This is a genomic window from uncultured Planktomarina sp. (genome assembly GCA_943788425.1).
GTDB lineage: Bacteria > Pseudomonadota > Alphaproteobacteria > Rhodobacterales > Rhodobacteraceae > Planktomarina.
Map to the genome: position 1 here is coordinate 337,093 of CALSQF010000004.1, position 105,421 is coordinate 442,513.

Annotated in this window: 82 protein-coding genes, 2 tRNA genes, 1 other RNA gene and 7 pseudogenes (1 of these 92 cut by a window edge); 59 read left to right on the forward strand and 33 right to left on the reverse strand. The window is 54.0% G+C overall.

Annotated features, from left to right (window positions below; all coding sequences use genetic code 11):
• The 8 genes from hisA to ABLW18_RS04960 form a co-directional block, all read right to left on the reverse strand.
• Nucleotides 1–690: the 5' portion of a 1-(5-phosphoribosyl)-5-[(5-phosphoribosylamino)methylideneamino]imidazole-4-carboxamide isomerase gene (gene hisA / locus ABLW18_RS04925; RefSeq protein ID WP_347823734.1), read on the reverse strand. Its footprint begins 27 nt before the window's first position; the window shows 690 of its 717 coding nt (coding positions 1–690); the start codon lies at nt 688–690; the stop codon falls past the left edge of the window.
• Between the two features lie 29 nt (nt 691–719).
• Complete coding sequence (gene hisH, locus ABLW18_RS04930) at nt 720–1,358, reverse strand: imidazole glycerol phosphate synthase subunit HisH (protein ID WP_347823735.1); 639 nt, start codon at nt 1,356–1,358, stop codon at nt 720–722.
• A gap of 4 nt (nt 1,359–1,362) precedes the next feature.
• Complete coding sequence (gene hisB, locus ABLW18_RS04935; protein ID WP_347823736.1) at nt 1,363–1,950, reverse strand: imidazoleglycerol-phosphate dehydratase HisB; 588 nt, start codon at nt 1,948–1,950, stop codon at nt 1,363–1,365.
• Between the two features lie 358 nt (nt 1,951–2,308).
• A tRNA-Gly gene (locus ABLW18_RS04940) sits at nt 2,309–2,383 on the reverse strand.
• 105 nt (nt 2,384–2,488) lie between these two features.
• Nucleotides 2,489–2,845, reverse strand: a complete 357-nt coding sequence (locus ABLW18_RS04945; protein WP_347823737.1) for a hypothetical protein — start codon at nt 2,843–2,845, stop codon at nt 2,489–2,491.
• The gene (locus tag ABLW18_RS04950) at nt 2,802–3,284 is read right to left on the reverse strand and encodes a metallophosphoesterase (RefSeq protein ID WP_347823738.1); all 483 of its coding nucleotides are present in this window, start codon (nt 3,282–3,284) and stop codon (nt 2,802–2,804) included. Before ABLW18_RS04950 ends, ABLW18_RS04945 begins: the two co-directional genes overlap by 44 nt.
• Before the next feature lie 26 nt (nt 3,285–3,310).
• A complete protein-coding gene (locus tag ABLW18_RS04955) occupies nt 3,311–6,751 on the reverse strand; it encodes a pyruvate carboxylase (RefSeq protein ID WP_347823739.1) in 3,441 nt (1,146 codons plus the stop codon).
• Between the two features lie 154 nt (nt 6,752–6,905).
• A complete protein-coding gene (locus tag ABLW18_RS04960) occupies nt 6,906–8,054 on the reverse strand; it encodes an alpha-hydroxy acid oxidase (protein ID WP_347823740.1) in 1,149 nt (382 codons plus the stop codon).
• A 132-nt stretch (nt 8,055–8,186) separates the two neighbouring features.
• On the opposite strand from ABLW18_RS04960, the gene ABLW18_RS04965 reads away from it, so the two are divergent.
• Both ABLW18_RS04965 and ABLW18_RS04970 read left to right on the forward strand, forming a co-directional pair.
• Nucleotides 8,187–10,580 carry a UvrD-helicase domain-containing protein gene (locus ABLW18_RS04965; RefSeq protein WP_347823741.1) on the forward strand — a complete coding sequence of 798 codons (2,394 nt, stop codon included), beginning with the start codon at nt 8,187–8,189 and terminating at the stop codon, nt 10,578–10,580.
• Nucleotides 10,581–10,664: 84 nt separating this feature from the next.
• Nucleotides 10,665–11,957 carry an FAD-binding oxidoreductase gene (locus ABLW18_RS04970; RefSeq protein ID WP_347823742.1) on the forward strand — a complete coding sequence of 431 codons (1,293 nt, stop codon included), beginning with the start codon at nt 10,665–10,667 and terminating at the stop codon, nt 11,955–11,957.
• A gap of 19 nt (nt 11,958–11,976) precedes the next feature.
• Here ABLW18_RS04970 and ABLW18_RS04975 read toward each other — a convergent pair whose 3' ends face one another.
• Both ABLW18_RS04975 and ABLW18_RS04980 read right to left on the reverse strand, forming a co-directional pair.
• Nucleotides 11,977–12,579 (reverse strand): LysE family translocator, encoded by a 603-nt coding sequence (locus tag ABLW18_RS04975; protein WP_347823743.1) that lies wholly within the window; start codon nt 12,577–12,579, stop codon nt 11,977–11,979.
• Nucleotides 12,580–12,756: 177 nt separating this feature from the next.
• Complete coding sequence (locus ABLW18_RS04980) at nt 12,757–13,245, reverse strand: DUF1127 domain-containing protein (RefSeq protein ID WP_347823744.1); 489 nt, start codon at nt 13,243–13,245, stop codon at nt 12,757–12,759.
• On the opposite strand from ABLW18_RS04980, the gene ABLW18_RS04985 reads away from it, so the two are divergent.
• The 10 genes from ABLW18_RS04985 to ABLW18_RS05030 all read left to right on the forward strand — a co-directional run bounded on the left by ABLW18_RS04985 (nt 13,160) and on the right by ABLW18_RS05030 (nt 24,658).
• Nucleotides 13,160–14,224: an Mrp/NBP35 family ATP-binding protein gene (locus tag ABLW18_RS04985; protein ID WP_347823745.1), complete on the forward strand. Its 1,065-nt coding sequence runs from the start codon at nt 13,160–13,162 to the stop codon at nt 14,222–14,224. The two genes, ABLW18_RS04980 and ABLW18_RS04985, sit on opposite strands and share 86 nt — an antisense overlap.
• Before the next feature lie 655 nt (nt 14,225–14,879).
• On the forward strand, nt 14,880–15,383 hold the full coding sequence (mraZ, locus tag ABLW18_RS04990) for a division/cell wall cluster transcriptional repressor MraZ (protein ID WP_347823746.1): 504 nt from the start codon (nt 14,880–14,882) through the stop codon (nt 15,381–15,383).
• 2 nt (nt 15,384–15,385) lie between these two features.
• Complete coding sequence (gene rsmH / locus ABLW18_RS04995) at nt 15,386–16,375, forward strand: 16S rRNA (cytosine(1402)-N(4))-methyltransferase RsmH (RefSeq protein ID WP_347823747.1); 990 nt, start codon at nt 15,386–15,388, stop codon at nt 16,373–16,375.
• Entirely contained in the window at nt 16,372–16,716 is a 345-nt protein-coding gene (locus ABLW18_RS05000; protein ID WP_347823748.1) for a cell division protein FtsL, read from the forward strand. The genes rsmH and ABLW18_RS05000 overlap by 4 nt, the downstream gene beginning before the upstream one ends.
• Complete coding sequence (locus ABLW18_RS05005; RefSeq protein ID WP_347823749.1) at nt 16,713–18,494, forward strand: penicillin-binding protein 2; 1,782 nt, start codon at nt 16,713–16,715, stop codon at nt 18,492–18,494. The genes ABLW18_RS05000 and ABLW18_RS05005 overlap by 4 nt, the downstream gene beginning before the upstream one ends.
• 22 nt (nt 18,495–18,516) lie before the next feature.
• Entirely contained in the window at nt 18,517–19,995 is a 1,479-nt protein-coding gene (locus tag ABLW18_RS05010; protein ID WP_347823750.1) for a UDP-N-acetylmuramoyl-L-alanyl-D-glutamate--2,6-diaminopimelate ligase, read from the forward strand.
• On the forward strand, nt 19,995–21,413 hold the full coding sequence (gene murF, locus ABLW18_RS05015; RefSeq protein ID WP_347823751.1) for a UDP-N-acetylmuramoyl-tripeptide--D-alanyl-D-alanine ligase: 1,419 nt from the start codon (nt 19,995–19,997) through the stop codon (nt 21,411–21,413). Before ABLW18_RS05010 ends, murF begins: the two co-directional genes overlap by 1 nt.
• 17 nt (nt 21,414–21,430) lie before the next feature.
• Complete coding sequence (gene mraY, locus ABLW18_RS05020; protein ID WP_347823752.1) at nt 21,431–22,513, forward strand: phospho-N-acetylmuramoyl-pentapeptide-transferase; 1,083 nt, start codon at nt 21,431–21,433, stop codon at nt 22,511–22,513.
• A gap of 38 nt (nt 22,514–22,551) precedes the next feature.
• Complete coding sequence (gene murD, locus ABLW18_RS05025; protein ID WP_347823753.1) at nt 22,552–23,949, forward strand: UDP-N-acetylmuramoyl-L-alanine--D-glutamate ligase; 1,398 nt, start codon at nt 22,552–22,554, stop codon at nt 23,947–23,949.
• A gap of 151 nt (nt 23,950–24,100) precedes the next feature.
• Nucleotides 24,101–24,658 carry a glycosyltransferase gene (locus ABLW18_RS05030; protein WP_347823825.1) on the forward strand — a complete coding sequence of 186 codons (558 nt, stop codon included), beginning with the start codon at nt 24,101–24,103 and terminating at the stop codon, nt 24,656–24,658.
• Nucleotides 24,659–24,674: 16 nt separating this feature from the next.
• Here ABLW18_RS05030 and ABLW18_RS05035 read toward each other — a convergent pair.
• Nucleotides 24,675–25,664: pseudogene (locus ABLW18_RS05035) on the reverse strand (alpha-1,2-fucosyltransferase).
• A 247-nt stretch (nt 25,665–25,911) separates the two neighbouring features.
• Here ABLW18_RS05035 and ABLW18_RS05040 point away from each other — a divergent pair.
• Nucleotides 25,912–26,448 (forward strand): hypothetical protein, encoded by a 537-nt coding sequence (locus ABLW18_RS05040; protein WP_347823754.1) that lies wholly within the window; start codon nt 25,912–25,914, stop codon nt 26,446–26,448.
• A gap of 40 nt (nt 26,449–26,488) precedes the next feature.
• On the opposite strand, the gene ABLW18_RS05045 is transcribed toward ABLW18_RS05040, so the two are convergent.
• Entirely contained in the window at nt 26,489–27,679 is a 1,191-nt protein-coding gene (locus ABLW18_RS05045) for an NAD(P)/FAD-dependent oxidoreductase (RefSeq protein WP_347823755.1), read from the reverse strand.
• A gap of 120 nt (nt 27,680–27,799) precedes the next feature.
• Between ABLW18_RS05045 and ABLW18_RS05050 the strand changes: the two genes are divergently transcribed.
• From ABLW18_RS05050 to recN, 11 genes are all read left to right on the forward strand, one after another.
• Entirely contained in the window at nt 27,800–28,960 is a 1,161-nt protein-coding gene (locus tag ABLW18_RS05050) for a putative peptidoglycan glycosyltransferase FtsW (protein ID WP_347823826.1), read from the forward strand.
• Nucleotide 28,961: 1 nt separating this feature from the next.
• Nucleotides 28,962–30,056, forward strand: a complete 1,095-nt coding sequence (gene murG, locus ABLW18_RS05055) for an undecaprenyldiphospho-muramoylpentapeptide beta-N-acetylglucosaminyltransferase (RefSeq protein WP_347823756.1) — start codon at nt 28,962–28,964, stop codon at nt 30,054–30,056.
• On the forward strand, nt 30,056–31,438 hold the full coding sequence (murC, locus tag ABLW18_RS05060; protein ID WP_347823757.1) for a UDP-N-acetylmuramate--L-alanine ligase: 1,383 nt from the start codon (nt 30,056–30,058) through the stop codon (nt 31,436–31,438). Before murG ends, murC begins: the two co-directional genes overlap by 1 nt.
• A 126-nt stretch (nt 31,439–31,564) precedes the next feature.
• Nucleotides 31,565–32,491 carry a UDP-N-acetylmuramate dehydrogenase gene (murB, locus tag ABLW18_RS05065; protein ID WP_347823758.1) on the forward strand — a complete coding sequence of 309 codons (927 nt, stop codon included), beginning with the start codon at nt 31,565–31,567 and terminating at the stop codon, nt 32,489–32,491.
• 66 nt (nt 32,492–32,557) lie between these two features.
• Nucleotides 32,558–33,472, forward strand: a complete 915-nt coding sequence (locus ABLW18_RS05070; protein WP_347823759.1) for a D-alanine--D-alanine ligase — start codon at nt 32,558–32,560, stop codon at nt 33,470–33,472.
• The gene (locus tag ABLW18_RS05075; protein WP_347823760.1) at nt 33,460–34,380 is read left to right on the forward strand and encodes a cell division protein FtsQ/DivIB; all 921 of its coding nucleotides are present in this window, start codon (nt 33,460–33,462) and stop codon (nt 34,378–34,380) included. Before ABLW18_RS05070 ends, ABLW18_RS05075 begins: the two co-directional genes overlap by 13 nt.
• Nucleotides 34,377–35,711 carry a cell division protein FtsA gene (gene ftsA / locus ABLW18_RS05080; RefSeq protein ID WP_347823761.1) on the forward strand — a complete coding sequence of 445 codons (1,335 nt, stop codon included), beginning with the start codon at nt 34,377–34,379 and terminating at the stop codon, nt 35,709–35,711. Before ABLW18_RS05075 ends, ftsA begins: the two co-directional genes overlap by 4 nt.
• A 163-nt stretch (nt 35,712–35,874) precedes the next feature.
• Entirely contained in the window at nt 35,875–37,401 is a 1,527-nt protein-coding gene (gene ftsZ / locus ABLW18_RS05085; protein ID WP_347823762.1) for a cell division protein FtsZ, read from the forward strand.
• Nucleotides 37,402–37,612: 211 nt separating this feature from the next.
• Entirely contained in the window at nt 37,613–38,533 is a 921-nt protein-coding gene (gene lpxC, locus ABLW18_RS05090; RefSeq protein WP_347823763.1) for a UDP-3-O-acyl-N-acetylglucosamine deacetylase, read from the forward strand.
• A gap of 92 nt (nt 38,534–38,625) precedes the next feature.
• Complete coding sequence (locus ABLW18_RS05095; RefSeq protein WP_347823764.1) at nt 38,626–39,456, forward strand: outer membrane protein assembly factor BamD; 831 nt, start codon at nt 38,626–38,628, stop codon at nt 39,454–39,456.
• Between the two features lie 16 nt (nt 39,457–39,472).
• Entirely contained in the window at nt 39,473–41,125 is a 1,653-nt protein-coding gene (recN, locus tag ABLW18_RS05100; protein ID WP_347823765.1) for a DNA repair protein RecN, read from the forward strand.
• On the opposite strand, the gene ABLW18_RS05105 is transcribed toward recN, so the two are convergent.
• The 5 genes from ABLW18_RS05105 to ABLW18_RS05125 all read right to left on the reverse strand — a co-directional run bounded on the left by ABLW18_RS05105 (nt 41,122) and on the right by ABLW18_RS05125 (nt 47,102).
• Nucleotides 41,122–41,466: a DUF427 domain-containing protein gene (locus ABLW18_RS05105; RefSeq protein WP_347823766.1), complete on the reverse strand. Its 345-nt coding sequence runs from the start codon at nt 41,464–41,466 to the stop codon at nt 41,122–41,124. The genes recN and ABLW18_RS05105 overlap by 4 nt on opposite strands.
• A 33-nt stretch (nt 41,467–41,499) precedes the next feature.
• A complete protein-coding gene (locus ABLW18_RS05110) occupies nt 41,500–43,290 on the reverse strand; it encodes an aminopeptidase P family protein (RefSeq protein WP_347823767.1) in 1,791 nt (596 codons plus the stop codon).
• Nucleotides 43,291–43,376: 86 nt separating this feature from the next.
• Complete coding sequence (cobT, locus tag ABLW18_RS05115; RefSeq protein WP_347823768.1) at nt 43,377–45,254, reverse strand: cobaltochelatase subunit CobT; 1,878 nt, start codon at nt 45,252–45,254, stop codon at nt 43,377–43,379.
• Between the two features lie 32 nt (nt 45,255–45,286).
• Nucleotides 45,287–46,273 carry a cobaltochelatase subunit CobS gene (gene cobS, locus ABLW18_RS05120; protein WP_347823769.1) on the reverse strand — a complete coding sequence of 329 codons (987 nt, stop codon included), beginning with the start codon at nt 46,271–46,273 and terminating at the stop codon, nt 45,287–45,289.
• Between the two features lie 199 nt (nt 46,274–46,472).
• Nucleotides 46,473–47,102: a J domain-containing protein gene (locus ABLW18_RS05125; protein WP_347823770.1), complete on the reverse strand. Its 630-nt coding sequence runs from the start codon at nt 47,100–47,102 to the stop codon at nt 46,473–46,475.
• 66 nt (nt 47,103–47,168) lie between these two features.
• On the opposite strand from ABLW18_RS05125, the gene ABLW18_RS05130 reads away from it, so the two are divergent.
• Nucleotides 47,169–47,441, forward strand: coding sequence for a BolA family protein (locus ABLW18_RS05130; protein ID WP_347823771.1), 273 nt, complete (start codon nt 47,169–47,171; stop codon nt 47,439–47,441).
• A gap of 28 nt (nt 47,442–47,469) precedes the next feature.
• On the opposite strand, the gene gatB is transcribed toward ABLW18_RS05130, so the two are convergent.
• Together gatB and pepN are read right to left on the reverse strand one after the other, a co-directional pair.
• Nucleotides 47,470–48,981, reverse strand: a complete 1,512-nt coding sequence (gene gatB, locus ABLW18_RS05135) for an Asp-tRNA(Asn)/Glu-tRNA(Gln) amidotransferase subunit GatB (RefSeq protein WP_347823772.1) — start codon at nt 48,979–48,981, stop codon at nt 47,470–47,472.
• Between the two features lie 88 nt (nt 48,982–49,069).
• Nucleotides 49,070–51,620, reverse strand: a pseudogene (gene pepN, locus ABLW18_RS05140) (aminopeptidase N).
• A 218-nt stretch (nt 51,621–51,838) separates the two neighbouring features.
• Here pepN and ABLW18_RS05145 point away from each other — a divergent pair.
• From ABLW18_RS05145 to ABLW18_RS05155, 3 genes are all read left to right on the forward strand, one after another.
• Nucleotides 51,839–53,977, forward strand: coding sequence for a malate synthase G (locus ABLW18_RS05145; RefSeq protein ID WP_347823773.1), 2,139 nt, complete (start codon nt 51,839–51,841; stop codon nt 53,975–53,977).
• A 61-nt stretch (nt 53,978–54,038) separates the two neighbouring features.
• Complete coding sequence (locus ABLW18_RS05150; protein WP_347823774.1) at nt 54,039–54,467, forward strand: heme-binding protein; 429 nt, start codon at nt 54,039–54,041, stop codon at nt 54,465–54,467.
• Between the two features lie 431 nt (nt 54,468–54,898).
• Nucleotides 54,899–55,663: a gamma-glutamyl-gamma-aminobutyrate hydrolase family protein gene (locus tag ABLW18_RS05155; protein WP_347823775.1), complete on the forward strand. Its 765-nt coding sequence runs from the start codon at nt 54,899–54,901 to the stop codon at nt 55,661–55,663.
• On the opposite strand, the gene ABLW18_RS05160 is transcribed toward ABLW18_RS05155, so the two are convergent.
• On the reverse strand, nt 55,660–56,415 hold the full coding sequence (locus ABLW18_RS05160; RefSeq protein ID WP_347823776.1) for an SDR family oxidoreductase: 756 nt from the start codon (nt 56,413–56,415) through the stop codon (nt 55,660–55,662). The genes ABLW18_RS05155 and ABLW18_RS05160 overlap by 4 nt on opposite strands.
• A gap of 158 nt (nt 56,416–56,573) precedes the next feature.
• Between ABLW18_RS05160 and ABLW18_RS05165 the strand changes: the two genes are divergently transcribed.
• The 4 genes and pseudogenes from ABLW18_RS05165 (at nt 56,574) to argE (ending at nt 62,153) form a co-directional block, all read left to right on the forward strand.
• Nucleotides 56,574–58,145 (forward strand): Re/Si-specific NAD(P)(+) transhydrogenase subunit alpha, encoded by a 1,572-nt coding sequence (locus tag ABLW18_RS05165; protein ID WP_347823777.1) that lies wholly within the window; start codon nt 56,574–56,576, stop codon nt 58,143–58,145.
• Between the two features lie 13 nt (nt 58,146–58,158).
• The gene (locus ABLW18_RS05170; protein ID WP_347823778.1) at nt 58,159–59,592 is read left to right on the forward strand and encodes an NAD(P)(+) transhydrogenase (Re/Si-specific) subunit beta; all 1,434 of its coding nucleotides are present in this window, start codon (nt 58,159–58,161) and stop codon (nt 59,590–59,592) included.
• Nucleotides 59,593–59,659: 67 nt separating this feature from the next.
• Entirely contained in the window at nt 59,660–60,943 is a 1,284-nt protein-coding gene (locus tag ABLW18_RS05175) for a DUF3422 domain-containing protein (protein ID WP_347823779.1), read from the forward strand.
• A 47-nt stretch (nt 60,944–60,990) separates the two neighbouring features.
• Nucleotides 60,991–62,153: pseudogene (gene argE / locus ABLW18_RS05180) on the forward strand (acetylornithine deacetylase).
• Here argE and moaA read toward each other — a convergent pair.
• A complete protein-coding gene (moaA, locus tag ABLW18_RS05185) occupies nt 62,150–63,154 on the reverse strand; it encodes a GTP 3',8-cyclase MoaA (protein WP_347823780.1) in 1,005 nt (334 codons plus the stop codon). The pseudogene argE and the gene moaA overlap by 4 nt on opposite strands.
• 199 nt (nt 63,155–63,353) lie before the next feature.
• Here moaA and ABLW18_RS05190 point away from each other — a divergent pair, with 199 nt between their 5' ends.
• Nucleotides 63,354–64,181 (forward strand): AMP-binding protein, encoded by an 828-nt coding sequence (locus ABLW18_RS05190; protein ID WP_347823781.1) that lies wholly within the window; start codon nt 63,354–63,356, stop codon nt 64,179–64,181.
• A gap of 1 nt (nt 64,182) precedes the next feature.
• Nucleotides 64,183–65,001 carry an AMP-binding protein gene (locus ABLW18_RS05195; protein ID WP_347823782.1) on the forward strand — a complete coding sequence of 273 codons (819 nt, stop codon included), beginning with the start codon at nt 64,183–64,185 and terminating at the stop codon, nt 64,999–65,001.
• On the opposite strand, the pseudogene ABLW18_RS05200 reads toward ABLW18_RS05195, so the two are convergent.
• The 5 genes and pseudogenes from ABLW18_RS05200 to chrA form a co-directional block, all read right to left on the reverse strand.
• A pseudogene (locus tag ABLW18_RS05200) lies at nt 64,952–65,181 on the reverse strand (ribbon-helix-helix domain-containing protein). The gene ABLW18_RS05195 and the pseudogene ABLW18_RS05200 overlap by 50 nt on opposite strands.
• Nucleotides 65,178–65,354, reverse strand: coding sequence for a DUF4169 family protein (locus tag ABLW18_RS05205; RefSeq protein ID WP_347823783.1), 177 nt, complete (start codon nt 65,352–65,354; stop codon nt 65,178–65,180). Before ABLW18_RS05205 ends, ABLW18_RS05200 begins: the two are co-directional and overlap by 4 nt.
• On the reverse strand, nt 65,351–66,742 hold the full coding sequence (fumC, locus tag ABLW18_RS05210) for a class II fumarate hydratase (RefSeq protein WP_347823784.1): 1,392 nt from the start codon (nt 66,740–66,742) through the stop codon (nt 65,351–65,353). Before fumC ends, ABLW18_RS05205 begins: the two co-directional genes overlap by 4 nt.
• Nucleotides 66,743–66,818: 76 nt before the next feature.
• Entirely contained in the window at nt 66,819–67,277 is a 459-nt protein-coding gene (locus ABLW18_RS05215) for a ClpXP protease specificity-enhancing factor SspB (RefSeq protein WP_347823785.1), read from the reverse strand.
• Nucleotides 67,278–67,354: 77 nt separating this feature from the next.
• Nucleotides 67,355–68,623, reverse strand: coding sequence for a chromate efflux transporter (gene chrA, locus ABLW18_RS05220; RefSeq protein ID WP_347823786.1), 1,269 nt, complete (start codon nt 68,621–68,623; stop codon nt 67,355–67,357).
• 163 nt (nt 68,624–68,786) lie between these two features.
• Here chrA and ABLW18_RS05225 point away from each other — a divergent pair, with 163 nt between their 5' ends.
• Together ABLW18_RS05225 and ABLW18_RS05230 are read left to right on the forward strand one after the other, a co-directional pair.
• Complete coding sequence (locus ABLW18_RS05225; RefSeq protein WP_347823787.1) at nt 68,787–70,799, forward strand: hydantoinase/oxoprolinase family protein; 2,013 nt, start codon at nt 68,787–68,789, stop codon at nt 70,797–70,799.
• 116 nt (nt 70,800–70,915) lie between these two features.
• Nucleotides 70,916–71,284 (forward strand): hypothetical protein, encoded by a 369-nt coding sequence (locus ABLW18_RS05230; RefSeq protein ID WP_347823788.1) that lies wholly within the window; start codon nt 70,916–70,918, stop codon nt 71,282–71,284.
• A gap of 28 nt (nt 71,285–71,312) precedes the next feature.
• On the opposite strand, the gene ssrA is transcribed toward ABLW18_RS05230, so the two are convergent.
• Nucleotides 71,313–71,663, reverse strand: a transfer-messenger RNA (tmRNA) gene (gene ssrA, locus ABLW18_RS05235).
• 108 nt (nt 71,664–71,771) lie between these two features.
• On the opposite strand from ssrA, the gene acuI reads away from it, so the two are divergent.
• From acuI to ABLW18_RS05275, 8 genes are all read left to right on the forward strand, one after another.
• A complete protein-coding gene (acuI, locus tag ABLW18_RS05240; RefSeq protein ID WP_347823789.1) occupies nt 71,772–72,758 on the forward strand; it encodes an acryloyl-CoA reductase in 987 nt (328 codons plus the stop codon).
• Between the two features lie 101 nt (nt 72,759–72,859).
• Nucleotides 72,860–74,083 (forward strand): aminotransferase class V-fold PLP-dependent enzyme, encoded by a 1,224-nt coding sequence (locus tag ABLW18_RS05245; RefSeq protein ID WP_347823790.1) that lies wholly within the window; start codon nt 72,860–72,862, stop codon nt 74,081–74,083.
• Between the two features lie 20 nt (nt 74,084–74,103).
• Complete coding sequence (locus ABLW18_RS05250; RefSeq protein ID WP_347823791.1) at nt 74,104–75,516, forward strand: deoxyribodipyrimidine photo-lyase; 1,413 nt, start codon at nt 74,104–74,106, stop codon at nt 75,514–75,516.
• Between the two features lie 74 nt (nt 75,517–75,590).
• Nucleotides 75,591–76,799, forward strand: a complete 1,209-nt coding sequence (locus tag ABLW18_RS05255; protein ID WP_347823792.1) for a cyclopropane-fatty-acyl-phospholipid synthase family protein — start codon at nt 75,591–75,593, stop codon at nt 76,797–76,799.
• A 7-nt stretch (nt 76,800–76,806) separates the two neighbouring features.
• Nucleotides 76,807–77,925, forward strand: coding sequence for an NUDIX domain-containing protein (locus tag ABLW18_RS05260; RefSeq protein WP_347823793.1), 1,119 nt, complete (start codon nt 76,807–76,809; stop codon nt 77,923–77,925).
• Between the two features lie 48 nt (nt 77,926–77,973).
• On the forward strand, nt 77,974–79,008 hold the full coding sequence (locus tag ABLW18_RS05265; protein WP_347823794.1) for a cysteine synthase A: 1,035 nt from the start codon (nt 77,974–77,976) through the stop codon (nt 79,006–79,008).
• Nucleotides 78,977–81,319, forward strand: coding sequence for a DUF3772 domain-containing protein (locus tag ABLW18_RS05270; protein ID WP_347823795.1), 2,343 nt, complete (start codon nt 78,977–78,979; stop codon nt 81,317–81,319). Before ABLW18_RS05265 ends, ABLW18_RS05270 begins: the two co-directional genes overlap by 32 nt.
• 89 nt (nt 81,320–81,408) lie before the next feature.
• Nucleotides 81,409–81,498, forward strand: a tRNA-Ser gene (locus ABLW18_RS05275).
• Nucleotides 81,499–81,899: 401 nt separating this feature from the next.
• Here ABLW18_RS05275 and ABLW18_RS05280 read toward each other — a convergent pair.
• Complete coding sequence (locus ABLW18_RS05280) at nt 81,900–83,093, reverse strand: MFS transporter (protein ID WP_347823796.1); 1,194 nt, start codon at nt 83,091–83,093, stop codon at nt 81,900–81,902.
• Between the two features lie 363 nt (nt 83,094–83,456).
• Here ABLW18_RS05280 and ABLW18_RS05285 point away from each other — a divergent pair.
• Nucleotides 83,457–83,630 (forward strand): annotated as a pseudogene (locus ABLW18_RS05285) (IS6 family transposase); the annotation flags it as partial.
• A 196-nt stretch (nt 83,631–83,826) separates the two neighbouring features.
• On the opposite strand, the gene ABLW18_RS05290 reads toward ABLW18_RS05285, so the two are convergent.
• Nucleotides 83,827–84,705 (reverse strand): MurR/RpiR family transcriptional regulator, encoded by an 879-nt coding sequence (locus ABLW18_RS05290; protein ID WP_347823797.1) that lies wholly within the window; start codon nt 84,703–84,705, stop codon nt 83,827–83,829.
• A 16-nt stretch (nt 84,706–84,721) separates the two neighbouring features.
• Nucleotides 84,722–85,120, reverse strand: coding sequence for a Rid family hydrolase (locus tag ABLW18_RS05295; RefSeq protein ID WP_347823798.1), 399 nt, complete (start codon nt 85,118–85,120; stop codon nt 84,722–84,724).
• Between the two features lie 145 nt (nt 85,121–85,265).
• Here ABLW18_RS05295 and ABLW18_RS05300 point away from each other — a divergent pair, with 145 nt between their 5' ends.
• The 9 genes from ABLW18_RS05300 (at nt 85,266) to ABLW18_RS05340 (ending at nt 94,605) form a co-directional block, all read left to right on the forward strand.
• Nucleotides 85,266–86,807: an ABC transporter substrate-binding protein gene (locus tag ABLW18_RS05300; protein WP_347823799.1), complete on the forward strand. Its 1,542-nt coding sequence runs from the start codon at nt 85,266–85,268 to the stop codon at nt 86,805–86,807.
• A 71-nt stretch (nt 86,808–86,878) separates the two neighbouring features.
• Nucleotides 86,879–87,826 (forward strand): ABC transporter permease, encoded by a 948-nt coding sequence (locus tag ABLW18_RS05305; protein ID WP_347823800.1) that lies wholly within the window; start codon nt 86,879–86,881, stop codon nt 87,824–87,826.
• On the forward strand, nt 87,823–88,674 hold the full coding sequence (locus ABLW18_RS05310) for an ABC transporter permease (protein WP_347823801.1): 852 nt from the start codon (nt 87,823–87,825) through the stop codon (nt 88,672–88,674). Before ABLW18_RS05305 ends, ABLW18_RS05310 begins: the two co-directional genes overlap by 4 nt.
• 4 nt (nt 88,675–88,678) lie before the next feature.
• Nucleotides 88,679–89,653, forward strand: a complete 975-nt coding sequence (locus ABLW18_RS05315; RefSeq protein ID WP_347823802.1) for an ABC transporter ATP-binding protein — start codon at nt 88,679–88,681, stop codon at nt 89,651–89,653.
• The gene (locus tag ABLW18_RS05320; RefSeq protein WP_347823803.1) at nt 89,650–90,462 is read left to right on the forward strand and encodes an ATP-binding cassette domain-containing protein; all 813 of its coding nucleotides are present in this window, start codon (nt 89,650–89,652) and stop codon (nt 90,460–90,462) included. Before ABLW18_RS05315 ends, ABLW18_RS05320 begins: the two co-directional genes overlap by 4 nt.
• Nucleotides 90,462–91,928 (forward strand): M81 family metallopeptidase, encoded by a 1,467-nt coding sequence (locus tag ABLW18_RS05325; protein WP_347823804.1) that lies wholly within the window; start codon nt 90,462–90,464, stop codon nt 91,926–91,928. The genes ABLW18_RS05320 and ABLW18_RS05325 overlap by 1 nt, the downstream gene beginning before the upstream one ends.
• Complete coding sequence (locus ABLW18_RS05330; protein ID WP_347823805.1) at nt 91,921–92,985, forward strand: alanine racemase; 1,065 nt, start codon at nt 91,921–91,923, stop codon at nt 92,983–92,985. Before ABLW18_RS05325 ends, ABLW18_RS05330 begins: the two co-directional genes overlap by 8 nt.
• 15 nt (nt 92,986–93,000) lie before the next feature.
• Nucleotides 93,001–93,882, forward strand: a complete 882-nt coding sequence (locus tag ABLW18_RS05335; protein WP_347823806.1) for a sugar kinase — start codon at nt 93,001–93,003, stop codon at nt 93,880–93,882.
• A gap of 387 nt (nt 93,883–94,269) precedes the next feature.
• Nucleotides 94,270–94,605 (forward strand): HGGxSTG domain-containing protein, encoded by a 336-nt coding sequence (locus ABLW18_RS05340; RefSeq protein WP_347823827.1) that lies wholly within the window; start codon nt 94,270–94,272, stop codon nt 94,603–94,605.
• A gap of 248 nt (nt 94,606–94,853) precedes the next feature.
• On the opposite strand, the gene ABLW18_RS05345 is transcribed toward ABLW18_RS05340, so the two are convergent.
• Complete coding sequence (locus ABLW18_RS05345; RefSeq protein WP_347823807.1) at nt 94,854–96,173, reverse strand: phage/plasmid primase, P4 family; 1,320 nt, start codon at nt 96,171–96,173, stop codon at nt 94,854–94,856.
• 530 nt (nt 96,174–96,703) lie between these two features.
• Here ABLW18_RS05345 and ABLW18_RS05350 point away from each other — a divergent pair.
• Nucleotides 96,704–97,798 (forward strand): alcohol dehydrogenase family protein, encoded by a 1,095-nt coding sequence (locus ABLW18_RS05350; protein ID WP_271509792.1) that lies wholly within the window; start codon nt 96,704–96,706, stop codon nt 97,796–97,798.
• Nucleotides 97,795–98,898, forward strand: a complete 1,104-nt coding sequence (locus ABLW18_RS05355) for a mandelate racemase/muconate lactonizing enzyme family protein (RefSeq protein ID WP_271509789.1) — start codon at nt 97,795–97,797, stop codon at nt 98,896–98,898. Before ABLW18_RS05350 ends, ABLW18_RS05355 begins: the two co-directional genes overlap by 4 nt.
• A 650-nt stretch (nt 98,899–99,548) precedes the next feature.
• On the opposite strand, the gene ABLW18_RS05360 is transcribed toward ABLW18_RS05355, so the two are convergent.
• Nucleotides 99,549–100,427 (reverse strand): DMT family transporter, encoded by an 879-nt coding sequence (locus ABLW18_RS05360; RefSeq protein ID WP_347823808.1) that lies wholly within the window; start codon nt 100,425–100,427, stop codon nt 99,549–99,551.
• Nucleotides 100,428–100,779: 352 nt separating this feature from the next.
• On the opposite strand from ABLW18_RS05360, the gene ABLW18_RS05365 reads away from it, so the two are divergent.
• Nucleotides 100,780–101,316: a YaeQ family protein gene (locus ABLW18_RS05365; protein WP_347823809.1), complete on the forward strand. Its 537-nt coding sequence runs from the start codon at nt 100,780–100,782 to the stop codon at nt 101,314–101,316.
• Between the two features lie 709 nt (nt 101,317–102,025).
• Nucleotides 102,026–102,758 (forward strand): annotated as a pseudogene (locus ABLW18_RS05370) (IS6 family transposase).
• 555 nt (nt 102,759–103,313) lie between these two features.
• Here ABLW18_RS05370 and ABLW18_RS05375 read toward each other — a convergent pair.
• Complete coding sequence (locus tag ABLW18_RS05375) at nt 103,314–104,249, reverse strand: ornithine cyclodeaminase (RefSeq protein WP_347823810.1); 936 nt, start codon at nt 104,247–104,249, stop codon at nt 103,314–103,316.
• 142 nt (nt 104,250–104,391) lie between these two features.
• Here ABLW18_RS05375 and ABLW18_RS05380 point away from each other — a divergent pair.
• Nucleotides 104,392–105,421: pseudogene (locus ABLW18_RS05380) on the forward strand (N-methylproline demethylase); the annotation flags it as partial.

Below are 105,421 nucleotides of genomic sequence, written 5' to 3' on the forward strand. Positions count from 1 at the left end.
CAAATCAATCGCGCCATCATAGAGAGCCCGCCCTGAAATGGCTCCTGAGATCACCCCCGTGGCCTGTAATTCAAGTAAATCTTGCAGGCTTGAAACTCCGCCGGAGGCAATCACTGGGATGGATACGGCGCGCGCTAGGGCTTCGGTGGCGGCGATATTTGGCCCGCCCATGGCACCATCGCGGTTGATATCTGTATAGATTATCGCTGCAATTCCGTCTTGTTCAAACTGTTTGGCCAAATCTGTCACTAAAATATCGGTTTCTATGGCCCAGCCGCGGGTCGCTACGCGGCCTTCGCGGGCATCAAGCCCCACGGCAATTTTCCCGGGAAAAGCCCTTGTGGCTTCACGCACTAAGGCCGAGTTTTCGACGGCCACTGTGCCGAGTATGACGCGTGATAACCCAAGATCAATCCAGGCTGCAATCGTTTCCATATCACGTATTCCGCCGCCAAGTTGGCAGGGTACGGAAACCGTTGAGAGTATATCGCGCACGCTGGCATCGTTCACAGGCGTGCCGGCAAAGGCTCCATTGAGATCTACCAGATGAATCCAGGTACAGCCGGCCTGTTCAAAAGCTAGAGCTTGATCGGTAGGGCTTTCGTTAAACACAGTCGCTTGATCCATTTCGCCCTTGTACAGGCGCACGGCTTGGCCGTCTTTGAGGTCAATTGCGGGATAAAGAATCATAGGGTCTCGCCTTGCGTAAAGTAGGGCCGCTAGGGGCGCCAATTGAGAAAATTTGAGATTAGGCGAAGCCCGGTACTTTGGCTTTTTTCTGGATGAAACTGCATGCCGATGCGCGTGCCGGAGCTGATAATCGCCGAGATTTCAACGCCATAATCCACATGTGCCAATCTGTGCGCCTGGTCTTTGAGAATAAAGTGATAGGAATGCACAAAATAGGCGTGATCGCCATTGTTTAGCCCCGCCAGTACCGGGTGCGTTCCTGTAATCACCAGATCGTTCCAGCCCATATGTGGCACTTTCAGGCTTGGATCGGTCGGTTCAATTGGCTCGATATCTCCGGCGATCCAATCTAAGCCCTTGGTGGTTTGATATTCATGGCCAAAGCTCGCCATCATCTGCATGCCGACGCAAATACCCAAAAAGGGTTTGGCGTCTATTTTGACCGCCTCTAGAAGGGCATCATATAGGCCAGTTTTCTCGACTAAGGCCGCTTTGCAGGCTGGAAAGGCGCCGTCACCCGGCAGCACCAGACGATCCGCACGGCGCAGCATGTCAGGATCCGAGGTGACAATAACCTCTTCATTGGACACTTCTGTCGCCATGCGCTCAAAGGCCTTTTGCGCTGAATGCAAATTTCCACTCTCGTAATCTATTAAGGCTGTCAGCATGAGATTAGAGGCTGCCTTTGGTCGAGGGAATCGCATCAGATTTGCGTGGATCGGTTTCTAGCGCATCGCGAAGTGCCCGGGCGACTGATTTAAACGCCGCCTCCGCTATATGGTGGCTATTTATGCCATGCAATTTGTCGACGTGCAGGGTAATGCCGCCGTGGGTTGAGAGGGCTTGAAAAAATTCGCGCAGGAGTTCGGTATCGAAAGTGCCAATTTTTTGGGTTGGCAGATCGAGGTTCCACACCAAATAGGGGCGACCCGAGAGATCGAGTGCGCAGCGCACCAAAGCGTCATCCATAGCCAGCAGGCAATCGCCGTAGCGCCGAATGCCGCGTTTGTCGCCGAGAGCTTGGGTCAAGGCCTGCCCCAAGGCGATGCCCACATCTTCAACCGTATGATGGTCATCAATGTGCAAATCTCCCGTGCAGCGGATGGTCATGTCAATCAGAGCATGGCGGGCCAGCTGATCTAGCATGTGATCGAAAAAGCCAACGCCGGTCTGATTGTCGTATAGGCCGCTGCCATCGAGATTGAGCTCAACTGAGATTTTGGTCTCTGCGGTATCGCGGGAAATATGGACTGTACGCATTGTCTACCCTTTATGTTCCAGGGCCTTATAATCGGCTTGTGAGCCGTTGAGAAGGGGCAAGCGTGACAAGTGCTGCACCGGTTGGCGGTGGCTCGGAATTTTTTGCAAAAAAGGCGGCACCAAAGGGTACTGCCAGTCTATGTTTCAATTTTGGGAGGAAATTCTAGCTGCCCGGTTCGTAGCGAAAAATGCTGCGGCGCAACAATGCTTAAGGCGGCATTGCCGCTATGTGTGGCGCGCATGCTAGAATGTAGATTTTATCTGTTTTGGGGCAATTGTGCCGCAAATCATACCGGGAGGGAGACGCCTGCGATAAGTCATAAAAAACCCGCGTTTAGCCCGGGTGTCTTTGACCAATTGGAGCGGGCGAAGAGATTCGAACTCTCGACCCTAACCTTGGCAAGGTTATGCTCTACCCCTGAGCTACGCCCGCACCCTTTTGGTTTGGCTGAGATAGCCCCAGTGGATGTTTCCTGCAAGGGGTAAAATGCCATAATTGTCAGATTATTTTGCTCAGGCCGCTTTGCGGGATCTGTATCTAGGACTCGCCATTGAATGCGACTGGACATTCGGGCAGGTCAACATCGACATGATGCAGCAGTGGCGAGAGCGGATCCAAAAGTAAAAACCCATAGCCGCCCGGTTCTGCGACTGAGAGGCTTGAGGCACCGGCACCCAGAACCATAGGCATTTGATGGCAGGGACTTTTGATCATCGCATGGGTGACGCCGCGGTAGGATGAGACGATGATCCTATGGATGTGACCGTTGATGACCATCTTGCAGCGCCCGGAGGCGGCGATCATATCGGCCACTTCGGTGCCGTTTCTAAGATGGATGGCATCCATCCCATCAATGCCGGAGCGCAGCATGTGGTGATGGGATACGATGACCAAAGGTCTCACTTGCCTTAAGCTGAGTTTGCAGCCAGTCCAGACGCGCGCGGCAAAGGCACCCGCTGTGCCGGTCACAGGCTTGCTCATCAAGCGTGTCGAGAAACAGCACGTCGGTTTCGCCAAAGCTGTGACGCCCGTGGCTAAACCCTGCCGCAAACTCTGGGAAGATTTCGGCAAATGCCCCGCGCTGGTCATGATTGCCCAGCATGAGCGTTCCAGGGAAGGGTTGATCGGCAAGGAATTGTTTGAAAATTTCATATTGGGTGACACGCCCGTAGTGCGTTAAATCGCCCATGATGAATAGATGTGCATTATCGGCATGATGCTCGGCGGCATGGTCCAGGCAGAGCCGAAACCGGGCTGCTGGATCTAGACCAAAGATCTGATTGCGCGGCTCCGTGATGTGAATATCTGACATCAATAGGATTTTTGCAGCCATGAGGCTCTCCTTACGGGGCGATTTAACTATTCGAATTCTATCAGCAAATCCTTGGCATCAATCTGAGCGCCGGGGGTGACATGAACGGCTTTGATCACCGCGTCGCGCTCTGCATGTAGGCCGGTCTCCATTTTCATGGCCTCAATGGTCAGCAGCAAATCCCCGGCGCGTACCTGCGCTCCGGTAAAGGCGGCCACAGACGCAACAACACCGGGCATGGGCGCCCCGATGTGATTGGCATTGCCATTTTCGGCTTTCGGCCGGGCGGCGCTTGTGGATTTAACCTTGCGATTGGGCACTCGTATCACCCGGGGCTGCCCGTTTAGCTCAAAGAACACGCGCGCATCGCCCGCGTCATTGGTCTCACCAACGGCTTGCAACAAGATCTCGAGGGTTTTACCCGGGTCAATTTCAGCGGTGATCTCCTCACCTGGCTGCATACCATAAAAGAAGGTTTGGGTGGGCAGCGCTCGCACAGGGCCATAGGTGCGGTGGCGGCCCATATAATCGAGAAACACTTTTGGATACATTAAATAGCCGTTCAAATCCTCATCATCGACCTTTTTGCCCTCCAAAAGCACGCTAACCTCCGAACGCTGGACCTCCAGATCTGCCGCCGGCATGGATTTGCCTGGCCGCTCTGTCATGGGGTGCTGCCCCTTGAGGATTTTGGCAGAGATGCTTGCAGGAAATCCGCCGGGGGGCTGTCCAAGATTGCCGCGCATCATATCGACCACGCTGTCAGGAAAGGCCACATCGTGTTCCGGGTCTTCGACCTCAGCGCGGGTTAATCCTTGTGACACCATCATCAGCGCCATGTCGCCGACCACTTTTGAACTGGGTGTCACTTTTACAATATCGCCGAACATTTGGTTCACATCCGCATAGGTCTGCGCCACATCCTCCCAGCGATCTTCCAGGCCCAAAGAGCGGGCTTGGGCTTTGAGATTGGTAAATTGGCCGCCGGGCATTTCATGCAGGTAGACCTCAGAGGCCGGCGCTTGCAACCCGCTTTCAAAAGCGCTGTATTGTGCGCGGACTTGCTCCCAATAGCCGCTGATCTTGCGGATCTCAGCAATATTTAAGCCCGTGTCCCGTCCAGTATGGGCCAGAGCCTCTACGATGGAGCCCAAAGCTGGCTGCGATGTGCCGCCGGCAAAGGCATCCATCGCCGCATCCACTGCATCCACACCGGCTTCGGCCGCCGCCAGAACGGTGGCCCCAGAAATGCCCGAGGTGTCATGGGTATGGAAATGAATGGGAAGGCCAACTTCTTGCTTCAGAGCGCCAATCAAAGCCTTGGCCGCCGTGGGCTTCAGCAGTCCCGCCATATCTTTGAGTCCCAGCACATGCGCACCGGCAGCTTCCAACTCCTTGGCCATCGAAACATAGTATTTCAGATCATATTTTGCGCGATCGGGATTCAGAATATCACCGGTGTAACAGATCGTGCCTTCGCAGACCCGATCCGCTTCGATCACAGCGTCCATAGCGATGCGCATATTTTCCACCCAATTGAGGCTGTCAAACACGCGGAAGACGTCCACACCCGTCTGTGCTGCTTGTCGTACAAAGAATTGCACCACATTGTCAGGATAGTTGGTATAGCCCACCCCGTTGCTGGCGCGCAAAAGCATTTGGGTCATGATATTGGGCATGCCCGCGCGCAAATCGCGCAATCGCTGCCAAGGGCATTCTTGCAAAAAGCGATAGGCCACATCAAAGGTCGCTCCGCCCCAGCATTCAACCGAAAATAGCCCAGGTAGCCCCGCCGCGTAGGCGGGAGCAATTTTTACCATGTCATGGCTGCGCATGCGCGTTGCTAAAAGCGATTGATGCCCGTCGCGCATGGTGGTGTCGGTCAACAAGAGGCTGTCTTGCGCCTTCATCCAATCGGCCAGACCCTTCGGACCCCGCGCAGTCAGAATATCCTTAGTCCCCTCAGCGCGGTCACCGAGGGCAATTGGCGTTTTAGGCGGCTTAATATCGCTGGCAGGGCGGGCCTGATCTTGGGTTTCAGGATGTCCGTTGACCGTAATATCTGCAATATAGGTCAAGATCTTCGTGGCTCGATCGCGCCGCTTGCTGAATTTGAACAGGTCAGCTGTCGTGTCGATAAAGCTGGTGGTATATTCGTAATTCAAGAAGGTGGGATGCTTAAGCAGATTTTCCACGAAGGCGATATTGGTGCTTACACCGCGAATCCGAAATTCGCGCAACGCTCGGTCCATCCGTGCAATTGCAGCCTCAGGTGTTGGTGCCCAAGCGGTGACCTTTTCTAGCAGGCTGTCATAATAGCGGGTGATGACAGCGCCAGAATAGGCCGTGCCGCCATCCAGCCGAATACCCATGCCCGTCGCGCCACGATAGGCGGTGATGCGACCGTAATCTGGGATGAAATTATTTGACGGATCTTCTGTGGTCACGCGGCATTGAATCGCGTGGCCGTCCAGCCGCACATCGTCTTGGCAGGCCGTGCCTGTGGCTTCGGCCAGAGGTTTTCCCTCAGCAATAAGGATCTGCGCCCGCACGATATCGATGCCGGTGACCTCTTCTGTCACCGTATGTTCCACCTGCACCCGCGGGTTCACCTCAATGAAATAGAACTCTTGACTGTCCATATCCATTAAGAACTCAACTGTGCCGGCACATTCATAATTTACATGGGCGCAGATCTTCTTTCCAAGAGCGCAAATTTCAGCCCGTTGGGCCTCAGTCAAATAGGGGGCCGGCGCGCGCTCGACAACTTTTTGGTTGCGGCGCTGAACGGAGCAATCGCGCTCATAGAGGTGATAAATATCGCCAAATTTATCGCCCAAGATTTGCACTTCGACATGGCGTGCGCGCTCGATCATCCGCTCCAGGTAGCCTTCACCATTGCCAAAGGCCGCCTCTGCTTCACGTCGGCCTTCCAAAACTTTCTCTTCCAATTCCTCGGCATTATGTATCGGACGCATGCCGCGCCCACCGCCGCCCCAGCTGGCTTTCAGCATCAAAGGATAACCAATGTTCGCTGCCTTTGCTCGGATTGTATCCATTTCATTGCCAAGAACATCGGTGGCTGGAACAACCGGTACCTGTGCTTCAATCGCCACGCGGCGCGCGCTCGCCTTGTCGCCCAACTTGCGCATGGTCTCGGCCTTCGGACCGATAAAGGCGATGTTCGCTGCCGTGCAGGCATCTACAAAATCGGGGTTCTCTGACAAAAGACCATAGCCGGGATGGATAGCATCCGCGCCGCAGGCCTTGGCCACGCGCAAAATTTCTTCAATGCTCAAATAGGCTGCAACCGGCCCCAGGCCTTCGCCGATCTTATAGGCTTCATCCGCTTTGAAACGATGTAGGCCGAGCTTGTCCTCTTCGGCATAGACAGCCACCGTGCGCTTGCCCAATTCATTTGCCGCACGCATGATGCGAATTGCAATTTCACCACGATTGGCAATCAGGATTTTTTTGAAGTCGGCCATGAGTGTTCCTCGTTGCAATGCACCTGCAGCATTTAAAGCTAGAATTTCCAGAGTTACAAATTGTTTTTGAGCCCGTATCGCCACTACTCGCGCGTAAATCAGATTTTAATATCAGGAAAACTCGAATTCCTATCCAATCAAATATGCTAATAAATCAATATTTATGCATCAAATCGGGCAAGTCACTCAGATGGGTCGCGGCAATTTGGATCATATTTGACTTCAAATCATCCACCAACATATCATATAAATGTGCCGGACCTTTTGTGCCAACAGCCCCAAGTGCATAGTGCCAAGCCCGCCCCATCATGACAAAATCCGCGCCCAATGCGAGCGCCCGCAGCATGTCCAAGCCCCCCTCAATACCGCTGTCGAAAATAAGTGGTAGCTTTGTTGCTGCTTTGACGGCCGGCAGCATATCAATAGCCGCAGGGCTGCCGGCAAATTGCCGACCTGCGTGGTTGGAGACCCAAACCGCATCCACGCCGAGCCCCTCCAAGGGCGTGGCATCATCAGGGCACATCACGCCCTTAACAATTAAAGGTCCATCCCATGCGTCTCGCAACAGTTTCACGTAGCTGTGATCTGGTGCGGTGCGCAGCAGATAACCGACGTGGTTGTTGGAGGGCAGGGAGGCCACGCTCTCCATGACCGCCTTGCCGTAGGTTTCAATCATTTTCATGCGTGGCTTGCCGTTGAGCGCGGTGCGCAGGGCCCATTCTGGACAGCCGGCCACCTGCGCCAGAATTCGGGGTGTGAGGCGCGGTGGCTGTACCAGCCCGCCGCGAATCTGCCGTTCGCGCCGCGATTGCGCTGGCACGTCGATGGTCACCACCAAAGTGGTAAAGCCCGCGTTTTTCACCCGCTGGATCATATCATTGCGGATAGCTTCATCGCGGGGCGGGTACATCTGAAACCATCCCATTTCACCCAGATAAGGGGCCACATCTTCGGGTGTGGTGGTCGCAACCGTTGACATGCCGTAGGGAATTTTTGCGCCCGCCGCAAACCCGGCCAGCGTTTTTTCCGCGCCCGGCCACATCAAGCCTGACATGCCAACCGGCGCAATGCCGAACGGAGCGGAATATGATCTGCCAAGAAATTCCGTCGCCAATTGTGGTTTGATTTCGCCGCGAAGCCCGCGCGGGACAAAATGGATCGCGTCTAATGATGAGCGGTTGCGATGCAATGTGCTTTCATCACCCGTGGCGCTGTCGAGATATTCCCAAGCAAAATGCGGAATTCTCTTGCGCGCTTTTGAGCGTAAGTCTGAAATGGCGGGGTAATTTGAGTTGAGATCCATATGCAAGCGCTTACATCATTTAAATTGCGAGTTTAAGCCTTATTTTCGCTTCGATTTGCATTTTTATGAAAACATAAGAACACAACGCGAACAATTGTTTCACTTTGGGGCAAATAACGCTAGATTGACCATATGAGCAGTTTTGATGAATCAGAGGCCTTTGAGGCCGCCGCATCCCCCAGCTTGAGTCAAATGGCCATGGCTGCCCGCCCGACGCCCTATATGGACGGGCTGAACCCGGCGCAACGCGCGGCGGTGGAACAGTTGAGTGGACCTGTTTTGATGCTGGCGGGGGCAGGGACCGGTAAGACCAAAGCGCTCACCGCCCGCATCGCGCATTTGCTGAATACGGGCACGGCGCGTCCTAATGAAATTCTCTCGGTCACTTTTACCAATAAGGCCGCGCGCGAGATGAAAGATCGGGTGGGCCATTTGATTGGTCAGGTTGAGGGCATGCCTTGGATGGGCACGTTTCACTCGATCTGTGTTAAAATCCTGCGCCGACATGCAGAATTGGTGGGTCTGAAAAGCAATTTTACCATTCTGGACAGCGACGATCAGCTGCGGTTGATGAAGCAATTGATTTCAGCGGCCAAGATTGACGACAAACGCTGGCCTGCACGGCAATTGGCAAGCATCATTGATGGCTGGAAAAACAGAGCCTGGACACCAGGGCAAGTTCCGGCGTCGGAGGCTGGCGTTTATGACAACAAGGGCGTTGAGCTTTTCGCGCAATATCAAATTCGCTTGCGCGATTTGAATGCCGCAGATTTTGGTGACTTGCTTTTGCATGTGGTGACAATTTTTCAAGACCACAGCGAAGTTTTGGCCCAATACCAGAGGTTTTTTCGCTATATTTTGGTGGATGAATATCAAGATACCAATGTGGCGCAATATTTGTGGCTACGGCTTTTGGCGCAGGAGCATCAGAATATTTGCTGTGTTGGCGATGATGATCAGTCGATTTACGGCTGGCGCGGTGCAGAGGTGGGAAATATTTTGCGGTTTGAGACAGACTTTCCCGGCTCACATGTGGTGCGCTTGGAGCAAAACTACCGCTCTACCCCGCATATTCTTGCTGCGGCCAGCGCGGTGATCGACGGCAATAAAGGCCGTTTGGGCAAGACGCTTTGGACCGCAAAGGACGACGGCGAAAAGCTGCGCCTGATTGGCCATTGGGATGGCGAAGAAGAGGCCCGTTGGATCGGTGAGGAGATCGAAGCGGCGCAGCGCGGCACGCGCGGGCAAGCGGCTTTTGATCTCGACAGCATGGCAATTTTGGTGCGTGCCTCCCATCAAATGCGCGCGTTTGAAGATCGCTTTTTGACCATCGGTCTGCCCTATCGTGTAATTGGTGGCCCCCGGTTTTATGAACGGATGGAAATTCGAGATGCCATGGCCTATTTTCGTCTGGCGGTCAGCACCGATGACGATCTGGCCTTTGAGCGAATTGTCAACACGCCGAAGCGCGGGCTTGGGAACAAAGCGCAGCAGAAAATCCAAACTGCTGCCCGTAGCAATGGCGTGTCCTTAGTGGACGGCGCGCGAATTTTGCTGGCGGCGAAAGATCTGGGTGGCAAGGGCGCCGTGGAACTGGCGCGCCTGATAGATGGCATTGACCGTTGGCACGCACAGATCCGCCAGCAGACTGACACCCATGTGGAGTTGGCCGAAATAATCCTCGATGAAAGTGGCTACACCACCCATTGGCAAAATGATAAAACGCCAGAGGCTCCGGGGCGCTTGGAAAACCTCAAAGAGCTGGTCAAGGCGTTGGAAGGGTTTGAGAACCTGCAAGGGTTTTTGGAACATGTCAGCCTGATCATGGACAATGAACAGCAAGCAGATGGGGCAAAGGTCTCGATCATGACGCTACATGCGGCCAAGGGGCTGGAATTCCCGATGGTGTTTTTGCCTGGTTGGGAAGACGGTCTCTTTCCCTCGCAGCGTTCCATGGACGAAAGTGGCCTTAAGGGATTGGAGGAAGAGCGGCGCCTGGCCTATGTGGGTATTACACGCGCCGAAGAAATTTGTACGATTTCTTTTGCTGCAAATCGCCGGGTCTATGGGCAATGGCAATCGGCGTTGCCAAGCCGGTTTATCGACGAGCTGCCGAGCGTGCATGTGGATGTACTCACCCCGCCCGGGCTTTACGGTGGCAGCTTTGGGGCCGCCGGTATGGCGTCTAGCGCCAACCCTGCGGTGCAGGAGGCGGCGGGCAGCGGTATTTTTGAACGGGCCAGCAAAGCCGATGTGTATAATTCACCGGGCTGGCGGCGCTTACAAGAGCGCAGCAGCCAACGCGGTATGCGCCAACCACAGCAAGCAACCCATATGACCATCGACATGACCGCGGTCTCGGCCTTTTGCGTTGGAGATCGCGTGTTTCACCAAAAATTTGGCTATGGCGAAGTTTTAACCATTGAGGGCGACAAGTTGGACATCGAATTTGACAAAGCGGGCTCAAAGAAGGTCGTCGCGCAATATATCCAAAGTGCCGATGCGGTTGGCGACCTGCCGTTTTAGGACTCCGGTTGGTGGATTTATCTTGAGTACATTGCGGACATGCGCCACAAAATCTGCATGCTCTTGTCCTGAAGGCGCGCGGCAATGATTCTACATGAAGAGCCTGTAATTGCCAACTCACTTTGGTCGGCCACTGCGACGCCCTCTGAGCCCTGTCCAGAGCTGCAGGCGGATGTATCAGCGGATGTGGCGATTGTGGGCGCGGGGTTTACTGGCCTTTCGGCGGCGCTGCACCTGGCACAAATGGGCCGCTCTGTTGTGGTTTTGGAGGCGCAAACTCCGGGATGGGGCGCTTCAGGGCGCAATGGAGGGCAGGTCAATCCGGGATTGATCGCGGCGCCCAATGACGCAATTGCGCGCTTCGGACCGGAGATGGGCCGGCGGATGATCCGGCTTTCAGGTAAGGCCGCGCAGCTGGTATTTGATTTGATCGCCCAGCACAAAATTCAATGCGATGCGCGCCCGGTGGGTTGGTTGCGCGCGGCTCATAATCGTGGCGGCATGACGTCTTTGGTGCAAAAAGCCGAACAATGGGCGCAACATGGGGCGGAATTGACGCTTTTATCGCAAACAGAAGTGGCGCAGGTCATTGGTACGAACGCCTATATAGGTGGCCTGATCGACCCACGTGGTGGCAATCTGCATCCACTCAACTATGCTTTGGGCCTATGTGAGGCCGCCCGAGCTGCTGGGGTGCGGATCTTTGGGGACTCTCGGGTTGAAAAATTGCAGCGCCGCGGTCAAGAGCATCTGCTGGTTACGAAACGCGGGCAGCTGCGCGCTGGGCGGGTGCTGCTGTGCACCAACGGCTACAGTGGTCCTTTACATCGGGGCTTGCAACAATCCGTGGTGCCGATCCGCTCGGTACAAGTGGCGACAGAGCCGCTCTCAAAAGAGCTGCGCGCCCATATCCTGCCGGGACGTCATGCACCTTCTGATACCCGCCGGCTCCTGTCCTATTTTCGGATGGATGCGGCAGGGCGTTTTGTGATGGGCGCGCGCGGTGGCTATTCTGTTCAGGCCACACGGGCCCGTCTCGCCCAAGCTCGCGCATGGTCGATCAAGCTCTTTCCTCAATTGACGGGAGCGCGTTGGGAGTTTGAGTGGGGCGGTTACATCGCCGCCACCGCTGATCAATACCCGCATTTGCATGATTTCGGAAATGGCATGGCTGCGGGGCTTGGGTATAACGGGCGTGGGGTGGCCATGGCCACCGCCATGGGGAAGGTTTTGGCCGCTTGGGCTGTGGGCAGGCCTCATGCGGATCTGGATTTTCCGGTGACGCGCCTGCGGAAAATTCCTTTTCATCCATTCTATCCCCTGGGTGTAGAGGCCAGGGTTGCCTATTATCGTCTTTGCGATGGATTGGGGCTTTAGCGGCCTGACCACTTGCCGCTCAGTTTAACGTTGCAATCGGCGCGAGAGACAGAAGCAAAAGTCCCGCCATCGTCCAGTTAAAGCCGCGCAGCCGCGCTGGCGTTGTCAAAAACCGTCGCATTTTCAGCCCGAGTACTAGCCAGACGCTGATGCAGGGCAGGTTAATGGTGCCGAAAATAAGGGCAACAGTGATGACGTCTGTACTGGTCACGGGCTGGGGCGCATAAACCGTCACCGCAGCCAGGGCCATGGTCCAGGCCTTTGGGTTTACCCATTGAAAGGCCGCGGCTTGCCAGAACGTAATGGGCTTGCCTGTAGGTTCTGGGCTGTCTAGGTTTGTGCTGGCTGTTGCTGTTTTATAGGTTAAATAAATCAGATAGATGACCGAAATACCGCCAAGCAGCTGATGCGCCACAGGATAGGCTTCAAAGAGCTGCGCCACACCCAATCCGATGGCGATAATCATGAAGGTAAATCCCAAAACAATCCCAGATGCATGGGGCAGCGCGCGCCGCGCACCGAAATTGGCTCCAGTGGCCATAAGCATCAAGTTGTTGGGCCCGGGCGTGATCGAGGAAACAAAGCAAAAGAGCACGAGACCGGTCAGCAAAGAATAAGTCATAGGCTGGAGGTATTACCGCAGCCGGCAAAACTCAACAACCCGTAGGATCGAATATCGGACAAAAAACGGCGCCATCCGGGAGAAAGATGGCGCCGTTTTATGCAGGCTTCAGGGAGGAGAAAGCCTCGTTCACAGATCCAAGGCTTAGGCGCTGGATCTGCAAAACTTATGTCTGACTTATTTGCCGAATGCGGCTTCCAGAGCGATGCCTTTGATCGCGGAGCGATGAATGCCAAGATCCGACAGCTCGCGGCCGGTCAAGGATTGCAATTCGGAAATTGTTTTGCGGTACAGGGCACGTTTGGCCATTTGCTCACGCAAAGCGGTCCAGCGCGCTACGATCGCAGCGCTGAAAGAAGGGGCGGTTACATTGAAATCTGTTACCATTGTCATCGTTCTATCCTCTATATCAACCGGAGTGTTGATGCGCTCTATGTGGAGCGCGTGGCCATGTTTCGCAACGCATGTTTGGGAATTGCCGCTATGCAGCATTTGCATGGCTCTCTCGGCGTAGCGCGCCTGGGCTTGCATCAGGTGATTTGCACGGGCATAGCTGCGCAGAGAATTGAGGAGAGCTAGGATGCCAATCGACCGTTCTGATATTTTGGCCGCTTTGGCCCGTCTGCAATTGCCCGATGGGGGGGATCTGGTGAGCCGCGATTTCATTCGCGCGGTTGTCGTGGAGGGGGAGGCGGTGCGTTTCGTCATTGAAGCGCCAACGCCAGAGATCGCCGGCAAGCTGGCTGACATTCGCGCCGCTGCAGAGCAAATTGTGATGCAGCTCGACGGAGTGTCCAGTGTCACCGCAGTGGTCACAGCACATGAGCAAAAGCCTGCGCCACCGAATTTGAAATTGGGTGGCCATCCCAAACCGCAAGACGGGCCGCTCAAAGTGCCGGGTGTGGATCGAGTCGTGGCGATTGCCTCAGGCAAGGGTGGGGTTGGTAAATCTACGGTATCCTCCAATTTGGCAGTGGCCTTGGCCAAACAAGGCCGAAGGGTAGGGCTGCTTGACGCGGATATATATGGCCCGAGCCAGCCGCGTATGATGGGAGTGAGCAAACGCCCGGCCAGTCCCGATGGTAAGGTTATTATTCCGCTCCAGGCCCATGGCGTCACGATGATGTCGATTGGTCTGATGGTCGATCCGAATAAGGCGGTTGTCTGGCGCGGTCCGATGCTGATGGGCGCATTGCAGCAGATGCTCAATCAGGTGCAATGGGGGAAGTTGGATGTCTTGATTATCGACTTGCCGCCCGGCACAGGTGATGTTCAGCTGACACTATGCCAGAAGACTGAGCTAACTGGCGCCATTGTGGTCTCTACCCCGCAGGATGTCGCGCTGTTGGATGCACGCAAGGCTTTGGATATGTTCGCCACGTTGCATACGCCCATTTTGGGCATGATTGAGAATATGAGCCAATATATCTGCCCCAAATGTGGCCATGAAGCACATATATTCGGGCATGGGGGCGTGGCCTTGGAGGCGCAGAAGTTGGGAGTGCCGCTCTTGGGCTCTTTGCCATTGGATTTGGACGTGCGTCTTGCAGGTGACAGTGGCAAACCAGCCGCGGTGGGCGATGGGCCGATGGCCCAGGCATATGCGGAGCTGGCGCGCGGGCTGATTGCTTCGGATATTGCATAAACCGCCGGCGGGGCTGGATGAGCACAGCGGCCTCGGGATCTGTAGGCCTTCCGCTCATCTCTAGGAAAGCATGCGATGGAAAGCAAGCGATCTGGGAAACCATGGGAGTTGTTATGCGAAGCCATAGTTCGTAGGTTGCCGACCAGCGATTCCGCGAGTGTACGCCGTAATTTTGCATATTTTGGCACCAAATATGTTATATTTCTTCCAAATACTCTCATTTGTGCAAAAAATTGGGAAATCATGGCTCATGAATTATCTCACTACATTTGGTGGTCTGTTGATTGCTTTACAGCTTTATGTGGTAGTTCACCTTCCAAAACTTATGATTTTTCGATAAAATTAAAGCAGTCTTGGGGGTGATTGCAAAAATTTCCTATTGATTACCATGAATTCCCATGCAAATATCTATGTATGGAAGCAGTCAAAGATCAACGCCCCACTAAAAGAAGGGCAAAGGCGAGCGTAGGATGCATACAGGCACCCATTTCCAAACGAAGAGATCCGGCGCGTTAGCGAGCAGACATCCCCCCAGGTGGCACGCGCAGCTGGACATCCCGTAAGGGAAACGTCGGCGGATTGAACAACAGCAGCAGTTCAATCCGCCGTTTTTAGTTTCGGGGCAGTGCCCCAATTAATAGCGAGGCAGGCCCAAGTGGCACGCAGGTTTAGAGGTGAAAGCCACCATAAGGTGGACAACAAGGGCCGGGTGTCTATTCCCGCTCTTTTTCGCCGCGTGCTGGAGCAGGGTGATCCCAATTATACCGAAGGTTTAAATCCGGAATTGGTGATCGTCTACGGAGATCACCGCCGCAATTATCTGGAATGTTACACAATTTCTGCCATCGAAGAGGTGGATGCCAAGATTGATGTCTTGCCGCGTGGATCTATGGAGCGTCGGATGTTGCAACGGCTGTTTCATGGGCAATCTTTCCCCACCATCGTAGATGATACGGGCAGGTTGGTGCTCCCGGCCAAACTGCGTCGGAAGATTGACCTGGATGCTGAGGCCTTCTTTATCGCGGCCGGTGACACGTTCCAAATCTGGAAGCCTGAGACTTATGAAACAGAAGAATTAGCCAAAACTGAGGCTTGGTTGGATGAGTTGCCTGAGGATTTTGACCCAATGGCTTATTTGGACAAAGTGGGGCCGGACTAGATATGCGGCCCGCCTCCTCACCATCTGCGCCGCATGTCCCTGTTCTCATTGTACCATTGATTGAAGCGGCTGCACCTATTGAGGGCACCTGGATCGATGGCACCTTTGGGGCCGGTGGCTATAGCAAATATTTGCTCGATGCCGGCGCGGGTCGGGTGATCGGGATAGACCGCGATCCCAGTGTTTTTGATATGGCCGCTGATTGGGCGCCGCAATTTGGTGATCGCTTGCAGCTGGTACACGAAACGTTTTCTAATTTGGATCAAACCGCCGATGTGGTGGATGGCGTGGTGCTGGATATCGGTGTGTCTTCTATGCAGATTGACCAAGCTGAGCGCGGGTTTTCGTTTCAAAAAGACGGGCCACTTGACATGCGCATGGGTGATAGCGGCCCGACGGCGGCGGATATTGTCAACAGCGCCAGTGCTGAGCAGATTGCCGATATTTTGTACAATTATGGCGAAGAGCGTGCCAGCCGCCGCATAGCTAAAGTGATCGTTGCGCGCCGCGACGAAACTCCCTTCGAACGGACCTTGGAGTTGGCCGGAGTTGTTGAGCGGTGTTTGCCTCGGGCCAAGCCCGGCCAATCGCACCCTGCGACCCGCAGTTTCCAAGCTCTGCGTATCGCGGTAAATGGTGAATATGATCAATTGGTCCAAGGGCTTGCCGCTGCCGAGCGCATCTTGCGTCCCGGCGGCGTTTTGGCTGTCGTGACCTTTCATTCGGTCGAAGATCGCATTGTGAAGCGGTTTTTCCAAGCCCGCGCGGGTACACAGGCCGGAAGCCGATATGCGCCATCGGTTGAGGAGGTTCCGGCGCAATTTACCATGCAAAGCCGCAAGGCAATCAAACCGTCAAAAGATGAACTTGCGGCCAATCCTCGGGCGCGATCGGCCAAATTGCGCATGGGGCGCCGAACCGAGGCGCCGGCGCTGCTGGTTGATCCGCGCAGCCTTGGCGTGCCGCAACTCCCGCAGCGGAGGGCCTCATGAAAAATCTGTTTTTGAGCTGTTTGGTTGTCGGCGTCATGGGCCTCGCCTTTTGGGCCTATACTGAAAACTATGAAACGAAGGGCAAATTGGATGAGGTGGCCCAGTTGAACCGCGACATTGCGGAGGCCCGATCGCGGCTCCGCGCTTTGAAAGCGGAATGGGCCTATCTCAATCGCCCTGAGCGGCTGTTGCAGCTGGTGAATGCCAATTTTGATGAGTTGAAATTGTTGCAGCTGACGGCGGATCATTTTGCCCGGTTGGAGCAAATTCCCTACCCCGGACCAGATTTGGGCCCGATCACCGAGCCAATTGAGGTGATGAACCGAGAGGCCTCGCCATGAACCGCAAACCTCTTCGGCCATTGGCGCGCATATTTTCGGCCAGAAACGCCGGTGAAAATCCTGATTGGATTGAAAATGCCAATCGGCGCGAGCGTATCGAGATACAGCATGAACGGATTTTGCGCAAAACTCAGATGCGCTTGTTAATGATGGGTGGAATATTTGTCATCAGTTTTGCCGTTATTGGAATGCGTATGACAAGCTTGGCGGTCTCTGAGCCCATTGAGCCCAGGGCCCGCGCCACAGCGGCACAAATTCTCGCCAGTCGCGCGGATATCCTAGACCGTAACAATCGGGTTCTGGCCACGAATATAGAGACCCATTCGCTCTATGCGCATCCGCGTCAAATCATTGATCCAGAGGGCACAGCCCGGCAATTGGCAGAAATATTTCCCGACATCAATGTCGAAAAAATGGCGGCGCGCCTGGCGGGGCCGCAAGATTTTTTGTGGCTCAAACCCGCCATTAGCCCAGAGGAAAAACAGGCCGTTCATGACATTGGTGAACCCGGTCTGTTGTTCGGCCCGCGCGAAATGCGCCTTTATCCCAACGGGCAACTGGCCGGTCACATTTTGGGAGGTACGACTTTTGGCGCGCAGGGCGTGCATTCTGCTGAGGTCATCGGAATTGCTGGCGTTGAGAAAGCCTTTGACACGTTTTTGCGCGATCCAAGATTTGACGGTCAACCCTTACTGCTGTCGATTGATGTCACGGTGCAATCGGCCCTAGAGGAGGCGCTTTACGGAGGCATGCGCTTGATGAATGCCAAAGGCGCATCTGCGGTGTTGATGGATGCCCATAATGGTGAGATTGTGTCGCTGGTCAGCCTGCCAGATTTTGATCCAAACAACCGTCCACGCCCTTTGACAAAGGGCGATGCCAGCGACAGCGCGCTTTTCAACCGCGCGGTCCAAGGGGTTTATGAGCTGGGTTCGGCGTTCAAGGCGTTCACTGTGGCCCAAGCCATGGATCTGGGTTTGGTGGAGCCGGGCAGTATGGTGGACACCAAAGGTCCGCTGAGATGGGGCAAACATAAGATCAACGATTATCGTGATTATGGCGCGCAGTTACCTGTTGAAAAAGTTTTGATTAAGTCTTCCAATATTGGTACGGCCCGTCTGTCTTTAATGATTGGTTCTGAATTGCAAAAAGACTTTTTGGACCGTCTCGGCCTGTTACAAGCCACACCCGTTGAAGTGATTGAGGGCCCAACGGGAAGGCCACAATATCCGAGTAATTGGTCCGATATCTCAACAATGACCATCTCCTATGGGCATGGCATTTCAACCTCGCCGGTGCATCTGGCGGCGGGATATGCTGCCATTGTCAATGGTGGGACTCTGGTGAAGCCGACGGTGCTGAAACAACCGACCGCGCCGCTCGGCGCGCGTATTATTTCGCAGAAGACGTCGCGACATTTACGCAGTATGATGCGGCGTGTGGTGACCGAGGGCACCGCTCGGATGGGCGATGTTCCGGGATATTCTGTGGCTGGAAAAACTGGAACTGCGGATAAGCCTAGCCCAGAAGGCGGCTATTATAAGGACAAGGTTCTGGCGACCTTTGCCAGCTTCTTTCCAAGCACCGATCCGCGCTATGTCTTGATCGTGACACTGGATGAGCCAGAAGACCGCACCGGCCCTGAGCCACGCCGGACGGCGGGAGCGACTGCCGTGCCTGTGGCGGCTGAAGTTATTCGCCGCGTTGCGCCTTTGCTGAGCCTCGCTCCAGAGATTGAACCACCGCTGCAAAATGGTTTAACATTGGCCAACAACTGATTTTTAGAAAGCGAGCCGATGGATGGCGACCAAGAGCAAAACCCTTGCAAATTTAGGTCTGACCACGGCGCGGGCGTCTCAACTGGAAATTCAAGGCCTCGCGGTTGACAGCCGGGACGTGCGGCAAGGGTTTCTTTTTGCAGCACTGCCCGGGAGCCGCAGCCATGGGGCTGAATTTGCCCCATATGCCCTGCGCCAGGGCGCGCGCGCTATTTTAACCGATCCGGACGGGGCAGCGCGGATCTCGAAAACCTGTCCAGATCCCGCGGCGGAGATCTGCGTTGTCGATGATCCGCGCCAAGCGCTTGCGGCGGCGTCAGCTTTGTTTTTTGCGGCACAGCCGGAGGTGATGGTGGCCGTGACAGGCACCAATGGTAAAACTTCGGTCGCCAGTTTTTGCCGACAGATTTGGAGTGAATTGGGGCTGTCAGCAATAAACTTGGGCACAACTGGTGTGCAGGGGGCGTGGAGCGCGCCTTTGACTCATACCACCCCGGAGCCTATCACCCTGCACTGGGTCTTAGCGCAGGCCGCCACCGCTGGCGTGACGCATGGCGCTATGGAGGCCTCGAGCCATGGATTGGCGCAAAAGCGCTTGGATGGGGTAGATTTGGCGGTGGCAGGTTTCACCAATTTTACGCAGGATCATCTGGATTATCACGCCACATTTGAGGCTTATTTTGCTGCAAAATCAGGTCTGTTTGACCGTGTGTTAGGTCCGCAAGGCTGGGCTGTCATCAACATTGATGATGCCAAGGGGATGGTCCTTTATGACGCCTGCCGCGCGCGTGGACAAAACTGTCTGACCGTCGGTCGTGGCGCAGCGGATTTGCAGATTTTGGCCCAAACCTTTGAAGCCAACGGTCAAGAAATTTTATGCGCCTGGCAGGGGGTACGTTATCAGGTCAAAGTGCCTTTGGTGGGCGGGTTCCAAGGGGAAAACCTGCTTTTGGCTGTGGGCATGGTACTGGCGGCAGGCGCAGAGGCTGAAGCGGTCTTTTCTGTGATAAAGTCCGTGAGACCGGTGCGTGGGCGCATGGAATTGGCCGCCACCCGCGCCAATGGGGCATCTGTTTATGTGGATTATGCCCATACGCCCGATGCCGTCTCTGCGGCGCTGCAGGCCCTGCGGCCACATGTGAGGGGACGGCTTGTTGTGGTTCTCGGCGCAGGGGGAGATCGTGATCCGGGCAAGCGGGTCTTGATGGGGCAAGCGGCTGTGGCGCATGCCGATAGGGTGATCGTCACAGATGACAATCCACGCTGTGAAGACCCCGCCGCCATTCGGGCGATGGTGTTGGCTGGCGCGGGCGAGGCCGAAGAGGTTGGCGATCGCGCCGAAGCGATTTTGTGCGGGGTTGATGGGTTGCAACCGGGCGATTGTTTGCTGATTGCGGGTAAGGGTCATGAAACGGGTCAAATAATTGGAGATGATATATTACCTTTTGATGATGTAGAACAGGCGAGTATTTCTGTGTCCGCTTTGGAGGATTTTGCATAATGGCCCTATGGACTGCTTTTGAGGCCCAAGCTGCGACAGGCGGCTATTGTGCGGCGCCTTGGGCTGCCCATGGCGTGTCGATTGACACGCGGACATTGCAACCGGGGGATCTTTTTGTGGCATTGAGGGCGGCGCGTGATGGTCATGATTTCGTGGCGCAGGCCCTTGAGAAAGGGGCGGCCGCCGCTTTGGTGCAGCATCGCCCGGATGGGGTGCCTGAGACGGCACCGTTGTTGATTGTACCCGATGTCCTACAGGCGCTAACCGACCTGGGCCGGGCCGCGCGGGCGCGGTGCGCGGCGAAAGTGTTGGCGGTGACCGGCTCGGTGGGCAAGACCTCGACGAAAGAGATGCTGCGCAGGGTACTTGAGTTTCAGGGGCGAACCCATGCCTCGGTGGCCAGTTACAACAATCACTGGGGCGTGCCGCTGACCCTGGCGCGCATGCCGGCTGATACGCAATTTGCCATTTTTGAGGTTGGTATGAACCATCCCGGAGAGATTGCGCCTTTAAGCGAGATGGTGCAGCCGCATGTGGCACTGATCACAACCGTGGCTCCGGCGCATATGGAAGCCTTTGAGAGCCTGGAGGGGATTGCTCGGGAGAAGGCTGATATTCTGGCCGGGTTAACGCCCGGTGGGGCTGCTATTTTGCCCGCTGATGTCTCGACGATTGATATACTGGTGCAAGCCGCCTTGGCCAAAGGGGCGACAATTGTGGGATTTGGCGAGACGGCGGAAGCCTTTCGGCTGACGGCTCTTGAGATGCATCGCGATGTCACGGTGATCCAAGCCAGTCTGCGCGGCGTCCCCGCCGTGTTTCGGCTGAACACATTGGGGCGGCATTTTGCCGTCAATGCGATGGGTGTTTTGGCGGCGGTCGAGGCTTTGTCGGGCGATCCGGCCCGCGCGGCGGTCGATCTGTTCCGCTGGCAGCCGCCGGCGGGGCGCGGGCGGCGCGAAACGATCAGCTTAGATCTGGCGGATACCAGCGCCTATTTCGAGCTGATTGATGACGCCTATAATGCCAATCCTGCGTCTATGGCGGCAGCTTTGGAAGTTCTGGCGGCTTGTGATCCGCAAGAGCAGAAGGGCCAGAGACCACGGCGCATTGCGATTTTGGGCGATATGTTGGAGCTGGGACAGGAGGAGGCGCAGTGTCACGCGCAGCTGGCCAGCAATAACCATTTGTTAACCGTGGATGTGGTGCATTGTGTTGGGCCGCGCATGAGGGCTTGTTATGACGCATTACCGGCCGCGATCCGCGGTCGCTGGGTGCCTGAGGCGCAAGAGCTGGCCTCGGGCTTAGGGGAGTTGATTGCCCCAGGGGACCGGATTTTGGTCAAAGGCTCCCTGGGCAGCAAAGTTTCAATGATTGTTGACCTGATCCGCAAATTAGGGCATCGCTCACAACCGTAGGTGTAAGGGGAATTTAGATGGTTTATTGGCTGACATTACTGTCGGATGGTGGCGATTTTTTCAATCTTTTTCGCTATATCACCTTCCGGGCTGGCGGTGCATTTTTGACATCGCTGCTGTTTGGATTTGTATTTGGCAAGCCCCTAATAAACCTTTTGCGCCGGCGTCAGGGGCGCGGGCAGCCAATCCGGTCCGATGGACCTGAGGGGCATCAATCCAAAGCGGGCACGCCGACGATGGGGGGCGCGCTGATTTTGGGGGCCTTGGTGGTCTCAACATTGCTGTGGGCGCGGCTTGATAATATGCATATTTGGGTGGTGCTGTTTGTAACCATTGGCTTTGGCGCGATTGGCTTTGCCGATGACTATGCCAAAGTCTCAAAGCAAACCTCTGCCGGGGTTCCGGGCCGGGTGCGGCTGGGATTGGGGTTTGCGATTGCTTTGATCGCCGCGCTGGTGGCGGCGCAATTGCATCCCGAAGGCCTGCGTTTACAGGTGGCCGTGCCGGTGCTGAAAGACGCATTGGTGCCTTTTGGCATAGTGTTCTTTCCCTTTGCCATGATCGTAATCGTCGGCACGGCCAATGCGGTCAATCTTACCGATGGTTTGGATGGTTTGGCCGTTATGCCGGTGATGATTGCCGCCGCGGCGCTCGGGGTTTTGGCCTATGCGGTGGGCCGGGTTGATTTTACCCAATATCTGGACGTGCATTATGTGCCGGGAACCGGCGAGTTGTTGATTTTCTGCATGGCTTTGATTGGCGGAGGCTTGGGCTTTTTGTGGTACAATGCGCCACCTGCCGCCATATTCATGGGCGATACAGGCAGCCTTTCACTGGGCGGGGCGCTGGGCGCCATTGCCGTTTTGACCAAACATGAGATTGTTTGGGCGATCATCGGTGGGGTATTTGTCGCCGAGGCCTTGAGTGTGATTATCCAGGTGTTTTGGTTCAAACGCACCGGTCGGCGGGTGTTTCTCATGGCACCAATCCATCATCATTTTGAGAAAAAAGGCTATGCGGAAAGCCAGATCGTGATCCGTTTCTGGATCATTGCCATTGTCTTGGCGATGATTGGCCTGGCGACTTTGAAAGTCCGGTAGATGGACATCGGGGCCGCGGGCCCATTGGAGAGCAGAGCATGATAGCAGTTCAGGGAATGCATGGGCGCCGGGTCTTTGTACTTGGAATGGGCCGCTCTGGCTTGGTCGCCGCGCAGGCCTTGGTGGCTGGTGGTGCAGATGTGCTGTGCTGGGACGACGGCGAGGCGGGGCGCAAGCGGGCGCAGGAGGCGGGCTTGCAGTGCAGTGATCCGTTGCGTGACGGGCTTGAGGGGGTGGATATGCTGATCACCTCACCGGGGATTGCGCACCTCTATCCCAAGCCGCATCCGGCCATTGCCCGAGCGATGCAGCTTGGCATTCCTCTCGATAATGACATTGGCCTCTTCTTTCGCTCCTTTGCGACGCAATCTTGGACCGGGTTTGACCTAGCGCCCAAGGTGATTGCTGTGACCGGCTCAAATGGCAAATCCACCACCAGCGCCCTGATACATCATTTGCTTGAGGTGGCCGGGCGGCGCAGCCAGCTGGCGGGGAATATTGGCCGCGGGGTGCTGGATCTTGACCCGGCTGAGGATGGCGATGTCATCGTTCTGGAACTGTCCTCCTATCAGCTTGAACTGGCCCGTAGCCTAACACCTGATATCGCAGTCTTTACCAACCTCTCTCCAGATCACTTGGACCGCCATGCCGGCTACGGCGGCTATTTTGCCGCCAAACGCCGCCTGTTCTCGGAGGGCTGTCCAGATGTTGCGGTCATCGGCGTTGATGAGCCAGAGGGGCAGTATTTGGCCACGCAATTTTCCGATCACACCCATGATGATCGGGTGATCCGCATCCTGTCTGGACAAAAACCCAAAGGCAACACCTGGCAAGTGACAGCCCGCAAGGGATTTTTGGCGGAAAGCCGAAAGGGCCGGCAAATCGCCTCAATCGATCTGCGCGATATCCCTGGACTTCCCGGGGCACATAATCACCAAAATGCTTGCGCTGCCTATGCGGTTTTGCGCGCTTTGAATGTCGCGCCGCGGGTGATTGAAGAGGGGCTGCGCAGCTTTGCGGGCCTGCCACATCGCAGCCAGGTGATTGGTGAGCTGTCTGGCGTGCGGTTTGTCAATGACAGCAAGGCCACCAACGTCGACGCCGCGCTCAAAGCGCTGAGCGCATTTGACACGATCCGCTGGATCTGTGGCGGGTTGCAAAAAGAGGGAGGGCTCTCGGCTCTGCAACCGGCCATGGGGCATGTGCAGAAAGCCTATGTAATTGGCCGCGAGGCGGAGGCTTTTGCGATGCAGCTTGATGTGGAGTGCGAGGTTTGCACGACGATGCAGGCGGCCGTCTCTGCCGCCTATGCACAAAGCCAACCCGGCGAGGTGGTCCTCTTGGCCCCGGCTGCGGCAAGCTTTGACCAATACGACAGTTTTGAAACCCGCGGCGAAGATTTCATTGCACAGGTGGCAGCTCTCAAAGGGACTTAGGCCTGCACGCTGTGCCTTTTGGCGACGTTTGGCGCGTTAGGGCTGAACAATTATTTCGCGTATAAAATTTTATTTATAAGGACATATTATAATACCAAAAAAGTTGCATTTTGTATGGTTTGGCGATGAAAGCTAAGGGCCGGACAATTGCATCCAGTCTTGGGCCAAGTTGAACCCAGATTATGAAATTGTCATCTGGGGCAACACGGCTTTGTCTGAGTATTCTTGGGTGAACAAAAAACACATAGACGCGATGTATTCGCGTGAACTTAATGGAGTGGCCGATATCATGCGCTACGAAATTTTGTTCAATGAAGGGGACATTGATTTGGATGCGGATTCACTGTGTCTGCGACCGCTGGAAGATTGGTTGCTTGAGCTGGCCGCTTTCGCCGCTTGGGAGCATGAACATATTCGTCCGGGTCTGATCGTGGCTGGGGCTATGGGCGCGGAGCCGGACAATGAACTTTTTGGTGCCTTTGTGAAACGCCTGTCTAAAAAATGGCGCGTGACCAACAAACGCGCTTGGAAAACCGTTGGGCCGCAATTGATTAACGATGTGCACAAAGACACGCGCTATGATCTGACCATATATCCGGCACATTTTTTCTATAAAAGTCATCATTCCGGTTGGAAATATACCGGCACGGGCCCCTGTTTTTCTGACCAATTCTGGGCGTCAACCTATGGGTATGAAGGAATAACCTGAGTGTGGTGCGCTGTGACTACGCGCTGGTGTCATTCAAAGGTGATCCAAGAGTGTGGGAGCATATCCGGATTTCGGGCGGCGGGATCAGCGTACCAGTTTTTGGCGCAACCAAGATCTTTTCTGCATGGCTATTCAACCAGGCACCCCACCAAGAAAAAGAGGAGTTGGCAATGATATGATGTCGGCAGCTGGACATGAGACGCGGATCTTAATAATTTGTGGCCTCATCGTTGATGTCGACAAAAATGGTTTCATATTGCGGCTTTAGATTTTGTTTCGCCCAAGCGATATCATCTGAAAAAATATATAAGATCGGCGCTTCTTGCGTTCTCCCCGCAATATATTCAATGGCCGTCTTGTAATACCCCAAGTCGCAGATCCCGTGATGCGCATTTGCCAATGGGTTGGTGACGTAATCTCTGCGCCGCACATGCAGCGAGACCGCATTATGCGATGCGATCGGGTCCAGAAGTGATTGATTTTGCGCCCATGGCAGCGTGAGGATATTTAGGTCTTCTCGGCTCATATCTTCGAATGCTTTAAAAAAATTTTCGCTTTGCCAATAGCCTTTGAGCCGCGCATGTGGGCCGAGGGATGCAAAACGCGGATCACAGCCGAGCGCAAATTCCCTAAATACCCGCGCCGGTCCATATTGCAGAAAACTCTGGACTGAGCGCAGCCCCAATAGGCGCAAAGGCTTGGGTGACATTATAATCTCCGACCGAATGTTGAAATGCCCAAGGTCAAATGCGCGGGTGGTGGTATTTTCCTTTTCTCGGTCACTCCATAGGAGCTGCAATTTCACATTGTGGCGCAAGGAGAGCGCCCCGCCGCAGCAGTATTGAAACAGTTGATTCCCAAGGTCTCCAAAGATATGGGTCGTAATCATTTGGTCATTCTCCAAGTCGTATATTTTCTGGGCCAGTGCGAAATTGCACGATGCAGCCTGTGCTCTCGCGGCCTCCTTTTTAGGGGCTATGCGTCTTTTGAGATAGTCGGGCTGCAAAAATTATTTATTGGCTGTGGCTGTGGTGGCTGCAAAAGGAATATTATTGAGATTTCTCCATTCTTGGGAAAAAAGTATAGAAATTTGCGCGATGGCTTTCGTCGCAGGGCACAGAACAAACTTCTTGCGCAACATTGGGCAGACAAATCGCAGCTGCCACCGGTCGCGAACACCAGGCCCATCCGGGCTTGAGCGCTGTAACATCCACTACATCAACTTGAACCATCGCGAGGACCGTCGCGCGGAAATGCAATCTGAATTTAAGGCGCTCGGCGTTACCCGGTTTGCCCGCTTCGAGGCGATTGCAGATGCCAATGGCGCGCTGGGCTGCGCCAAATCTCATGAAGCTGTGCTTTTATCGGCGTCAATTTCAGAAGATCAGCTTGTAATGATCTGCGAGGATGATTGCCAGTTTATCGCCCATCGCGCAGCAATAGACGCGGCTATTGAGGAATTTTATTATAACTCGCATTTGAGTGTGCTGTGTTTGGCTTATAATGCTGAAAATGAATTTTCGATTTCTCAAAATCTGATGATCACCTCTGACACGCAGACGATGAGTTGCTATATTTTAAAAGCCTCTGCAATTGCTGAGGTATTGGAATCTGTGCGCTTCAGCGTGGACAACCTATCGCGCGGAGGGGCGGGGTTTGACTATGCGATTGACCGGGTTTGGAAGCGATTGCAGCAGCAAATGTTTTTTGCCCTAACCAAAGAGCGTCTCGCCCGGCAGCGGCCATCTTTTTCAGACATCGAAAACAGCCACCAAGATTATGGCTTATGATACTGGCGTATAAGACTGGGCGATAAGTGCCGGGCCACGGCTACAGCCCTGCCTTAATCGACTGGCCTGCCACCCACCCAGAGGACCAGGCCCATTGGAAGTTATACCCGCCAAGCCAGCCCGTCACATCCACACATTCGCCAATGAAAAAGAGACCAGGTTGAGTTTTTGCCATCATCGTTTTGGAGGAGAGCGCATCGGTATCCACCCCGCCAACCATCACTTCTGCCGTACGATACCCCTCGGTGCCTGCGGGGGTGAGCTGCCAGTGGGTGAGGCGTTCGGTGAGTTGGTCCAGCTGCGCGGCGGTGAGATCGGCAATACGTTCGGGCAATGTGAGATCGTGAAGCACTAAGGGCACGAGCCGAGCCGGCAGAAGGCGTGCGAGGATGCTCGAGGGTGATTTTCGCCCTTCGGTTTCCTTGGCGTCCCGCACAGCTTGGCGCAGGCATTCTTCTGACAAAAGTCGCAGAGTGATCAGGTCGCCCGGCGCCCAATAGCTCGACACTTGCAGCGCCGCAGGCCCGGACAGGCCGCGGTGCGTGAACAATACAGCTTCCTCAAAAGCGGTGCCATTGGTCTGCAAGAGCGCGGGAGCGGAGACGCCACTTATGGACTTAAACGCCTCCTGCTGCGCGCCGGAAAAGGTGAAGGGCACCAATCCCGCGTAGGTTTGCGTCACGGGAATGCCAAGTTGCTGGGCCAGGCGGAGGGCAAAGTCGGTGGCCCCCATCTTCGGGATTGGCTTGCCGCCGCAAGCCACCACAAGATTACGCGCTGTGACCGATCGTGCCCCCTGCGCTCCGCTGAGCTGGATCGCATAGCCAGTTTCAATCGCACTGACCGATTGCACAGAGGTGTTGAGCTCGACCTGTCCACCTGCCTCAGCCACGCCTTTGAGAAGCATGGCGACAATCTCTTTGGCAGAGGTGTCGCAAAACAATTGTCCAAGTGTTTTTTCGTGATAGGCAATGCCGCTGCGGGCCACCCAATCAATGAAATCCCATTGCGTGTATCGGGCCAGTGCGGATTTGGCGAAATGCGGATTGCCGCTGATATAGTTTTCGGCAGAGGCATATATGTTGGTGAAGTTACACCGACCACCGCCGCTGATGCGAATTTTCTCGCCCGCGGCCTTTGCGTGATCAATCACCAAGCATTTGCCAGGCGCTTGGGCGGCGCAGATTAACCCAGCCGCTCCAGCGCCGATAATGAGTGTGTCATAGTCCATAGGCGATGACTTGCCTGTTGCGGGGCGAATGGCAAGGCAATTGGTACTGGAAAAATGCGCAAACTCCGGCTATTGTTGAAGGAGACCTCAAAAATGGGGCGCAGTACAGGCGGTTTTACGATGACAGAGATGGTACATGGGCCTTTGCCCGTTGAAGTGCGCGATCCAATTTTGCCGCGGTGGTGGCGAACCGTGGACCGTTGGACGATGGCGAGCGTTCTGTTTTTGTTTATTTTTGGTTTGATATTAGCACTCGCAGCCTCGCCCCCATTGGCAGAGCGCAACAATCTTGAAGCGTTTCATTATGTGCACCGGCAAGCGGTCTTTGGGGGTTTGGCCCTTGTTGCCATGACCATCACATCCATGATGTCGCCCGATACGGTGCGGCGCTGGGGCACGGTGGGCTTTGGCTTTGCGCTTTTGGCGCTGATCTTATTGCCGATATTTGGAACAGATTTTGGGAAGGGCGCGACGCGTTGGTATTCTTTTGGGTTCGCCTCCGTGCAGCCTTCTGAATTTATCAAGCCGGTCTTTGTGGTGTTTTCAGCTTGGCTGATCTCAGCCTCCTTCGAGCCTGGCGGACCTCCTGGGCGGATGATGTCTTTCGCCGCGGCGGTGGTGATTGCCGGGTTTTTGGCGCTGCAACCTGATTTTGGTCAGGCCAGTTTGATCCTCTTTGCTTGGGGCGTTATGTATTTCTGCGCCGGAGCGCCACTTTTGTTCATTCTGTCCATGGCCGCAGCAACTGTTTTGGCCGGTTTTGTGGCTTATAATTTCAGCGAGCATTTCGCACGACGCATTGACGGCTATATGGCCGCTGATGTGGATCCAAATACCCAGCTTGGCTATGCGGCCAATGCCATCCAAGAAGGCGGATTATTTGGTGTCGGCACCGGTGAAGGTTCGGTGAAATGGTCCTTACCCGATGCCCATACGGATTTCATCATTGCTGTGGCAGCTGAGGAATATGGCGTGCTGATGGTCTTGGTCATTTTGGGGCTATTTGCCGTGATCGTTCTGCGCACGCTGGCCCGTTTGGTGCAAGAGCGGAACCTTTTTGTGCGTCTCGCTGGGACCGGTTTGGTGTCGATGTTTGGGGTGCAAGCGATGATTAACATGGGGGTCGCGGTGCGTTTACTGCCGGCTAAGGGCATGACTTTGCCTTTCGTCAGCTACGGTGGATCTTCCTTGATCGCTGGCGGCGTTGCCCTGGGCATGATCCTGGCCTTTACGCGCAGTCGTCCCCAAGGGGCTTTGAGCGCTGTTTTGCGTGGATATTGATATGACACAATCTCCCCTTTTGGTTCTCGCGGCCGGTGGTACTGGCGGGCATATGTTCCCGGCGCAGGCCGTGGCAGAGGTCATGTTGGCGCGCGGGTGGCGGGTGGTTCTATCGACTGATGCGCGCGGTGCACGCTATACGGGCGGGTTTTCCCCCGAGGTTGCAATAGAACAGGTTTCCAGCGCCACTTTCGCCAAGGGTGGGTTGGTTGCCAAAATACTCGTGCCGATCCGCATAGCCCTTGGCATCACAGCTGCGCGGCGAAAAATGCGCCGGGATCGGCCAAAGGTTGTGGTGGGCTTCGGCGGTTATCCGGCCATACCGGCCATGGGAGCTGCAACTTCGCTGGGTGTGCCCTGTGTGTTGCATGAGCAAAATGGGGTCTTGGGGCGCGTCAATCAATTGTTTGCGCCAAGGGTCAATCAAATCGCCTGCGGTACATGGCCAACTGAATTGCCTGCGGGGCTTACCGGCCATCATGTGGGCAATCCGGTGCGCGCGGAGGTCTTGGCGCGCCATGCTGCGGGCTATAGCGCACCTGGCGATCATTCCATGAGCCTTCTGATTATCGGGGGCTCGCAAGGCGCGCGTATCTTGTCCGATGTGGTCCCTGCGGCTATTGCCTTATTGCCCAAGAGCTTGCTCAAAAATCTGAGCATTGCGCAGCAGGCCCGCGAAGAGGATCGCGCGCGGGTGCAAGCGGCCTATGAAGATATGGGTCTGCGCGCCGATGTCCGGCCGTTTTTCGATGATATTCCCGTGCGCATGAGTGAGGCGCAGCTGGTGATTAGCCGCTCCGGCGCCTCCTCTTTGGCGGATATCTCGGTCATTGGCCGCCCATCGGTTTTGGTGCCCTTGGCGGCGGCCATCCGTGATGAGCAAACCGCAAATGCCCGCGCATTGGTCGAGGCGGGTGCCGCGCGGCTGTTGACCGAAGAGGCCTTTACGCCCGAGGCTTTGGCCCGTGAAATTCAAGATATATTAACCAATGGCCCTCAAGCCCAATCTATGGCCGAGGCGGCGCTGAGCTGCGCCAAGCCTGAAGCAACAAAAACCCTTGCCGATATGATCGAGGCCTTGGCGGTAGCGACGTGATGAACAAAGTAACCAAACTGCCTGGAGACATCGGCGCGATCCATTTTGTCGGGATCGGCGGCATTGGCATGTCTGGCATAGCGGAGGTTCTCTTGGATCAGGGCTATCGGGTGCAGGGATCTGACTTGAAAGCCTCTGACATCACCCGGCGGCTTGAGCGTTTGGGCGCCACGGTATTTTTGGGGCAACGGTCGGAGAATTTGGTGGGTGCTGAGGTGATTGTTGTTTCTACAGCCATTAAACCGGGCAATCCTGAACTGGATGAGGCGCGTAAGGCCGGTCTGCCAGTGGTGCGGCGGGCCGAAATGCTGGCCGAATTGATGCGGCTCAAGTCGAATGTGGCTGTCGCTGGCACCCATGGCAAGACCACCACCACGACGATGGTCTCAACTCTGCTGCATGCGGGCGGATTTGATCCGACGGTTGTGAACGGTGGTGTCATCCATGCTTTTGAATCCAATGCCCGCACGGGCCAGGGAGAATGGATGGTTGTCGAGGCCGATGAGAGTGATGGCACATTCAATCGCCTGCCAGCAACCATTGCCGTGGTCACCAATGTGGATCCCGAGCATATGGAACATTGGGGCAGTTTCGAAAATCTGCGCCAGGGATTTTTCGAATTTGTGCATAATATCCCATTTTACGGTTTGGCGGTCTGCAACACAGATCACCCCGAAGTGCAGGCTTTGGTCGGACGAATTACGGATCGCCGGGTTTTGACCTATGGGTTCAACACCCAAGCCGATGTGCGGGCTGTCAATCTGTCCTATGCCCAGGGTGCGGCCTATTTTGACGTGGCGCTGCGCGATGGTCGAGTAATCACCGATTGCACCCTGCCCATGCCGGGTGATCACAATGTCTCAAATGCTCTGGCAGCAGTGGCCGTGGCGCTGCATTTAGGTATGAGCGCGGAGGCGATCCGCGAGGGTTTGAAGAATTTTAAGGGCGTCAATCGCCGCTTCACGCGGGTGGCTGAAATTGACGGGGTTACAATGATTGATGACTATGCTCATCATCCGGTGGAAATTGCCGCTGCTCTCAAAGCGGCACGTCAATCACATTCGGGCCGGATCATGGCCGTGCATCAACCGCATCGCTATTCGCGGCTGAACGACTTATTTGAAGAGTTTTGCACCTGTTTTAATGATGCAGATGTGGTTGGAATTATGGATATTTTTGCGGCAGGCGAGGCGCCCATTGAAGGGGCTGATCGTGACAGCCTTGTGGCCGGGCTGACCAATCATGGGCATCGCAACGCGCTGGCGGTGGCTGATGAGGCCGCACTTGCCGCCTTTCTCACTGAGCAGTGCAGACCGGGCGATATGTTGATTTGCCTTGGTGCCGGTTCGATTTCTGCTTGGGCGCATGGGTTGGCAAAGTGAGCTTGAGTACGCGCTAGGTTGTTGGCATCAAGAACCCCACCAAACCAAGGCGAAGAGATCTGCTTAGGGCTTTGACTTGGCGGCCATGATCCGGTCTAAAGAAACAGAATTCTTGAGGCGCAGCTGATGTCTATTCCAACTCCCCGCGGGCGCCTGACGCTGAACCGCTCTTTGGCAGATCTCACATGGTTACGCGTGGGGGGCGCAGCAGATGCAGTGTTCCAACCGGCTGATCGGCGGGACTTAGCCGAGTTTTTGGCTCAACTGCCACAAGAAATCGCGATTTTTCCGATGGGCGTTGGGTCAAACCTGATCGTGCGGGACGGTGGGTTGCGGGCGGTGGTGATCCGTCTGGGCCGCGGCTTTAACACCATTGAAACGGACGATGACATGATCCATTGCGGGGCCGCTGCCTTGGACAGCCATGTTGCGCGCAAAGCGGCAGAGGCCGGTCTTGATCTGAGCTTTCTGCGCACCATCCCGGGAACAATGGGCGGCGCGCTCAAGATGAACGCAGGCTGCTATGGCGCATATGTCGCCGATGCTTTCGTCTGCGCAAGCGGTTATGACCGGGCGGGTCATGCGGTATCCTTTGATGCGAAAACCCTCGGATTTTCCTACCGCAGCAGTGATTTGCCGCAAGATGTTGTTGTCACTGATATCACCCTGCGGGCTTTGGGGCGGGATGCGCCGGAGAGGCTGCATCAAAAGATGGCGGACCAACTGGCCAAGCGCGATGAGACACAGCCGACCAAGGAGCGGACCGCGGGTAGCACCTTTCGCAATCCAGCCGGCTTCAGTTCGACAGGCCAGGCCGATGACACCCATGATCTGAAGGCCTGGAGCTTGATTGACGAGGCCGGATGCCGGGGGCTTGAGCTTGGTGGGGCGCAAATGTCACTTAAACACCCGAACTTCCTAATTAACACAGGTGCGGCCACCGCCATGGATCTCGAGGCTTTGGGGGAATTGGTGCGAAAAAAGGTTTACGATCAGAGTGGTTTGACGTTAGAGTGGGAAGTAATGAGGGTCGGAAACCCCAAGGATGACTAGACGCGATTTAAATCGCGGCAACAAAAGCCCCTGAAGAGGGCGAAATATTGAGTGAGAACAGTGGGTATGTCGAGCAGGGCTCCCGAAACTGTGGCCGTTTTGATGGGTGGGCTAGGCGCAGAGCGCGCTGTCTCCATGTCGACAGGTCAAGAATGTGCCTCCGCCTTGCGGCAGGCGGGCTATCGGGTTGCTCAGATTGATGCAGGCGCGGATCTCGCTGCAGAGTTGCAGCGGGTGCAACCGGATGTGGTATTCAATGCTTTGCATGGTCGCTGGGGCGAAGATGGCTGTGTCCAGGGTTTGCTGGAGTGGATGCGAATTCCCTATACGCATTCAGGCGTGCTGAGTTCAGCGCTTGCAATGGATAAAGAAAAAACTAAAGAGGTATTTCGCGCCAAGGGGCTGCCTGTCGTCGAGAGCTTATTGATTGCGCGGACAAATTTGGATGAGACACACCCCATAGCGCCGCCCTATGTCATCAAACCGAATAATGAAGGATCCTCTGTCGGAGTTTATTTGGTAGAGGTGGGCGCGTCCTCGCCGCCGCCCATGTCGGACGATATGCCCGATATCGTCATGGTAGAGACCTTTGCGCCGGGCCGCGAGCTGACCACAACCGTAGTCGGCGGTCGCGCCTTGACGGTCACGGATATTTTGACCGATCGCTGGTATGATTATGAGGCGAAATATGTTGAAGGCGGGTCACAGCATGTCGTGCCGGCCAATTTGCCTCAAGATATTTTTTTCGCCTGTCTCGACTATGCGCTCAAAGCGCATGAGGTATTGGGCTGCCGCGGGATTTCGCGTACCGATTTTCGTTGGGACGAGGGTCGAGGGTTGGATGGTTTGATCCTGCTGGAAACCAATACCCAACCGGGGATGACACCCACCTCGCTCTCACCGGAACAGGCCGAGGCGGTGGGTATTTCTTTTCCCGACCTGTGCAAATTTTTAGTGGAGGATGCCTCATGCAACCGTTGAGTGCGCCAGCTCCACTGATTGCGCCAAAACGTGGCGAGGATCGCATTGTTGCGAGTGACCCTGCGCCGTCTGTTCTGTGCTATCGGTTGCAGCGCCTTTGGCTCACGCCAATTTTTCGCGCATTTGTCCGGGTGGGCCTGCCGGCCTGTTCAATTTTGGGTTTGGTTTGGATGTTTTTATCCCAAGATGAAAACCGGGCTTATATGCGCGGTTTGGTACAAGAGGCACAGGTCAATGTGCAAAACCAGCCGGTTCATCAATTGCAAACCTTGACCATTGAGGGGGCATCGCCGCTGTTGGCGCAGGAAATCCGGGCGGAATTTGGCGATCTCTTCCCTATCAGTGCGTTTGAATTGGATCACGAGGCCATGCGCCGCTGGGTCATGGACATCCCTTCCGTGGCGCATGCAGCGGTGATTGCATCACCCGGTGGTTTACTTTCAGTGCAGGTCAGCGAAATCGCACCAGAGTTCATTTGGCGCACAGTCGAAGGGCTGCAACTGGTCTCTAGTGGCGGTGAGCTATTGCGCCGGGTTAAGCGGCGTATTGATTTTCCTCATCTGCCCTTGATTGCGGGAGAGGGGGCTTTGGAGGCTTTGCCAGAGGCGCGCGCTTTGCTACAGACCGCCGCGCCGGTCGTCGACAGGTTGCGCGGTTTGGTACGGATTGGCGAGCGGCGCTGGGATGTAGCGCTGCTCGATGGGCAAACGATTGCCCTGCCAGAGGTCAATCCGGATCCTGTTTTGGCGCAAGTTCTCGTTCTGAGCGCGGCGCAAGATTTGTTTGAGCGTGATATCTTAATGATGGATTTTCGCAATCCACGCCGTCCCACTCTGCGTCTGCGCCCGCAAGCTTTGGCCGGGTTGAAACAGGTGAAGGGCGTGACATTTTCGGAGTTTGCCAAATGAATGATTTTTATCAAGCCCAACGGGCGATGCGCGCCTTGCGAGCCACCGCTATTCAACGCGGGGTGATCGCAGTGATGGATGTCGGAAGCTCAAAAGTGGCCTGCCTGATTTTGCGGTTTGATGGGCCAAGCGAGATTTCATCTGGTGAGGTCATTGGCTCTATGGCCGGACAAACGAGCTTTCGGGTGATTGGCGCGGCCACCACAAAATCGCGGGGCATGCGCTTTGGTGAAATTGAGTCGATGGCAGAGACCGAACGCGCCATACGGACTGCGCTGCAGGCCGCCCAGAAAATGGCCTTGGTGCGGGTGGACCACGTGATCGGCTGTTTTTCCGGCGGTGCGCCCCGCAGCTATGGGGTATTTGGCGAGGTTTCCATTGTCGATGACGCAGTGCGTTCACAGGATATTGGCCGCGTGTTGGCGGCCTGCGATCTGCCTGATTTTGGCGAAAGCCGAGCTGTGATGCATGCGCAGCCGATTAATTTCACACTGGATGATCGTGCTTGGATGACCGATCCACGTGGTCATGTCGGGCAAAATCTTTCTGCTGATCTGCATATTTTGACTGTAGAGGAGCGTGCCATACAAAACCTAAACCATTGCGTGAAACGCTGTGATGTTGAGCTGGCGGGCGTGGCCTCCTCGGCCTATGTCTCGGCCCATGCGGCTTTGGTTGAGGATGAGCAAGAGCTTGGTGCGGCCTGTATTGATATGGGTGGCGGGGCGACGGGCATTTCTGTTTTCTTCAAAAAACACCTGATTTATGCGGACAGCGTGCGGATGGGTGGGGATCATGTCACCAGCGACATCTCCATGGGTCTTCAAATTCCAACGGCGTCGGCCGAGCGGCTCAAAACCCTTCACGGCGGGGCAATGGCCATGGAGTTGGATGACCGCGAGATGATTGAAACCGGCGGCAATAGCGGCGATTGGGAACATGATCGCCGCCAGGTGAGCCGGTCGGAACTGATCGGAATTATCCGCCCGAGAATTGAGGAAATTCTTGAAGATGTACGCGACCGGCTTGATGCGGCAGGCTTTGACAATCTGCCCGGGAAACAAATCGTTTTGACCGGCGGGGCCAGTCAGCTCCCTGGGCTCGATGGTCTGGCGGCGCGCATTTTGGGCCAAAACGTTCGCCTCGGTCGCCCCATTCGGGTGCAGGGTCTGCCGCAAGCGGCCACTGGACCGGCCTTCTCTGGTGTGGTGGGCTTGGCGGTCAATGCGGCACATCCGCAAGATGAATGGTGGGACTTTGAAGTGCCACAACCCCAATTTGTCGGTCGTCCGCTGCGTCGCGCCCTGCGTTGGTTTCGCGACAATTGGTAAAAGGCCCTATGGTCAATAGCAAAATTTAGCGTAAATCGGCGTTTTCTATGCTATATTTTGTAAAAATAGAGACTTTTTTCGTGACGCGAGTCAAAACTGGTGTTACGTTGGTTGCAAATTGGTATGCCGCAGAGCAGTGCGGACAAAGCAGGTGGATAAAATAATGGCTCTAAACTTAACCATGCCCGAGCAAGATGACCTGAAACCCCGTATCACGGTCTTCGGTGTTGGTGGTGCCGGCGGTAATGCTGTTGATAATATGATTGAAAAAGAGCTTGAGGGCGTGGAATTTGTGGTTGCAAATACTGACGCGCAAGCTTTGCAGCAGTCAAAAGCTCCAGTGAAAATCCAAATGGGCCTGAAAGTTACGGAAGGTCTTGGTGCCGGGGCGAAAGCCACCATTGGGGCTGCGGCTGCTGAAGAAAGCATTGAACAAATTGTTGACCAACTTGCCGGCGCGCATATGTGCTTTATCACCGCTGGCATGGGCGGTGGCACAGGCACGGGGGCGGCGCCGATCATTGCGCAAGCGGCACGCGAGCTTGGCGTGTTGACGGTAGGTGTTGTGACCAAACCCTTCCAGTTCGAGGGTAGCAAGCGCATGCGTCAGGCCGAAGAGGGTGTTGAATCCTTGCAAAAGGTTGTTGACACGCTGATTATTATTCCAAACCAAAATCTGTTCCGCCTGGCCAATGAAAGTACCACATTTACGGATGCCTTCAGTATGGCAGATGATGTTCTTTATCAGGGCGTTAAAGGTGTGACAGACCTGATGGTCCGTCCGGGCCTGATTAACCTTGATTTTGCCGATGTGCGCGCCGTTATGGACGAAATGGGCAAGGCGATGATGGGAACAGGCGAGGCCGATGGAGAAAACCGCGCTGTTGAAGCGGCGGATAAAGCGGTCTCTAATCCTTTACTGGATGAGATTAGCCTGCGTGGCGCCAAAGGAGTCTTGATTAATATCACTGGTGGTGCTGATTTGACCCTGTTTGAGTTGGACGAAGCCGCCAATCGCATTCGCGAAGAGGTCGATCCCGACGCGAATATTATTGTCGGTTCCACTTTGGACACGACTTTGGAAGGGGTCATGCGCGTGTCTGTGGTTGCTACGGGCATTGATGCGGAGCAATCCAACCATGCCTCTGCAATGCCGACGCGCCGTGCAGCGGCACAGACGGAAGCCGCGGCACCAGAAGTTGATCAAATGGCAGAGCAGCAGCCTGTTGCGCTTGAGTTCCCATTTGATACGGAGGCCGAAGAGCCGAGCGTTGCTGCGACAGCTGTAGCCGAAGATGATATTCCCGCACCTGCCTATCAGCCGCAAATGGAAGAGCCCGAGCAAATTGTTATGCCTGAGCCAGCGGCCCCGGTGGCTTCTACTCCGGTTGCGCCTGGAACGCCAACACCGGAAGCAATGGCTCGGTTGCGCGCGGCTGTCGAGCGCGTGCCAGAGACGACTGTACCGCGGATGTCCCGTCCCTTTGGGGAGCCCGACGCGCCTGCTAAGGGTAAATTTGGTATTAACTCATTGATAAATAAGATGACAGGGCAGGGCGATTCAGCTGCTTCAGAGCCCCGCGCCTCTGCGCCCTCGCTGAACCAACAGAGCTTTGAAGCTGATGAGACCGGGAACGAAGCGGATGACAGAATTGAGATACCGGCGTTTTTACGCCGACAGGCCAATTGATCCAAAGATCCTCATGAACTGTAGAGAAGGCGCGAGATAGCGCCTTTTTAATACTTTAAATTAATACGTTATTTGTTTCGGCTTTAAAGAACGCGTTTGCTTGCTGATCGCTTTTTGAGAATGTTTCAAATGGTTGCAAACTGTGAGTTGCGTCGAACGGGCACACAAACTAGCGATGCAGCAGCAAACTTCTGGAAACTTTGAGGTCTTTTTGCAAAATACACTGAAATCAGACGTGGTGTTCACGGGCGTTGGTCTGCATTGCGGGCGTGATGTGACGCTGCGTGTTCGGCCAGCGGCCGCGCAAACGGGCATTTGGTTTCGGCGCACAGATATCTCTGACACAGACCGATTCATTTCCGCCAATTGGCAATGCGCGGTGCATACAGCGCTTTGCACACGCCTGGTCAATTCTGATGGTGTGGGCGTATCGACGGTTGAGCATGTCATGGCTGCCATTGCGGGCTGCGGGATTAATAATGCTGTTCTTGAACTCGATGGGCCTGAGGTGCCGATTATGGACGGCTCCGCATTGGAGTTTGTTCGGGGGTTTTTGAAAGCCGGCGTGATTGAGCAAGCCGCACCCGTCCAGGTGCTGGAAATTTTACAAGCGGTTGAAGTTCAGGAAAACGGCGCCTTTGCGGCTTTAATGCCCTTTGGCGGCATTGAGATGGATTTCTCAATCGACTTTCCAGACGCGGCGATTGGTCAGCAATCTAAAACGCTCAATCTCGCCAATGGAAGTTTTGTGCATGAGCTCTGCGACAGCCGAACTTTTTGCAGAAATTCTGATGTGCAGGTGATGCGCTCCAATGGTTTGGCCCTTGGTGGCACATTGATGAATGCGGTTGTCATTGAGGGTGCCGATGTTCTAAGCCCAGGCGGCATGCGTCACCCGGATGAACCGGTGCGTCATAAAATGTTGGATGCTATGGGTGATCTTGCGCTTGCAGGCGGCCCGATTATTGGCCGCTATGTCGGGCGGCGCGCCGGTCATACGCTGACCAACAAACTGCTGCGCAAGCTCTTTGCTCAAACGGGTGCGTTTCGCTGGATGGATTGTGATGCTCATATGTCCGAGCGCCTGCCAGGTGCGGGATTGGTCCAAGAAGACGCGCAAAATTGCGCATAGTGGCGCGCTTACGGTAAAAAAATTTCACTCTTTCATTTTGCCACAAATATTTCTGTGCTAACTCTGTCTGTGAATTAAGGATGAGGGTTACCATGCGGTCTCACTATGTGATTCTTCTCTGTTTTTTGACAGTTGCGGTTGCAGGGTGCAGCTCGCTGAAAAATGAACCGAACGTCGATATTGATACCTATTCCGCCCAGGAGATTTACGGTCTGGCTGAGGATATGCTCGAGAAGAAGCGTCCACAGAATGCTGCGAAATATTTTAGCGAGATTGAACGGCTCTACCCTTATTCTGAATGGGCCAAGCGTGGTCTCATAATGCAGGCCTATAGTTTTCATCAAGATAAAGACTATGAAAACAGCCGCAGCGCAGCGCAACGCTACATTGATTTCTTTCCTGCCGCTGAAGATGCGGCCTATGCGCAGTATATACTGGCATTGAGCTATTACGATCAAATCTCCGAAGTTGGGCGAGACCAGGATATGACCATCAAAGCTTTGCAAGAATTGCGTCTTTTGATCGAACGTTACCCTGACAGCAAATACGCGAAAAACTCGACCGAAAAATTTGATATGGCGTTTAGCTTTTTGGCGGCAAAAGAGATGGAAATTGGCCGCTATTACTTGCAGCGCGGATATTACACCTCTGCGGCCAATCGGTTTCGCAAAGTGGTGCAAGAGTTTCGCACGACTGAACAAACTCCAGAGGCACTATATCGCCTGATAGAATGTTACCTGTCATTGGGTCTAAGGGGTGAGGCGCAATCTGCCGCTGCGATTTTGCAAGTAAACTACAGCAGCACGCAATGGCACGACGATAGTTTAATTTTGCTCAGTGGCGAGGGTCTGCTTCCTGATGCGGATGGGCAAAACTGGCTCTCCACCATCTACCGACAGACGATCAAGGGCCAATGGTTGTAACCAAAGCGAGGCGGCGATGCTGCGTGGGTTAAGCGTTCGTGACATATTGATCATAGATCACTTGGAGCTGGATTTTCAGCCGGGGCTCAATGTGTTGACCGGGGAAACTGGAGCGGGCAAATCTATTTTGCTCGATTGCCTTGGCTTTGTTTTGGGATGGCGCGGTCGAGCGGAGCTCGTGCGCCAAGGGGCCGAGCAAGGCGAGGTGGTTGCTTGGTTTGACCTTCCGAGGGACCATCCGGTTAATGATATCCTAAGAGACAGCGGGATTGAGCCCGAAGATGAGTTGTTCCTACGCAGGATAAACAGCCGCGATGGGCGCAAGACCGCTTTTGTGAATGATCGAAGGTGCTCGGGGCAGGTTCTGCGCCAAATTAGTGACACATTATTGGAGCTTCATGGGCAGCATGATGACCGTGGCCTATTGAATGTTAAGGGCCATATGGCGTTGCTCGATGATTTCGCGCAAGCAGCCCCCTTGCGTGACGAGACGCGCCAGGCTTGGCGTGCGCTTAGCCTGGCTAAGGCGGAACGCACCGCATTGGCTGCAAAGATTGAGGCTTTGGCGGCGGAGGAAAATTATCTGCGTTACACGGTCGATGAGCTGGAGGCTTTGGCCGTCCAGCATGGTGATGAAGGCCAATTGGATGCCAAACGTCGTTTGATGCAGGCGGCTTTTAAGATCCGCACCGATGTGACCAAGGCCCGTCAAGCGCTCTCACCCCAGGGTGCCGAGGGGCAAATCAGTGATGCCAGCCGTTGGCTAGTGGAAGCGGCCGAGCATATGGAGGGGCAATTGGATGCGGCGATCGAGGCTCTGGATGGCGCCTTGAATATGCTTGGGCAGAGCCAGCAAGAAATTGAGATTGTGTTGCAGGGTTTGAGTTTTAATGCCTTCGAGCTGGAACAAACTGAGGAAAGATTGTTCGCCATTCGGGCTGCGGCCCGCAAACACGCGGTATTGTCCGATGAGCTGCCGAGTGTTGCTGCTGATTTGGGCGCGAAGCTACAGACTTTGACTAGTGGCACGGCTGGAGTTGATGCTTTGCAACGCGAGGTGGATGCTGCTGAGGTGATTTATCTGCAAGCGGCAGAGCGGTTGCATGAGGCGCGCATGTCCGCAGCCGATGCGCTCGATCGGGCTATGGCCGCGGAGTTGGCACCGCTTAAGCTGGAGCGTGCGGTGTTTAAGACTGAGATTTCTCCAAACGAAGCGGGGCCAAATGGCACCGATACGGTCGCTTTTACCGTGGCCACCAATCCTGGCGCGCCAACTGGTGCTTTGGAGAAAATTGCCTCGGGAGGTGAATTGAGCCGCTTTCTTTTGGCACTCAAAGTCTGCTTGTCGGAGCGCACGCTTCAGCGCACTATGATCTTTGATGAGATTGATCGTGGTGTCGGGGGTGCAACAGCCGATGCGGTTGGGCGGCGTTTGGCGCAATTGGGGGCCGACGGGCAAGTCTTGGTCGTGACCCATTCTCCGCAGGTCGCGGCGCTGGGTTCGGCGCATTGGCGCGTTGAAAAACTGGTAGAAGATGACAAAACGCTGTCAACGGTTGTAGCTCTAATGCCAGAGGAGCGGGTGGATGAAATTGCCCGCATGTTGGCGGGGGATGTGATCACCGATGAGGCCCGCGGCGCGGCCCGCTCGTTACTGGGTGCGCTTTAGACCTGTTCTATGGTGATTTTATCATTGAGATAAAATGCCAAATGATCCTTGATTCTGACCAAGTCTTTTTTTGGCGCCTCATAGCTCCAAGCCACGTTTTCAATTGGTCCATTTTTGGTAATGATCGAGAAATAACGAGCATCGCCTTTATGAGGACAATGGAAGATTTTGTCAGTTTGGTCCAGAAATGCCATGGCGATGTCATCGCGGGGAAAATAGATCACCGGGTCATAGCCCCGCTCTGTAAGCTCCAAAGCTCTGCAGGTTTCGGCGATAACTGCGCCTGCGGCGCGGATGGACCATTTGCCTGACAAGGCTCCAATTTTTATATATTCTGTCATGATGGGTCTTTGTCCCAATCTCTGCGGTCGGTGTCAAATGCTACGCGTGGCCTGTGCCAACCATTGAACTGTTGGTGGCGCCAGCAGAGGCGCGAGTTTTGCATAGACCTCGTGATGGTAGGCGTTCAGCCAATTTTTCTCGCTCTTTGTCAGTTCGGACGCCTCAATCAAGCGCAGGTCAATGGGTGCGTAGGTGAGTGTTTCAAAGGCCAGCATGGCGCGATCATCGCCACCTGGCAATGGCTCTGCTTCAATGACCGTGATGAGGTTTTCGATACGAATGCCAAAGGCATCGGGACGATAGTAACCTGGCTCATTCGACAGGATCATGCCCCGCTGCAACGGCACATCACCGGCACGCGACAGCCGTTGCGGCCCCTCGTGAACCGACAGGAAACTGCCAACCCCATGTCCAGTGCCGTGGTCATAATCCTGCCCTGCGGCCCAGAGGGGTGCGCGGGCAATAGCATCAATATCGCGGCCCGCCAATCCTTTGGGAAAGCGCAGCTGCGATATGGCAATCATGCCCCTCAGTACCCTTGTGAAGGCTTGCCGCATCTCTCGGCTGGGATTGCCAATTGGCAATGTGCGGGTGATGTCGGTGGTACCATCTTGATATTGCGCACCGCTATCGACCAACAAAAGGCTGTCAAGATCCAACGGGCGGTTGCTCGCCTCGGTGACCCGATAATGCACCACGGCCCCATGTGGGCCAGATCCGCTGATTGTGTCAAAGCTGATGTCATGCAACAGATTGGTGGCGGCGCGGTAGCTCTCAAGCTGCTTTACAATGTCAATTTCACTGAGCTTGGAAGGATCGGCACTGTCAAACCAGGCCAGAAACCGCACCACCGCCGCGCCATCGCGCAGATGCGCAGCCCGGCAGCCCTCCAGTTCCCTGCGCGTCTTGCAGGCTTTCGGCAGGCTACAGGGATCCACACCGCATAAAATCTTTGCTGGGCCGGCTGACAGCGCGTCGAAGGCGGCTTGTGGCAAGGAAGCTGGCTCAATCAGAACGGTGCCTGTGAGGTCTTTGAGCTGTCCGGGAAAGGCGTCCCAAGGGGCAAGCGTGACAGTTTCAGGCAGAATCAAATTTGCAAATTTCATTTCATCGCCAAAGAGTGTTAGCTTGCCATTGGCGCCTAACAGCCCGAAACACTGGGCAATCGGTGTGCGCGGCACATCACGGCCACGCAGATTGAGCAGCCAACACAAGCTGTCTGGTAGGGTGATCACAGCTGTTTGCGCAGCTTGCGCTGCAATGGAAGCGCCCAGACGGCGGATTTTAGCTTCAGCGGTCTCGCCGCAAAGATTCGGTGGATGCGCCCAGGCAGGGGCGTTGGGCGGGGTTGGACGATCCGTCCAAATGGCGTCCACCCCATTCGAGCAGGCCACCAGTGACATGCCGCTGCCTTCCAATCCGGCGCGCAGAGTTTCGATCTGCTCGACTGTATGCAGCCAAGGATCAAAGCCGATGACCGCGCCCGGAGCAGCGGTGTTCCTAAGCCATTCATGTAAGGGTGTTTCTGGCCAATGTACGGGCGTGAAATCTTCCGCCACCTGTTCGCATACCTGTAGTCGGTAGCGCCCATCGATAAAGATGCCAGCTGTGGTTTCCAAAATACAGGCAAACCCAGCGGATCCAGTAAATCCGGTGAGCCAAGACAGGCGCTCATCGCAGGCGGCCACATATTCGCCTTGGTGGCGGTCGGCCCGTGGAACGATAAAGCCATTCAGCCTATTTTGTTCCATCCAACCGCACAATTGGGCCAAGCGCGGCGGGCCCTGCTCGGGGGAGGATGGGGAGTTAAATGTTTGCAACATGGAATGGCGCCTTGTTCAGCAAGAGATAGTGCACGCAGATTGAGCCAAGGCCGGCGCGGCGGCAAGGGAGAATTTGCGTTCTGGACTTATCCGGTCCGTTTGAGGCCCATGACGCGCGCGCGCGCGCGCGCATCGCTCTCAAACAGGGCGGCGAGCTGTTCGGTCATGGCCCCGGCCAATTGTTCCACATCGGTAATGGTGACTGCACGATCGTAGTAGCGTGTCACGTCATGGCCAATACCAATCGCCAAGAGCTCAACCTGCTGGCGCTTTTCGACCATAGCAATCACATCTCGAAGGTGTTTTTCTAAGTAATTGGCAGGATTGACCGAAAGCGTGCTGTCATCGACCGGCGCCCCGTCGGAAATCACCATCAAAATTTTTCGAGACTCATGGCGCACGGCCATGCGGCGATGCGCCCATTCCAGAGCTTCGCCGTCGATGTTCTCTTTGAGCAACCCCTCTTTCATCATCAGGCCAAGATTTGGCCGGGCGCGGCGCCAGGGGGCATCCGCGCTTTTGTAAATGATATGGCGCAGATCATTGAGACGGCCTGGACCCTGCGGCCGGCCTTCCGCGAGCCATTCCTCACGGCTTTGCCCGCCTTTCCAGGCGCGGGTGGTGAAGCCCAAAATTTCTACCTTCACGCTACAGCGCTCTAAGGTGCGGGCCAGCACATCAGCGCAGATGGCTGCAATGGAGATGGGGCGACCGCGCATAGAGCCGGAATTGTCGAGCAACAGCGTCACGCAGGTGTCGCGGAATTCGGTGTCTTTTTCGACCTTAAAAGACAGGGGCGTTGTGGGGTTGGCAATCACCCGCGCTAAACGCCCCGCGTCTAAAGTGCCCTCTTCAAGATCGAATTCCCAACTGCGGTTTTGCTGTGCCTGCAAGCGGCGCTGTAGCTTGTTGGCCAGGCGGCTAACGGCCCCTTTCAAAGGTTCAAGCTGTTGATCAAGATAGGCACGTAGGCGTTCCAGCTCTTGCGGCTCCGCCAAATCTTCCGCCCTAATTTCTTCATCAAATTCCGTACGATAGACCATATATTGCGGATCTGCATCAGAGACGGGTTGCGGTACAGGTGGCTCCAGAGGGGCTTCGCCCTCTGGCAGTTCCATTTCTTCACCCATGTCGCTATCGGCCATGTCATCCATGGAGACTTGCGCCGTTGAGGCATCTTGCTGCTTGTCTTGGCTCTGTTCTGGATTGGCGTCATCTTGTTCTTCAGCATCGTCGTCTTCGCCGGTGCTGTCGGGTTGATCGTCTTGATCTTCATCGGCTTCGGCCTGGTCTTCGGCGTCCTCATCTTCGAAATCGGGATCGTCACCGAGCTGGTCACCATATCCCAAATCTTGGATGATCTTGCGCGTAAATTTTGCAAATTCCGCTTGATCGGCCAAAATGTCGTCGATCGAGCCGAGACTGCCGCCGGTTTGTCCTTCAATAAAATCACGCCAAAGATTCATCACATTGGCAGCATCAGGGGGCAGGTCCCGTCCGGTGGCGAGGTGACGCACCAGATAGCCGGCGGCCGTTGCCAGTGGTGCTTGGCTGGCTTCGCGAATATCGCCAAAGCCCTGACGCAAAGCTTCATTCTCAATCTTTGCATCAATATTGGTATGGGTGCCGGGCATGGCGCGGGCGCCAACGGCTTCGCAGCGCGCTGTTTCCATCGCATCATAGATGTCACAGGCCATTTGCCCCTGTGGGACATAGCGGTCGAATGTGCTCGCGTCGTGGAATTTATGGCGCAGAGCCAGAGCGTCAGCTGTGCCGCGAGCCAAACGCACCTCTTGCGCAGTCAACCGTCGGCTGACCTGTGGCAGTCTGATGGAATCGTTGGTGGAGCCCGGAGGATCCACCGAATAGGTGACCGACAGCTCAGCATCATCGGCCATCACCTTGGTCGCTTCGGCCAGTGCCTTTTTGAACGGATCGGCAGGATTGTCGTTATTTTGCATCAATATGATCCACTTGGGGCCCGCTCAATCGGGGCTTACGACAGGCTCGCCGATACGGCCGATTCTGGCAATTCTTCATCAAAGCAGCGCTGGTAAAATTCAGCCACTGTTTGGCGCTCCAGCTCATCGCATTTGTTCAAAAAGCTCAAGCGGAAGGCGTATCCAACATTGCGGAAAATCTCAGCGTTTTGTGCCCAGGCTATAACCGTGCGCGGAGACATCACAGTCGAGAGATCGCCGTTTTTAAAAGCTGTGCGCGAGAGATCAGCGACGGTGACCATCTGTTTTATGGTGCGTCGTCCGTCTTGTGTATTATAATGTGGGTTCTTGGCCAGAACGATGGCCGATTCTGCCTCGATTGAGAGATAATTTAACGTAGACACCAAACTCCAACGGTCCATTTGCCCTTGGTTGATTTGCTGCGTGCCGTGATAAAGCCCAGTGGTATCGCCAAGCCCAACGGTGTTGGCTGTGGCAAAGATACGGAAATAGGGATGTGGGTTGATCACTTGGTTCTGATCGAGCAGGGTCAACTTGCCGTCCACTTCCAAAACCCTTTGGATCACGAACATCACATCCGCGCGCCCGGCATCATATTCATCAAAGACAATCGCAGTGGGATTGCGCAGGGCCCAGGGTAAAATCCCTTCTTGGAAATCTGTAACTTGCTTGCCGTCTTTGAGCTTGATAGCGTCTTTACCGATGAGGTCGATACGGCTGATATGGCTGTCGAGATTCACGCGAACAGCAGGCCAGTTCAACCGGCTGGCGACCTGTTCGATATGGGTTGATTTTCCGGTGCCGTGATAGCCTTGGATCATGACGCGGCGGTTGTAGGCGAAGCCTGCGAGGATGGCTAAAGTGGTGTCTGGATCAAATTTATAGGTGCTGTCGATATCTGGCACGCGAGACGTGCGATCGGCGAAGCCTTTTACAACCATGTCTGTGTCAATTCCAAATACTTCGCGGACCGAAATATCTTGTTTTGGATGCGTGTCGATATCTAAACTTGTGTCAGCCATAGTCTCATTCCTTTGTACCCCGGCAGTGCGCCGCGCTTTTCGTGCAACATAATGCGGCAAAGGGCAAGGGAAAGACAAAATCCAAATTGCGCTGCGCCTTGCGCCCCCTGGCCCTATGCTTGTATTAAACCTGGCCCTATGTTTGGTGGAATTGCGCTCCCAATAGCTGCGTGCTGGCCGCGATAGAGAGGCGTTATGGTTATTTGAAGCTGCGGCTGTCTTTGATCTGATCCCAGGCCCAGACCACTTCACCCAATTGCTCTTCCTGGCTGCGGTCGCCGCCGTTCATATCTGGATGTAGCACCTTGATCAGTGATTTATAGGCCTTGCGAATTTCAGCCTTGGTCCAGTGATCTTTGGCCTCCAAAATATCCAGCGCACGACGCTCCGACGACGGCAATTTGCGGGTGGCCCCAGTGATCGATTTTCCCGGATTTTGTGTCGCATTGGCGCCCAGAACCTGATGCGGGTCATCTACGCCGAGGCGGGCCCAAGCCCGTTGTTCTTCGCTGGACCGCAATGGTTTGGTTTCGCGCTCCCACACGCGGTCACTGTCCATTTGTTTTTGCAGCTCCTCTTCAGAGTTGCCGTCAAAGAAGTTCCACTTCAGATTGTACTCGCGCACATGTTCTTTGCAAAACCAAAAGTAATCGTCCAAAATATCTGGCGACTTTGGGGCGCGGTATTTTCCAGATTCCACACAGCTGGCATGTTCACATTTGCGCGTTGAGGTCTCGAAAGCGCCTGACATGCCCCTGCGACCGCGTGGGTTATTTTTTTTCGCCGTGGATACGGACATATCAAAACCGAAGGGATCATCCTTCTTCATCGCATTCACCTTTCCGACTCGGAGATCAGAGTTTAGACCTGAATGAGAAAGATGAAAGGGGTGGAGATGAGAAAACTCGAAAGAACAGTAGATCTTATCGAAAAAACTCTGCGGGAGGCGTTTAATCCGCAGGAATTAGAGGTGTCTGACGTGTCAGAGGCCCATCGCGGGCATTCTGGGTTTCCAGAGGGTGGGGAAAGTCATTTTGAAGTTCGCATCACCGCAACTCATTTTTCCGGCATGAGTCGTATTGCCCAGCACCGAGCAATTCACGCGGCGCTGGGGCGTGACTGTATCGATCGGATCCACGCATTGGCCTTAACCGTGCGCAGCGCTTAGGCACTGGCACGGAACATCAGGACTTAAATCAAAGTGCCAATTTGGCTGCAACAATCTGATTGACCATCTGTGGATTGGCCTTGCCGCCCGTGGCTTTGATTACTTGCCCGACAAACCAACCCGCCAATTTTGGATTTTGTTTGGCTTTTTCAACTTGGGCGGGATTGTCTGCGATGATTTGATCGACAGCGACTTCAATCGCGCCGGTGTCCGTGACTTGTTTCATGCCGCGGCTTTCGACGATTTCGGCCGGGTTGCCGCCGTCTGTATAGACAATTTCAAACAAGTCCTTAGCGATTTTGCCAGAGATCTCGCCACTTGCAATCAGGTCAATAACACTGCCGAGTTGATAGGGGCTAACCGGGCAATTGGCGATTGTGACGTCATCTTTTTTCATCCGGCCGAACAGTTCGTTGATGACCCAATTGGCCGCAACCTTTCCGTCACGGCCCTGAGCCACTTTCTCAAAATAGCTGGCATTCTGCGTTTCAGCTGTCAAGACGTTGGCGTCATAGTTTGACAATCCAAATTCATTGATAAAGCGATGTTTTTTAGCATCTGGCAGCTCTGGAAGCTGGGCTGCAAGATCATCGATCCACTCTTGTTCAATCTCTAAAGGCAGCAGGTCGGGGCAGGGGAAATAGCGATAATCATGCGCTTCCTCTTTGGAGCGCATGGAGCGCGTTTCGTTCTTATCTGCATCATAAAGCCGGGTTTCTTGGATCACCTCTCCGCCATCCTCCAATATCGCAATTTGCCGGCGGGCCTCATAGTCAATCGCCGCCTGCATGAAGCGCATGGAGTTCATGTTCTTAATCTCGCAGCGCGTGCCGAGGTGGGAGAAATCTTGGGTCGCTTGGTATTTTTCATAATCCCCAGGCCGGCAGACGGAGACATTGACATCGGCCCGCAGGCTGCCGTTTTGCATATTGCCATCGCAGGTGCCGAGATATTGCATGATTTGGCGCAGCTTGGTGACATAGGCCGCGGCCTCTTCGGGGCCGCGAATGTCGGGGCGGCTGACGATTTCCATCAGCGCAACGCCGGTGCGGTTGAGATCCACAAAGGAGTTGTTGGGATCCATATCATGCACCGATTTGCCGGCATCTTGCTCGAGGTGAATGCGTTCAATGCGCACTAAACGCGCTGTTCCATCGCCCAATTCGACGAAGACTTCGCCCTCTCCGACAATCGGGTGATACAGCTGGCTGATTTGATAGCCCTGTGGTAAGTCGGGGTAGAAGTAGTTTTTCCGATCAAAGGCTGAGAATGTGTTGATCTGTGCTTTGAGCCCAAGCCCGGTGCGCACCGCTTGGGCCACGCATTCCTCATTAATAACGGGCAACATGCCGGGCATTCCGGCGTCCACAAAGGCGACATTTGAGTTTGGTTCGGCGCCAAATTGGGTGGAGGCCCCGGAAAAGAGCTTGGCTTTTGAGGTCACCTGCGCATGTACCTCAAGGCCGATCACCAGTTCCCAATCATGTTTTGCCCCGGCAATCACCTTGGGTTTGGGTGTCTCGAAAGTTTGGTCCAGCATAGCAGTGCCCCGATAAATCTAAGTGTTTGCCCGTGTTCTACGGCGAACCGCCCGGCTCGACAAGATGCGCCTGGCCTATCGTGGTGATTTAGGCGTCCAAAAGCCGGGTGACCATCTCCTTTGTGTCCCGCGACAGATTGGGCTTGGCGGCAAGACGGCTGAGTGCGGCGCGCATGAGAGCTTGACGCGCGCCATCATAGCGTCGCCATGTTTCGAAGACGGTGGTCATGCGTGCGCAGAGTTGCGGATTGATATCATCAAGCGCAATCAGCTGATCGGCCACCAGATTATAGGCAGATCCATCCGCTTGGTGAAAAGCCGCAGGCGTCATGGCCAAGGCCCCAATCAGCGCGCGGAATCGGTTTGGATTTTTCAAATTGAAATCGGGGTGTTTGAGCAAATCGCGCGCCACAGCCACGGCTTTGTTTGCGGGGCAAGTGGTGACTTGCAAGCTGAACCATTTGTCGATCACCAAACGCTCATGGCGCCATTGCTGGTAAAACTGTGCCACCGCCTCTGTGCCTTGGCCATGGCGGTTCAGATTGCCAAGCGCTGGAAGTTGCAAGGTCATCGTGTCGGCCCGGGCAAATTGCTTTGCAGCCAATGCGCCGCCATCGACATGGCTGATGAGGCGCAAGGCCAGGGCGCTCAGCGCGCGCGCGCCGCAGCTGGCCGCATCTGGCGAAAAGGGCCCGTCGAGCTGGTGGGCGTGATAAAGCGCTTGAAGCGCCTCAACCTTGACGCGCCAAATGCTCAGACAGCTGATGCACGGCTGCATCAATAGCAACAGGATCAGGGGTCTGGCCTTGCTCTGCGAGGGCTCTGGCGATTTCATCTTGACCGGGCAGGGCGCAGCACATGGCGCGGAAGGCCGGATCTAGATCTTCATTGACCATCACCTGCAACAGGGCGCCGCAATAGGCATCATCGGGCGCCGCTTCTGTCTGAAGCATGGCCAAAAGCGCCGATTTGCCCAGCTCGCGGCTGGCCTCAAAGCGGTTGAACAGATCTGGATCATGGGTCAGCTGCACCAAATGTTCGGCTTGGCGGGTCTCGCGCTGCATGATCACAGGGGCGGAAAATCCGCGCAATAGGGATGGGATCGGCGCGGCGTGCAGGCCTGAGAACCGGAAGCTCTGCTCGGCTTCGGTGAGCACCAGCAGCTGCGTGTCCAGCGCTTCCGTCCCGTCTGGATACAAAAGCCCCAGTGCAACGGGGATCACCAGCGGTTGTTTGTTTGGCTGGCCGGGCGTGGGCGGCGTGACTTGGGTCAGTGTCAACTCATAGGTGCCATCGGCGAAATGGTCGCGCACGGTCACGATGGGCGTGCCGGCCTGGCTGTACCAAAGCTTGAATTGGCTGAGATCTTGCCCCGTGACATCGGTGAACACGGCCAACCAATCTTCAATCGTGCAGGCCTGCCCATCATGGCGGGCGAAATAGAGGTCCAATGCCTTTTTATAGGCCGCATCGCCGACCAATAGCTTGAGCATACGGATCAATTCTGCGCCTTTTTCATAGACGGTGGCTGTATAAAAATTATTGATTTCCACAAAGCTCTCGGGCCGGACGGGATGGGCCAGGGGGCCGCTGTCTTCGCGAAATTGTCGTCCACGCAGGGCGGCGACATCTTCGATGCGTCGCACCTCTGCGCCCCGCATATCGGCGCTGAATTGTTGGTCGCGAAACACAGTCAGCCCCTCTTTGAGACACAATTGGAACCAGTCGCGGCAGGTGATACGGTTGCCGGTCCAATTGTGGAAATATTCATGGGCGATGATGGCTTCGATCCGTTCGAAATTGCCGTCCACTGTGGTTTCAGGACTGGCCAGAACGGCGGAGGAATTAAATATATTCAGGCCTTTGTTTTCCATCGCGCCCATGTTGAAATCATCTACGGCGACGATATTGAAGACAGAAAGGTCATATTCGCGGCCATAAACACGTTCGTCCCAGGCCATACTGGCCTTGAGCGCCTCGAGGGCGAAGGCGCATTTGTCCTGATCGCCATCGCGCACATAGATATTCAGATCCACAGGCTTGCCTGACGCGGTGGTGAAATGATCGGATACAACTTGGAATTCACCTGCGACCAAGGCGAAGAGATAGGCCGGTTTCGGCCAGGGATCTTGCCAGCGGCGGGTTTGGCCCTCATCGCGCATCGGCTCACCATTGGACAGGGCATAGGGCAGGTCGCTATGGATCGTCACATCGAAGGGCGCCATGACATCGGGGCGATCGGGGTAGTAGGTGATGCGGCGAAAGCCCTCGGCCTCGCATTGGGTGCAAAACATGCCGTTGGACATATAAAGGCCCGACAATTCAGTATTGGCGCTGGGGTTTATCTCCACTTCGCTTTGCCAGATGAAAGGCCCATCCGGCACAGTGCAGCTCAACCCCGCCTCTGTGATCACCGGGGTGACGGCCGCGCCGTTGATATAGGCCGACAGGAAGGTCAAATTTTCCCCATGCAGAAAGAATTCGGAGCTGCTGCTGTTCGGGTTTGGCCGGAATTTCACCGTGGAGCGCACCCGCGTGGCGGTGGGGTGCAGGTCAAATTCAAGCGCGAGGTGATCCACCAAATAGGCGGGCGCTTGGTAATCTTTAAGGTAGATCGTTTGCGAGTTTTCGGCAGTCATGGCGCGGCTCCTAATATGGGTGTGTGATACCTAGCGACCTTCGGGGTCAGTTGGAATAAGCGCGGCAAGAAAACTTCACGCAGGGAGTGGAATTTGTCCCCGAAAGGAAAATTGGTACAAAATAGTAACCAATTTGCCTTGAAATTCACAGGTGAGCTGGGTAACCAGACCCAAAGTGATCCGCATTTTAGGATCACACAATTCTGGAGATTGCGACTATGCCCAAATATATCCAAGTTTCAGGCCTCTCGGTGGCCGAAGAGTTACATAAGTTCATCGAGTCTGAAGCTTTGGTCGGTTTGCCGGTCAGCGCCGCTCAGTTTTGGGATGGCCTGTCAGAATTGGCACATGAGCTGGGTCCAAAAAACCGGGCTCTTCTGGCGCAACGTTCAGATATCCAGGGCAAAATTGACGCCTGGCACATCGCGCGCCGTGGTCAGGCGCATGACGCTGCCGCCTATCAAGAGTTTTTGAAAGAGATCGGCTACTTGGTGCCGGAACCGGCGGATTTTTCGGTGACGACTCAAAATGTAGACCCCGAAATTGCGTCAACGCCCGGCCCGCAACTTGTGGTCCCGATCATGAATGCGCGCTATGCGTTGAACGCAGCCAATGCCCGTTGGGGCAGCCTCTATGATGCGCTTTACGGCACGGATGCTATGGGTGACTTGCCAAGCGGTCGTGGCTATGATGCGGCGCGCGGTGCGCGCGTGATCGACTGGGCCAAAGCCTATTTGGATCAAGTCGCGCCCTTGGCCTCTGGTTCGCATGTGGATGTGACAGCCTATGAGGTTGTGGGGGATGCTCTGGTTCCCGCTCTTGCGGATCCATCGCAATATATTGGGATGAACCGGGACGATAGCGGTGCGTTGGTGGAAGTGGTTTTGCAGAAAAACGGTCTGCATATTGCCATTCAAATTGACCCAAAGGGCAATATAGGCAGCGGGGATAAAGCGCATGTGGACGATATCCTGCTGGAAAGCGCGATTTCGGCCATTATGGATTGTGAAGATTCCGTCGCCGCGGTGGATGGCGCGGATAAGGTTCTGGCCTATCGCAATTGGCTTGGACTGATGCGCGGTGATCTGCGTGAGACGGTGAGTAAGGGCGGCAAATCCTTTGACCGGGTCTTGAACGCAGATCGCAGCTATCTAAATGCGGGTGAGACCCATACACTCAAAGGCCGCGCGCTCATGTTGGTGCGCAATGTTGGGCATTTGATGACCAACCCGGCGGTCATTGATCGTGATGGGCTGGAAATCGGCGAAGGCCTGTTGGACGCTCTGTGCACGACGCTGATCGCGATGCATGATTTACAGCGCTCAGGTGGCAACTCGCTGCATGGCTCGGTTTATGTGGTCAAACCCAAGATGCATGGCCCCGATGAGGTGGCATTTGCAGATGAAATCTTCACCAGGGTTGAGCGCATTTTGGGCTTGCCGCAAAATACCGTAAAGCTTGGCATCATGGATGAGGAACGCCGCACAAGCGCCAACCTCAAAGCCTGCATCAAAGCGGCCGAGGCGCGGGTGGCCTTTATCAACACTGGCTTCCTGGATCGCACGGGCGATGAAATTCACACCTCTATGGAAGCGGGGCCCATGATTCCAAAAGGGCAGATGAAAGTCACCCCTTGGATCAACGCCTATGAAGATCGCAACGTAGACATCGGTCTGGCCTGTGGGTTGGAGGGCAAGGCGCAGATTGGCAAAGGCATGTGGGCCATGCCAGATTTAATGGGCGATATGTTGGCACAAAAAATTGGCCACCCGAAAGCTGGGGCGACCTGCGCTTGGGTTCCAAGTCCAACGGCCGCGACCCTGCATGCAACCCATTATCATCAGGTTGATGTGATGGCGGTGCAAGCCGAGCTGAAAGCAAAAGGTCCGCGCCGCGGCATCGATGATCTTTTGGCCATTCCGGTGGCTGCCGGTAGCAATTGGTCGCCCGATGAGTTGGCGCAAGAGATTGAGAACAATGCGCAGGGGATCTTGGGCTATGTGGTGCGCTGGGTGGACAGTGGGGTTGGCTGTTCGAAAGTGCCAGACATTCACAATGTGGGGTTGATGGAAGATCGGGCGACTTGCCGCATTTCTTCGCAGGCCTTGGCAAATTGGTTGCACCATGATGTTATCGACGGTGACATGGTGATGGCTGCCATGAAGAAAATGGCCGCTGTGGTTGATGGGCAAAATGCGGGTGACGCAGAGTATACGCCCATGGCGCCCGATTTTGACGGGATCGCTTTCAAAGCGGCCTGCGATCTTGTGTTTGAGGGTCGGGTGCAGCCTTCAGGTTATACGGAACCTGTCTTGCACCGCCGGAGATTGGAATTGAAAGCCGCGCAGGCGCAGTAACGTCTGCATGTCACTTTTACTTACGCCCGCGATCACACGGGTTTCAATCGAAAGAATACTAATGCCTGATATTAATCTTAGAAAAGCAAAGTCTATAATCCGTGGCACCTTGGCAAAGGGCAAAGAGCTTGAGCTAAAACCGCTCTCCGTGGTGGTGCTGGATGCCGGCGGGCATGTGATTGCCTTTGAGCGCGAAGATGGGGCGGCGCCTGGCCGATTTTCTATCGCACAAGCTAAGGCCTTTGGGTCAATCATGCTGGGCATGGGCGGCACAGCTCAAATGGCGCGCGCAGAGCAGCAGGCCTATTTTATGACTGCGGTGAACGTCCTTTATGGTGGCAAAGTGATCCCAGTCCCCGGGGGTGTTTTGCTGCGCGACAAAAAAGGCAGCGTGGTCGGTGCTGTTGGTGTGACGGGCGACAGCTCTGACAACGACTTGATTGCGGCCGTGGCGGGTATTGAGGCCACTGGCTTGATCGGCGAAGGGTAAACCTGGCCGGGGCCAGGCGCCCCCCTGAGCACCACCGGTACAAGTGACACTGACCTATAAAAGAGCGCGTGAGTGGTGCTTTTTTGCGCTGGTGCGATTGTTTCTTATGCGGGTCGCCCTTAAGCGATTGCAGAGCGATGGCGTAAAACACCGTGCACGGCCGCGGCCTTGCTGTGTGCTCGCCGTCTGCGCCCGGTGGTGGCATTAAAAGATTATATAACTGATATCATGCAATATACTGTGATGATCGTCTCTAAATTATCGCCCACCCCAACCGCGTGTTATGGCCGGTGACTGCCTTGCTAAGTGCCATTTGGGGTGTGTTGGCTACAATTGCCGCCGCGCTTTTTCGCAAACAGCTTTTTGCTTGAGGGCTTTCCCGCTGGCGCTGGACATTCTATGCTTGATCAAATTTCGCATAAGGTGTGACTATGGCGCGTCCCGTTATTGGCATTATTGGAAATCCCCATCTGATCAATTCAGAATATTTGGTGCATGGGGCGGGTGAGATGAATTCTCGGGCAGTGCGCGAGATTTGCAACGCTTTGCCTGTCATCGTGCCGCCTGACGCGCTGCTTGCCCCGATTGAGGAGCTGATGGAGGCCTGCGATGGCTTTGTTTTCACTGGCGGGCGACCTAACGTGCATCCCAAAGAATATGGTGAAGACCTGACGGAAGGTCATGGGGACATTGATGAGAAACGAGATGGTCTGGCATTGCCGTTGATCCGCGCCCTCGCGACGCGTGGTCAACCCTATTTGGCGATTTGTCGTGGGTTTCAAGAGATGAATGTCGCAATGGGGGGCAGTCTTCACCCGGAGATCCGTGATTTGCCTGGGCGTGATAATCATCGCATGCCGCCTGATGGCACTTTGGAAGAAAAATTTGCGCTGCGCCATGATGTACGCTTCACGCCATGCGGGGTCTTTGCGCAGATGTTGGGGGCCGAGGTTGTGCGCACCAATACGCTGCACGGTCAGGGGATCAAAGAGCCCGGCCCGCGTGTGGTGGTTGATGGCTATGCGCCCGATGGCACGCCCGAGGCGATTTATATCAAAGATGCCAAAGGTTTCGGCTTGGGCGTTCAATGGCATCCGGAATATAACGCGGCGCAAGATCCTGTCTCTCAACCGCTCTTTTCGGCTTTTGGGGCGGCGGTCCATAAATGGCGCGCCGCGCGCAGGGCGCCAGCTTAGGGTTGGCCGCCCGAAATTTCCATCGCCTGCCCGTCAAAACTGTCTGAGCCGGGACCACAAATCCAGAGCGCGGCGGAGGCGACCTCATCGGCGGTGATCAATCTCCCATGCGGATTGAGATCGACCATCAAGGCGCGGGCTTCCTCTTGGCTAATATGCGCCCGCTCAGAGATACTTTGTGTATTGCGGTCAATGATATCAGTGTCGACATAGCCAGGACAGATCGCATTAAATGTAACAGGCAATTTTGCATGATCGGCACAAAGCGAGCGGATCATCCCGATGACGCCATGTTTTGATGCGCTATAAGCATGCGCCCCTTTCAATCCGCGCACTCCGGCGATTGAGGAAACTGCCAAGACCCGGCCCCACTCTTGCACCGGCATATGGCGCAGAGATTCGCGGATGGTCAAATAGGCGCCATCCAGATTTATCGCCATGATCTTGCGCCAAAAATCAAAGCTGGAATTGCGGATATTTTGCCCCTCTGCGATGCCGGCATTGGCGACGCAAATATCAATGCTTCCAAAGTAATCCGCGATGGATTGCATGCCGGTGACCACTGACGCCTCATCTGAAACATCCATTTTTACCGCGTGGCCTCCAAAAGATTTGGCGGCCTCTTCCAACACATTCAATCGCCGCCCCGTGACGGCGACATTGCAGCCTTGCTCAGCCAATGTGCGTGCGATTGACAGTCCGATGCCTGTGCCCCCGCCGGTGATGACTGCATTTCTTCCTGTCAGTAGCAAAATTATTCCCCTCAATCTCTGTATGCAGAAATATACTCACATTTTGCGGCGAAAAGCCACGCTAGATCAGTTGCGCAATATTGTTGCGCGCGTTACCCATTCGCCATTCGAAAGGTTTCGAGGCCGGTGAAAGACCGCGTCATGAAAGGACGAAAATTATGAAAATTGGAGCTCTCAAAGAGATTTCTACCGGTGAACAGCGCGTCGCCTTAACACCAGAAAGCGCACTTCAGTTACAAAAGCTTGGTCATGACTGTGTCGTCCAAAAAGGGGCTGGGGTTGCAGCCGGCTTTAGCGATGCGCAGTACAAAGCCGTTGGCGTCGAAGTTGCGGCGACCGCTGCCGCATTGACCAAAGCCTGCGACGTTATTGTCAAGGTTCGCCCGCCAAGTGAGGTGGAACTTAAACGCCTCTCTCCAGAAAAAACACTGATTTCATTTTTTTATCCTGGAGCCAATGCGGATCTCATGGAGCTGGCCAAATCCAAAGGTGCCAGCGTGATCGCAATGGATATGGTGCCGCGTATCAGCCGCGCCCAGAAAATGGACGCGCTGTCATCTATGGCCAATATCGCGGGCTATCGGGCCGTGATCGAGGCTGGTAATAATTTTGGTCGGTTTTTTACAGGCCAAGTCACCGCCGCTGGCAAAGTGCCCCCTGCGAAGGTCTTGGTGGTTGGCGCTGGCGTGGCAGGACTTGCAGCGATCGGAACCTCGACCTCACTCGGGGCCATCACCTACGCATTTGACGTGCGCCCGGAGGTGGCCGAGCAAGTCGAATCGATGGGTGCGGAATTTGTTTTCTTGGACTTTTCCGAGGAGCAGGCCGATGGTGCGGCCACGGGTGGCTATGCTGCGGTGTCATCACCGGAGTTTGCAGCCGCGCAATTAGCCAAATTCCGCGAGATTGCACCAGATATGGACATCGTGATCACCACAGCCTTGATCCCCAACAGAGAGGCGCCTGAGCTCTGGACCGCTGATATGGTTGCCAGCATGAAGCCTGGCTCTGTGATCATTGATTTGGCTGCAGAGAAAGGCGGCAATTGTAAATTGACGGTCATGGACGAGCGGATCGTGACGGATAATGGTGTTATCATCATCGGTTATACAGATTTCCCAAGCCGGATGGCGGCGCAGGCCAGCACGCTCTATGCCAATAATATCCGCCATATGCTATTTGACCTTACTCCTGAGAAAGATGGGGTGGTCGTGCATGATATGGAAGATGACGTGATCCGCGGGGCCACGATCGCCCATGCTGGAGAGATCACATTTCCGCCACCACCACCCAAAATTCAGGCCATTGCGGCCAAGCCAAAAGAAAAAGTGCCAGAGAAAACAGCGGAGGAAAAACGCGCCGAAGAGGTGCAGGCTTTTAAAAAGCAAACCCAGAACCAGTTCGCGCTTTTGGCCATTGGTGGGGCTCTGCTGTTTTTGGTCGGTAGCTACGCACCGGCGAGCTTTATGCAGCACTTTATTGTGTTTGTGCTCTCTGTATTTGTCGGGTTCCAAGTCATTTGGAATGTCAGCCATGCTTTGCATACGCCGCTGATGGCGGTCACCAATGCGATTTCCTCGATCATTATTTTGGGCGCGGTGCTGCAAGTTGGATCGACCAGCCTGCTTGTTATTATACTCGCGGGAATTGCGGTGTTCTTCGCTGGCATCAACATTTTTGGTGGCTTTCTCGTAACTCGGCGCATGCTTGCCATGTTCCAGAAATCTTAAGGAGGTCGAGACTATGGAAATGGGCTTTACCACGGCCGTCTACGTTGTTGCGGCTATTCTTTTCATTTTGTCCCTAGGGGGCTTGTCGGGCCAAGAGAGCGCCAAGCGAGCAGTATGGTATGGCATTGTGGGCATGGCGCTGGCGGTGACAGCCACATTGTTTGGACCAGGGTTTGGTCTTTGGGGGCTATCTTTGGTTTTGATCGCCGCCGGTGGGGTGATCGGTTATCAATTGGCGTCAAAAGTTGAAATGACCCAAATGCCAGAGCTGGTGGCCGGCATGCATGCCCTTGTGGGGTTGGCCGCCGTTTTTGTTGGGTTCAATACGCATTTCGAGCTGGTCAATGTTGCGGCCATGGATGAGAGCGCGCGCAAATCCCTTGAAGGATTTGCGGCCCTTTTGGCGAAAAAGACATCTGTCGAGATCAATATATTGCGGGTCGAAACGTCGCTCGGGATTTGGATCGGGGCGGTCACCTTCACTGGATCCGTGATCGCTTACGGAAAATTGGCCGGCAAAGTGAACTCTGCAGCCACAAAGCTGCCCGGTGGGCATGTGCTCAACGCTGTGGCGGCATTGGTCTCGCTGGGCGCGTTGATCTGGTATTTGAACACCGGTGCATTGACGCCGATGATGATCTTGACCCTTATGGCCTTGTTCATCGGCTATCATTTGATCATGGGAATCGGTGGGGCGGATATGCCAGTGGTGGTCTCCATGCTCAACTCCTACTCGGGCTGGGCAGCTGCAGCGATTGGCTTTAGCCTCGGCAATGATCTGTTGATTGTGGTCGGCGCTTTGGTTGGATCGTCAGGTGCGATTTTGTCTTACATCATGTGTAAAGCGATGAACCGCTCTTTTGTCAGCGTGATCCTTGGCGGCTTTGGCGGGACAGCTGGACCGCAAATGGCGGTGGAAGGCGAGCAAATCGCGATTGAGGCAGATGGGGTTGCGACAGCTTTGAATGAAGCGGACAGCGTAATCATCATTCCGGGCTACGGCATGGCCGTCGCCCAGGCGCAGCAGTCGGTTTCAGAGCTCGTGCGCAAACTGCGGGCTAAGGGCAAGAATGTGCGTTTCGCCATCCACCCCGTTGCGGGCCGGTTGCCAGGTCACATGAATGTGCTTCTGGCAGAAGCGAAAGTGCCTTATGATATTGTCATGGAGATGGATGAAATCAACGATGATTTCCCTGACACAGATGTGGCGATTGTCATTGGATCTAATGACATCGTGAACCCAGCCGCCCAAGATGATCCCAATAGTCCGATCGCCGGGATGCCAGTCTTGGAATGTTGGAAGGCGAAACAGGTGTTTGTGTCCAAACGGGGGCAGGGCACCGGCTATTCGGGAATAGAAAACCCGCTGTTTTTCAAGGAAAACACGCGGATGTTCTATGGTGATGCAAAAGCCTCTTTGGACAAGTTGCTTCCAATGATAGAGTAATGAAACATAGCGTCGCTAGATTGCGCTCTGGCGACGCTGCTTTTTGAGTCCAAGGTAAGGCCGTTTTATGGCACAGTTGATCGATCACCCTTTGCGTCAAGCCACGGCATCTGAGCTACATGCGCGGCCATTTCCTCATATTTCGGCCCCCGCGCGTGCTGCGTTTTTTGCATATACCTCGGCGCAGAATGATTCTGGGCGCCGCGAGGCGGCAGATCGGGAACATTTCTTGCGCCTTCTTGATCATTATGGTGTGGGCCATCCCGCTGACACGGAGTCGCATTTCTTTGGCCAGTTGGGTGAGGTTTGGATCAAATGGGAATGCCACACGGAATTTGTAACCTACACGGCCTTTGTCGATGATCTGAGCGACCGTGCCTTTGATGGTAGTGAATTTTCCATCTTTCCCGCCGCTTGGCAGGCCGCTCTGCCCGGTACAACGCTCAGTTCCACTTCGATACGGGTCGAGGAAGATCAAGATACCCAAAGCATTAAGAACAAGCTTGAGGACTGGTTTGTCTCTGAAAGCTTGGCGGCCAGCCGGGTTTTGGACAGTGCGGCCGTTATCGCCGGCGATTACCGCATGGATGATAATGGCAATATGCGCTTTGCGGTCTTTGTGCCGGCTTCCACGGGCCGGCGTCGCGTGGGGCGGATCGTTCAGCGTCTCAATGAGATAGAAGTGTATAAGACCATGTCGATGCTGGGCCTCATGCGCGCGCGCGCCCTGTCGGTAGAATTGAATTCAGTGGACACGAACCTGTCGGCGTTGGTGGCTGATTTGGCGGATGATAAAGTCCCGGCGGAAGATAATCTAAACGGATTGCTCAAACTTTCAGCCGATCTTGAGGGGCATTCGGCCGCGGTGGCGTATCGGTTTTCTGCCAGCAAAGCCTATGCGGCGATTGTCGCACAACGGATCGAAGTTCTACGAGAGACGCAATTCGAAGGGCGTCAGACCTTTCGCGAGTTTATGATGCGCCGGTTTGATCCTGCGATGAGGACGGTACAAGCGCTGGACAGCCGGCTTCAAGATCTCATTTCTCGGGCCATTCGCACGGGTGATTTGCTGCGGACGCGGGTAGATGTGGAGCGGCAAACGCAAAACCAAGAGCTTTTGAGCAGTATGAACCGCCGCGCAGATGCGCAGCTGCGGTTGCAAAGAACCGTGGAGGGCCTGTCGGTCGTGGCCATCAGCTATTACGCCACTGGCCTGTCGCTTTATGTTTTGGCGCCTTTTTCGGGTCTTATCGGCTTATCAGAAGGTGTTCTGACCGCCGCTGTGGTGCCTTTCGTCGTGGGTTCGGTCTATCTCGCTCTGCGCCTGATACGCAAGCGTATCGCGCATTGAGGCAAATGCCTCTTGACCTGTGCAAAAATGCAGGTCCAATGGCCTGCATGACAGATATATTGAGTGCCCGCCAATTGTTAGACCATTTGGTCTCGTTCCCAACGGTCAGTTCGGATACGAATTTGCCGCTTATTCACTTTGTGCGGGACTATTTCGCACAGCATGGCATTGAGAGCGTGGTCTATCCCAATGAGGACGGCAACAAAGCCGGATTGGTGGCGCAGGTTGGGCCGAATGTGGCCGGCGGCGTGGCGCTCTCTGGCCATTCTGATGTTGTGCCCGTGGAAGGGCAGGACTGGAGCACAGATCCTTGGCAGGTGGTTGAAAACGATGGCCGCCTCTATGGCCGCGGCACCTGCGATATGAAGGGATTTGTGGCCTTGGCTATCGAGGCCATGGTGAAAGCAAAATCTCTGGACCTTAAACGCCCGCTGCAATTTGCCTGTCGCGCGATGAGGAGGTTGGGCTACTTGGCGCGCCAGATGTGGCGCGGGGCTTGCTGGAAAACTATGCCAAGGCTGAGGCCGTGATTGTTGGCGAGCCGACTGAAATGCAGGTGGTGACTGGCCATAAGAGCTGTGATGATTTGCAATTTCATGTACGCGGCAAAGAGGTGCACTCCTCACGCCTGCATGAAGGGGTTTCGGCCGTGATGTGCGCTGCGCGTTTCGTCGAATGGGTTCGACAGCAAAATATTGAAAGCCAAGCCAAAACTCCGACGGCTACGGCGGCGCTTTATGATCCTCCTTTCACGACCTTGCATGTCGGTGTGATGAATGGCGGCACGGCACATAATATCACCGCGAAGGATTGTTATTTCTCAATTGACTTGCGCTGTGTGGGCGATGATCGTACCGAGGATCTGCTGGAAAAAATTCAAACCCAAATTGACATGATTGAGGCGGAGATGAAGGCTGTAGATCCCAGCAGTTTCTTCGATTTGCACGTGATGCGCGGCCCAGCTGTTGTTCCCGAGGTTGAAGGCAAAGCAGAGGCTCTGGCGCGGCGTTTAACCGGGGACAATGGAACCCATACGGTCGCCTATGGCACCGATGGTGGACATTTCCAGGCCAAAGGTTTTTCGGTCGTGGTATGTGGACCAGGTTCCATCGCACAGGCCCATCAACCGGACGAGTATATTGAAGTGGTTGAATTCCAAGCGGGAGAGACGATGCTGACGCGTTTATTGGACAGCTTGCAGACTGCTTAACCGCCTGTGTGGCTCATATGGCGGGACATCTTGCCGCCTTCATCGCCGCGGGAGTAATCGAAATCATGGCCCTTAGGTTTTGAACCAATGGCCGCTCTTATGGCCTGTTCCAAAACAAGATTGCCTTCAGAGGCGCGCAGTGGTCCTCTGAGATCTGCACTGCCCTCCTGACCAAGGCAGGTATAGATTTCACCTGTGCAGGTGATCCGCACACGATTGCAGCTTTCACAGAAATTATGAGTTAAAGGGGTGATCAGCCCGATGCGCTGTCCGGTCTCTTCAAGGCGAATATAACGGGCCGGCCCCCCAGTGCGGTCGGGCAGCTCGGTCAGGGTAAAGCGCTGGGCCAATTGAGTTTGTAGATCGCTTAAGGCCCAATATTGGCCCACACGATCCTCTGCGCCTAGATCGCCCATGGGCATCACTTCGATGAAGGTGAGATCCATGCCGCGTGCGGCGCAGAAGGCGGTGAGATCAAACAGTTCGTTTTCGTTGAAATCTTTCAGTGCTACGGCGTTGAGCTTAACCTTTAGGCCTGCTGCAAGAGCCGCATCAATACCGCGCAGCACGTTTTGTAATTTGCCCCAGCGGGTAATTTTAGCAAATTTATCGGCATCGAGCGTATCGATGGAGATATTGATCCGCCGTACACCAGCCCGATAAAGCTCAGCGGCAAAGCGGTGCAGCTGGCTGCCATTGGTGGTTAAGGTCAGCTCATCTAAGGCACCACTTTGCAGATGGCGGGAAATAGCGTGGAAAAATGACATGATATCGCGCCGCACTAAAGGCTCACCGCCTGTGATCCGCAATTTGCGAACACCCAACCCGATAAAACTAGTGCAAAGCCGATCAAGCTCTTCAAGCGTCAAAAGATCTTTTTTGGGCAAAAACGTCATATTTTCTGGCATGCAATATACGCAGCGAAAATCGCATCGGTCGGTGACCGATAGGCGCAAATAGGTGATGGCGCGGGCAAATGGATCAATCAACGGGGCTGTCATTGGTGGACGGTAGCCTTGGGCTAGACAGATCACAAGTGTGATTTTGGTTGAAGCAAAGCAAGCGCGGACCTAAGCTGCTTTATGACAGCAGGGTGCGGCGCAGGTGGCCTTGGGACTGCTGCGATTTTTGGAGGCACTCTATGTTTCATTCGCAAAACTGGTCATTTTTGTGTCCTGCCAATGCGAGTGGTGGCTTACTGTGAGTGCCCGTGATCGGCGCCACGACTACCAAGTAGAAAACGGACGTCTCCCTCGCGAAAGCCCTGTGTGCGTGCCAGAATTTTTCAATATCGCAGAGGCCTGTTTAATGAGCCATGCGCGCGCGTTTCCTAAGGCGGTCGCTTTGATGGATTTGAGTCGTGACGCGCGAATTTGGACTTATGCGGAGATGGCGCAGGCAGCGGAGCGTTTGGCGGCGGTTTGGCAAGCGCAAGGGCTGCGGCCCGGTGAGCGGGTGGCGATTTTATTGCCACAATGTGCAGAGGCTTTGATTGCGCATTTCGCAGCGCATTTGATCGGCGCGGTGTCCTTGCCGCTTTTTGTGCTATTTGGACCGGAGGCCTTGCGCTTTCGGCTGAAGGACAGCGGCGCAAAACTGCTGGTCAGTGATCAAGCGCAATATCCAAAAATTTGTGAAATTCAGCCAGATCTTCCTGATTTACAGAAGGTTTATCTGCGCGAAGGGGCCAGAGGCGCCGCCGAAGGGCTGTGGAGCGCTATTGAGGCGCAAGATGCCCCATATCGGCCACTGCAGACCCTGGCGGAAGACCCTGCCATGATGATCTATACCTCTGGCACGACTGGAAATCCAAAAGGCGTTTTGCATGCGCATCGGTTCCTCTTGGGTCATTTGCCCTGCTTGGAGCTGTCATTTGTAGATTTTCCCAATGGGGCGGATGTGGGTTGGACGCCGGCAGATTGGGCTTGGATTGGCGGCTTGATGGATATGGCGATCCCTTGTTTTTATTTCCGCGTGCCGCTTGTGGCCAAACGTTTCGAGCGCTTCACCGCTGAGGCGGCCTTATGATTTGATCCGCGATGCTCAGGTCACGCGGGCGTTTTTGCCGCCTACGGCTTTGAAAATGATGCGCCAAGCCGAGGTACCCAGCACAGTGCGGCTGCGATCCATTTCATCAGGGGGCGAGCCGCTTTCGGCCGATCTGATTGATTGGGCGAAACGGGCCTTAGGTGCGGAGGTGAACGAGCTTTATGGGCAAACTGAATGCAACCTCAGTGCCGGATCGGCCCGCAGCTGGGGTGCTGCGCAGACCGGGTGGATTGGCCAGGCCTTTCCGGGGTTCGATATGCGTATATTAGATGAAAAAGGCACGGCGGTTGAGGATGGGCAGATTGGTCAAATCTGCGTCCACCGTGATACGCCGACCATGTTTCTGCGCTATTGGAACCAACCACAAAAAACTGCTGAACGGTTTTTGGGCGACTATCTGATCACTGGGGATCTGGGGCGTATGGATGCGCTGGGATATGTGCAATTCATGGCCCGTGATGATGATGTCATCACGTCAAGCGGGTATCGGATTGGCCCTACGGAAATTGAGGCTGTTTTGGCCCGCGCGCCGCAAGTGGTCATGGCCGCTGTTGTGGCGGCGCCCGATGCGACACGCGGCCATGTGATTGGCGCCTATGTCACAGTCAATGGCATGCCTGAGCCGGAATTCGAAGCGGATTTAATTGCGCAGGTGGCTGGGCAACTTTCACCGCATATGGCGCCGAAATGGGTGCGGGTGTTGGAGGAGATGCCGATGACTGCCACAGGCAAAATTCGCCGCCTGGATCTTAGGGAAATGGCCGCCCAAGCGCTTGAGACAGAACAAACAGGCGGATAGCAGAGGCCAGCCCGACCTCAACCCCGCGCGCATGGTCAATCTCTCAACGGCCAAAGCGTTGATCGCCTTGCCCTGCTCCTGGGCTATTCTCAGAAACTCCAGCCAAAACTCATCCTCCAGCGAGACGCTGGTGCGATGACCGTTCAGGGTGAGGGAGCGTTTCTTGGGCCGGTGCATCATGGATCACGCTTGTGTTGATCCAAATGCTGCACCTGCGCTGCATTTAAGGTCTTTTGCAGTCGTTTTTGGGCTTTGTTGCGGCCAAATTTCACAGCGTTTTGTGCCGCTCGGACCGGTTTTTCGGCCCGAGCTTTGGCTTTTCGAAACTTGTTGAGATTCATCGGTTCGCTCATTTAGGCCCAATCATCAATTCAGGACGTACGACCTTGTCGAAAGTTGCCTCATCAACAAAGCCAAGGGCGATGGCCTCTTGCTTCAAAGTGGTGCCGTTCTTATGGGCAGTTTTAGCCACGGTGGTGGCATTGTCATAGCCAATTTCCGGCGCCAAAGCGGTGACCAGCATCAGGCTTTCGCGCATCAACTTGTCAATTTGATCCCGGTTGGCGGTGATGCCATTGACGCAATTATCGGTAAAGGCTTGTGCAGCATCGCCGAGCAGTTGCATGGATTGCAGCACGTTATAGGCCATCATCGGCTTGTATACGTTCAGCTCAAAGTGGCCTTGACTGCCGGCAAATCCCACGGCCGCATCATTGCCGAGCACATGGACGCAAACCTGCGTCAGAGCTTCGCATTGGGTTGGGTTGACCTTGCCGGGCATGATCGAACTGCCGGGTTCATTTTCCGGCAACATCAATTCCCCCAATCCACAGCGCGGACCGGAGCCGAGTAAACGGATGTCATTGGCGATTTTGAACAGGCTGACAGCAGCTGTTTTCAGGGCGCCGGACATCTCGACCATCGCATCATGAGCGGCGAGGGCTTCAAATTTGTTCGGCGCGGTTACAAAGGGCAAGCCAGTAATTTGCGCCATATTTTGCGCAACCATCTCTCCCCAGCCGACGGGGGTGTTGAGTCCTGTACCCACGGCCGTGCCGCCCTGTGCAAGCTCATAGATGCGCGGTAGGGCGCCTTCGATGCGTGCGATGGCCATGGCCACTTGATGGGTATAGCCTGAAAACTCTTGTGCCAGTGTCAGGGGGGTGGCATCCATCGTATGGGTGCGGCCAATCTTGATGATGCCCGCAAACGCGTCGGTTTTTGCCTGCAAAGCTGCGTGCAAGGCGCGTAGGCCGGGCAGGGTGACATCTCTTGCGGTGATCGCTGTGGCAATATGCATCGCAGTTGGGAAGGTATCATTGGACGACTGGCCCATGTTGCAATGATCATTGGGATGCACAGGATCTTTCGAGCCAATCACCCCGCCCATCATTTCAATTGCGCGGTTGGCAATCACCTCATTGGCGTTCATGTTGGACTGCGTACCAGAGCCGGTTTGCCAGACCACCAGCGGAAAGTGATCATCCAGCAGGCCATTCGCGACCTCGCTTGCAGCCGCTTGTATAGCCTTGCCCTTGTCAGCATCCAATTTGCCGAGGTCTGTATTGGCCATCGCACAGCCCTGTTTGATGGCCCCAAGCGCACGGACGATAGCGATGGGTTGTTTCTCCCAACCTATCGGGAAGTTGATCAGCGATCTTTGGGTTTGTGCACCCCAATATTTCTCACAAGGAACGTCTAATGGGCCGAAGCTGTCGGTCTCTACTCGTGTTTTGGTCATGGGATACCCTTTTGTTATTTGCACAAAGGTTTACCCATGCAGCGCTGCGGGTGCAATGCGCTCTGTCGTGCGAGGCTTACTGTTTTCGGAAACTGTCTAGGCTCACAACCTGCGCATCTCCTCTGATGGCGTCATCGGGCTCGGCATTTTCATGCATAGGCGCCTCTGAGTTTTCTGGCTCATCCTCTTCAATGTGCTCAAAACGCAAGCCGAATTCAACGGAAGGGTCAACAAAGGTGCGAAGCGCCAAAAACGGAATATAGAGCGGCTCGGGAGAATCGCCGAAGTTCAGGGTGATTGAGAACCCCTCATCGGTAACGTTGAGATTTTCAAACCAATGTTGCACGACGATTGTCATTTCGTCGGGGTAGCGATCAAGCAGCCAATCTGGGATCAGCACGCCGGGGTAGATCGTATCGAAGGTGATAAAAAAATGATGATCGCCGGGCAATTTCCCCGCATCCGCAATATCTTGCAACAAACGCTTGATTAATCCGCGCATTGCATCATGCATCATGCTGCCATAGTCGATCATTCTTTTCCCCAATCGTCCAAACTTGATAGAGGTATATTCTAAGGTATTTTGTCAGAAACGGAAGGGCTGTTGGGCGCTTAAAAGGCGGAAACTCCGAGGGCCACAAGCGCCATAAGGGGCAAAGTCCAAAGAATATCCCATTTCCGCCATAGCAAAAGCAGGGCTGATAGGGCGGAAAAACTGAGTGACAGCGGGTCAAACGAGCCGAGATCAGGCAGGGACAGACGTAGCGGACCAATGCTCTGCTCAACGTGGCTCGAAAACCAGATTTGCCCTGCAAACCATATGGAAAGACTGGCGATCACCCCGACCACCGCGGCTGTGATGCCAGCAAGCGCGCGCGCCAGCCAAGTGATCGACATCAGCTTTTCAAGATGCGGGGCAAAGAGAAAAATCCACAAAAAACAGGGAAGGAAAGTCACCCAAAGCGTCAGGAGGCCGGCGATAAAGGCCAACGAGAGCCCGCCGGCCTGAAACCCTGCGAGAAATCCCACAAATTGTGTGACCAAAATCAGTGGCCCCGGCGTGGTTTCCGCAAGCCCCAAGGCATCGATCATCTGTGGTGCTGAAAGCCAGTTAAGATTGGTTACGGCTGTTTGCGCCAGATACCCCAAAACCGCATAGGCCCCACCGAAGGTCACCACGGCCAGGGTTGAAAAGAGCAGGGCGATTTTGGTCAGGAATACCTGTTTAATGCTCCAAAGGATAGCAATGGGCAGCGCCCATAGGGCGGCAAGGCCGCTGGAGGCGACCAGAGTGGTTTGCTTGGGTGTAGGGGTGTGGTTGCTTGGATATGCCGATGCGCGTAGCCCAGCCATACCCCAAAGCGCTGCTACCAAAATCACCCAAGGATAGGGCAGGTCGAATAGTGCAATGGCGGAAAAGCTGCTGGCGGCAATCGCCCAGGCCATGGGTAGGATCAAAGCGCGGGCACAAATTTTGAGCAAGGCTTGCAGAACAATGACGATTACACACGCTTTGATGCCAGTGAATGCGGCCTGGCTCCAGCCGGTGTGCCCAAAATGCACATAGGCCCAAGCCAAGGCAAAAATAACACATGCGCCGGGAAGCATGAACAAGGTGCCGCCGATAAATCCACCGCGCAGCCCATGCAGCCGCCAACCAAGGTAGGTTGCCAATTGCATCGCCTCCGGGCCGGGCAGTAACATGCAAAATGACAGCGCTCTAAGGAAATCTTGCTGTGAGATCCACCCGCGTTTGTCGACCAGCTCGTCTTGCATTAAGGCGATTTGCGCCGCTGGCCCGCCAAAAGATAACAGACCGATTTTCCCAGCAACAGCTGAGAATTGCGCCAAAGAGACGTGGGATGTGGCCTGATTTTGCACGGGTGAATGCTCCTGTCTAGCTTAGGTGAAAATGCCGCAAGAGCGGGGGCGGTACAAGTTGCAAGAAGACAGGCTCGGTTTTCGGCTGCTCAGATGTCGCAAAATGGCGTGACCTGGCGCGAAAATGGGTTACACCGAGCCGAAGTTTGCGGGAGATAAGCTGATGACGATATTGTTGGGCGTTGATACGGGCGGCACCTATACGGATGCAGTGCTGATCCAAGATGACACCCATGTGATGGCCAGCGCAAAGTCTTTGACCACACGCGCGGATTTGGCGCTGGGCATTGGCTCTGCGGTCCGGGCCGTTTTGGGGCAGGCCGATGTGGCGCCTGGTGAGATTGCCTTAGCCTCTTTGTCCACAACTTTGGCCACCAATGCGCTGGTTGAGGGTCAAGGTGGCCGCGTGGGTTTGGTCTATATCGGATTTGAAGCGCGGGACTTGGACAGCCACGGGCTGAGGGAGGTGCTGAAGGCGGATCCTGTGATCACGCTGAGCGGCGGGCATGATCATGCGGGCGGGCAGGCTGCTCCGCTGGATGAAGCTGCGCTGCGGGAGTGGTTGGCGCAAAACCAAGGCGTATCGGCCTATGCGGTGGCCGCGCAATTTGCCACACGCAATGCCGCCCATGAGCTGCGCGCCGCCGAGGTGATTGGGCAGATCACCGGGCGTCCTGTCAGCGCGTCGCATCACCTCTCCTCAAAGCTGAACGGACCCAAACGGGCTTTAACGGCTGTGTTGAATGCCCGATTGATCGGAATGACCCATAAGCTCATCGGCCGGGCGGAAGATATTTTGCGTGAAATTGGCCTGTCTGCGCCTCTGATGGTGGTCCGCGGTGACGGGGCGTTGATTTCCGCGCAAAAGGCAAAAGAGCGGCCCATAGAAACTATTTTGAGCGGCCCCGCCGCGTCCATTGTCGGCGCTCGCTGGATGACAGGACGCGATCATGCCTTGGTATCGGACATTGGCGGAACCACGACAGATATTGCCCTGTTGCGCGATGGGCAACCGCAGATCGACCCGGCCGGGGCGCAGGTTGGCCCTTATCGTACGATGGTCGAGGCGGTAGCCATACGCACAACGGGTTTGGGTGGGGATAGTGAGGTGCATATGCGCTCCGAGGGTCTCGCGGGCGGCGTGACTTTGGGCCCCCGCCGGGTGCTGCCGATTTCTCTGATCGCCCATGAGGCGCCAGAGGTGGTTTTACCTGCCCTTGATCGGCAGCTGCGCGCCGTCATGCCTGGCGACTATGACGGGCAATTTGCGCGTGCGGTGCCGGGCGGCGATACCGCCGGTCTTAGCGCTCGAGACCAGGCTGTATTTGCCCGCATGGGCGCGCAGACCCATCCTCTCGACCAGCTTTTGTCCACGCGGGTTGAGTATCTGTCTCTGCAACGTCTGGTGGCGCGTGGCCTTGTTCAGCGCAGCGGCGTCACCCCCTCAGATGCAAGCCATGTCTTAGGCCTGTTGAGGGCTTGGAGCCATGAAGCGGCTGCGATTGCCCTAGCTTTAATGGGGCGCAGGCGCAGCGGGGCAGGCGAGCCTATGGCACGAACTCCTGAGGACATGGCGAGACTTATTATTGATCAACTCACCGCTCAAACTTCAAAGGCCCTGCTCACGGCGGCCTTTGAAGAGGAGAGCGATCCTTTTGGCGAGGCGCCAGCAGATTTGGCCGGCCATGAGCTGTTGCAGCGCGGATTGCGGCATGCGCCGGGATTGGTGAAGATCGAGGCCCGTCTGGATGTGGATGTGATCGGACTTGGTGCCTCGGCGGCGACCTATTACCCGGCGGTTGGCAGGGCGCTCAATTGCGATGTTATCTTGCCCGAGCATGCCGCCGTGGCCAATGCCATTGGCGCGGTGGTTGGACGCATCACTGTGCGCCGTTCGGGCACGATCACCGCCCCGTCTGAAGGAGTCTTTCGGGTGCATTTTGCCGAGGGGCCGCAGGATTTCCACAGCGAGGATGATGCCTTAGTCACGCTGGAGACTTGGCTGTGCGACACAGCGCGCGCGGAAGTGGAGGACAGCGGCAGCGACACTGTACAGGTCTCAAGCCATCGTGATATTAAACGGGCGCGCAGCGAGGCGCGTGAGCTATTTATTGAGGCTGTGATTTCAGTTGAGGCGACCGGCCGGCCTCGTGTCGCGCGGGAGCATCAAGCCTGACCGGCGGATGCGCCTTGTTTGCGGGTTAGTAATTATAGGCTGTCTTTTTATAAAAAAATTTTGACGAAAGTATTGGAAGGAAAATATTGAAATTGCTTACGTGTCGGGGGATCTCTTTGGCGTTTGGACTGTGGTGTTGTCTACCCGTGGCTGGAGTGGCCCATGAGGGCGTCAAATGTTCCGAGCGCAATTTGGATCAAGCCATTAAGGCTTTGAGATCCCGCAAGAGCGTCGAAACCTATTTCACCCCCTATATTACACTCACAAAAAAGGATGTGTTTTGGGCGCGCAGTGAAAACCGCATTTTGGGAATAACTGAAAATGAGAGCAGATCTGAAGTTCATGCTAAAACGCTCTGGAACGGGCTTAATATGACATTGATGTACCACGAGGCAGACCAGATGCTTTGGGTCGCAATGGAGCCGCCGCGCAAAGGCAGGGTTGTCCCGACGGTGGTCCATAGCAAATGCGCAATGTTGGATTGATTTTGAGGCGCTTTGAAGGAGGCGGGAAGGTGCAGGTTTCTGTTGCCAGGTACCTGCGGACCCCGCCTGACGCTGCAAGGCGACAGGGCTTAAGGTTTCAATGTTTCGGACTGCTTACGCAGCCAGAGCCATTGGAGCTTTGTTGTCATTTGCAACTAGCTTAAATGAACCGATAACGGTGGTATCTCACCGAGCCAAAGCTAACCCCTTTAGACGTCCGTCGATCCTATTTCAGCCCCATCTGTCCCCAAATGAGGGAGGTTTGGTGGAGCTGCCGGGTACCGCCCCCGGGTCCGATCCGTTTATTACGAGCGCGTTTATGACCATAGTCCCGAGGGACATTTTATATGTAATGTGCTTTGCGTAGAAAATAAAGGGGCGCGGGAGGCTAAATTCAGCAACAGGCGGATAAGTTTTCGCGCTGGCCCCTGGCACTTGGGTGCGATTGGCGCTAGCAGGAGAGGTCTGTACAATCTTGGAGATCCCTATGTTTAACGCCTTAGTTGTTGAGAAAACGGAATCCGGCACCCAAGCCGATCTGCGGCAAATTTCATATGACGATTTACCCGCGGGCGATGTGACGGTTGCGGTCGACTATTCCACGGTGAATTATAAAGACGGGCTGTGCATCGGGCCGGGCGGTGGTTTGGTCCGCGTTTATCCTCACGTGCCAGGAATAGATTTTGCCGGCACTGTCGAAAGTTCGGATGATCCGCGTTATCAGCCGGGGGATAAAGTTATTTTGACAGGCTGGCGCGTGGGTGAGACCCATTGGGGCGGCTATGCGCAAAAGGCGCGGGTCAAGGCCGATTTTCTGGTTCCGCTGCCGCAGGGTTTAACCTGCCGGCAGGCTATGGCGGTGGGCACCGCCGGCCTCACGGCCATATTGGCAGTTACGGCGCTTGAAAATCATGGGCTTAAACCCGGCACGGCACCTGTTTTGGTCACCGGTGCGGCTGGCGGTGTCGGCTCTGTGGCCACGGCGCTCTTGGCCAATTTGGGCTATGAGGTGGCTGCGGTCACTGGGCGGCCCGAGACAGCAGATTATCTGAAGTCCTTGGGAGCGACACAGATTGTCGCGCGCGATGACATCAACGAGCTGACAAAAAGACCCCTTGAGGCAGAGACTTGGGCGGGCTGTGTCGATGCCGTGGGGGGCGACATGCTGGCCCGCGTCTTGGGGCAGATGTGCTATGGTGCCTCTGTGGCGGCTGTGGGCCTGGCTGGCGGGGCGAAACTGCCGGCAACTGTCATTCCCTTTTTGCTGCGGGGTGTGAACCTGTTGGGCATCGATAGCGTGATGCAACCTTTTGAAAGCCGGCAAAAGGCTTGGGCGCGGGTCGCGAAAGATCTGCCACTCGACAAGCTTGAAGGCATGATTGTTCCGGCCGTTTTGTCTGATCTGCCACGCTTGGGCAAAGAGATCCTCAAAGGCCAAGTGCAGGGACGCGTGGTGGTTGACGTGAACGCCTAAGGGCCGCAAGTTGTGGCCACAGTGGGCCGCAACTCATAGCGGCTCGCCTTCCTGTTTTTCTTTGGGCGCGCCCGAGGAGCCATCTTCTAAGGACCAACACCATGCAGCTTGATTTAGAGTTTATCCGCCAAAATTTCCCTGCCTTTGACGTACCCTCTTTGCATGGGCAATCGTTTTTTGAAAATGCTGGTGGCTCCTACACCTGTTCGCAAGTTCAGGACCGTCTGGCCCGGTTCTATCGGGAGCGCAAAGTACAGCCTTATGCGCCGTATCAGGCATCGCGCTTAGGCGGGGCGGAAATGGACGAGGCGCGTGCGCGCTTGGCCGCTATGCTGGGTGTGGAGAGTGATGAGCTGAGTTTTGGACCCTCCACCACCCAGAATACCTATGTTTTGGCGCAAGCGGTCGGGCAATGGCTGGAACCGGGGCAGTCCATCATTGTGACCAATCAAGACCATGAGGCCAATTCGGGCCCCTGGCGCCGCTTGACCGAACGTGGGATTGAGGTCAAAGAATGGTGCATTGATCCGCAGACCGGTCTGCTGGATCCTCAAGATTTGCAAGCTCTGCTTGATGGGTCTGTGCGGATGGTGTGTTTTCCGCATTGTTCCAATGTGATTGCTGCGGTGAACCCCGTGGCGGAAATCACGGCATTGATCCGTGCCGCTGGTGCTTATTCTTGTGTTGATGGGGTGAGCTATGCGCCGCATGGCTTTGTGAATGTTTCAGAGTTGGGTGCCGATATCTACCTGTTTTCCGCCTATAAAACTTATGGGCCGCATCAAGGGCTGATGGTGATCCGGCGTGATCTTGGAATGCGCCTGCCCAATCAAGGGCATTATTTTAACGAAGATAGCCTGTATAAGCGGTTTACCCCCGCCGGTCCTGATCACGCTCAGGTGGCAGCCTGTGCGGGTATGGCCGATTATATGGATGCGGTTTATGCGCATCACTTTTCAGCTGAAGCGACGCCGGCAGAGCGGGCGGCAAAGGTCCATGATCTGTTTCGAGATCATGAGGCTCGGTTGGCGCAACCAATTTTGGACTATCTAGGCTCAAAAAATTCTGTGCATTTGATTGGCCCGGCTCAGGCGGAAAACCGTGCACCAACGATTGCCGTGCACCTGCCTATGCCAGGTGAGGCGGCAGCGGAGAAGCTTGCCCCTTTCGGCGTCATGGCCGGCGGTGGGGACTTTTACGCAGTGCGCCCATTATCTGCCCTCGGCATTGCACCAGAGCATGGGGTGCTGCGCCTGTCATTTGTGCATTATACCGGTGCCGATGACGTTGACCGGCTGCTAAATGCCCTAGATCGAGTGATCTAGCGGTTTGTGAAGGGCCCGATATGACTCCAACTTTACTGTGGTTCCGGCGCGACTTGCGTCTGCAGGACCACGCGGGGCTGACGGCGGCGCTGTCCCGCGGTGGCCCAGTGATTGCTGTGTTCATCTGCGATGCGCAGGTTGAGACCTTGGGATCAGCGCCGAGATGGCGACTGGAGCAGGGTGTTGCTGCCCTGCAAAAGGATTTGAAAGACAAGGGGAACCAACTGATTTTGCGCCGCGGCGCTGCCATAGATGTGATCCCGCTGCTGGTCGAAGAAACGGGCGCAACCGCGGTCTACTGGCAGCGAGCCTATGATCCAGCCAGTCAGGCACGAGATGCCCAGGTCAAGGCTTGCCTCTCTGGCATGGGTCTTGAGGCCAAAAGCTTCAAAGGTCATCTCTTGTTCGAACCTTGGACCGTGCAAACCAAGCTGGGAGGATTTTACAAAGTTTACACGCCGCTTTGGAAGGCTGTGCGCGGCCGTGAGGTGCCTGCGCCCTTGCCCGAGCCCGGGCGGATCCCTGCGCCTGAGGCCTATCCAAGCTCTGAGGCGCTGGGCGCATGGGGTTTGGGGCGCGACATGCAACGCGGTGCTGCAACCGTGGCACAATATGCGCGGGTCGGCGCGGATTTGGCCCAGCAGCGCTTGGCAGAATTCACCAGTGGTGGGTTATGGAACTATGGCGAGGGGCGAGATGTTCCCGGTGAAGATGGCACGTCAAAATTGGCGGAAAATTTGTCTCTGGGGGAAATTTCCCCCGCGCAGTGCTGGCACGCGGGGCAGGCTGAATTGGACCGTGGCAATCCGGGCGCGGAAACCTTTCTGAAAGAATTGGTGTGGCGCGAGTTTGCCTATCACCTGCTGCACCATACACCGCAGATATTGACGCAAAACTGGAAACCGGCTTGGGATGCCTTTCCCTGGAGTGAGGATGCCACCAGCGCCAAGTTCACCGCGTGGAAAACTGGGCGCACCGGTCTTGAGTTTATTGATGCGGCGATGCGCGAGCTTTATGTCACTGGCACCATGCACAATCGTGGGCGGATGATTGTGGCTTCATATTTGACCAAACATCTGATGACCCATTGGCGGCTCGGGCAGGCTTGGTTTGAAGATTGCCTCATAGATTGGGATCCCGCCAGCAATGCGATGGGATGGCAATGGGCGGCGGGCAGCGGCCCGGATGCGGCGCCCTATTTCCGCGTATTTAACCCTGAAACCCAGATCGAGAAATTTGATCCAGATCGGCGCTATCGCAAGATGTGGATTGCCGAAAGCCAGGCCGATCCGCCACCGAGCGCGCTGCAATATTTCGACGCCGTCCCGCCGTCTTGGGGTCTGTCGGCGCAGAGCGGATATCCCGTGCCCATTGTCTCAGCCAAAGACGGGCGCGAAATTGCCCTATCGTCTTATAAAGCGCGCGACTTCTAATCACTGCGAGGCTTGCTTCTTACGCCTGCTCCGTTAATTTACCAAAAATTCCAATCGATAAGGGAGACGCCTATATGATCCTGAACACCACCGACGGGCAGAAAAATTTGCCACGTTATTTTGCCACGGCTTTTAGCGTTGCGCAAAAAGGACAAAATGGGCGCATAGACTTTGTTTTTGAGGATGGCCGCATCTTTCGGGCGGAAGGTCCGGGCGCGGGGCCGGTCTGCGAGCTTCGTATTCACGACAATGAAATATTCGAGCGGTTGCTGCGTGAAGGGCAGCTGGGGTTTTGTGACGCCTATTTGGATGGCCAATGGAGCACGCCGGATTTGCAGGCTTTCATGGACTATATCCATGCGGATAATGAAGAGGTATTTGACAGTTTCCCAGGGCAAAAGCTGGTGCAGCTTTACGAGAAATTCCGCTTCTGGATGCAGGGTAACTCCAAGGGTCAGGCGCGCAAGAATATCAGCTATCACTATGATTTAGGTAATGATTTTTATGGTCTGTGGCTCGATAAGACCATGACCTATTCATCGGCGATTTTTGCCAGTGGGCATGGAACTCTTGAGGAGGCTCAGACAGCAAAATATGCCAGCATGGTTGATCAAATGGGAGTAAAACCCGGCGATCATGTGTTGGAAATCGGTTGTGGTTGGGGCGGCTTTGCCGAATATGCTGCAAAAGAGCGCGGCTTGAAGGTGACCTGTCTGACCATCAGCCAAGAGCAGTTTAAATATGCCAAAGATCGGATTGCCGCTGCGGGTTTGCAAGATATGGTGACGTTCAAATTGCAAGATTATCGCGATGAGACTGGGGTATATGACGGCATCGCCAGCATTGAGATGTTTGAGGCCGTTGGAGAAAAATATTGGCCCTCCTATTTCAGTACGGTTTTTGGGCGTCTCAAAAAAGGTGGGCAGGCCACGCTGCAAATCATCACAGTGCGAGATGATCGCTTCGAAGGCTACCGAAAATCTGTTGATTTTATTCAAAAATATATTTTTCCGGGTGGTATGCTCCCCTCACCGGAAGTGCTGCGCCGGGAAGCAGATAAAGCCGGTTTGGCTTTTGTGAAATCAATCGAATTTGGCGAAAGCTATAGCAAAACACTCCGGCTTTGGCATGAGCGGTTCAATGACCAATGGGATCAGGTGGCGGCGATGGGATTTGATGATCGTTTCCGCCGGATGTGGAATTTCTACCTGACGTCTTGCGCTGCGACCTTCCATTACGCCAATTGCGATGTGACGCAAATTACCCTCTGCAAGCAAGCCTAGTGCGATTATGACCAATGTATTTTTATTCGGCACGCTATGCTGGCCCGAGCTTCTGCGCCTTGTGGCTGGGGCAACTTGCCCTTCAGGTATGGCGGCGGAATTGCCGGGCTATCATGTCAGCTGGGCCAAGGGGCAAGCTTTCCCGGCCATCCATGCCAAAGCGGGCTCTCGAGCGCCGGGCATTTTGCTGCGGGGGTGTGATGCGCAGGTTTTGGCGCGTATGGATCACTATGAAAGTGGCTTTGGCTATAAGCTCGACCCGGTGTCGGTCATGGTTGCGGGGCGCAGCGTACAAGCGCAAGTTTACCTGCCTCCAGACGGCCTAGCAGCGGGATCAGAGTGGTCTTTGGCAGATTGGCAAAAGGCTTATGGGGCTCTGGCTTTGGAAGCGGCTTGGGAGGTTATGGCCGTGATGGGGCAGATGTCACCGGCACAACTGGCGCGGGCCTATCCCATGATGCGCGTGCGTGCGGATGCTCGGCTCAAGGCGCGCTCAGATCCGGCGCCGCAGTCGCCCTCTGGTTTGAGCCGCAGCGATGTGGTGGTGCATGAACACAGCCAGCCTTACACAAAATTTTTCGCCTTGCAGCAGGCCGACTTATGCGTGCCGCGTTTTGATGGGGCAGGGAGCGAGTGCGTGGAGCGGGTGGCCTTTATTGGCACAGATGCCGCCATCGTTCTGCCCTATGATCCCAAAACGGATCGGGTCTTATTGATTGAGCAGTTTCGCTTTGGCCCCTTTGCGCGCGCCGATGCCCATCCGTGGCTGATGGAGCCAGTTGCTGGGCGTATTGATGCGGGTGAGACAGCCCAAGCGGCCGCAATCCGTGAAAGCTTTGAAGAGGCGGGGTTGCAGATCACGGATCTTCACAAGGTGCATAGCGGCTATAGCTCACCGGGATGTAGCAGTGAATATTTTCACATTTTTGTTGGCCTGGCAGATATTGGTGATGGGGCGGCGATCTTGAGCGGAGTGCCCGAAGAATCTGAGGATATCCAAGGGCATGTTCTGAGCTTTGACGACTTTTACCATCGTTTGACGACCCATCAATTGCCTGTGGTGCCATTGGCTTTGGCAGGCTATTGGCTGGCACAAAATCGAGACAGCTTGCGGAAGAATTCTTGAGCTTCTGCCCTATGCGGCTTAGTAAGAATAAAAGATAAAGGGTTTGTGATGTCGACTATCTATACCGACTTGGCTGCGGCCGTTGGCAATACGCCATTGATCCGGCTCAATGCCACGAGTGAGGCCACGGGCTGTGAGATTCTTGGAAAGGCGGAATTTATGAACCCAGGGCAATCGGTTAAGGACCGCGCGGCATTGTATATCATCAAAGCCGCCGCGGCCTCTGGTGACTTAAGGCCGGGGGGGACGATCGTTGAAGGCACTGCGGGCAACACCGGGATTGGCTTGGCCCTGGTGGGTGCCTCCATGGGCTATCGCACAGTGATCGTCATACCTGAAACGCAAAGCCAAGAGAAAAAGGATATGTTGCGACTTGCCGGTGCAGAGCTTGTCGAAGTTCCCGCCGCCCCCTATAAAAATCCCAATAACTATGTGCGCTACTCGGGGCGTTTGGCCCAAGAATTGGCCAAAATAGAGCCCAATGGCGCCATATGGGCCAATCAATTTGACAACACAGCCAATCGCCAAGCGCATATCGAGACCACCGGGCCGGAGATCTGGGCGCAAACGCAGGGCAAGCTCGATGGCTTCATTTGTGCGGCAGGTTCGGGCGGAACCGTGGCGGGCATGGGAATGTATTTGCAACCCAAGGGCGTCAAAGTGGGCCTTGCTGATCCCGATGGTGCGGCCTTGCACAGTTTTTACACCACCGGGGTTTTGGCCTCTGATGGTGGCTCGATCAGCGAAGGCATCGGTCAGGGCCGGATCACCAAGAACCTAGAGGGCTTTACGCCGGATATGTCCTATAACATCCCCGATGCAGAGGCTTTGCCCTACGTGTTCGATCTGCTGCGCAATGAGGGCTTAGTTCTGGGAGGCTCTTCGGGAATTAACATTGCGGGCGCCGTGCGCATGGCACATGACCTTGGCCCCGGCCATAGAATCGTTACTATTCTTTGTGACTATGGTACGCGCTATCAATCAAAACTCTTTAACCCAGATTTCTTGCGCTCAAAAGGACTTGCGGTGCCAGAATGGATGGAGACCAGCCGTGATATCCAAACTGTTTTCGAACCTGTCTAGATTTTTTCTGATCCTGTTCTTGGGGCTTTGGGCTGCGCTCGCGAGCGCGCAAACTTCGGCGCAAACCAGCCCAGATTATAGCCGATGGGACGCGACAGCGAATATGGCGCAAGATACGCTAGAAACCGGCACGGCAAATGAAGCTTTTTTGATCAAACTGCGGGCGCAATTGGCGCTGCGGCGTTCTGAATTCTCCGAAGCGCAAAACTCTTTTCCGGCGCGATTGGCCATTTTGGAGGAGCAGCTGGCCGCCCTTGGCCCCGCGCCAGAAAGCGGCACCGAACCGGCAGAAATAGCGGAACGTCGCGCGAGTTTGACCCAGAATATTGAAGCCATAAATGCGCCGCGCATTCGGGCCCGAGAAGCTTATAAACAGGCCGATGGCTTGATCCGTGAGATTGATGCCGCGTTATCGGCGAAACAAACTGAAAATCTGCTGAAATTGGGGCCGTCGCCCATTGATCTTCGTCTCTGGCCCGCGGCGGTTTTGCAAATTACGGAAAAATCCCAATCCCTTGCGGGCAGCGTAGCCACTGCCTGGAACACTCCTGTTGTGCGCGATAAAGCGCGCGATCAATTGCCGCTTATCGTGACGCTGCTTTTGGCAGCTGGCCTGTTGCTGACGCAAGGCCGCCGCTCGCTGGCCCGCGCCCTGCGCCGTCTGTCGCGCTCTGAACATGCCTATGGTGTCGATCTGGCCGGGTATTTGCTTGCCTTGGGACAGTTGGTGATTGTGATGCTCTGCGTATTCTTGGTGTCGCGCGCTTGGGCTGTCTCACGGCTGCATGATCTTGATTTGAGCCTTTTGTTGCAAGGCGCAACTTGGATTTGCGCGCCGCTTTTTATCAGCCGTTGGTTGGCCACTCAACTTTGCCCCGTTGATGAGGCGACAAGAAGCGCTCTTGCACTGCCCAGCGGTTCAGGCGCGCAGGCCCGTTTCTTGATCCGTTGGCTAGGTGTGGTGATTTCTACGATGATCTTGATGGATTATCTGGGCGAAATGGGCGATTTTTCGAGTGGGACAGCGGCAGTAAATGTCTTTGCTTTGGTGACCGTCGCCGGAATTGGCAGCTTTCGGTTTGGCGGATTGCTTTGGCGCCAAGGCCGTGGATCACAAGCCTCCAAGACCGGCCAAATGCCCCATAGGTTTGTCGTGCGACTTGGCCGGGCTTTGGCCGTTGTTTCGGGGGTATCTATCGCCCTTGCGGTGATCGGCTATTCAGATTTGGCCCTGGAGTTGTTGCGCGCAGCCATTCTGTCGACCGGGCTTTTTGGCATCCTCTTCGTGACATTTGAGGCCGTACGTAATGCATCTGCAATGCTCTCCACTGATCGCAGCGCCGGGCATGATAGCCTGGCTGCGGTCGTGGTAAATGCGGGTTTGATTGTGGTGTCCTTACCGATCTTTGCTCTGATCTGGGGGGTGCGCACATCAGAGCTGACGGAGCTGTGGGCGACCTTTAAATCTGGCGTCACACTTGGAGAGGTTCAGCTGTCACCTGGCGTTGTTTTGCAGCTGATCGTTATCTTTGTCATTGGTCTGTTACTCACACGCCTGATCCAACGGACTTTAAAAACCCGCATCTTGGCCAAAACCAAAATCGATGCTGGCGGGCAAAACGCCATTGTTTCGGGTATCGGATATTTAGGGATTTTCTTGGCGGCGGTCGTGGCGATTACTTCCGCGGGGCTTGATCTGTCTTCACTCGCAATTGTTGCTGGTGCGCTCTCGGTCGGGATCGGATTTGGCTTGCAAAATATTGTATCCAATTTCGTGTCTGGCATCATCTTATTGATCGAGAGGCCCATCAGCGTTGGGGATTGGATCGAAGTGGGCGGCAATATGGGGATTGTGAGAAAAATTTCCGTGCGTTCCACGAGCATTCAGACCTTTGATCGCACGGATGTGATCGTGCCCAATGCGGATCTGGTGTCGGGAACGGTGACCAATTACACCCATGGCAGCTCTGTGGGCCGTGTCATCGTACCTGTCGGCGTGGCGTATGGTAATGACACGCGTAAGATTGAAGAACTCTTGTTGCCGCTTGCGGAAAATCATCCTCTGGTGCTGAAAGATCCGGCGCCTTCAGTGGTCTTCCAGGGGTTTGGTGCAGATTCTTTGAACTTTGAAATCCGCGCATTGCTCGGTGATATCAATTATGGGCTGACAGTGCGCTCTGAACTGAACCATCAAATTTATGAGGTGCTGTCCGCCAATGGGATAGAAATTCCGTTTGGGCAGCGCGATATTTGGATCCGTAATCCAGAGGCCCTGTCAGCTGCACGCTCCGAGCCCTCCGAACCCACATGAGCCGCGGATCAAATTTTTTGGACTATGAGGTGGGAAATCGATTTCTGGCCCTTGAAAACCGTGCGCCAGTCTCATAGACCACGCACAACGGACAGGTGGCCGAGTGGTCGAAGGCGCACGCCTGGAAAGTGTGTAGGCGGGAGACCGTCTCCAGGGTTCGAATCCCTGTCTGTCCGCCAAATATAGGCATTAATTAATCTGATTTAATGTAATTATAATATTAATTTATATCTCTACCCACAACGCTACCCACAATGAAACATCAGATCAAAACAGAGTGTATCAGGGGTTACTGTACCCAATCGCTACAATTGAGCCGCAGGACCTAGGAACGGGGACCCGCATTTTAGGGCCCCGCGTCTCGGACCACGGGCCTTTAGTATTGGGAGCGTAAATTCATTGGGGGTAATTTTGTTTGGTAACGCCATCTCTATTCACGCACCAATTTCAAGCTAAACCGTGCTGCTGCTCTCGCTGAGTGGCGCCAATTATTGAGCGCATAGATTCAGGCTGCGCCAGCAATCCGATGCGAGTTACTAGTTGTTTGACAGCACCTCCGCCAGCAATCCGATGCGAGCTCTCATTTGTCTGACGGAACCGATGCGGCTTTTGTCGTACCTTTGGTTGACTTTGACCCAAGCGCCCCGGACAGAGCAAAGCTGAGCACGATCAGCGGCAGCCCGATCCCGAAGGTCCAGCGCAGACCGAAGTGTTCTGCAATGAACCCAAGAAGGGGCGGCGCCAGCAGAAAAGTCACAAAGCTGAATTGCGCCAAAGCCGCGACGTTGATGGCTGCGGGCCGGTCGGTCCGTTGCGCCGCTGCAGACATGGCAAGCGGGAACATCATCGCGTTGCCTGCCCCGATCAGGGCGAACCCAATTAAAGCGACCAAGGGGTCAGGCGCAAAAAAGACGGTGATAACGCCCAGTGCCATGACCGTTTGCATCCCACGGGCGACACGGGTTGGTGCGAAGTGATCGACAAACCGGTCTCCAAAATATCGCACCATGCCTTGCGACAGGGCTGCGGTTGCGACGCCGATAGCACCCATCTCTGGAATCGCTACAAAGACACTGTCCATGTAGATCGCTGTCCAATCGATAGAGGCTCCTTCGAGCAGCATTGATGACAGTGTCACCCCAACAAGGACCATAATCGCGAATGTTGGCTTTGCAACGATCGGTGGTTTGTCGTGACTATCGGTGGCGCGGATGGTGGCCGGTTGAAAGGCCTGCAGGCATAGCCACGTCAGAAGGATGCAAATCGGAATGCTTGCCATCAGCTGGGTCTGAGGTGTGATCCCGAATTTGACCATGATTGCGCTGTAGGCAGCCGCCCCGAAGAACCCAAGGCTCCAGAATGCGTGTGCGCGACCCATGATGCGGCGGTCCATGCCTGCTTCGACCCTGTCGGCTTCAACGTTGATGATAATTTCAACCGCTCCAATACACAGGCCCGCTGGAACCAAAAGAAAGAAAAAGGCCAAGGGGTCATTTGCGAAAGAGGCAATTGCGAAGAACAGCGCCATTGCTGGAACAAGTGCGAGCATTGCAATCCGATGGCCAATCTTAGTCACAAGCGCCGTGCTGAGCGTGAGCGCTGTGATCGTTCCGACCGAAATCCCCATCAGCGCCAGACCCAAAGCGCCTTCTTCGATTCCCATTGCGAATTTGATATCTGGAAGGCGCGGGAAGATTTGACCCAGGCCAAACGCATAAATCGCGAAGACCGCGAAGACGCGGTGATGTGGTTGGAGGCGGGCAGAGAGAGACATGGGGGTAGCTTTCAAAAAAATACACACAAGCGTGTACAAGTACGCGAATGTGGCCAAATTTTCGGACAATTGTAAATATTGAAATTAGGCAACCTTCTCATAACCTTACATTAACTGGTAAGATGCGGACCAACCAGCCGTTCAGGATCCAAAATCTAAAGACTGCTTCCCACTTTCGGTCATCTACCTATGCTCTGCATATACCAGGTTTTGATCAGTCTTGGTAGCGCCTCTTCCCAGTCCATGGCTCCATACTGCCCGACAAGGTCGTTCTCGAACCGAGAGTGTCGCCCTACTAGGTTGTTGGGCATTATCAGACAAAACTAACTTGAGCCGTGCAGGGCGGTTCCGTAGCCTCGCCGTATGACAAAACACTCCCCATTCAGGTACTTTAAAACGAGCCCCGAGATCATCCGCTTGGCTGTGATGCTGTATGTTCGTTTTCCGCTCTCACTCCGTAACGTGGAAGATCTTCTGCACGAACGAGGCATTGAGATCAGCCATGAAACAGTTCGGTTTTGGTGGAACAGATTTGGTCCGATGTCTGCAGAAGTTCGCTGCAGTCCACTCTTCAGTCCACAACCATTTCAATCAGGAACGCCACTTCTGCTCACGAGACAATTTCAAGCTCAATCGAACCGCCGCTCTTACTGAGTGGCGCCAACTATTGAGCGCATAGATTTAGGCTGCGCCAGCAATTAGATGCGAGTTCTCAATAATAGGGCCGCACAAATCAATCTCCGATTGGTTTAGGTCCGGGGTCTTTGGTCAATGGCAACAGCGATGTTCGGATGCGCCGCAGGTTCTCTTTGACTCGTTCTGGCCGCTTTCTCGCAGCACCGGCGGCCAGGACATCGACAATCGCAATGTAGACAAGACGCGAGGCTGAGGGTTTGTAAATGTCTTGATCTTCAGGAATATCGATTTGGATTGAAATGTCCGTTAGCAGTGCAAGGTCTGAGCCGGTTTTGGTTAAGCTGATCGTAGTTGCGCCATATTGTTTGGCGATTGCAATGCTATCCAAAAGTTCAGCAGGTTGACCACTTGATGAAATTGCGACCAGCACATCACCTTCGATCAGGGTCGAGGATAGCATGCGCTGGAGATAACCGTCGGCATGCGCCTCTGCGGGAATACCAAGCCGAAAAAACCTGTTGGCCCCCTCACGAGCAACATTGGCAGAGCCCCCGCCAACACCAAGAAAGGCTATGCGGCGGGCATCGGCAAGTTTGTCTGTTGCTTGTTCAATCGCCTCACTATCCAGTTGCCCACGAACCAGCGTCAGAGTGTCGACCAATGTACTGAACACCTGTGTTACCAATTGCCCGGTTTCAGATTGATCTCCGCTTGCCCCCCCAAGGTATTGCAAACTGACCGCCACGTTTTGCGCAAGTCTGATTTGAAAGTCGCGGAACCCTTCGCAGCCGATTGTTGTACAGAATCGATTCACTGTCGCGACAGAAACCTCGGTTGCCGCTGCAATCTCGTGCTGCGAAAGAAAAGAGATTCCCTCAAGGTTTGCCAGCACAAAATCAGCAACCAGTTGCTCGCGCTTGGGGAAAGCTCCGTTCAGAGTGCGCACATGCGAGATGAGATCGATAACTTCGAGCATTGTCTTGGTGTGCCTCTCATACGGGCTTATATGCCACTACATCCATTTCAACCTTGGCGTCTACCATTAGCGCACTTTGCACTGTGGCCCGCGCGGGTGGATGTGCGGCGAAATATTTAGCAAAGACCGAATTGAAACTGGTGAAATCCCGTGGATCGTCCAGCCAAACGCCGACTTGTACCACATGCGCCAAGCTGCAATCTGCAAGTTTTAGAACGGCGATGATATTGGCTATAACAGCTTCTGACTGTGCGATGATCCCCCCTGTGACAACTTCGCCGTCAACTGTCGGGACTTGCCCGGATACATAGATAAAATCCCCCGCACGCACGGCTTTAGAAAAGGGGCGCGGCGTGCCGCCAGCAGCAGCGTCTGCGCCGTCAAAGCGGATGATTTTTTGTGGAGTAGTTTGCATATTGGTAACCTTTATGTAAGTTATTTACATTTTATACTCGGTTTAGCTGACTTTTCCAAATAATATTTGACTATTATTGGCTAAATTGTAAGATATTTACATCTAAATAAAATTAACTTGAAACATCATAACGAAGGAGATTGAGATGAAACTGAAAATTTGGATGAAATCTGCGCTGGCAGTGGGGGCTTTGATGACCCTGACAAGCGGGGCATATGCCGATGGCATGTTGCGCTATGCTACCGTGGGCGAACCTCCCAGCCTTGATCAACAGGTTGTTACCTCTGATCTGGCAACCACCATTGCGCATCATATGTTTGAAGGTTTGTACACCTTTAATGCGTCCAATGCGCCAGTACCGCTGCTAGCATCTGGCGAAACTGTGTCCGCAGATGGCAAAACAATTGTAATTGCGCTGCGCGAGGGTGTTAAGTTTCATAATGGTCAGGCTATGACATCTGCCGACGTCCTGGCATCACTTCAGCGTTGGGGCGAATTTGGCTCACGTGGCAGCCTGATTTTTGATCACGTCGACAGTGTTGAGGCGAGTGGAGATTATGAGATCACCATAAATCTTAAAGAGCCCTTCGGCCCTTGGAAAAATCTAATGGCCTTTATAAACGGTGGTCCCGCGATCTATCCAGCTAGCGTTATGGAAGGCGCTACAAAGGAACCAATCTCTCCTGATCAGTACATTGGGACAGGTCCATACAAGTTCAACGAATGGGAGGCCAATCGCTATGTAGAGTTGGTGCGCTTTGACGGTTACATTTCGCCCGAGGGAGCGGCCGACGGATACGGCGGTGAACGAGCGACTAATTTTGATACACTCCGTTTTATCCCAGTGTCTGATGTGGGTACTCGGGTCGCCGGGGTTCGCGCTGGAGACTACGACTATGCCGAAAGCATTCCGGGTGATTTGTTTGCAGATTTGGATGCAGATACGGGCGTGAAAACCATGCTTAATGGCGGGCCAATTTTTGGTTTGGTCTTTCTAAACTCCAGCGATGGTCCATTGAAAGAAAACTTTGCGCTGCGTCGCGCCATTCAGACGGCCATCGACAAAACACCCGCCTTGCAAGTTGCTATTGGGCCTGAAGGTCTGTGGCGCGCCAATGGCTCTTTTGCTCCAGAGGGCAGTGTTTGGGCTACTAAAGCAGGCACCGAAAACTATAGTCGTGGAGACGCAGAAGCGGCAAAAGCTATGGCGGCAGAGGCCGGCTACGACGGTCAACCGATCAAGTTCATGGTCTCGACCAACTATCCGTTCCATTATGACAGTGCGATCGTTTATACTAAGCAGTTGGCGCAGGCGGGGTTCAATATTGACCTTCAAGTCTATGACTGGGCGACACTGATCGAAAAGCGCGCGCAGCCTGACCAGTGGGATTTGTTCTTTACACACCATGGTTTTGTGCCGGATCCAATCTTGATCTCTGTGATGAACGACAATTACCCCGGTTGGTGGGCAACTCCTGAAAAGAAAGCTTTGAAAGATCGTTTCACAGCGTCCTCAGACCCGAGTGAGCGTCAGAAAATTTGGGCGGAGCTTCAGGCCTTGATCTACGAGCAGGTGCCAACAATGAAGACCGGCGACGTTTATACCTACAACATTGCCTCTCCAAAACTGAAAGGCCTTGGCAAACAGACTTTGATTTGGCCAAGCTTCTGGAACGTTTCCAAGTAAGGTTCTTCCCAGCCCCCTGCTAAACTTAAAGCGGGGGGCTAACTCACCCATTCCAGTCAATTGAGGTTAATATGCTAGCGTATACTGCAAAACGCCTTTTGACTCTTATCCCAACGCTTCTGGCAGCATCTATTTTGGTGTTTCTTTTTGTGCACCTAATCCCTGGGGATCCTGCTGCAATCCTGTTGGGCGACACGGCGACGCCTGAAGAGGTGGCACAACTTTCTGCTGAAATGGGCTTTGACCGTCCCCTCTATGTCCAATATTTTATTTGGCTGGGTAATGTCTTGCAAGGCGATCTCGGCACTTCAATTTTCTTTCGCCAACCGGTCTTATCGGTCATCGGCAGTGGGGCTGAGACGTCGATCTTGCTCGCAAGTATGACAATGATTTGGATCATCCTCATTGGCTTACCAATTGGCATTTTATCTGCTACCAAACAAGGAACCTGGATTGATCAGATTACTTCAAGCGGGGCGATGTTGGCTGCGTCCATCCCGACCTTCTGGCTTGGCCTTTACCTGATCATGATCTTTTCTGTGACACTGGGATGGTTCCCGAGTTCTGGCTTTCCGTCGCTGTCGGATCACGGCGGTATAACAAACTTACGCTATCTGCTGCTTCCAAGCCTGACCTTAGCCGCGCCAAACGCAGCTTTGATTGTTCGGTTGGTCCGCGCCTCTATGCTGGATGTCTCGCGCGAGGATCATGTCCGCACCGCCCGGGCGAAAGGGCTGCATCCGACGCGGGTAGCCATCAAGCACATATTCCGCAATGCTTTGATCGCTGTTGCTGCAGCGTTCGGATTTACTTTTGCTGCCCTGATATCTGAGGCGGTTGTGACTGAAACTGTGTTCTCGCTCCCTGGAATTGGACGACTTGTCGTTCAATCTATCTTGCGCCGGGATTATCCGGTCATACAAGGAGTCATCCTTGTGATTGTTGTTCTATACATGGTTGTCAACTTGGCCGTGGACCTCGCCTATGCGCGGTTAGATCCAAGGGTATCTCTAAAATGAACACTTTGATTTTCTTCCAAACTGCATTTGCCGGCCGCAGGCTTGCCACATTAGGTTTTCTCTGGCTCGTCATGATTACAGTAGCGGCATTGGCGGCACCGCTCATTGCTCCCTTTGATCCGCTTGAGATTGACCCGGTGGGCCGATTGGCAGAACCGGGATGGCCAAATCTCTTTGGCACAGACCACTTTGGCCGTGATACGTTCTCGCGCGCGGTATATGGCGCCCGCATGACGGTGATCATTGGGACGGGCAGCGTCGCTGTTGCTCTTTTAGCAGGTGGCTTGATTGGTATGATCTCAGCCTATTTTACCCGATTGGGCCATTTTCTTATGCGCTGTGTGGATGTCCTGATGGCTTTCCCCGCTTTACTGATGGCGCTTGCCTTGATCACGCTGCTGGAGCGAAGTGTATTCAACACGATCCTTGTGATCGGTATTGTCTACGCCACCACCACCGCCCGGATCCTATATGGTATGACATTGAAATTGAGGGGCGAAGTGTTCGTTGATGCTGCTGTCTGCTCTGGCGCTGGACACTTTTCCATTCTCTTTCGTCACATTCTGCCGAATCTCGTCTCACCTTTGCTGGTGCAAGCCAGCTTCATATTTGCCTTTGCGCAGTTACAGGCCGCTGCACTTGATTTTCTCGGTCTTGGCCTGCCACCCGAAGTGCCAAGTTGGGGCAATATGCTGTCCGAAGAACGCATCTATGTCACCCGCGCCCCATGGCTTCTGATCTATCCCGGCATGCTGATTGTGTTGTCAGTTTTTTCTATGAACCTAGTGGGGGACGCGCTGCGTGACAGCATCGATCCGCGCTTTAAAGACGATATTGCGGGGGTCTGATCACATGGCATTGCTGGAGGTTCAAGATCTTGAGATAGCCGTCAGGACAAAGGGCAAGCTTTTGCCAGTTGTTCAAGGCGTGTCCTTTGACGTTGATGACAATGAAACTCTGGGCATCGTTGGTGAAAGTGGTTGTGGCAAAAGTCTTACTGCGCTGGCGATTATGGGACTTTTGGGGGGCACCACCGTGCGGATCACTGGCGGGAATATCCGCTTTGATGGTATGGATTTGTTGACGCTTTCTGACGGTGAACGGCGCAGCATCATGGGCAACCGGATGGCGATGATTTTCCAAGAACCGATGACGAGTCTCAACCCTGTCTACCGCATTGGTGACCAAATCATCGAAAACATTCGCCAGCATCAAAAAATGACCAATGCACAGGCGCGCGACCGCGCGGTTGAATTGCTGAGCCTTGTGCGGATCCCAAACCCGTCTGAACGTGTAGACAGTTTTCCCCATCAAATGTCTGGTGGACAACGTCAGAGAGTCATGATCGCAATGGCTTTATCTTGTGATCCTAAACTGCTGATCGCAGACGAGCCCACGACTGCGTTGGATGTGACAGTGCAGAAAGAAGTTCTCGATTTGATGGCGGACCTTCAGACCCGTATGGGGACAGCTATCGTTCTGATCAGCCATGATCTAGGGGTGATTTCGGAGACCTGCGATAAGGTCGCGGTTATGTATCGCGGCCGCGTGGTCGAGGCCGCTGCAACAGAAAATCTGTTCACAGAATTGGCCCATCCTTATACGCGCGGATTGTTGAACTCAATTCCGGTGGTAGATAGCGATGTTGATTGGCTTGAGGCGATACCCGGCCGAGTGCCGACATTGGAAGAAGAGTTAACCGGCTGTGCGTTCCACCCGCGTTGTGCTTTGGTGACAAAGTTATGCGCCACCACCGTGCCTCAAGAGATTGAGTACAAACCTGGCCATTCTGTCCGGTGCCATTTTTCTGGAAAGGTCGCACCATGACTGAACCTTTACTTCGTGTAATTGACCTTAAGACACATTTTCGCATCAAAGCTTCATGGATGTTTGGCGAGAAGCAGTTGATTAAGGCTGTTGATGGGGTTTCTTTCGACATTGCTCCAGGGGAAGTGCTTAGCCTTGTTGGTGAATCTGGGTGTGGAAAATCCACAGTGGGGCGTACACTTACCCATCTGGATCAAGCTACATCTGGGCGGGCGTTGTTTGAAGGCCAAGATTTTTTAGTGATGTCACCCATTGAATTCCGTCCCTTACGACGCGAAATTCAAATGATATTTCAAGACCCTTTTGCCTCCCTCAACCCGCGCCTCAAGATTGAACAGACTTTAGGAGAGCCGCTTTTTATCCACGGGTTATGCAAGACTTGGGACGAGGCGCGCGCCAAAATAGCGGTGATGCTGGAAACTGTTGGAATGGACCCACTGGTTATGAAACGCCATCCGCATGAGTTTTCGGGCGGCCAGCGCCAACGCATCGGGATTGCACGTGTTATGATCCTGAAACCCAAACTGGTGATCGCCGATGAGGCCGTATCGGCGTTGGACGTGTCTATTCAGGCGCAGGTTCTGAACCTTCTCAAAAAACTGCAACAGGATAGTGGTGTATCGATGCTGTTCATCAGTCATGATCTGGGTGTTGTGCGCCACATCAGCGATCAGGTAGCGGTCATGCATGAGGGAAAAATCGTGGAAATTGGCCGGAAACGCCAGATATTTGAGGCTCCCCAGCACGAATATACTCGTAAACTTCTCGAGTCTATCCCGAGGGTCAAAATCGGAAAGGAGGTTGCGTGATGCAAAGTTCCAAGCGTGTTTTCCTAGGGTCAATTGCGACAGAGACTAACACGTTTTCGCCGCTGAGGACAGATATTCAGGATTTTAAGGAAAGCTTCTATGCCCCCCCAGGAGGACACCCGAAGACGCCGACTTTGTGTAGTGCCGTCTATCCGGTAGCCCGCGCTCGAGCAGCCGAATTTAACTGGCAAATTGTTGAGGGAACCGCGTCTTGGGCAGAGCCCGGTGGGATTGTAAATCAGCACACGTGGGAATTTCTACGTGATCAGCTATTGGCCGAACTCAGAGCAGCAATGCCTGTTGATATCGTACTTCTTGGCCTGCATGGTGCCATGGTTTCGCAAGGCTGTCTGGACTGTGAGGGGGAATTACTCGCCGCAGTGCGTGAGATTGTTGGCACATCGGCGATTATTGGTGCGACCTTTGATCCGCACAGTCATCTTTCCGAACGCCGGATGGAAAATGCAAATTTGATTACGGTATTTAAAGAATTCCCGCATACCGACTTCGTTGAAGTGGCTGAGAGCTTGGTGACCTTGGTGCAGCGCGCATCACTGGGTGATGTAAGTCCTGTGATCAGTAGCTTTGATTGTAAAATGATCGAAATTTTTCCAACTAGCCGAGAACCGATGCGCGGGTTTGTAGACAAGATTAAAGCACTTGAAGGGCAGGGTTCAGTTCTAACCATCTCAGTCATTCACGGATTTATGGCTGGTGATGTACCTGATCTTGGATCGCGGATCGTGGTAGTCACAGACAATGACCGAAGCGGTGGTGACCGACTTGCCGCAGAGCTAGGGGCCGAATTGTTCTCAATGCGTGGTAAGACGCGGCCCGAATTTTTAACGTTACAAGCTGCTTTTGATAAAGCTGAGGCTACCAGAGCAATGCCTGTGGTTGTCGCTGATGTGTGGGACAATCCCGGTGGTGGCGTCCCGGGCGATTCCACGATATTTTTGCGCGAAATGTTGCGTCGCAGAATTAAGAACGCTGCTTTTGCTACGATCTGGGATCCAATTGCTGTCCGCACTTGTTTTTCCGCTGGAGAGGGTGCTGCGTTTCGACTGCGGTTTGGTGCCAAAATGTCGGAGTATGCTGGTGAGCCACTGGACGCGCAGGTCATCGTCCGACGAGCTATGCGCGATGCAGTCCAGAGCTTTGGGCAAAGTGTTGTCCCATTAGGTGACGCAGTATGGATTGAGGTAGGTGGGATCGACGTCATATTGAACTCGGTACGGAGTCAGGTGTTCAACCCTGACGTTTTTTCCAATTTTGGAATTGATCCTAAGCGAAAGAAAACTCTCATCGTTAAGTCGACGAACCATTTTCAAGATGCATTCTCTCGAATTTCGCAAGATATCCTATATGTTGCTGTGGACGGTCCCTATCCCAACAATCCCGAAACAAACGTCTATAAAAATCTGACTAGAGACATCTGGCCTCGTGTGGAGAACCCTCATGGATGACAACATAAACTCGATCCACACTCCTGCTTTCATCGTGAATGAAGCTGTCGCGCTGCACAATATAATAGCGTTCCAAGGCCATTGCGACGATGTTGGTCTTGCCCTCCGCCCTCATATCAAAACCCACAAGTCCATCCGTTTTGCCAAAGCTCAAGTGGCGGCGGGCGCAATCGGCATCACATGCCAAAAAATCAGTGAAGCTGAAGCGATGGTCGATACCGGAATTGATGATATTTTGATCACCTTTAACCTTATTGGCGCTGAAAAACTGGACCGCCTGCGTGTCCTATCGAGCCGTCTTTCAGCTCTTTCGGTTGTGGCGGACAACGCGGAAGTAATCCAGGGATTGGGACAGGCCTTTGAAGGGGCCCAGCGCCCGCTGAGCATTTTGGTTGAATGTGACACGGGAGCTGGGCGTTGCGGAGTGCAAACCCCAAGGGCAGCATTGGAATTGGCTGAAAAAATTTCCCACACATCTAGCCTAATCTTCGGCGGCTTGATGACCTATCCGGCGGCAAATGGCGCCAAGAATGCAGCCCATTTCATGCGCGAGACAAAACGGCTTTTGGACGCAAAAGGAATAGCGTGCCCGGCCATCTCATCAGGTGGCTCACCAGATATGTGGACTGCGACTACAAGTGGCATCATTACCGAATACCGCATTGGAACCTACATCTACAATGACCGTTCACTGGTCCAGCGTGGGACTTGTACCTGGAATGACTGTGCTGGCCATGTGCTCGCCACAGTTGTCAGCATGCCCACCCCTAGCCGCGCGATCATTGACGCTGGATCAAAAGTACTCACCTCTGATCTATTGGGATTCTCCGATTATGGCCATGTCCTTGGTCACCCAGAAATAAAAATAGTTGGGCTTAGCGAAGAGCATGGCATCTTGGCGGTTACCGGAGAAAGCCAACTGGTCATTGGAGCGCGCATCAGGATCGTTCCAAACCATGTATGTGTGGTATCCAACATGTTCGATGATATTTGGATTGAAAATGAAAACGGAAGTCTCACACAATTAAAAATTGATGCTCGAGGTTGTGTGATTTAGAAGATGGAAACTAAAATGAAGCGGGTTGCCTGTGTCGGTGAGGCCATGATCGAACTGTCCATGATGGGCGATGATGTACAAATGAACGTGGCTGGTGATACACTTAACACCGCAATCTATCTGCATCGCACAGCGCCACAAGTGTCGGTGGATTATATCACCTGCCTGGGAAACGATACGTTTTCAGACCGCATTTTTGCCTTTATAGCGAATCACGGTGTTGGAAATTCGAAGATCAAACGGATCGTTGATGAAACGCCTGGACTTTATGCCATCACCACATCACCAGAGGGTGAGCGTAACTTCACGTATTGGCGCAGCAACTCGGCAGCTCGGCATTTATTTTCAGACGGTGATTTCACCATTTTGGAGGCCTATGACGCAGTCTATTTATCCGGAATTTCAATCGCAATTTTGCCTCATGCCGTCCGGCTTTCTTTGCTTACGTGGTTGGATAAATATTCAATTTGTTTGATTTTTGATAGCAACTACAGGCCGCATCTTTGGGAAAGTCTAGAATCTGCTCAGCAGATGACATCGGCCTTTTGGGCGCGGGCTGATATTCTATTGCCGTCAATAGACGATGAAATGAGCCTGTTTGACGAAACCGAAGATCAAGTGGCCTTTCGCTTTTTCTCTACGGCTAAGTCCGGCGCCTTAAAACGTGGGGCGCATGGACCGTTATCTTTGGGCATTGATGTGCATGCAAGCTATCTATCATCGTCGAAAGTAGTGGATACCACAGCAGCTGGCGATAGTTTCAATGGTGGCTATTTGGGGGCCCTTTTTGGTGGAAAAAGCCAAGAGCAGGCTTTGAAAATAGGTCATGACCTTGCGACTCGAGTGATTCAATACCGCGGTGCAATAATCCCAAAACGGACCGTGACACAAAACTAATTAAGATTGGTAGGTCGACTTGGTAATGTGCTTGGATAACAAAACACTCCCAACGGCAGTGTCAGACAAAACTACTTGAGATCGGACGAGCTAATTTGTAGCGTCTTCTAATGACAAAACCTTCTCCATTCCGCTACATGAAACCTGGCCCGGGGTTCCTGGACCATCGTGCCCAGGCCCGTGGACCGGGAACCAAGAACCAAGGGCCCCGGACAATAGAGTAGCCAGCTGCGTCATGCCTATCGTGTTGCCCAGGCTCAATTAGCGCCGGATAGTTTTTCTCGGGCTGCGGTCCGTGGACCAAGACACGCATGCCTAGCAAAGCCATCCAAGATGGGGTATAATAAAACCCCATAAACCGATGATAGTTGAGCACAATGAAAGCTAATCCCAAACCATGGCTCTACGGCCCGAACTGGCAGGGTAGTTCGGTGCGAAGCCCGGACGCGCAGGGGTACGCCATGCCAGCGCCCCGCCAGACTCCCTGTGGGCCGCTGTAAGCTCCATGGAGGGGCTTCCACTGGGCCTCGTACCAAGGACGGCCTTGCGCGACTCAGAGAGTCTAAAATCAAGCATGGCAAGTTCACCAAAGAGAAGCGCGCAGAAGCGAGGCGCTTTGCCGAGCAAGGGCGTCAGATGCGCGGAGAATTGAAGGAGCTGGAGGCTTGGTTCGTGGACCACGGTCATCTGTCCAAGGACTGGCGCAAAGATTGGGAACTCTGATACGATGATAGCAGACCATTGGCATTGGACCAATTGCCTTGGGGGTTACTGCGGCCTTTCTTTTGGGCGAGCAGGGATGCCGCAAGGTGGTACCCACTAAGCTTGGGCCGCGGTCCGTGGACCATGGGCCTATAATGTTGGTGCCGCAAATTCATTGGGGCGCAATTTCATTTAGTGATCGTAGTGACTCGATTTTCCGCAAACATTCATAATCTGAATTGTCTAGTGTGATGCTAAATTGGAAAAGTCTACGAATTTCCAGTCATTCGAGTCACTAGATTAGACCTTTGAATTTTCTTCCCGTCTGAATGTCGAACCTCTTCCCAACTTGGATCATTGGCGATGAATTCTCTTATTTTAGAGTTAAATCTTGGTAATCCAGGGATATATTTGATACCCACCTCGTCCATGTCTTTTCTGAAGTAGATATATACTTCATTGAAAAGCTTTGCGTCGCGTTTTGGTACAGCTCTTCTTAAACCACCATCTTCTAGCCAGTTTCTCACGGTGTCCGCTTCTTTCATCCACTGGGTGGTTGCCTCTTGGCAAGAGGCTGGAACCGAGTAGTGGCCGTTTTTAAAGACTATTGCCGCTTCGCGGATGGCCTCTGAAATCAAAATGTCTCCCTGCTCTTTCATTAACTTTGTTTCAAAGTCTGAGATCCGCTCTTCAACAGGTATTGTTCGACTGAAGGGTATCACCAGCAGTCGGCGCTCGATCCCCGCATCTATGCCGCCTTTAAAACTTGGCAGTACATTAGTCGACAAAATATGCATAGCTCTGGGTTTGAACTCCACTGGCTCTTTGTAGATGATCTTTGCGGTAACAGGGTCTCCCGTAATTACAGCTTTGAATTTGTCCGATGAGATAGCTGCAGCGTTTGATAACTCATCAGACAGATTTGCTGACGCCCCGATTAACTTGGCCAGATATTGTTCTTTATCCATGTCACCTGGCGATATGCTACAAATGACACCATGCGGAAGTATACGCCTCAGCACCTCTTGAATGGTGGATTTACCATTCGCTGCAGATTGCCCATAAAGGATGAATGCTTTCGGTTCTTTTAACCGCGTCCCAACCCCACAGATAGAAGCGCCATACATTTGTAAGATTAAAGAGCCATACTCTTCGGACTCTGCACCAAAACACCCAGTGAATAATGTGTCTAAGAGACCTGAGTGAGCTGCGGTCACTCTTGGTCTATAGCTATATTGAAGGCAGAACCTCTGCCTTAGGTCAGCGTGATGTTGAAGTAGTTCAACGATACCGTCTTCTGAAATTTTAACAAAACCATTCAGCATGTTAACGCCCTTGGCAGCATTTTCGAAAAATCTGTTGCTGTTGAGCATTACTGAAAGTTCGTTAATGACGCCGTCGATAAATGCCTTGCTCAGTTTCAGCTTTGCTTTTTTAACTTTTGCGCCATCAAATTTGTGAATGGTTCGCCGAATTTCTATAGGAATGATCTCTTGCCAGGCGATTGTATTATAACCCCAAAAGCGGCCTTCATCAAAAATAACATTCTCAAATTGTTCTTTGAGTAGAGGTATAGTTTCTTTGGCCACTTCTATTTGGCTTCCTGTCTGTCCGCCATGTATACCAATTAAGTATCTGATTTAATATAATTATAATATTAAAACAAATATCTACCCACAACGCTACCCACAATGAAACATCAGATCAAAACAGAGTTAATCAGGGGTTACTGTGCCTAATCGCTACAGTTCACCCGCAGGACCACGGACCGGGCCCCCCTATCATAGGGCCCCACGTCTCGGACCACGGGCCTTTAGTATTAGCGTTGTAGATTCATTGGGTGGGGGTTTTGTTTACTGCCATTAACTGAAGAAGCAGACATTGCCCTATCCAAGCACTAACGGCTGCTATGTGGACAAAGTGTGAATTCGCTGCAAATGCTCCAATGGCCGCTTCTGTCGAGAAGCTTTAGGATTAGAGGATCGGGATGTAAGCCTTCGGTGCGAAAGCGACGAATAGTTCTGCAGAGACGTCGGTAACTTATGATGGCAATACTACACCCTTGCTATGATGGTTGGACCAAACCAGCTTACCTCGCTTTATGATTGGAAGACATTTGATGCGACCAGATACAATGCATGCGGTTTTATTGACTGGTCACGGCGGCCTGGAAAAATTGGATTACCGAACTGATGTGCTCATACCGCAGCCAAAGCCTGGTGAGTTACTGATCCAGATTGCTGCGGCAGGTATCAACAACACCGATATCAATACTCGTATTGGTTGGTATTCGAAGGCGGTTAACGAGGGCACTGATACCGGTGGCGCAACTGGCTTTGACAGTGTGGACGATGATGACGCTAGCTGGTCAGGCACGCCGCTGACCTTCCCGCGCATCCAAGGTGCCGATGTCTGCGGTTATATCGTGGCTGTTGGTGACGGGGTCAGCGACGCGCGTATCGGAGAACGGGTCTTGGTCCGTAATATGTTGCGCACTTACGTTGATTTTCGCCCCTATGAATGTTGGACGATTGGCAGTGAATGTGACGGAGGCTTCGCTCAATTTGTTGTAGCACCGGCCCGCGAAACCCACCGTGTCGACTGCGATTGGACCGACGCAGAGCTTGCTTCGATCCCTTGCGCTTATTCAACAGCAGAGAACATGTTGCATCGCGCAGGCGTTGGTGCGGAACGGGTCTTGATCTCAGGCGCGTCAGGAGGAGTTGGCTCAGCCGCTGTGCAACTCGCAAAGCGACGTGGAGCTGAGGTCATCGCGCTGTCGTCAGTGGCCAAGGCAGAAGAGGTAAGAGCTTTGGGCGCAGATCAGGTTCTCGACCGGAACGTCGATCTGGTGGCGGAATTGGGCACGGGCTCGATTGATGTGGTGATTGATCTTGTTGCCGGGGAACAATGGCCCTCTTTTCTTGATGTCTTGCGGCGCGGTGGGCGGTACGCAACCGCTGGTGCCATTGCTGGGCCAATCGCGCAGATTGACGTGCGGACGCTGTACCTCAAGGATCTCACCCTCATGGGCTGCACCTTTCAGGAAGATGAAGTGTTTGCCAATCTGATCAGCTATATCGAAGCCGGAGAAATTCGCCCTGTTGTTGCCAAAACGTACCCGTTGCGTGACATCGCGCAGGCGCAAGAGGATTTCCTGGTAAAGAAGCATACGGGAAAACTGGTCCTGATCCCGCCGGAGGTATCTTCGTGAAAATCGCTCACCTGAATATCTACCAATATGATTTACCGGTCAAAAATGGCCCATACACAATGTCATATGGTGAGATATTCTCGCTGGACACGACGCTGGTGAAACTGGTCACAGACACTGGCGTTGTCGGCTGGGGCGAAACATGCCCGCTGGGGCCGGTTTATGCCGAAGCCCACGCCAAAGGGGCGCGCGCAGCCCTATTGGAGATGGCTCCGGGATTGATCGGTACGGAGGTCTTGCCGCTTAGCGTGCACCGACAGATGGATCATCTGCTCCATGGCCATAACTATGCGAAAGCTGCGATCGACATTGCCGTCTTTGACGCGTTGGGCAAATCCCTTGGACTTCGTGTTGCAGATCTGTTGGGTGGGGCCGCGATGGACCGCGTTCCTTCGTATTACGCGATCGGGATCGAAACGCCAGACAACGCTGGGCGGATAGCAGCTGCAAAACGCGCAGAAGGCTACCCGCGACTGCAATTGAAGGTCGGCGCACATTCACCAGAAGTCGACGTTGAGGTGATCCGCAAGGTTTGGGAGGCCATCAAAGGCAGTGGCATGCGTCTTGCCATTGATGCCAACAGAGGCTGGAGCACCCGCGATGCCATGTACATCAGCCGTTCATGCGCCGATATTCCGTTCGTTCTGGAGCAACCATGCAGCACAAATGACGAACTGCGCCAACTGCGGCCATTGCTTCACCACCCACTTTACATCGACGAGAGTTCTTATGATGTGAACACAGTGATTAGCGCTGCTGGCTCAGGGTTGGTTGATGGCTTTGGGCTGAAACTTACCAGGCTGGGCGGGTTGCAGCCGATGACGACGGTGCGCGACATTTGCGCGGCGCGGAATTTGCCGCACTCATGTGACGACGCATGGGGTGGCGATATCCTTGCAGCGGCTTGCACCCATTTAGGGGCAACAGTGCGCCCAGACTTGTTGGAAGGTGTTTGGTTGGCAGCGCCCTATATCGACGGCCACTATTGCGGTGAAAGTGGCCTGGAGGTTGTAGGCGGTCATATTGATCTTCCGAAGGGCCCAGGCCTGGGCATCACGCCAGATGAGGCACTCTTTGGCGACCCCGTTGCCGCGTTTTAAATCACGCTAGCAGTTTGGGCGCAGAATTATACCAATTTGCACTTTGCAGCCGTTAAAACAAATTGCAGCATCGGTCAAAGTGGGCTCAAAAAGCCCTTCGCCGCAATTTTAATGAATGACTGCTTTAGCCCAACACTTAAAACTGAGCCTAGACACTAGCGGACCATAGAGCGCGCACCTATGTCCTGCCTTCAGCGTTGTCTGATCTCAATTTGCGCTGGATGGTTTTGCTGGGACCGCGGTCCGTGGACTGTCAGCAGGGTTACTGCGCCCAATCCAAACAGATGAAACGCGCCAGGCTCACCTCAGGTCCATGGACCGGGGGCCCTTATCATAAGGCCCCGCGTCTCGGACATTGGGCCTTTAGTATTAGCGTTGTGAATTCATTCGGGGGTAATGTTGTTTGGTAACGCCATCTCTACTCACGACTCAATTTCAAGCTCAATCGAACCGCTGCTCTCGCTGAGTGGCGCCAATTATTGAGCGCATAGATTCAGGCTGCGCCAGCAATCCGATGCGAGTTCTCATTCGTCTGACAGCACCGGTGATATCATTATAGAAACGATTCCAGTGTCTGCACGAGGTAGGTTGGTTTAAGGTGACAGGGCCTCCTGTGTTTTAAAGTAAGCTCTTGTTCGTTGAACGGCACTCTAAACTTTGTTTCTTTCTTCTCGCCAAAGAATTGTTAGTCCTGAAAAAATAATTAAAATCACGCCTGGAAATAATTTATCTAGTGGCAGTTCATCGAAAATTACCCAGCCCAAGCCGAATGCCGTTAAAATCCCAAAGTAGCTAAACGGGGCGAGCACAGATGCAGGCGCCTGTCGAAAGGCATACATCAAAAAAACGACACCAAAACCTCCGCACAGAGACATACTAAAAATTAAAAATAAATCACTTTTTGATTGGATTGTGCTAAAATCAGTCGTTCCACTAGCCAAAATAATCGCTCCAAATGCAGCGGCTATCGATGAGTAAAAATAAATTATTCCACTTGAAATTGATTTATCAAAACTGCGAAGTGTGACCATGGAGGCTGCATAGCAAAATGCTGCGCCGACGGGTAAAGCCGCTGTCCAAGTAAATACATTAGATCCTGGTTGCATGATCCAAATTGCTCCACCAAATCCTATAATCACCGCGCCCCACCGCCATGCTCCAACCTTTTCTCCATAAAATAGGACGGCTATTAAAACGATAAAAATTGCGTTTGTTTGGCCGAGGGCCGATACTGTAGCTAATTCTAGGTCTACCAAAGCAGTGTAAAATAATAGCTGGGCTACAGCGACTAATAGGCCGCGTCCAAAAGCTAATTTCCATTGTTTTATTTTGTAGTCTTGGAAATTAAAACTTAACTCACGATTGTAAATGAGTAGAAAAATTGATGGCAAGACACCCAAAATATTCCGATAAACTGATAGCTCTTGGGGAGAATATCTTTGTGATAAAAGCCGAACGTGGACGCTCATGAGATCAAAGCAAAGATAGGCGAGCAAGCAAACAAGAATTGCGCGAATATTGTTTGTCATTAAACCTCATAACCAAAGGCGATTACGCCTCCATTGAGAAAACAGTCTGCCCGTGATTGAGCTAAGTCAAGATCAATATCCGCTGTGTCAACGTTAGATTAAACTTGGTTGAAGCGGGCAGGGTTGGTTTGTAGCGTGCGTGACTGACAAGAAACTCGCTATTTAGCTGAACCGTGCCGCTGCTCTCGCCGAGTAGCGTCACTTGTTGAGCTCATAGATTTAGGTTGCGCCAGCAGTCTAATGCGAGTTGTCATTTGTCTGACAGTACCATTCAATAAGATAGCTATTTCTATTATATCAAAAAAACACAGGATCCGTTACGGAGGTGCTAATATGCATGGGCGGGATCAAAATGGCGCAAAAATCCACGATCTATAAAGCTGAACTCTCCGTGTCTGACATGGATCGCCATTATTACGAAACCCATAAGCTTACGGTGGCGAAGCATCCTTCAGAAACCGACGTGCGTATGATGCTCCGCTTGCTCGTCTTTGCATTACACGCAAGCGAACGCTTGGAGTTTTCCAAAGGTATTTCCACCGATGACGAACCTGACCTTTGGGAAAAGAACTTGAATGGTGAGACAGATTTGTGGATTTCCTTAGGGTTGCCCAGCGAGAAACTTATTCGGCAATCCTGTGGCAAAGCCAAGAACGTCATCATCTATGCTTATGGCGGAAAATCTGCCGAAGTATGGTGGAACAAAGTTCAAAATGGCACCGCAAGATTTAAGAACCTAAGTATTATGAATGTTACAGAAACTAATTGTGTTGAATTGGGGGGGCTGGCAAGGCGATCCATGCAGTTGCAAGTAAACATTCAAGATTGCGATGTCCTGATAAGTTTGGAGAACACTATGCTGTATGTCACACCCACCAGATGGAAATAGCTGCTTTCTTAGGTCACAATCAGGTTGTTTGGTCCCTTATATCTCGCAGTGCGTGTACCTTGGTATCTAGTGATGGCCTATTTTGCGAGGGGCATTTTTTCAAAACTTGGTAGACCCTTAGGGATCTGATGAAAGGGCTGCCTGTCCACACAATAAATTGCGGACTGAGGACGAAACCATGAGTGATCATCTAACGTACCAATCTTTAAAACCAACATGCCAGGTCGAGGTGGACTTTTAACGCAGATGTGGGTCCCGCAATTGCCACAAAAATATCTAATGCGTGGCTCGTTTAAATCACTCCTTGCGAAGCTTTTTGGCTTGCCCCGTGTTATCGTAAACGTGTTTTCTGAAATCACAATTGAGGCATTGGGTTCGCCACCTGAAAGATAACGGCATTCTCTACAGTGACATAAAATTTGTGAATGTATTGGCTCCTTAAATTCAAACTGAATATCTCCGCAATAACATCTACCACTATGTTTCATCTCTGCTGCCTTTAACCGTTTTGGTAGTGTAACTATTGCACCATCCAATAATATATCAAGTGAAATCGGTTTTATGATGATAAGGTTTGGAGACAACCTATAGCCAGACCCAAATTTTTATTGCTCAATTGGGGTTGGATAGAGACTGTAGGAATAAACGATGTGGTACTGTCAGCCAAAACGAGCTTGAGCCGTGCAGGGTGGTTTCGTGGGCCCGCCGTATGACAAAGTGCTCCCCATTCAGGTACTTTAAAACAAGCCCTGAGACCATCCGCTTGGCTGTGATGCTTTATGTTCGGTTTCCGCTCTCACTCCGTAACGTGGAAGATCGTTCTGCACGAACGAGGCATTGAGATCAGCCATGAAACCGTTCGGTTTTGGTGGAATAGATTTGGTCCGATGTTTGCTGCTGAGATACGAAGAAACCGGGTCAGTCGGATGCGATCTTATTCGAACTGGCAATGGCACTTGGACGAGGTCTTCGTAAAGATCAATTGAGAGACACATTACCTCTGGCGAGCCGTTGATCACGAAGGTGAGGTGCTGGAAAGTTATGTTACCAAGCGCCGAGACCGCAAAGCGGCATTGAAATGCTTCAGAAAAGCAATGAAGCGCTAAGGCGGGCCAGAAGTAGTTGTGACGGACAAACTACGTTCCTATGGCGCTGCAATGAAAGTTGTTGGCAACGCGGATCGGCAGGAAACGGGTCGCTGGGTAAATAATCGGGCGGAGAATTCTCACTTGCCGTTTCGACGACGAGAACGCGCTATGCTCCGCTTCCGACAGATGCGATGTTTGCAAAAGTTCGCTGCCGTCCACTCTTCAGTCCACAACCATTTCAATCAGGAGCGCCACTTCTACTCACGAGACAATTTCAAGCTCAATCGAACCGCCGCTCTTACTGAGTGGCGCCAATTATTGAGCGCATCGATTCAGGCTGCGCTAGCAATCTGATGCGAGTTCTCATTCGTCTTGCAAAACCGCCATATAACTTTATAAATATATATAAAATAGATACTTATCTTTGAGTAATAGTAGTGGCTCCCCAATTGGATTTACAAAATGTTCTGAATTTATTGGTGACTGTTCTTGTCTGTTGATTCGTGTAGTTTGGCTATGAAACTTCAACCCTGATCCGCATTTTAAAATGTTCAGAGCGTCGATGCTGAGAATAATAGGCTGGGTTTATACTTGAACGAATTGGGTTGTATGGTTTTACAGGCGGGCCTTACTCACCCGTGTTCATAAAGCGGTTCCTCACTATAATGAAGCGAAAGTGGGAACTGAACATACCGCATGACAGCAAGGTGGATGATCTCTGGACTTGTTTTGAAATAGCGGAATGGAGAGTGTTCTGTCATTTTCCGACGCCACAAATACATCCTGCCCACTTCAACCGAGTTTAATATGACAGTATCCAGATTAGACAGGGTGTCGCGGCTGAGAGTGGCACAAATATAGACTTTGTTTGTCAGGGATACGTATTAACCAGCCTCTAATTTCAGAAGACTAGAGCCCTGCAACTTGTTTTAGGATAGCTGCGGTAAATAGGTCCTGATGCGCACCACCAATATTCTTGAATAGGGTTATCTCTGTAGCAGAGACCCGCCCTGAGTGGCGCCCCTGCACTATGTCGAATGCATCGCCTTGGATGTCATCCAATCTTAGCGCACCGGACGCTATTGGTATAGTCAGTTCGCCCACTTCTTCGCGGCCACGGTCGCAACACGTGTAGACCGATCCACGGCGCATCGCATCATCATCTGTTTCACGCATGTCGGTTAAGTACGACCCTACTAGGTCGAGATGTGCTCCAGGTTTTAGCAACGCTCCCTTAACAAGCGGCGCGCGCGACATGGTAACACAACTGATGACATCAGCCTCAGCCACTGCAGCATCAAGATCTGGTGCTGCAGTGGCGTCGATGCCTAAAGTACAAAGCAGAGCTGCCAAAGCCTCGGCACGGGACCAAGTGCGATTCCAGATCCGCACACGCGAAATTGATGGACGCGCCGCTATATGCGCCATCGCTACATGTGGGCCTAGTCCACCCGCACCCACGACAAGCAACTCGCGCGGAGTGGGTGGAGCTAGAAGTGCAGTGCCAAGCCCAGAGATCGCAGCTGTTTTCCGATAAGTCATCGCCTCACCATCGGCCACCAGAATTGGCGCACCGGTTTTCGGATCGAACGCCGCTACGGCCCCAAGGACTGAGCCCAGAGGTGGATTACGGTCACGATTGGTGGGAAAGACGCCGACCATCTTAACCACTATTAGTTGCCCACTCAGCCAGCCTGGCAGCGTCACAAACATGTTGTCCGCACCGCTGGGGTCCTTGGTGTAAACTCCGTCACCGTCTGGAATCTCACCCTCGTGCATCTTTTGTAACGCCGGAATTAGTACCTCATAAGGTAGAAGTCGGTGAATGGTTTCGGCATCAAACATCTGCAAAGCGTCACTCCTTCGAACAGCCAGTATGTGGTAACTATACTAAAGTTCCAGGCCGAAGTACCAAAATTTCCTTTGCCAAGGCCGCCGCATGTGATCAGGCTTAGTTCAAGCTACTTCAAGAATAAGGACTGCGGCCATGAGCACCCCAACCAGACTTGCGATTACGGATCCGCTTCTTCAGCCTTTTCAGCTGGCGCACCTAACTTTGCGCAATAGGATCATGAGCACCTCGCATGCGATAGGCTTTGGCGAAGATGGTATGCCCACAGGACGGTACCAACGCTACCACGAAGCCAAGGCCGCAGGCGGGATTGGGCTTACCATGTTTGGCGGCTCAACTAATGTGTCACGCGACAGCGCCAACACCTTCGGACAGCTCAGTGCAAGCGATGATCGCATCATTCCCTACTTCCAAGAGTTCGCGGGCCGTGTGCATAAGCACGGTGCAGCCCTCATGTGCCAACTAACGCATTTAGGTGGACGCAGCCAATGGCGTGGGGACAACTGGCTGCCTACAATCTCGCCCAGCAGGTTCCGAGAACCTCTGCATCGTGGGTTTACCAAGGAGATGCAGGTCGAAGATATTGTGCGTGTGGTTAGCGATTTTGGTCAAGCAGCGCGTCGCTGCTATGAGGGGGGACTGGACGGCTGTGAATTACACATCGCTGGTCACCTGATCGGGCAGTTCTGGTCTCCAACCACAAATCAGCGCACAGACGACTTCGGTGGCAGCCTTGAAAACCGTGCGCGGTTCGGCCTCATGGTGTTGGAAGAGATCCGCCGTCTGGTTCCTCAGTCGTTTGTTGTTGGCGTCCGCATGGTAGTGGGCGAAGGCGACAGCGGCACCATGCCTGATGAAGAGTATCTTGCAATGGCCAAGATTCTCGAATGCTCAGGTTTAATAGATTTCTTCAACTTTACTTATGGTCGTATTGACACCGAAGTAGGACTTGCTCGCTATATGCCGGGCATGTCCCTGGGGTTGGCACCACAACTGCGCCCAGTAACGAATTTCCGGCGTAATGTCAGCTTGCCAGTTTTTCATGCGGCGCGTATCAATGACATGGCAACGGCACGCTATGCTGTGAGCGAAGGACATGTTGATCTCATAGGTATGACCCGTGCGCACATTGCGGATCCAAATATCGTGCGCAAGCTATCAGAAG

What these genes read in the sequence shown, in the direction of transcription:
- hisH (WP_347823735.1), bottom strand. Translation starts at nt 1,358, where the DNA reads ATGCTGACAGCCTTAATAGATTACGAGAGTGGAAATTTGCATTCAGCG.
- hisB (WP_347823736.1), bottom strand. Translation starts at nt 1,950, where the DNA reads ATGCGTACAGTCCATATTTCCCGCGATACCGCAGAGACCAAAATCTCA.
- ABLW18_RS04950 (WP_347823738.1), bottom strand. Translation starts at nt 3,284, where the DNA reads ATGGCTGCAAAAATCCTATTGATGTCAGATATTCACATCACGGAGCCG.
- ABLW18_RS04955 (WP_347823739.1), bottom strand. Translation starts at nt 6,751, where the DNA reads ATGGCCGACTTCAAAAAAATCCTGATTGCCAATCGTGGTGAAATTGCA.
- ABLW18_RS04960 (WP_347823740.1), bottom strand. Translation starts at nt 8,054, where the DNA reads ATGGATCTCAACTCAAATTACCCCGCCATTTCAGACTTACGCTCAAAA.
- ABLW18_RS04965 (WP_347823741.1), top strand. Translation starts at nt 8,187, where the DNA reads ATGAGCAGTTTTGATGAATCAGAGGCCTTTGAGGCCGCCGCATCCCCC.
- ABLW18_RS04970 (WP_347823742.1), top strand. Translation starts at nt 10,665, where the DNA reads ATGATTCTACATGAAGAGCCTGTAATTGCCAACTCACTTTGGTCGGCC.
- ABLW18_RS04975 (WP_347823743.1), bottom strand. Translation starts at nt 12,579, where the DNA reads ATGACTTATTCTTTGCTGACCGGTCTCGTGCTCTTTTGCTTTGTTTCC.
- ABLW18_RS04985 (WP_347823745.1), top strand. Translation starts at nt 13,160, where the DNA reads ATGCCAATCGACCGTTCTGATATTTTGGCCGCTTTGGCCCGTCTGCAA.
- ABLW18_RS04980 (WP_347823744.1), bottom strand. Translation starts at nt 13,245, where the DNA reads ATGAAATCGCGGCTCACCAGATCCCCCCCATCGGGCAATTGCAGACGG.
- rsmH (WP_347823747.1), top strand. Translation starts at nt 15,386, where the DNA reads ATGCGGCCCGCCTCCTCACCATCTGCGCCGCATGTCCCTGTTCTCATT.
- ABLW18_RS05000 (WP_347823748.1), top strand. Translation starts at nt 16,372, where the DNA reads ATGAAAAATCTGTTTTTGAGCTGTTTGGTTGTCGGCGTCATGGGCCTC.
- ABLW18_RS05005 (WP_347823749.1), top strand. Translation starts at nt 16,713, where the DNA reads ATGAACCGCAAACCTCTTCGGCCATTGGCGCGCATATTTTCGGCCAGA.
- ABLW18_RS05010 (WP_347823750.1), top strand. Translation starts at nt 18,517, where the DNA reads ATGGCGACCAAGAGCAAAACCCTTGCAAATTTAGGTCTGACCACGGCG.
- murF (WP_347823751.1), top strand. Translation starts at nt 19,995, where the DNA reads ATGGCCCTATGGACTGCTTTTGAGGCCCAAGCTGCGACAGGCGGCTAT.
- mraY (WP_347823752.1), top strand. Translation starts at nt 21,431, where the DNA reads ATGGTTTATTGGCTGACATTACTGTCGGATGGTGGCGATTTTTTCAAT.
- murD (WP_347823753.1), top strand. Translation starts at nt 22,552, where the DNA reads ATGATAGCAGTTCAGGGAATGCATGGGCGCCGGGTCTTTGTACTTGGA.
- ABLW18_RS05040 (WP_347823754.1), top strand. Translation starts at nt 25,912, where the DNA reads ATGCAATCTGAATTTAAGGCGCTCGGCGTTACCCGGTTTGCCCGCTTC.
- ABLW18_RS05045 (WP_347823755.1), bottom strand. Translation starts at nt 27,679, where the DNA reads ATGGACTATGACACACTCATTATCGGCGCTGGAGCGGCTGGGTTAATC.
- ABLW18_RS05050 (WP_347823826.1), top strand. Translation starts at nt 27,800, where the DNA reads ATGACAGAGATGGTACATGGGCCTTTGCCCGTTGAAGTGCGCGATCCA.
- murG (WP_347823756.1), top strand. Translation starts at nt 28,962, where the DNA reads ATGACACAATCTCCCCTTTTGGTTCTCGCGGCCGGTGGTACTGGCGGG.
- murC (WP_347823757.1), top strand. Translation starts at nt 30,056, where the DNA reads ATGAACAAAGTAACCAAACTGCCTGGAGACATCGGCGCGATCCATTTT.
- murB (WP_347823758.1), top strand. Translation starts at nt 31,565, where the DNA reads ATGTCTATTCCAACTCCCCGCGGGCGCCTGACGCTGAACCGCTCTTTG.
- ABLW18_RS05070 (WP_347823759.1), top strand. Translation starts at nt 32,558, where the DNA reads ATGTCGAGCAGGGCTCCCGAAACTGTGGCCGTTTTGATGGGTGGGCTA.
- ABLW18_RS05075 (WP_347823760.1), top strand. Translation starts at nt 33,460, where the DNA reads ATGCAACCGTTGAGTGCGCCAGCTCCACTGATTGCGCCAAAACGTGGC.
- ftsA (WP_347823761.1), top strand. Translation starts at nt 34,377, where the DNA reads ATGAATGATTTTTATCAAGCCCAACGGGCGATGCGCGCCTTGCGAGCC.
- ftsZ (WP_347823762.1), top strand. Translation starts at nt 35,875, where the DNA reads ATGGCTCTAAACTTAACCATGCCCGAGCAAGATGACCTGAAACCCCGT.
- ABLW18_RS05095 (WP_347823764.1), top strand. Translation starts at nt 38,626, where the DNA reads ATGCGGTCTCACTATGTGATTCTTCTCTGTTTTTTGACAGTTGCGGTT.
- recN (WP_347823765.1), top strand. Translation starts at nt 39,473, where the DNA reads ATGCTGCGTGGGTTAAGCGTTCGTGACATATTGATCATAGATCACTTG.
- ABLW18_RS05105 (WP_347823766.1), bottom strand. Translation starts at nt 41,466, where the DNA reads ATGACAGAATATATAAAAATTGGAGCCTTGTCAGGCAAATGGTCCATC.
- ABLW18_RS05110 (WP_347823767.1), bottom strand. Translation starts at nt 43,290, where the DNA reads ATGTTGCAAACATTTAACTCCCCATCCTCCCCCGAGCAGGGCCCGCCG.
- cobS (WP_347823769.1), bottom strand. Translation starts at nt 46,273, where the DNA reads ATGGCTGACACAAGTTTAGATATCGACACGCATCCAAAACAAGATATT.
- ABLW18_RS05125 (WP_347823770.1), bottom strand. Translation starts at nt 47,102, where the DNA reads ATGAAGAAGGATGATCCCTTCGGTTTTGATATGTCCGTATCCACGGCG.
- ABLW18_RS05130 (WP_347823771.1), top strand. Translation starts at nt 47,169, where the DNA reads ATGAGAAAACTCGAAAGAACAGTAGATCTTATCGAAAAAACTCTGCGG.
- gatB (WP_347823772.1), bottom strand. Translation starts at nt 48,981, where the DNA reads ATGCTGGACCAAACTTTCGAGACACCCAAACCCAAGGTGATTGCCGGG.
- ABLW18_RS05145 (WP_347823773.1), top strand. Translation starts at nt 51,839, where the DNA reads ATGCCCAAATATATCCAAGTTTCAGGCCTCTCGGTGGCCGAAGAGTTA.
- ABLW18_RS05150 (WP_347823774.1), top strand. Translation starts at nt 54,039, where the DNA reads ATGCCTGATATTAATCTTAGAAAAGCAAAGTCTATAATCCGTGGCACC.
- ABLW18_RS05155 (WP_347823775.1), top strand. Translation starts at nt 54,899, where the DNA reads ATGGCGCGTCCCGTTATTGGCATTATTGGAAATCCCCATCTGATCAAT.
- ABLW18_RS05165 (WP_347823777.1), top strand. Translation starts at nt 56,574, where the DNA reads ATGAAAATTGGAGCTCTCAAAGAGATTTCTACCGGTGAACAGCGCGTC.
- ABLW18_RS05170 (WP_347823778.1), top strand. Translation starts at nt 58,159, where the DNA reads ATGGAAATGGGCTTTACCACGGCCGTCTACGTTGTTGCGGCTATTCTT.
- ABLW18_RS05175 (WP_347823779.1), top strand. Translation starts at nt 59,660, where the DNA reads ATGGCACAGTTGATCGATCACCCTTTGCGTCAAGCCACGGCATCTGAG.
- moaA (WP_347823780.1), bottom strand. Translation starts at nt 63,154, where the DNA reads ATGACAGCCCCGTTGATTGATCCATTTGCCCGCGCCATCACCTATTTG.
- ABLW18_RS05205 (WP_347823783.1), bottom strand. Translation starts at nt 65,354, where the DNA reads ATGAGCGAACCGATGAATCTCAACAAGTTTCGAAAAGCCAAAGCTCGG.
- fumC (WP_347823784.1), bottom strand. Translation starts at nt 66,742, where the DNA reads ATGACCAAAACACGAGTAGAGACCGACAGCTTCGGCCCATTAGACGTT.
- ABLW18_RS05215 (WP_347823785.1), bottom strand. Translation starts at nt 67,277, where the DNA reads ATGATCGACTATGGCAGCATGATGCATGATGCAATGCGCGGATTAATC.
- ABLW18_RS05225 (WP_347823787.1), top strand. Translation starts at nt 68,787, where the DNA reads ATGACGATATTGTTGGGCGTTGATACGGGCGGCACCTATACGGATGCA.
- acuI (WP_347823789.1), top strand. Translation starts at nt 71,772, where the DNA reads ATGTTTAACGCCTTAGTTGTTGAGAAAACGGAATCCGGCACCCAAGCC.
- ABLW18_RS05245 (WP_347823790.1), top strand. Translation starts at nt 72,860, where the DNA reads ATGCAGCTTGATTTAGAGTTTATCCGCCAAAATTTCCCTGCCTTTGAC.
- ABLW18_RS05250 (WP_347823791.1), top strand. Translation starts at nt 74,104, where the DNA reads ATGACTCCAACTTTACTGTGGTTCCGGCGCGACTTGCGTCTGCAGGAC.
- ABLW18_RS05255 (WP_347823792.1), top strand. Translation starts at nt 75,591, where the DNA reads ATGATCCTGAACACCACCGACGGGCAGAAAAATTTGCCACGTTATTTT.
- ABLW18_RS05260 (WP_347823793.1), top strand. Translation starts at nt 76,807, where the DNA reads ATGACCAATGTATTTTTATTCGGCACGCTATGCTGGCCCGAGCTTCTG.
- ABLW18_RS05265 (WP_347823794.1), top strand. Translation starts at nt 77,974, where the DNA reads ATGTCGACTATCTATACCGACTTGGCTGCGGCCGTTGGCAATACGCCA.
- ABLW18_RS05280 (WP_347823796.1), bottom strand. Translation starts at nt 83,093, where the DNA reads ATGTCTCTCTCTGCCCGCCTCCAACCACATCACCGCGTCTTCGCGGTC.
- ABLW18_RS05290 (WP_347823797.1), bottom strand. Translation starts at nt 84,705, where the DNA reads ATGCTCGAAGTTATCGATCTCATCTCGCATGTGCGCACTCTGAACGGA.
- ABLW18_RS05295 (WP_347823798.1), bottom strand. Translation starts at nt 85,120, where the DNA reads ATGCAAACTACTCCACAAAAAATCATCCGCTTTGACGGCGCAGACGCT.
- ABLW18_RS05300 (WP_347823799.1), top strand. Translation starts at nt 85,266, where the DNA reads ATGAAACTGAAAATTTGGATGAAATCTGCGCTGGCAGTGGGGGCTTTG.
- ABLW18_RS05305 (WP_347823800.1), top strand. Translation starts at nt 86,879, where the DNA reads ATGCTAGCGTATACTGCAAAACGCCTTTTGACTCTTATCCCAACGCTT.
- ABLW18_RS05310 (WP_347823801.1), top strand. Translation starts at nt 87,823, where the DNA reads ATGAACACTTTGATTTTCTTCCAAACTGCATTTGCCGGCCGCAGGCTT.
- ABLW18_RS05315 (WP_347823802.1), top strand. Translation starts at nt 88,679, where the DNA reads ATGGCATTGCTGGAGGTTCAAGATCTTGAGATAGCCGTCAGGACAAAG.
- ABLW18_RS05320 (WP_347823803.1), top strand. Translation starts at nt 89,650, where the DNA reads ATGACTGAACCTTTACTTCGTGTAATTGACCTTAAGACACATTTTCGC.
- ABLW18_RS05325 (WP_347823804.1), top strand. Translation starts at nt 90,462, where the DNA reads ATGCAAAGTTCCAAGCGTGTTTTCCTAGGGTCAATTGCGACAGAGACT.
- ABLW18_RS05330 (WP_347823805.1), top strand. Translation starts at nt 91,921, where the DNA reads ATGGATGACAACATAAACTCGATCCACACTCCTGCTTTCATCGTGAAT.
- ABLW18_RS05335 (WP_347823806.1), top strand. Translation starts at nt 93,001, where the DNA reads ATGAAGCGGGTTGCCTGTGTCGGTGAGGCCATGATCGAACTGTCCATG.
- ABLW18_RS05350 (WP_271509792.1), top strand. Translation starts at nt 96,704, where the DNA reads ATGCGACCAGATACAATGCATGCGGTTTTATTGACTGGTCACGGCGGC.
- ABLW18_RS05360 (WP_347823808.1), bottom strand. Translation starts at nt 100,427, where the DNA reads ATGACAAACAATATTCGCGCAATTCTTGTTTGCTTGCTCGCCTATCTT.
- ABLW18_RS05365 (WP_347823809.1), top strand. Translation starts at nt 100,780, where the DNA reads ATGGCGCAAAAATCCACGATCTATAAAGCTGAACTCTCCGTGTCTGAC.
- ABLW18_RS05375 (WP_347823810.1), bottom strand. Translation starts at nt 104,249, where the DNA reads ATGTTTGATGCCGAAACCATTCACCGACTTCTACCTTATGAGGTACTA.